The 114,495-nt window shown below is 55.3% G+C and carries 115 protein-coding genes (1 of these 115 running past the window's edge); 65 read left to right on the top strand and 50 right to left on the bottom strand.

Going from position 1 to position 114,495, the window contains the following annotated elements; all coding sequences use genetic code 11:
- Positions 1-93: the 5' portion of a Kdo(2)-lipid IV(A) acyltransferase gene (locus IB226_RS07300; protein ID WP_101760866.1), read on the bottom strand. The gene continues 831 nt to the left of window position 1, outside the view; 93 of the gene's 924 nt are visible here — the first part of the coding sequence; the start codon lies at positions 91-93; its stop codon lies beyond the left edge, outside the window.
- Between the two features lie 267 nt (positions 94-360).
- On the opposite strand from IB226_RS07300, the gene IB226_RS07295 reads away from it, so the two are divergent.
- Positions 361-1,416, top strand: coding sequence for a rhodanese-related sulfurtransferase (locus IB226_RS07295; protein ID WP_101760865.1), 1,056 nt, complete (start codon positions 361-363; stop codon positions 1,414-1,416).
- 44 nt (positions 1,417-1,460) lie between these two features.
- On the opposite strand, the gene IB226_RS07290 is transcribed toward IB226_RS07295, so the two are convergent.
- From IB226_RS07290 to mdtH, 10 genes are all read right to left on the bottom strand, one after another.
- Complete coding sequence (locus tag IB226_RS07290) at positions 1,461-2,036, bottom strand: YceI family protein (RefSeq protein ID WP_101760864.1); 576 nt, start codon at positions 2,034-2,036, stop codon at positions 1,461-1,463.
- 1 nt (position 2,037) lies between these two features.
- Positions 2,038-2,610 carry a cytochrome b gene (locus IB226_RS07285; protein WP_192234322.1) on the bottom strand — a complete coding sequence of 191 codons (573 nt, stop codon included), beginning with the start codon at positions 2,608-2,610 and terminating at the stop codon, positions 2,038-2,040.
- A 292-nt stretch (positions 2,611-2,902) separates the two neighbouring features.
- Positions 2,903-4,018, bottom strand: coding sequence for an N-methyl-L-tryptophan oxidase (solA, locus tag IB226_RS07280; RefSeq protein WP_192234320.1), 1,116 nt, complete (start codon positions 4,016-4,018; stop codon positions 2,903-2,905).
- 106 nt (positions 4,019-4,124) lie between these two features.
- Positions 4,125-4,379 carry a biofilm formation regulator BssS gene (bssS, locus tag IB226_RS07275; RefSeq protein WP_008103119.1) on the bottom strand — a complete coding sequence of 85 codons (255 nt, stop codon included), beginning with the start codon at positions 4,377-4,379 and terminating at the stop codon, positions 4,125-4,127.
- A gap of 278 nt (positions 4,380-4,657) precedes the next feature.
- Positions 4,658-4,927, bottom strand: coding sequence for a hypothetical protein (locus IB226_RS07270; RefSeq protein ID WP_101760862.1), 270 nt, complete (start codon positions 4,925-4,927; stop codon positions 4,658-4,660).
- A gap of 143 nt (positions 4,928-5,070) precedes the next feature.
- Entirely contained in the window at positions 5,071-5,316 is a 246-nt protein-coding gene (dinI, locus tag IB226_RS07265; protein WP_101760861.1) for a DNA damage-inducible protein I, read from the bottom strand.
- A 68-nt stretch (positions 5,317-5,384) separates the two neighbouring features.
- Positions 5,385-6,431: a dihydroorotase gene (gene pyrC, locus IB226_RS07260; RefSeq protein WP_101760860.1), complete on the bottom strand. Its 1,047-nt coding sequence runs from the start codon at positions 6,429-6,431 to the stop codon at positions 5,385-5,387.
- Between the two features lie 135 nt (positions 6,432-6,566).
- Entirely contained in the window at positions 6,567-7,130 is a 564-nt protein-coding gene (locus IB226_RS07255; RefSeq protein WP_192234317.1) for a lipoprotein, read from the bottom strand.
- A 111-nt stretch (positions 7,131-7,241) separates the two neighbouring features.
- Entirely contained in the window at positions 7,242-7,889 is a 648-nt protein-coding gene (gene grxB, locus IB226_RS07250) for a glutaredoxin 2 (RefSeq protein ID WP_192234315.1), read from the bottom strand.
- A gap of 89 nt (positions 7,890-7,978) precedes the next feature.
- Positions 7,979-9,181 carry a multidrug efflux MFS transporter MdtH gene (mdtH, locus tag IB226_RS07245; protein ID WP_192234313.1) on the bottom strand — a complete coding sequence of 401 codons (1,203 nt, stop codon included), beginning with the start codon at positions 9,179-9,181 and terminating at the stop codon, positions 7,979-7,981.
- A 245-nt stretch (positions 9,182-9,426) separates the two neighbouring features.
- Here mdtH and rimJ point away from each other — a divergent pair, with 245 nt between their 5' ends.
- The 4 genes from rimJ to murJ all read left to right on the top strand — a co-directional run bounded on the left by rimJ (position 9,427) and on the right by murJ (position 13,259).
- A complete protein-coding gene (gene rimJ, locus IB226_RS07240) occupies positions 9,427-10,020 on the top strand; it encodes a ribosomal protein S5-alanine N-acetyltransferase (protein WP_101760856.1) in 594 nt (197 codons plus the stop codon).
- Between the two features lie 15 nt (positions 10,021-10,035).
- Positions 10,036-10,677, top strand: a complete 642-nt coding sequence (locus IB226_RS07235) for a DUF480 domain-containing protein (RefSeq protein WP_192234311.1) — start codon at positions 10,036-10,038, stop codon at positions 10,675-10,677.
- A 1-nt stretch (position 10,678) separates the two neighbouring features.
- Positions 10,679-11,599: a Gfo/Idh/MocA family protein gene (locus IB226_RS07230; RefSeq protein WP_137385551.1), complete on the top strand. Its 921-nt coding sequence runs from the start codon at positions 10,679-10,681 to the stop codon at positions 11,597-11,599.
- Positions 11,600-11,720: 121 nt separating this feature from the next.
- A complete protein-coding gene (gene murJ / locus IB226_RS07225) occupies positions 11,721-13,259 on the top strand; it encodes a murein biosynthesis integral membrane protein MurJ (RefSeq protein WP_192234308.1) in 1,539 nt (512 codons plus the stop codon).
- A gap of 299 nt (positions 13,260-13,558) precedes the next feature.
- On the opposite strand, the gene flgN is transcribed toward murJ, so the two are convergent.
- From flgN to flgA, 3 genes are all read right to left on the bottom strand, one after another.
- Entirely contained in the window at positions 13,559-13,990 is a 432-nt protein-coding gene (gene flgN, locus IB226_RS07220) for a flagellar export chaperone FlgN (RefSeq protein ID WP_101760852.1), read from the bottom strand.
- 5 nt (positions 13,991-13,995) lie between these two features.
- Positions 13,996-14,301: a flagellar biosynthesis anti-sigma factor FlgM gene (flgM, locus tag IB226_RS07215; protein ID WP_101760851.1), complete on the bottom strand. Its 306-nt coding sequence runs from the start codon at positions 14,299-14,301 to the stop codon at positions 13,996-13,998.
- 105 nt (positions 14,302-14,406) lie between these two features.
- Positions 14,407-15,066 (bottom strand): flagellar basal body P-ring formation chaperone FlgA, encoded by a 660-nt coding sequence (flgA, locus tag IB226_RS07210; RefSeq protein WP_192234306.1) that lies wholly within the window; start codon positions 15,064-15,066, stop codon positions 14,407-14,409.
- 153 nt (positions 15,067-15,219) lie between these two features.
- Between flgA and flgB the strand changes: the two genes are divergently transcribed.
- The 11 genes from flgB (at position 15,220) to flgL (ending at position 25,171) form a co-directional block, all read left to right on the top strand.
- A complete protein-coding gene (flgB, locus tag IB226_RS07205) occupies positions 15,220-15,633 on the top strand; it encodes a flagellar basal body rod protein FlgB (protein ID WP_008103091.1) in 414 nt (137 codons plus the stop codon).
- A 2-nt stretch (positions 15,634-15,635) separates the two neighbouring features.
- A complete protein-coding gene (gene flgC / locus IB226_RS07200) occupies positions 15,636-16,040 on the top strand; it encodes a flagellar basal body rod protein FlgC (protein WP_064740862.1) in 405 nt (134 codons plus the stop codon).
- Positions 16,041-16,052: 12 nt separating this feature from the next.
- A complete protein-coding gene (gene flgD, locus IB226_RS07195) occupies positions 16,053-16,724 on the top strand; it encodes a flagellar hook assembly protein FlgD (protein ID WP_110865917.1) in 672 nt (223 codons plus the stop codon).
- Between the two features lie 25 nt (positions 16,725-16,749).
- Complete coding sequence (gene flgE, locus IB226_RS07190; RefSeq protein WP_137385553.1) at positions 16,750-18,012, top strand: flagellar hook protein FlgE; 1,263 nt, start codon at positions 16,750-16,752, stop codon at positions 18,010-18,012.
- A gap of 20 nt (positions 18,013-18,032) precedes the next feature.
- Positions 18,033-18,791 carry a flagellar basal body rod protein FlgF gene (locus IB226_RS07185; protein WP_101760847.1) on the top strand — a complete coding sequence of 253 codons (759 nt, stop codon included), beginning with the start codon at positions 18,033-18,035 and terminating at the stop codon, positions 18,789-18,791.
- 17 nt (positions 18,792-18,808) lie between these two features.
- On the top strand, positions 18,809-19,591 hold the full coding sequence (gene flgG / locus IB226_RS07180) for a flagellar basal-body rod protein FlgG (protein ID WP_007885801.1): 783 nt from the start codon (positions 18,809-18,811) through the stop codon (positions 19,589-19,591).
- 60 nt (positions 19,592-19,651) lie between these two features.
- Positions 19,652-20,362: a flagellar basal body L-ring protein FlgH gene (locus IB226_RS07175; protein WP_097094260.1), complete on the top strand. Its 711-nt coding sequence runs from the start codon at positions 19,652-19,654 to the stop codon at positions 20,360-20,362.
- A 12-nt stretch (positions 20,363-20,374) separates the two neighbouring features.
- A complete protein-coding gene (locus IB226_RS07170) occupies positions 20,375-21,481 on the top strand; it encodes a flagellar basal body P-ring protein FlgI (protein ID WP_101760846.1) in 1,107 nt (368 codons plus the stop codon).
- Complete coding sequence (gene flgJ / locus IB226_RS07165) at positions 21,481-22,422, top strand: flagellar assembly peptidoglycan hydrolase FlgJ (RefSeq protein ID WP_192234302.1); 942 nt, start codon at positions 21,481-21,483, stop codon at positions 22,420-22,422. Before IB226_RS07170 ends, flgJ begins: the two co-directional genes overlap by 1 nt.
- 118 nt (positions 22,423-22,540) lie before the next feature.
- Positions 22,541-24,184, top strand: a complete 1,644-nt coding sequence (flgK, locus tag IB226_RS07160) for a flagellar hook-associated protein FlgK (protein WP_192234300.1) — start codon at positions 22,541-22,543, stop codon at positions 24,182-24,184.
- A gap of 18 nt (positions 24,185-24,202) precedes the next feature.
- The gene (gene flgL, locus IB226_RS07155) at positions 24,203-25,171 is read left to right on the top strand and encodes a flagellar hook-associated protein FlgL (protein WP_110865921.1); all 969 of its coding nucleotides are present in this window, start codon (positions 24,203-24,205) and stop codon (positions 25,169-25,171) included.
- Between the two features lie 170 nt (positions 25,172-25,341).
- Here the strand turns inward: flgL and rne are convergent, their stop codons facing one another.
- Positions 25,342-28,605, bottom strand: a complete 3,264-nt coding sequence (gene rne / locus IB226_RS07150; RefSeq protein WP_192234298.1) for a ribonuclease E — start codon at positions 28,603-28,605, stop codon at positions 25,342-25,344.
- Between the two features lie 572 nt (positions 28,606-29,177).
- Here rne and rluC point away from each other — a divergent pair.
- Entirely contained in the window at positions 29,178-30,134 is a 957-nt protein-coding gene (gene rluC / locus IB226_RS07145; protein ID WP_101760840.1) for a 23S rRNA pseudouridine(955/2504/2580) synthase RluC, read from the top strand.
- An 11-nt stretch (positions 30,135-30,145) separates the two neighbouring features.
- Here rluC and IB226_RS07140 read toward each other — a convergent pair whose 3' ends face one another.
- Positions 30,146-30,730: a nucleoside triphosphate pyrophosphatase gene (locus tag IB226_RS07140; RefSeq protein WP_192234296.1), complete on the bottom strand. Its 585-nt coding sequence runs from the start codon at positions 30,728-30,730 to the stop codon at positions 30,146-30,148.
- A gap of 140 nt (positions 30,731-30,870) precedes the next feature.
- On the opposite strand from IB226_RS07140, the gene yceD reads away from it, so the two are divergent.
- The 14 genes from yceD (at position 30,871) to ptsG (ending at position 43,052) form a co-directional block, all read left to right on the top strand.
- Entirely contained in the window at positions 30,871-31,392 is a 522-nt protein-coding gene (yceD, locus tag IB226_RS07135; protein WP_192234294.1) for a 23S rRNA accumulation protein YceD, read from the top strand.
- A gap of 14 nt (positions 31,393-31,406) precedes the next feature.
- Positions 31,407-31,577, top strand: coding sequence for a 50S ribosomal protein L32 (gene rpmF / locus IB226_RS07130; protein ID WP_007885783.1), 171 nt, complete (start codon positions 31,407-31,409; stop codon positions 31,575-31,577).
- A gap of 26 nt (positions 31,578-31,603) precedes the next feature.
- A complete protein-coding gene (plsX, locus tag IB226_RS07125; protein WP_008103068.1) occupies positions 31,604-32,644 on the top strand; it encodes a phosphate acyltransferase PlsX in 1,041 nt (346 codons plus the stop codon).
- Positions 32,645-33,598 carry a beta-ketoacyl-ACP synthase III gene (locus IB226_RS07120; protein ID WP_110865925.1) on the top strand — a complete coding sequence of 318 codons (954 nt, stop codon included), beginning with the start codon at positions 32,645-32,647 and terminating at the stop codon, positions 33,596-33,598.
- A gap of 16 nt (positions 33,599-33,614) precedes the next feature.
- Positions 33,615-34,547, top strand: coding sequence for an ACP S-malonyltransferase (gene fabD / locus IB226_RS07115; protein ID WP_101760836.1), 933 nt, complete (start codon positions 33,615-33,617; stop codon positions 34,545-34,547).
- Between the two features lie 10 nt (positions 34,548-34,557).
- Positions 34,558-35,292, top strand: coding sequence for a 3-oxoacyl-ACP reductase FabG (gene fabG, locus IB226_RS07110; RefSeq protein ID WP_007885776.1), 735 nt, complete (start codon positions 34,558-34,560; stop codon positions 35,290-35,292).
- Positions 35,293-35,445: 153 nt separating this feature from the next.
- Positions 35,446-35,682, top strand: a complete 237-nt coding sequence (gene acpP / locus IB226_RS07105; RefSeq protein ID WP_101760835.1) for an acyl carrier protein — start codon at positions 35,446-35,448, stop codon at positions 35,680-35,682.
- 86 nt (positions 35,683-35,768) lie between these two features.
- Complete coding sequence (gene fabF / locus IB226_RS07100) at positions 35,769-37,010, top strand: beta-ketoacyl-ACP synthase II (protein ID WP_192234292.1); 1,242 nt, start codon at positions 35,769-35,771, stop codon at positions 37,008-37,010.
- 76 nt (positions 37,011-37,086) lie between these two features.
- Positions 37,087-37,899, top strand: a complete 813-nt coding sequence (gene pabC, locus IB226_RS07095; RefSeq protein ID WP_192234289.1) for an aminodeoxychorismate lyase — start codon at positions 37,087-37,089, stop codon at positions 37,897-37,899.
- Positions 37,896-38,915 carry an endolytic transglycosylase MltG gene (gene mltG, locus IB226_RS07090; protein ID WP_192234287.1) on the top strand — a complete coding sequence of 340 codons (1,020 nt, stop codon included), beginning with the start codon at positions 37,896-37,898 and terminating at the stop codon, positions 38,913-38,915. Before pabC ends, mltG begins: the two co-directional genes overlap by 4 nt.
- Positions 38,905-39,540 (top strand): dTMP kinase, encoded by a 636-nt coding sequence (tmk, locus tag IB226_RS07085; RefSeq protein WP_192234285.1) that lies wholly within the window; start codon positions 38,905-38,907, stop codon positions 39,538-39,540. Before mltG ends, tmk begins: the two co-directional genes overlap by 11 nt.
- Positions 39,537-40,526 carry a DNA polymerase III subunit delta' gene (holB, locus tag IB226_RS07080; protein WP_192234283.1) on the top strand — a complete coding sequence of 330 codons (990 nt, stop codon included), beginning with the start codon at positions 39,537-39,539 and terminating at the stop codon, positions 40,524-40,526. Before tmk ends, holB begins: the two co-directional genes overlap by 4 nt.
- 15 nt (positions 40,527-40,541) lie before the next feature.
- Positions 40,542-41,333: a metal-dependent hydrolase gene (locus IB226_RS07075; RefSeq protein WP_154181483.1), complete on the top strand. Its 792-nt coding sequence runs from the start codon at positions 40,542-40,544 to the stop codon at positions 41,331-41,333.
- Positions 41,334-41,618: 285 nt separating this feature from the next.
- Positions 41,619-43,052 (top strand): PTS glucose transporter subunit IIBC, encoded by a 1,434-nt coding sequence (ptsG, locus tag IB226_RS07070; RefSeq protein ID WP_192234281.1) that lies wholly within the window; start codon positions 41,619-41,621, stop codon positions 43,050-43,052.
- A gap of 181 nt (positions 43,053-43,233) precedes the next feature.
- Here the strand turns inward: ptsG and IB226_RS07065 are convergent, their stop codons facing one another.
- Both IB226_RS07065 and IB226_RS07060 read right to left on the bottom strand, forming a co-directional pair.
- Positions 43,234-44,373, bottom strand: a complete 1,140-nt coding sequence (locus IB226_RS07065; RefSeq protein WP_192234278.1) for a glycoside hydrolase family 105 protein — start codon at positions 44,371-44,373, stop codon at positions 43,234-43,236.
- Positions 44,370-45,974 (bottom strand): MFS transporter, encoded by a 1,605-nt coding sequence (locus tag IB226_RS07060; protein WP_192234276.1) that lies wholly within the window; start codon positions 45,972-45,974, stop codon positions 44,370-44,372. Before IB226_RS07060 ends, IB226_RS07065 begins: the two co-directional genes overlap by 4 nt.
- A gap of 356 nt (positions 45,975-46,330) precedes the next feature.
- On the opposite strand from IB226_RS07060, the gene hinT reads away from it, so the two are divergent.
- The 8 genes from hinT to IB226_RS07020 all read left to right on the top strand — a co-directional run bounded on the left by hinT (position 46,331) and on the right by IB226_RS07020 (position 52,470).
- Positions 46,331-46,681 carry a purine nucleoside phosphoramidase gene (gene hinT / locus IB226_RS07055; RefSeq protein WP_192234274.1) on the top strand — a complete coding sequence of 117 codons (351 nt, stop codon included), beginning with the start codon at positions 46,331-46,333 and terminating at the stop codon, positions 46,679-46,681.
- Positions 46,682-46,698: 17 nt separating this feature from the next.
- The gene (locus tag IB226_RS07050) at positions 46,699-47,064 is read left to right on the top strand and encodes a YcfL family protein (protein ID WP_101760824.1); all 366 of its coding nucleotides are present in this window, start codon (positions 46,699-46,701) and stop codon (positions 47,062-47,064) included.
- A gap of 10 nt (positions 47,065-47,074) precedes the next feature.
- Complete coding sequence (lpoB, locus tag IB226_RS07045; RefSeq protein WP_101760823.1) at positions 47,075-47,671, top strand: penicillin-binding protein activator LpoB; 597 nt, start codon at positions 47,075-47,077, stop codon at positions 47,669-47,671.
- Positions 47,658-48,473 carry a thiamine kinase gene (gene thiK, locus IB226_RS07040; RefSeq protein ID WP_192234272.1) on the top strand — a complete coding sequence of 272 codons (816 nt, stop codon included), beginning with the start codon at positions 47,658-47,660 and terminating at the stop codon, positions 48,471-48,473. The genes lpoB and thiK overlap by 14 nt, the downstream gene beginning before the upstream one ends.
- Positions 48,474-48,488: 15 nt before the next feature.
- On the top strand, positions 48,489-49,532 hold the full coding sequence (gene nagZ / locus IB226_RS07035; protein WP_110865936.1) for a beta-N-acetylhexosaminidase: 1,044 nt from the start codon (positions 48,489-48,491) through the stop codon (positions 49,530-49,532).
- 39 nt (positions 49,533-49,571) lie between these two features.
- Entirely contained in the window at positions 49,572-50,114 is a 543-nt protein-coding gene (ycfP, locus tag IB226_RS07030; RefSeq protein WP_110865937.1) for an alpha/beta hydrolase YcfP, read from the top strand.
- 212 nt (positions 50,115-50,326) lie between these two features.
- Positions 50,327-51,631 carry an NAD(P)/FAD-dependent oxidoreductase gene (locus IB226_RS07025; protein WP_192234270.1) on the top strand — a complete coding sequence of 435 codons (1,305 nt, stop codon included), beginning with the start codon at positions 50,327-50,329 and terminating at the stop codon, positions 51,629-51,631.
- A gap of 296 nt (positions 51,632-51,927) precedes the next feature.
- Positions 51,928-52,470 carry a glycine zipper 2TM domain-containing protein gene (locus IB226_RS07020; RefSeq protein ID WP_007885735.1) on the top strand — a complete coding sequence of 181 codons (543 nt, stop codon included), beginning with the start codon at positions 51,928-51,930 and terminating at the stop codon, positions 52,468-52,470.
- Between the two features lie 181 nt (positions 52,471-52,651).
- On the opposite strand, the gene mfd is transcribed toward IB226_RS07020, so the two are convergent.
- Positions 52,652-56,095: a transcription-repair coupling factor gene (mfd, locus tag IB226_RS07015; RefSeq protein ID WP_192234268.1), complete on the bottom strand. Its 3,444-nt coding sequence runs from the start codon at positions 56,093-56,095 to the stop codon at positions 52,652-52,654.
- A gap of 104 nt (positions 56,096-56,199) precedes the next feature.
- Positions 56,200-56,409 (bottom strand): hypothetical protein, encoded by a 210-nt coding sequence (locus IB226_RS07010; RefSeq protein ID WP_008103029.1) that lies wholly within the window; start codon positions 56,407-56,409, stop codon positions 56,200-56,202.
- Positions 56,410-56,638: 229 nt separating this feature from the next.
- Between IB226_RS07010 and lolC the strand changes: the two genes are divergently transcribed.
- The 4 genes from lolC to cobB all read left to right on the top strand — a co-directional run bounded on the left by lolC (position 56,639) and on the right by cobB (position 60,707).
- A complete protein-coding gene (gene lolC / locus IB226_RS07005; RefSeq protein WP_101760818.1) occupies positions 56,639-57,838 on the top strand; it encodes a lipoprotein-releasing ABC transporter permease subunit LolC in 1,200 nt (399 codons plus the stop codon).
- On the top strand, positions 57,831-58,532 hold the full coding sequence (lolD, locus tag IB226_RS07000) for a lipoprotein-releasing ABC transporter ATP-binding protein LolD (protein WP_008103026.1): 702 nt from the start codon (positions 57,831-57,833) through the stop codon (positions 58,530-58,532). Before lolC ends, lolD begins: the two co-directional genes overlap by 8 nt.
- Complete coding sequence (gene lolE / locus IB226_RS06995) at positions 58,532-59,776, top strand: lipoprotein-releasing ABC transporter permease subunit LolE (RefSeq protein ID WP_101760817.1); 1,245 nt, start codon at positions 58,532-58,534, stop codon at positions 59,774-59,776. The genes lolD and lolE overlap by 1 nt, the downstream gene beginning before the upstream one ends.
- A 97-nt stretch (positions 59,777-59,873) precedes the next feature.
- A complete protein-coding gene (cobB, locus tag IB226_RS06990) occupies positions 59,874-60,707 on the top strand; it encodes a Sir2 family NAD+-dependent deacetylase (RefSeq protein WP_192234266.1) in 834 nt (277 codons plus the stop codon).
- Positions 60,708-60,816: 109 nt separating this feature from the next.
- Here the strand turns inward: cobB and potD are convergent, their stop codons facing one another.
- The 4 genes from potD to potA are packed head-to-tail and all read right to left on the bottom strand — an operon-like array spanning position 60,817 to position 64,597.
- Entirely contained in the window at positions 60,817-61,860 is a 1,044-nt protein-coding gene (gene potD, locus IB226_RS06985) for a spermidine/putrescine ABC transporter substrate-binding protein PotD (RefSeq protein WP_101760815.1), read from the bottom strand.
- 10 nt (positions 61,861-61,870) lie between these two features.
- Complete coding sequence (potC, locus tag IB226_RS06980; protein WP_061716930.1) at positions 61,871-62,644, bottom strand: spermidine/putrescine ABC transporter permease PotC; 774 nt, start codon at positions 62,642-62,644, stop codon at positions 61,871-61,873.
- Positions 62,641-63,501, bottom strand: coding sequence for a spermidine/putrescine ABC transporter permease PotB (gene potB / locus IB226_RS06975; RefSeq protein ID WP_192234265.1), 861 nt, complete (start codon positions 63,499-63,501; stop codon positions 62,641-62,643). Before potB ends, potC begins: the two co-directional genes overlap by 4 nt.
- Entirely contained in the window at positions 63,485-64,597 is a 1,113-nt protein-coding gene (potA, locus tag IB226_RS06970; protein WP_192234263.1) for a spermidine/putrescine ABC transporter ATP-binding protein PotA, read from the bottom strand. The genes potB and potA overlap by 17 nt, the downstream gene beginning before the upstream one ends.
- Before the next feature lie 299 nt (positions 64,598-64,896).
- Here potA and pepT point away from each other — a divergent pair, with 299 nt between their 5' ends.
- Complete coding sequence (gene pepT, locus IB226_RS06965) at positions 64,897-66,126, top strand: peptidase T (protein WP_101760812.1); 1,230 nt, start codon at positions 64,897-64,899, stop codon at positions 66,124-66,126.
- Positions 66,127-66,361: 235 nt separating this feature from the next.
- On the opposite strand, the gene IB226_RS06960 is transcribed toward pepT, so the two are convergent.
- The 8 genes from IB226_RS06960 to rluE form a co-directional block, all read right to left on the bottom strand.
- Positions 66,362-67,483 (bottom strand): cupin domain-containing protein, encoded by a 1,122-nt coding sequence (locus IB226_RS06960; protein WP_008103010.1) that lies wholly within the window; start codon positions 67,481-67,483, stop codon positions 66,362-66,364.
- A gap of 57 nt (positions 67,484-67,540) precedes the next feature.
- Positions 67,541-69,001, bottom strand: coding sequence for a two-component system sensor histidine kinase PhoQ (phoQ, locus tag IB226_RS06955; protein ID WP_101760810.1), 1,461 nt, complete (start codon positions 68,999-69,001; stop codon positions 67,541-67,543).
- A 3-nt stretch (positions 69,002-69,004) separates the two neighbouring features.
- Entirely contained in the window at positions 69,005-69,673 is a 669-nt protein-coding gene (phoP, locus tag IB226_RS06950; protein ID WP_101760808.1) for a two-component system response regulator PhoP, read from the bottom strand.
- Positions 69,674-69,775: 102 nt separating this feature from the next.
- The gene (gene purB / locus IB226_RS06945) at positions 69,776-71,146 is read right to left on the bottom strand and encodes an adenylosuccinate lyase (RefSeq protein ID WP_192234260.1); all 1,371 of its coding nucleotides are present in this window, start codon (positions 71,144-71,146) and stop codon (positions 69,776-69,778) included.
- Positions 71,147-71,190: 44 nt separating this feature from the next.
- Entirely contained in the window at positions 71,191-71,832 is a 642-nt protein-coding gene (hflD, locus tag IB226_RS06940; RefSeq protein ID WP_101760806.1) for a high frequency lysogenization protein HflD, read from the bottom strand.
- 36 nt (positions 71,833-71,868) lie between these two features.
- Positions 71,869-72,981, bottom strand: a complete 1,113-nt coding sequence (gene mnmA, locus IB226_RS06935; protein ID WP_110865945.1) for a tRNA 2-thiouridine(34) synthase MnmA — start codon at positions 72,979-72,981, stop codon at positions 71,869-71,871.
- A gap of 42 nt (positions 72,982-73,023) precedes the next feature.
- Positions 73,024-73,497 carry an NUDIX domain-containing protein gene (locus IB226_RS06930; protein WP_101760804.1) on the bottom strand — a complete coding sequence of 158 codons (474 nt, stop codon included), beginning with the start codon at positions 73,495-73,497 and terminating at the stop codon, positions 73,024-73,026.
- A 30-nt stretch (positions 73,498-73,527) separates the two neighbouring features.
- Entirely contained in the window at positions 73,528-74,196 is a 669-nt protein-coding gene (gene rluE, locus IB226_RS06925; protein ID WP_370579231.1) for a 23S rRNA pseudouridine(2457) synthase RluE, read from the bottom strand.
- A gap of 101 nt (positions 74,197-74,297) precedes the next feature.
- On the opposite strand from rluE, the gene icd reads away from it, so the two are divergent.
- A complete protein-coding gene (icd, locus tag IB226_RS06920) occupies positions 74,298-75,548 on the top strand; it encodes an NADP-dependent isocitrate dehydrogenase (RefSeq protein ID WP_064740914.1) in 1,251 nt (416 codons plus the stop codon).
- Between the two features lie 76 nt (positions 75,549-75,624).
- Here the strand turns inward: icd and IB226_RS06915 are convergent, their stop codons facing one another.
- The 4 genes from IB226_RS06915 to IB226_RS06900 all read right to left on the bottom strand — a co-directional run bounded on the left by IB226_RS06915 (position 75,625) and on the right by IB226_RS06900 (position 79,732).
- Positions 75,625-77,037 (bottom strand): glucosyltransferase domain-containing protein, encoded by a 1,413-nt coding sequence (locus tag IB226_RS06915; protein WP_192234256.1) that lies wholly within the window; start codon positions 77,035-77,037, stop codon positions 75,625-75,627.
- A complete protein-coding gene (locus tag IB226_RS06910) occupies positions 77,018-77,944 on the bottom strand; it encodes a glycosyltransferase family 2 protein (protein WP_192234254.1) in 927 nt (308 codons plus the stop codon). Before IB226_RS06910 ends, IB226_RS06915 begins: the two co-directional genes overlap by 20 nt.
- On the bottom strand, positions 77,941-78,300 hold the full coding sequence (locus IB226_RS06905; protein ID WP_192234252.1) for a GtrA family protein: 360 nt from the start codon (positions 78,298-78,300) through the stop codon (positions 77,941-77,943). Before IB226_RS06905 ends, IB226_RS06910 begins: the two co-directional genes overlap by 4 nt.
- A 175-nt stretch (positions 78,301-78,475) precedes the next feature.
- Positions 78,476-79,732 carry a mechanosensitive ion channel family protein gene (locus IB226_RS06900; protein WP_137385581.1) on the bottom strand — a complete coding sequence of 419 codons (1,257 nt, stop codon included), beginning with the start codon at positions 79,730-79,732 and terminating at the stop codon, positions 78,476-78,478.
- 204 nt (positions 79,733-79,936) lie between these two features.
- On the opposite strand from IB226_RS06900, the gene IB226_RS06895 reads away from it, so the two are divergent.
- Together IB226_RS06895 and IB226_RS06890 are read left to right on the top strand one after the other, a co-directional pair.
- Positions 79,937-80,134, top strand: coding sequence for a DUF6404 family protein (locus IB226_RS06895; protein ID WP_007891509.1), 198 nt, complete (start codon positions 79,937-79,939; stop codon positions 80,132-80,134).
- A 101-nt stretch (positions 80,135-80,235) separates the two neighbouring features.
- Complete coding sequence (locus IB226_RS06890; protein ID WP_192234250.1) at positions 80,236-80,430, top strand: hypothetical protein; 195 nt, start codon at positions 80,236-80,238, stop codon at positions 80,428-80,430.
- 31 nt (positions 80,431-80,461) lie between these two features.
- On the opposite strand, the gene IB226_RS06885 is transcribed toward IB226_RS06890, so the two are convergent.
- The 3 genes from IB226_RS06885 to IB226_RS06875 all read right to left on the bottom strand — a co-directional run bounded on the left by IB226_RS06885 (position 80,462) and on the right by IB226_RS06875 (position 81,803).
- Positions 80,462-80,710 (bottom strand): DUF883 family protein, encoded by a 249-nt coding sequence (locus tag IB226_RS06885; protein ID WP_101760797.1) that lies wholly within the window; start codon positions 80,708-80,710, stop codon positions 80,462-80,464.
- Between the two features lie 150 nt (positions 80,711-80,860).
- Positions 80,861-81,412: a hypothetical protein gene (locus IB226_RS06880; protein WP_192234531.1), complete on the bottom strand. Its 552-nt coding sequence runs from the start codon at positions 81,410-81,412 to the stop codon at positions 80,861-80,863.
- A 61-nt stretch (positions 81,413-81,473) separates the two neighbouring features.
- Positions 81,474-81,803, bottom strand: coding sequence for a hypothetical protein (locus IB226_RS06875; RefSeq protein ID WP_101761034.1), 330 nt, complete (start codon positions 81,801-81,803; stop codon positions 81,474-81,476).
- 199 nt (positions 81,804-82,002) lie between these two features.
- On the opposite strand from IB226_RS06875, the gene IB226_RS06870 reads away from it, so the two are divergent.
- Together IB226_RS06870 and IB226_RS06865 are read left to right on the top strand one after the other, a co-directional pair.
- Positions 82,003-82,182 carry a hypothetical protein gene (locus IB226_RS06870; RefSeq protein ID WP_008108187.1) on the top strand — a complete coding sequence of 60 codons (180 nt, stop codon included), beginning with the start codon at positions 82,003-82,005 and terminating at the stop codon, positions 82,180-82,182.
- A gap of 129 nt (positions 82,183-82,311) precedes the next feature.
- On the top strand, positions 82,312-82,695 hold the full coding sequence (locus tag IB226_RS06865) for a hypothetical protein (RefSeq protein WP_192234248.1): 384 nt from the start codon (positions 82,312-82,314) through the stop codon (positions 82,693-82,695).
- A gap of 1 nt (position 82,696) precedes the next feature.
- Here the strand turns inward: IB226_RS06865 and IB226_RS06860 are convergent, their stop codons facing one another.
- Together IB226_RS06860 and ldcA are read right to left on the bottom strand one after the other, a co-directional pair.
- The gene (locus tag IB226_RS06860; RefSeq protein WP_101760794.1) at positions 82,697-83,371 is read right to left on the bottom strand and encodes an MBL fold metallo-hydrolase; all 675 of its coding nucleotides are present in this window, start codon (positions 83,369-83,371) and stop codon (positions 82,697-82,699) included.
- Positions 83,372-83,394: 23 nt separating this feature from the next.
- Complete coding sequence (gene ldcA / locus IB226_RS06855) at positions 83,395-84,318, bottom strand: muramoyltetrapeptide carboxypeptidase (RefSeq protein ID WP_192234246.1); 924 nt, start codon at positions 84,316-84,318, stop codon at positions 83,395-83,397.
- A 163-nt stretch (positions 84,319-84,481) separates the two neighbouring features.
- Between ldcA and emtA the strand changes: the two genes are divergently transcribed.
- Positions 84,482-85,111, top strand: a complete 630-nt coding sequence (gene emtA / locus IB226_RS06850; RefSeq protein ID WP_101760791.1) for a membrane-bound lytic murein transglycosylase EmtA — start codon at positions 84,482-84,484, stop codon at positions 85,109-85,111.
- 52 nt (positions 85,112-85,163) lie between these two features.
- Here the strand turns inward: emtA and IB226_RS06845 are convergent, their stop codons facing one another.
- Positions 85,164-86,108 (bottom strand): sugar-binding transcriptional regulator, encoded by a 945-nt coding sequence (locus tag IB226_RS06845; protein WP_137385584.1) that lies wholly within the window; start codon positions 86,106-86,108, stop codon positions 85,164-85,166.
- Between the two features lie 183 nt (positions 86,109-86,291).
- Between IB226_RS06845 and IB226_RS06840 the strand changes: the two genes are divergently transcribed.
- The 7 genes from IB226_RS06840 (at position 86,292) to IB226_RS06810 (ending at position 93,829) form a co-directional block, all read left to right on the top strand.
- Positions 86,292-87,233, top strand: a complete 942-nt coding sequence (locus IB226_RS06840) for a D-ribose ABC transporter substrate-binding protein (protein WP_110865953.1) — start codon at positions 86,292-86,294, stop codon at positions 87,231-87,233.
- A 13-nt stretch (positions 87,234-87,246) separates the two neighbouring features.
- Positions 87,247-87,858 carry a DUF2291 family protein gene (locus IB226_RS06835; protein WP_192234244.1) on the top strand — a complete coding sequence of 204 codons (612 nt, stop codon included), beginning with the start codon at positions 87,247-87,249 and terminating at the stop codon, positions 87,856-87,858.
- Positions 87,858-89,372 carry a sugar ABC transporter ATP-binding protein gene (locus IB226_RS06830; RefSeq protein WP_192234242.1) on the top strand — a complete coding sequence of 505 codons (1,515 nt, stop codon included), beginning with the start codon at positions 87,858-87,860 and terminating at the stop codon, positions 89,370-89,372. The genes IB226_RS06835 and IB226_RS06830 overlap by 1 nt, the downstream gene beginning before the upstream one ends.
- Position 89,373: 1 nt before the next feature.
- Positions 89,374-90,480 carry an ABC transporter permease gene (locus IB226_RS06825; RefSeq protein ID WP_101760787.1) on the top strand — a complete coding sequence of 369 codons (1,107 nt, stop codon included), beginning with the start codon at positions 89,374-89,376 and terminating at the stop codon, positions 90,478-90,480.
- An 88-nt stretch (positions 90,481-90,568) separates the two neighbouring features.
- Positions 90,569-91,402, top strand: a complete 834-nt coding sequence (locus IB226_RS06820; protein ID WP_192234240.1) for a transketolase — start codon at positions 90,569-90,571, stop codon at positions 91,400-91,402.
- Entirely contained in the window at positions 91,395-92,339 is a 945-nt protein-coding gene (locus tag IB226_RS06815) for a transketolase family protein (RefSeq protein WP_101760785.1), read from the top strand. Before IB226_RS06820 ends, IB226_RS06815 begins: the two co-directional genes overlap by 8 nt.
- Before the next feature lie 2 nt (positions 92,340-92,341).
- Entirely contained in the window at positions 92,342-93,829 is a 1,488-nt protein-coding gene (locus IB226_RS06810; protein ID WP_101760784.1) for an FGGY family carbohydrate kinase, read from the top strand.
- A gap of 128 nt (positions 93,830-93,957) precedes the next feature.
- On the opposite strand, the gene IB226_RS06805 is transcribed toward IB226_RS06810, so the two are convergent.
- Positions 93,958-94,692, bottom strand: a complete 735-nt coding sequence (locus IB226_RS06805; protein WP_101760783.1) for a flagellar brake protein — start codon at positions 94,690-94,692, stop codon at positions 93,958-93,960.
- Between the two features lie 186 nt (positions 94,693-94,878).
- On the opposite strand from IB226_RS06805, the gene IB226_RS06800 reads away from it, so the two are divergent.
- Entirely contained in the window at positions 94,879-95,127 is a 249-nt protein-coding gene (locus IB226_RS06800) for a GlsB/YeaQ/YmgE family stress response membrane protein (RefSeq protein ID WP_008102737.1), read from the top strand.
- Positions 95,128-95,189: 62 nt separating this feature from the next.
- On the opposite strand, the gene IB226_RS06795 is transcribed toward IB226_RS06800, so the two are convergent.
- Both IB226_RS06795 and treA read right to left on the bottom strand, forming a co-directional pair.
- Entirely contained in the window at positions 95,190-97,289 is a 2,100-nt protein-coding gene (locus tag IB226_RS06795) for a TonB-dependent siderophore receptor (RefSeq protein ID WP_192234237.1), read from the bottom strand.
- Positions 97,290-97,551: 262 nt separating this feature from the next.
- On the bottom strand, positions 97,552-99,231 hold the full coding sequence (gene treA, locus IB226_RS06790; protein WP_192234235.1) for an alpha,alpha-trehalase TreA: 1,680 nt from the start codon (positions 99,229-99,231) through the stop codon (positions 97,552-97,554).
- A gap of 207 nt (positions 99,232-99,438) precedes the next feature.
- On the opposite strand from treA, the gene ghrA reads away from it, so the two are divergent.
- From ghrA to IB226_RS06775, 3 genes are read left to right on the top strand one after another with little or no spacing between them, the layout of a single operon-like run.
- On the top strand, positions 99,439-100,377 hold the full coding sequence (ghrA, locus tag IB226_RS06785) for a glyoxylate/hydroxypyruvate reductase GhrA (protein WP_192234233.1): 939 nt from the start codon (positions 99,439-99,441) through the stop codon (positions 100,375-100,377).
- A 24-nt stretch (positions 100,378-100,401) separates the two neighbouring features.
- Entirely contained in the window at positions 100,402-101,139 is a 738-nt protein-coding gene (locus IB226_RS06780) for a phosphatase (protein WP_137385589.1), read from the top strand.
- Positions 101,140-101,166: 27 nt separating this feature from the next.
- Complete coding sequence (locus IB226_RS06775; RefSeq protein WP_192234231.1) at positions 101,167-101,727, top strand: molecular chaperone; 561 nt, start codon at positions 101,167-101,169, stop codon at positions 101,725-101,727.
- A gap of 3 nt (positions 101,728-101,730) precedes the next feature.
- On the opposite strand, the gene IB226_RS06770 is transcribed toward IB226_RS06775, so the two are convergent.
- Complete coding sequence (locus tag IB226_RS06770; protein ID WP_192234229.1) at positions 101,731-103,092, bottom strand: CoA transferase; 1,362 nt, start codon at positions 103,090-103,092, stop codon at positions 101,731-101,733.
- Positions 103,093-103,138: 46 nt separating this feature from the next.
- Positions 103,139-104,023 (bottom strand): DMT family transporter, encoded by an 885-nt coding sequence (locus IB226_RS06765; protein ID WP_101760776.1) that lies wholly within the window; start codon positions 104,021-104,023, stop codon positions 103,139-103,141.
- A 190-nt stretch (positions 104,024-104,213) separates the two neighbouring features.
- Here IB226_RS06765 and IB226_RS06760 point away from each other — a divergent pair, with 190 nt between their 5' ends.
- On the top strand, positions 104,214-104,939 hold the full coding sequence (locus IB226_RS06760) for a glutamine amidotransferase (protein WP_192234227.1): 726 nt from the start codon (positions 104,214-104,216) through the stop codon (positions 104,937-104,939).
- On the opposite strand, the gene IB226_RS06755 is transcribed toward IB226_RS06760, so the two are convergent.
- Entirely contained in the window at positions 104,927-105,490 is a 564-nt protein-coding gene (locus tag IB226_RS06755) for a class I SAM-dependent methyltransferase (protein WP_110865965.1), read from the bottom strand. The two genes, IB226_RS06760 and IB226_RS06755, sit on opposite strands and share 13 nt — an antisense overlap.
- A gap of 238 nt (positions 105,491-105,728) precedes the next feature.
- On the opposite strand from IB226_RS06755, the gene IB226_RS06750 reads away from it, so the two are divergent.
- Together IB226_RS06750 and IB226_RS06745 are read left to right on the top strand one after the other, a co-directional pair.
- Positions 105,729-107,249, top strand: a complete 1,521-nt coding sequence (locus IB226_RS06750) for an aldehyde dehydrogenase family protein (RefSeq protein WP_101760773.1) — start codon at positions 105,729-105,731, stop codon at positions 107,247-107,249.
- A 173-nt stretch (positions 107,250-107,422) separates the two neighbouring features.
- Positions 107,423-107,635: a hypothetical protein gene (locus IB226_RS06745; RefSeq protein WP_192234225.1), complete on the top strand. Its 213-nt coding sequence runs from the start codon at positions 107,423-107,425 to the stop codon at positions 107,633-107,635.
- 101 nt (positions 107,636-107,736) lie between these two features.
- Here the strand turns inward: IB226_RS06745 and fumA are convergent, their stop codons facing one another.
- Together fumA and IB226_RS06735 are read right to left on the bottom strand one after the other, a co-directional pair.
- Positions 107,737-109,380, bottom strand: coding sequence for a class I fumarate hydratase FumA (fumA, locus tag IB226_RS06740; protein WP_192234223.1), 1,644 nt, complete (start codon positions 109,378-109,380; stop codon positions 107,737-107,739).
- Between the two features lie 164 nt (positions 109,381-109,544).
- Entirely contained in the window at positions 109,545-111,059 is a 1,515-nt protein-coding gene (locus IB226_RS06735; RefSeq protein WP_137385596.1) for an anion permease, read from the bottom strand.
- 605 nt (positions 111,060-111,664) lie between these two features.
- Here IB226_RS06735 and IB226_RS06730 point away from each other — a divergent pair.
- Positions 111,665-114,445 (top strand): flavocytochrome c, encoded by a 2,781-nt coding sequence (locus IB226_RS06730; RefSeq protein WP_101760770.1) that lies wholly within the window; start codon positions 111,665-111,667, stop codon positions 114,443-114,445.
- Positions 114,446-114,495: the final 50 nt, after the last annotated feature.

The raw sequence follows: 114,495 nt of genomic DNA, 5'->3' as shown, positions 1-114,495 counted from the left end.
CAGCACCAGCAGATAAAGAAAGCCAATGCCGAGCCAGGTCAGCCAATAGCGTGGATAGAAGAGTTCACGGGTGAGTTGGGGAAGTTGAGTCATGGAAATGTCAGTATCCTGCGTCTTATGCCAGAGAGTCCGGTTTCTGTAATTTTTTGTCATTATGCCATTTTTTCATTCTGGCTGAAATCAAGCATAGACCGAGGACGGCTTTCCGACAGCAGGTATGCGCACGAAAACGCAATTGTGGCGCACAAATGCGTGTGTAATTTCAGCTGGCAGGCTTATCAAACCAAAATTTTTGTATCAGGCAGAATTCGGGTATCATACGCGCGCTAAATTTCTCTGATTGCTAACAGGACGAACACCATGCCAGTGTTACATAACCTTGTTTCCAATAAAGAGCTGAAGGAACGTATGTTGGCGGAAACCGAACCACGTACCACAGTCTCTTTTTATAAATACTTCCAGATTGCCGATCCTAAAGCCTTCCGTGATGCCCTCTACGTTGAGTTAACCAAACTCAAGGTGTTTGGTCGCGTCTATGTTGCGCATGAAGGCATCAACGCACAAATCAGTGTGCCCGCCAGCCGCTACGAAAAGATGAAGGCCGCTTTGTATGCCTTTGATGCGGCGCTAAATAACTTGCGCATGAACATTGCGCTGGATGATGACGGTAAATCTTTTTGGGTGCTGCGCCTGAAAGTGCGTGAACGCATTGTAGCGGATGGGATTGAAGACAATAGCTTTGATGCCAGCGATGTGGGTGCTTACCTGAAAGCCGCGGACGTTAATGCAATGCTCGACGATCCGGATGCGCTGTTTGTGGATATGCGTAACCACTACGAATATGAAGTGGGGCGCTTCGATAACGCCATGGAAGTGCCGGCCGATACCTTCCGCGATCAACTGCCGATGGCCGTTGATATGCTGCAGGATCAGAAAGACAAAAAGATTGTTATGTACTGTACCGGTGGCATTCGTTGTGAAAAGGCCAGCGCCTGGATGAAACACAACGGCTTCAAAGATGTTTATCACATCGAAGGCGGGATTATTGAATACACCCGTCGGGCGCGCGAACAGGGCTTACCGGTGCGTTTCAAGGGCAAAAACTTTGTCTTTGACGAGCGCATGGGCGAGCGTATTTCCGACGATATTCTTTCCAGCTGTCATCAGTGCGGCACGCCTTGCGATAGCCACACCAACTGCATCAATGACGGCTGTCATTTGCTGTTTATTCAGTGCCCAAGCTGCGCTGAAAAGTACAACAACTGCTGCAGCCCTATCTGCATGGAAGAGTCAACGTTGTCGCCAGAGGAGCAGCGCGCACGCCGTGCGGGCCGTGAAAATGGCAACAAAGTGTTCAACAAATCACGTGGTTTGCTGAACATGACGATGGCAATTCCGGCGCCAGATAAAAAATAAGCGTCAAACAGCCTGAGGTCTGCGGACTTCAGGCTGTACTTCGTTTACTTACGCACGCCTTCCACCGAAATAATCAGTTCAGCTTTCTGCGATGCCGGGCCAAGATCTTTGCTGATGTTGAACTCTTTCAGCACGATCTCACCGCTGGCTTCAAATCCTGCACGGTAGCCGCCCCATGGATCTTTGCCTTCACCGATCAATTTTGCATCCAGCGTGACGGGCTTGGTCACGCCATTCAGCGTCAGGTCACCGGTGATCTTGTAATCTTTACCCTCTTTCTTCACGGCGGTAGAAGCAAAGGTTGCCTGCGGGAACTTACCGGTGTTGAGGAAATCCGCGCTGCGCAGGTGTTTATCACGCTCAGCATGGTTGGTATCGAGGCTGTTGGTGTTGATGGTCACGTTGACTTTATCTGCCGCAGGATTGGCTTCATCAAAAGTGAAGCTGCCATCAAAGTCTTTAAAGGTGCCGTACAACCAGCTGTAGCCCAGGTGCTGAATGCGGAACTGCACAAACGCGTGCTGGCCTTCCTTATCAAATTTGTAATCAGCCGCGCTGGCCGTCAGGCTGGCGCTCAATAATCCGGCCGCTGCTACTGCCAATAATGTCTTCTTTAGCATGTTACTTTTCCTTTTCAGAGATTAACGGGATGCGGTAACCCAACATCCTTTTCAGTGTCACATCACGGTCGATAAAATGGTGTTTCAGGGCTGCCAGCGCGTGCAGTGCTGAGATCAGCACCAAACCCCACGCCAGCCAAAGATGAAGGTCACCCGCCAGATCCGCTTGTTGCGCGGCGCCGCTGAACAGGGCGGGAACCGCGAACCAGCCAAATACGGAGATCGGTTTGCCATCGGCGGTGGAGATGAGATAACCGGTGAACAGCAGCACCAACAGTAAGCCGTATAACAGCCAGTGCGCGGCGGTAGCGCTGCGTCGTACGGCGGGCGAATAACTCGCCAACGGTTTGGGCGGAGGTGAAATAAAACGCCAGCCGAGGCGCAGCAGCAGCGCAGCGAACAGCAGAATGCCGATGCCTTTATGAATTTCGGGCGCATCGTGATACCAGCCATCGTAATAGCCCAATCCGACCATCCACAAACCCAGCGCGAACATGCCGTAAATAACCAGCGCCATAAGCCAATGCAATAAAATCGAGACAGCGCCGAAATGCTGTGTGGAATTACGCCACATTAAAATCACCTGGAATGAAATAAGTGGTAATGAGCATCTACATTTTGCAATGAAAGATCAATTAACCTTACTTTTCTATAAAGTTGAAAATCATCTTCGGAATAAATGAGGATTTAATTAAAACTCAGTCAGAATAATTGAAGGGACAGCTTAAAAGGCGGGGCTTATTGCGAAGTATTGCATATTCACTACACCAAATGCGGCATAGCGCTGCGCTGAATGTTAATATAGGTAATTAACTGTCAGTTTGTGTCAATTTCGCCGGCACAGGATTAGTACCGGCAAGTATGGTTTAGTTAAATCGCGCGAGGGAGAAAGGCGCAATATCGAAAGAGAACGGTTTGTTCTGCGCAAATTCACTGGCAAGTTCACCCAGCACGCTGGCGAATTTGAAACCGTGTCCGCTTAAGCCGGTGATGATCAGACGATTAGGTTCGCCCGGTAGCGTATCGATAATGAAATCTTCGTCCGGCGTATTGTCGTAGCTGCAGGCTTCGCCATGCAAACAGACGCCCACACCCGGCAGGAATTTACGCAGGAAGCTAAAAGATTCGTTGCCGTCTACCGCGATGCTGCCAAAAGGTTTGCGATCGGCCGGCGTTTGCATCAGCTGTCCGCCATCGTGACGTCCCACTTTCAGCGCGTTGTTATCCGCCGGGAAGCCGTAAAAGTGGCTGCCATCGCTCATCTCCACGGTAAAGCCGGGGAATTTATTGTTCTCGCTGTAGCGACCATCTGCCTGATACCAGGCGAAAACTTTGCGCACGGGCGCAACCGGCAGATCGGCGACCAACTGGCTCACCCAGGTACCGGCGCTGACCAACAGTTTACGCGCGCGGAAAATGCCATCGCTGGTGGTGACTTGCTGCAGATCGCCGTCACGACCTATCTCTGTCACCGGACAGTTAAACAGCTGCGCGCAACCGGCCTGTTCCGCCAGCTGCACCCAGCTGCGCACCGCTTGCTCACATTTGAGGAAGCCGGAGTTGGGTTCGTACACGCCGATGTAGCCATCCGGCACTGTGAACTGCGGCCAGCGCGCGCGCACTTCATCGGCTTGCAGGATTTTCACATCCAGCTGCCACGCTTTCGCGCTATCGATAACATTTTGAATAAAGGAGGAGGTGATGGGCGCTAAGTTGAGGATGCCGCTGCGATGCATGATGCGCTCGCCGCTCTGGCGTTCCAGCTCATCCCAGAGTGTCTGTGCGCGTAGCACCAGCGGCACGTAGCGTTCACCTTCACCATACGCATGGCGAATCAGGCGGGTTTCCCCATGATGTGTGCCCTGGCTGTGCGGCGGATGGGCGCTATCAATCATCAGCACCGATAAGCCAGCCTGCGTGGCGTAAAACCCTGCTGCTGCGCCGACCGAACCGCTTCCCACCACAATCAGATCATAAACCATAACGACATCACTCCAGCAAAACAGCGAAATTTTTCAACAGCATATCAAAAGAGAGCGCCCATGAAAAAGGCACCCTGTTGGGTGCCCTTTCACGCGATAGTAGAAATTAATGCTTTTGATTGTCGCGTAGGTACTGCTCGGTAGACTCTATTTTTGCAATGCCAGCTTCGAGTAGAGAGATGAACTGTCTGGCTACGTCGGTAGTCAGCCAGTAGGTCGGACCCACGTCAGCTTCTTCTTCTTTCTGCCCCTGCGAGGAGAGCGAGTGCAGGCGAATCATCATGGCGTCATAACTGTCTACGGTGCTGATGTCCCATCCTACCAACGGATGAGTCTGGATGACGTCTTTATTTCTGTCCATTATAACCTCCGTATTACTCGTTAAACGAAGTGCTTCTTGAGGTTCAATGCGGCTGTATCGTGCACTAGCGAAACAATTATAACATGAAATAGCGGGTACAATAGTTAAAAGGTATGACGAACCTAAACAGAGTAAAAATAAACGCGGTTAACATTGCCGTTTAATCGAATAATAAAATGCCCGCAGCGTCAGGCATTTTATTGGAATTATTACTGGCAACACTGACGAAGTTATCGGCTTTTATAAGGGAAAACTTTAGGCCGAAAAAGGGGGCACGTTTATGAGTGTGGCTCGACTGGCAGCAGGCCGTGACGTTTCTGAATCTCTTCCGCCAGCCGGGTAAAATGCTGCTGTAACTGCTCGTCATGGTTCTGGTTTTGCGCTTCCAGCGTCAGGTTGTGGACCAGCAACTGATTGGCGCGATCGTCGAGACAGAAGGTCAAGGTGGCAAACGCATTTTCTAATACGGTTAAGCGGCGCTGTTGCTCAGCAATAAATGCCAGCAATTCTCCGAAGGTCATCGCCTCTTCTGGTTTTTCAGTAGTCATGTAAAACACCTCCTGTAAGCATGACGAGGCAAGAATAGGGGATCGTTTAACATGAGTCTAGATGCAGGAAGTTTTTCTGGCGAGAGGGAAATAAAAACAAAAAAGCCGGATAGCGATACCCGGCAAAAACGGCACAGTGGCAGTTAATCGTTATTGAACCAGTCGTCAGCGCTTTCCCAGGTTTCTTGTAACAGTTCGCTGATGCGTTCGCGTGACTCTTTACAGCCACCAAACACGCTGAGTTGATTGCCGCCGGCATAACGCACTTTGACGTGATGATCGTCGTCGGGGAAATCCTGAGTAATGCGACGAACCAGTTCGACGCTGAGTGCATCCAGTGCACCCGCAGGAAGGGGCGAAGTTTTTGCTACGGTAATTTCAACACGCATAGAAGCCTCCGGGATAATATACTGTTTATTTGTACAGTATAAATTTCCCGAAGGCAAGCAGCAGATCATTATTCTTTGATGCGCCAGTTCAGCGTTTCACCGGCAAGGAAAGGCACCAGCGTGTCATCCGCCAGCGCAATGCTCTCTTCAACCTGCCAGGATTCTCGCACCAGCGTCAGCGTGCCTTCATTCAGCGGCAGACCGTAGAAGTTCGCGCCGTTCTCCGAGCAGAAGGCTTCGAAATGTTCCAGCGCATTCAGCTCCTCAAACACGGTGGCGTACGCCGGCAATGAGGTCGGCGCATTAAACACGCCGGCGCAGCCACAGCTGGCTTCCTTGAGGTGACGCAGATGTGGCGCGGTATCGGTACCGAGGAATACGCGACGATTCCCGCTGGCAACCAGCTTGCGCAGCGCTTCCTGATGGATATTGCGCTTCAGAATCGGCAGGCAGTAAAGATGCGGACGCACGCCGCCCACCAGCATGTGGTTACGGTTGAACATCAGGTGCTGTGGCGTAATGGTGGCGCCCAGCAGATCATTACCGGCTGCCAGATACTCCGCCGCTTCTTTCGTGGTGATGTGCTCCATCACCACTTTCAGCGCCGGGAACTGTTTACGCAGCGGTTCCAACACGGTTTCAATAAAGCGCGCTTCGCGATCAAAAATATCGATGTGAGAATCGGTCACTTCGCCGTGCACCAGCATTGGCATGCCGATCTGCTGCATGCGATCCAGCACCTTAGCGATGGCGGCGATGTTGGTCACGCCGTGGCTGGAGTTGGTGGTGGCGTGCGCAGGATAGAGCTTGGCGGCGGTAAAAGTGCCGTCACGGAAGCCGCGCTCGATCTCATCGGGATCAAGTGAATCGGTGAGATAGCAGGTCATCAGCGGAGTAAAAGCGTGCTCAGCAGGTAACGCAGCCATGATGCGCTCGCGATACGCCACGGCAGCGGCCACGCTGATAACCGGTGGAACCAGGTTTGGCATGACAATCGCACGACCATTTACTGCGCTGGTATAAGGCAGTACGGCGTTAAGCATCGCGCCATCGCGCAGATGGATGTGCCAGTCGTCAGGGCGGCGGATGGTAATGTGCTGAGGTTGGGCTGTCATTCAAAAAGACTCCGGCTGAGAAGAAAACGAGAGGCACGTTTAGGCCGGGGAGTAATCATAAGGATGTGGGCAACCGTTTGCACGGGATTTTATTGTGACAAACAAAAACCGCACCGGAAGGTGCGGTTGCGCGGATTAATCTGTAAACGGAATCACCAATTGGCCCGGTTTCACTTCAATTCCTTTAGCAAGTTTCTTCGCCAGCGCTTCGCCTTTGCTGCGGTCTGCACTCAGCACATAAGCAGGTCTCTCATTAAAGTAGCGCTTCAGCGACTCATTGAGATACGGCGTGAGGGTTTTCATAATCGACGCCATTTTCTCTGGCTGCACCTGCGCATCGACAATCTCCATGTCATGCAGATAAATCGCGCCTTCCTGTGCGTTGTAAACCGGCTGCGCCTTCATCTTCAGCAGCATTTCGGCCTGCTGCGGACCAAACAGCGAGCTGACATTGATGTTGGCTTTACCCGAGAGCGTTATTTTGCCGGGTTCTTCACGGCCAATCTGGCTGTTGAGATCGCTCAGCACAATGTGCGCATTCACCAGCCCGGAAACGCCGATATCTTTTTCGAAGTTATTGCGCTTTTGCAGCGCCTGATTCACTTCCTGTTCGCTGATGGTGTATTGCGTCAATTGGTTACAGCCGCTGAGTAGCACGGCAAAAAGCAGAGCGAAAAGCCCGGTAAACGCCTTTTTCATATTGTCCTCATCCTGATCGAAACGGCAAAACAGCGATAGCCTGCCTGAATCAGCGGCATGTGTCACCAGGAGAGAGATGAGAAGCGCCGCAGCGCCTCTCAGGGATGAAGATTATGCGGCGATGGAGGAGAGCAGATTAACCTGGGTTTGTTTCGCCATGTTGTCGCGATAATCGGCAACGCGGCTTGGCCATTCAATGCCGTTGACCAGCGTCAAGGAGCGCAGCAGCGGGAACAGATGAATATCATCTTCCGACAGTTCGCCATTTACCGCATTGGGTTTGACGATCAGCTTGTCGAGCTGACGCAGATCGTCGCTGATGTTTTTGATTAAGCCCGGCGCGTGTTTACGCAACTCGCTGAAATCGCCCACGCTGGCTTGCTTCTTCTCGCTGAAGTAGCTACGCGCTTCCGGCGTAGCGAATTCGGCGAAGGAGGCATCGGCGATGCGCGGCAGCAGCAGCTTATTGACGTAGCCATTCACGTGGCGCAGCCAGTCGCTGATCGCAGGATTGCTTTTGCCATTGAGCAGCGGTTGGTGATCGTATTTATCTACCAGGCGCACAATATCCATACTTTCCGGTACAGCGCTGCCGTCGGCCTTTTGCAGAATCGGCGCCATTTTCTGGCCGATCAATTTTTTCGGCGTTTGCTCGTCGTCATTTAGCATAACGATGAGTTCTAATGGCAGATTTTTTAAGCCGAAAATCATGCGTGCTTTGACGCAGAAAGGGCAGTGATCGTAGATGTAGAGTTTCATCCCGTTTCTCCTGTGGTTCTAAGGGTGACGGAGGTCACCCTTTTTTCGGACGTGCGGGAAGTATGGAAGAGATCTTTGGCGGGGGCAAATTAGCTGCTGAAAATCGCTGGTGCCACCGAACGCGGCTGGAACTGCCACCAAAGCGCCAAAAGGGTGATCATGCCAACGCTGCTCAGCAGCATCCACGGCAGTTCCGGCAGCGCCCATTGCTGGCCCATATCGAACATCCAGCCGCCGCCGGAGTAGCCGATCAAACCGCCAATCGCGAGGCCGAGTCGGCTGAAGCCCATATAGCTGCCGCGCGCACGCGAACTGGCCAGCGAAGCGCTGAGCGTTTCTCGCGCCGGTTCCGCGATGATTGAGCCCAGATAAAAGAGGGCGATCAGCATAAATAGCGACGGCAGCGAATCGGTCATGCCAACCGGCAGCAGGCTGAACGTCATCAGGAACAAGCCGGCCATCAAACGCGTTTCGAGGCGGAAGCGTTTTTCGCTCCAGCGCGCCAGCGGATAGAGCAGGCTTAATGACAGCAGCGCTTCAATCGCGTACATCCACTTCACCGCAGCAGGCGCCCCGGCCACCTGATTCACCATCACCGGCAGCATCAACATCACCTGCACGGCGAGAATGTAGTAGCCGGTCAAAGTCAGCACGTACAGGCGAAAACGCTTGTCCTGCCAGACGCGTTGCATCCCTTCACGCATCGCAATGCGTTCGGTTGAGATGCGCCACGCCGGTAACCAAACGGCGTTAAACAGCGCAGCAGTGACAAACACCGCCGCGCCAACCCAGCACACCAGACGGAAATCCCACGCCAGCAGCCAGCTACCAATCAGCGCACCCAGCACCGCACCGGCGCTGTCCTGCATCATCAGCAGGGAGAAGAAGCGGCCGCGATCGCGTGCGCGTACCAGTTTCATCACCAGCGCGCTGCGTGGCGGATCAAACAGCGTGCCGCCAAGGCCGGAAAGCAAACAGGCAAACCACAGCAGCCAGGGTTCATGCGCCAGCGCCATGCAGGCAAAACCCGCCGCGCGCATCAGCATACCAGTGACGATCAGCGGACGCGCACCAAAACGGTCGGCAATCGCACCGCCGAAGATGCCGAATCCCTGCTGGACGAACTGGCGCAAGCCAAGCGCAATACCGACCATCAACGCGGCCCAGCCCAGCTGTTCGACAAAATGGATGGAAATGAGGGGAAACACCACGAAAAAGCCCATCACAACCAGCATGTTATCCACTAAAAGAAATGTTTTACCGAGGCGTCGTGCCTGCGCAACCCGAGACATGCCAATTCCTGAGCAAATGAGAGGAGATAAGAGACCAATTGGTCTATCTTCCGCCTGCTCAGCGGCGAAAAACAGCTTTCTCAGGATGATATTTTTTCATCGATTCCACAGAAATATTAATCCTAAATCAGGATGAATCCTGAGGAACGCGTTCAAGGGTTTTACCGCAAGCGGGGTGACGGTTATAGTGAGAAGTATCGCCGCTGGCGTACATCTTTCTTAAGTTATGGATTTCAGGAGTCATGATGTTTGGCTATCGTTCTGCTGGCCCACGCGTGCGCCTCACTACCGATCGCTTAGTGGTGCGTTTAGTACACGAACGCGATGCCTGGCGATTAGCGGATTATTACGCTGAAAATCGTGCGTTTCTCAAGCCGTGGGAACCGGTGCGCGACGAGAGCCATTGTTATCCTTCGGGCTGGCAAGCGCGCCTCGGACTGATCGCCGACATGCATAAACAGGGCTCAGCCTACTATTTTGTGCTGATGGACCCGGAAGAGACCGAAGTGCGTGGTGTGGCGAATTACAGCAACGTGCTGCGCGGCTCGTTTCACGCCTGCTATCTCGGCTATTCACTGGGCGAGAAGTGGCAAGGTCAGGGACTGATGTTTGAAGCGCTCACTACCACCCTTCGCTATATGCAACGCCAGCAACGTATTCACCGCATTATGGCTAATTACATGCCGCACAATCAGCGCAGTGGCGATCTGCTGGCGCGCCTCGGATTTGAAAAAGAGGGTTACGCCAAAGATTACTTGTTGATCGATGGGCGCTGGCAGGATCATGTACTCACCGCGTTGACCTGCCGGGAGTGGACCCCGGATCGTCGTGGACAATAATAAAGGATCACCTCAATGAAAATGGCCTTATCCGCGCAGGCATTGCGCGTGATTGGATGCCTGCTGGAGAAGCAGGTCGCCACGCCGGATCAATATCCGCTCTCCCTTAATGGCGTTGTCACCGCCTGTAATCAGAAATCTAACCGCGAACCGGTGCTCAATCTCAGCGAGATGGAGGTGCAAGCGCAGCTTGATGAGCTGGTGAAAAAGCATCTGGTGACCGCCAATAACGGCTTCGGTCAACGCGTCAGCAAGTATGAACAGCGCTTCTGCAATTCCGCTTTCGGCAATCTGCAACTGAGCAGCGCTGAAGTCGCAGTGCTGACGCTGCTGTTCCTGCGCGGTGCACAGACGCCGGGCGAACTGCGCACCCGCAGCGGTCGTCTGCATGAATTCAGCGATATGAATGAAGTCGAGCAGACGCTTAACGGTTTAAGCACGCGCGAGGATGGCCCAATGGTGGTGCGACTGGCGCGCGAACCGGGCAAACGTGAAAGCCGCTATATGCATCTTTTTGGTGGCGAAGTAGAGGAAGACGCGGCCAGCGCAGAAAGCGTCAGTGACAACGGCGATTTAACCGCGCGTGTCGCGCAACTTGAAGAAACGGTTGCTGAGTTGCAGTCGCAACTGCAACAGCTGCTGCAAAAGGAGCACTAATATGACGCTGCGTATTGGCATTGTAGGATTGGGCGGTATAGCGCAGAAAGCATGGCTGCCGGTGTTATCGCAAGCCAGCGGCTGGCAATTAGCGGGTGCGTTTTCGCCCAATCAGGCAAAGGCGCAACCGATCTGCGATAGCTATCGCATACCTTATTTTGGTCAACTGGATGCGCTGGCCGCCGCCAGTGATGCGGTGTTTGTTCACAGCAGCACCGCCAGCCATTACGAAGTGGTTAAAGCGCTGCTGCTGGCGGGCAAAGATGTGTGCGTCGATAAACCGTTAGCCGAAACGCTGCAACAGGCCGAAGCGCTGGTGGCGCTGGCGGACAAGCAGAAGCGCAAGCTGATGGTGGCATTTAACCGCCGCTTTGCGCCGCGTTATCAGCAGCTGAAAAGTGACATGCCACGCGCCGCCTCGCTGCGTATTGAGAAGCACCGCGCGGATAGCGTGGGTCCACAGGATTTGCGTTTTACCCTGCTGGACGATTATCTGCACGTGGTGGACACCGCGCTGTGGCTGGCGGGCGGCAGCCTGACGCGCGAGTTAGGGCATATCGAGACCAATGACGATGGCGCGATGCTGTACGCCGAACACCATTTCTCCGCCGGATCGCTGCAAATCACCACCAGCATGCATCGTCGCGCCGGGACCCAACGCGAAGTCGTCAGCGCCATCTGCGACGGTGATTACATCGAAATTAACGAGATGCGCGACTGGCAGCAAGAAAACCGCGGCGGCATGGTGCGTGATGTGCCGCCCGCGTGGCAAAGCCACCTTACTCAGCGCGGTTTCAGCGGCGCAGCGCACCATTTCATCCAGTGTGTTGAAAATCAGACGATGCCTGAAACCAGTGGCGAACAGGCGCTGGCGGCGCAGCGTCTGGTGGAAAAATTGTGGCGCGATGCCGAACGTGAATAATTCCTTGTAACACTCAATGCTGGTCATTTCCCGCCGTGGCAGTAGACTATCGCCGGACATCACGGGATGTCCGCGCTAAGTCGCTCATTTCTCCGACACTTTTCAGGATGCGCCACTCAATATGAATTTGTTGAAATCGCTGGCTGCGGTCAGTTCGATGACCTTGTTTTCCCGCGTACTGGGCTTTGCCCGCGATGCCATTGTGGCGCGCGTTTTCGGCGCCGGAATGGCAACCGATGCCTTCTTTGTTGCCTTCAAACTGCCGAACCTGCTGCGCCGTATCTTCGCTGAAGGCGCGTTTTCTCAGGCGTTCGTGCCGATCCTCGCGGAATATAAAAGCAAGCAGGGTGAAGATGCCACGCGCGTGTTTGTCGCTTACGTCTCCGGATTACTGACGCTGGTGCTGGCGGCGGTGACCGTGTTAGGGATGATCGCTGCGCCCTGGGTGATTGTGGTGACGGCGCCAGGCTTTGCCGATACCGCCGATAAATTTGCCTTAACCAGCGCACTGCTGCGCGTCACCTTTCCCTATATTCTACTGATCTCGCTGGCCTCGCTGGCGGGCGCGATCCTCAATACCTGGAACCGGTTTTCCGTGCCGGCGTTTGCGCCGACGCTGCTGAACATCAGCATGATTGGTTTTGCTGTCTTCGCTGCGCCGCATTTTAATCCGCCGGTGATGGCGCTGGCGTGGGCCGTGGTGGTCGGCGGCGTGTTGCAGCTGTTCTATCAGTTGCCGCATCTGAAGAAGATTGGCATGCTGGTTTTACCGCGTCTGAATCTGCGCGATGCGGGCGTGTGGCGCGTAATGCGTCAAATGGGGCCGGCGATCCTCGGCGTGTCGGTGAGCCAGATTTCACTGATCATCAACACCATTTTCGCCTCCTTTTTGGTTTCCGGTTCGGTTTCGTGGATGTACTACGCCGATCGCCTGATGGAGTTTCCTTCCGGCGTGCTGGGCGTGGCGCTGGGCACCATTTTGCTGCCCTCGCTGGCGAAGAGTTTTGCCAGCGGTAATCAGGAAGAGTATTCACGGTTGATGGATTGGGGCCTGCGTCTATGCTTCCTGCTGGCGTTGCCGAGCGCAGTGGCGTTGGGCATTTTGTCCGGGCCGCTGACGGTCGCGCTGTTCCAGTACGGCAAGTTCACCGCGTTTGATGCCCTAATGACGCAGCGCGCGCTGATTGCCTATTCAGTGGGTTTGATGGGGCTGATCGTGGTGAAAGTGCTGGCACCCGGCTTCTATTCTCGTCAGGACATCAAAACTCCGGTGAAAATTGCCATCGTGACACTGATTGTGACGCAGCTGATGAACCTGGCGTTTATCGGCCCGCTCAAACATGCCGGTTTGTCGCTGTCGATCGGTCTGGCCGCTTGCCTGAATGCTGCGCTGCTGTACTGGCAACTGCGTAAGCAGGATATCTTCCAGCCGCAGCCTGGCTGGTTCGGTTTCCTGACCCGTTTGCTGATTGCCGTAGTGGTAATGGCCGCAGCGCTATTTGGCATTCTGCAGGTGATGCCAGCGTGGGAAGAGGGGCAGATGTGGTGGCGCCTGATTCGTCTGGCGGCGGTCTGCGCCATTGGCGGCGGCGCATACTTTGTGATGCTTGGTCTGCTCGGCTTCCGCCCGCGCGACTTCGCGCGCCGCACGCTGGTATAAAATTATGCTCCCACGCAGACGGAAGTTTGTTTTGGTCCGGCGGTCCTCGCGCCGCTTCGCGGTACCTTCACTGCGTACGTCAGCCTGACGGACCGGCTCAGACGGGACTTCCTTGTCCCGGCTGAGCTTTTCGCCCGCGTCCTGCGGGCAAATCCTGGCTTCCTTTCTCCGTTCAGCGCTGCGGATGCCTGCCCAAAACAAACTTCCGTCTGCTGCTTATCACTGGTGCGCTGTGCTTAAAAGCACAACAAAAAGGCCGCCATCCCAAAAGATAGCAGCCTCTTCAAACCCACTTTTTTCTACCCTTTACGACTTAGCGTCGCCTGACCTTTACCCAAACCATCCGGGCCGTAAAACGCCTGGGTTTGGTGGGGTCGCAACACCGCCAATGCTTCATTGGTGTAGCCGATTTGATGCTGCAACAAAATCCCGTTATGCGTATTGGCATCGCGCAAGCGGCGCGTGTGCTGCTGAATACGCATCCAGCGGCTTTCGCGATCGCTGTGATCACCATAGGGCGCCTGCGTGCCGAGCGTTTTCTCGGTGGTGCGGCGCATCTCGTCCAGATAATTCAACGTCGTCAGCAGCGCGCTTTTATCTTCAGAAATACGCTGCAGCAGGTTGCCATTGATCTGGCCGGCAGAAAGTTGCTGTTGTTCTTCATCCATTACCACCGCAAGGGATGTCAGCACGTCCTGCATTTTGTCTAAGGTGATCAGCAGATGGTCCATTGGGATTAGTTACCCTCTAAATACGCCTTGGTATCGGCGATCAGCGCGTCGGCGATCTTACCGGTATCCATTTTCAATTCGCCATTACGAATGGCCGTCTTCAGCTGCTCAACGCGCGCTGTATTAATATCTTTGCTGCCAGGCTGCATCAGTTGCGCCTGCGCGGTACTCAACTTCACTTCCGCACCGCTTTCGCTGGTGGTGCTGGCTGCGGGCGTCGCGCTCTGACGCACTTTGCTGCTGTTATCGTTATTGTCGCGTGTTTGAACAGTGCTAACCGGATTCGTAGGCTGCGTTCTGTCGATGCTCATGGTAAGGCTCCTGTAAGGTCAGTTGGGGGTCAGCCAACTGAGTCAGCATAGGGTAATGTCTTTGTTGATATCTCTATCGGCAGAACAACAGGGTTCTTTAACGCTTTATAGCGATATCAGAATATTCCCATCCGCGTCGACGCGACCACTGACAACCTGACCATTTCCCATCCTCACGCGCACCATTTGTGCCGCGCTGGCGTTGTTCAGCGCACGTCCTTCGCTGCTGGCATTAAACCCGTTTCCACTGGCGACTACCATCACATTTTGACCGGCTTTTACGCGCCACGGCTGACGTACCATGGTGGCGGTGACCGGCTGTCCTGGCGGGATATCGCGCAGCGCGACCGCATCGATGACGCCGCTGCTGTCCATCAATGCGCGTGCTGGCAGTTCATCGAGGCGTCCGGTTGCCAGACGCACGTCCGTCGGGCTGAGATTGCTGCCGCGCGCCACCTGACGGCTCGCCACCAGATATTGCCCGGTGACCTGTACCTGGACCTGCAGAAAACGACGATTTTGATCGCAGTTAGCAGCGATGCTGATGTTGCCCCACTGACGGCTATTGCCCGGCAGCTGCAGTTCAGGGGTTTCGCAGTTTGGCCACTGCGCCTGTGGCGTACGCACCACCACCGTCATGCCCGCGGCATGTTGTGGGTCGCGCGCTTTAAAAAATTGGGTCAACTGCGCGGTAAGGTCCGCAGCAGAGCTGGGTAGCGCCAGTGCCAGCAAAAGTGTGGCTAGCAAGGTGGAATATCTGCGCATAACGCCTCCTGACGAGAAGATGGCACTGAGTCTACGCCTCGCGCAAAAAAATCAATGTCAAAAATAGCCGTCATTTTTGCTGCTATTCAGACGATCACCCTTGCATTTGTCCACTTAAGCTGTCAGCTCGAAATTCTCATTCGCGGAGGAAGCATGCTCGACAAACTCGATGCCGCGCTGCGATTTGGTACTGAAGCGTTAAACCTACGTGCTCAGCGTCAGGAAATCCTGGCGTCAAACATTGCCAACGCCGATACCCCGGGCTACCAGGCGCGGGATATCGACTTTGCCAGCCAGCTGAGCAAGGTGATGCAAAACGGTCGCGCCGAAGGCAGCAGTCTGGCGCTGAATGTGACGTCCTCACGCCACATTGAAGCGCAAACCAACTCTCAGCCGTCACTGGATCTGCTGTACCGCATTCCCGATCAACCCGCCGCGGATGGCAACACCGTGGATATGGATCGCGAACGTACGCAGTTTGCTGATAACAGCCTGAAATACCAAACCGATCTCACCCTCATCAGTAGCCAGATCAAAGGCATGATGAGCGTTCTGCAGGGGCAATAAGCATGGCATTGCTGAATATCTTTGATATCGCCGGTTCTGCGATGACAGCGCAATCACAGCGCCTCAACGTCAGCGCCAGTAACCTGGCCAACGCCGACAGCGTGACCGGCCCAGATGGCCAGCCTTACGTGGCGAAGCAGGTGATTTTCCAGACCGACGCCGCACAAGGTGCAGCCACCGGCGGCGTGAAGGTCGCTGGCGTGGTGAACGATCCTACCCCGGCAAAACTGGTGTACGACCCGGGCAATCCGCTGGCGGATCAGAAGGGCTACGTCAAGATGCCAAACGTTGATGTGGTGTCCGAAACCGTTAACACCATGTCCGCGTCGCGCAGCTACCAGGCCAACGTTGAAGTGCTGAACACGGTGAAGTCAATGATGATGAAAACTCTCACTATCGGTCAGTAACGGAGAACGAATATGAGCGTAGCAGTAGGAATTAAAGACAGTCTGGACCCAACGGTACTGACCTCCAGTAGCGCTTCGAGCGGTAACTCTTCCGCCGACCTGCAGAATCAGTTCCTGAACATGCTGGTGGCGCAGCTGAAAAACCAGGATCCCACTAATCCTATGGATAACAGCCAGCTCACCACGCAGTTGGCACAGATCAACACCCTGAGCGGTATTGAAAAGCTGAATACCACGCTGGGATCCATCTCCGGCCAGATCACTACCAGCCAGTCGCTGCAGAGTTCAACACTGATTGGTCACGGTGTGATGGTCAATGGTTCGCAGGTATTGGTGGGCAGCGGTACGACTACGCCGTTTGGCATTGAGCTGGCGACAGCGTCCACGGCCACCAGTGTCACGATTAAAGACAGTAACGGCGCCACGGTCCGCACCATTGACCTCGGCAAACTGAGCTCTGGCGTCCACACCTTCTCGTGGGACGGCAAGCTGGATGACGGTTCTACCGCCGCGGATGGCAAATATTCTGTTTCGCTGGCCGCCAGCAATGGCAGCACGCAACTGGTGGCGCAGCCGCTGAACTATGCCTACGTCAATGGCGTCAGCACCACTGATGGCACCACAAAACTGGATCTCGGCACCATGGGCTCCGCAACCCTCGATGAAATTCGTCAGATTCTCTGATTAACCTTTTAGCAGGAGAGATTACATGTCTTTTTCACAAGCGGTGAGCGGCCTCAATGCTGCCTCCAGCAATCTGGATGTGATTGGTAACAACATCGCCAACTCCGCCACAGCCGGTTTTAAATCCAGCACCATTGCTTTTGCCGATATGTTTGCCGGCTCTAACGTGGGTTTGGGTACCAAAGTTGCCGCCGTCATTCAGGACTTTGGTGATGGAAGTACAACGTCAACCAGTCGTGGACTGGATGTGGCACTGAGCGGCAACGGTTTCTTCCGCATGACCGACGCCAGCGGCGGCGTGTTCTATTCCCGTAACGGCCAGTTCACGCTGGATGCCAACCGTAACCTGGTGAACACCCAGGGTCTGAATGTCACCGGCTATCCGGCCAGCGGCACACCGCCAACCATTCAGACCGGTGCCAACCCAGTGGCGCTGAGTATTCCAACCACGCAGATGGGGGCACGTGCAACAACAACAGCTACCCAGGTTGCCAACCTGAACTCCACCAGCACCACCCCGACGGTCACTCCGTTTGATAAGTCCAACGTTGATAGCTACAACGCGAAAACCACCATGACGGTGTATGACACGCAGGGTAACGATCACCAGTTAGACATGTACTACATCAAAACGGCGGATAACACCTGGACCGTGCATATGGTTGACTCCACCACCGGTAATGAAGTCGGCAATACTGCGGGCGGTGACAACCTGGGTTATCAGATGCAATTTGATGCTAACGGTAAGCTGACGCAGGTGGGGAAAATCACTGCAGCGGGTGTTGCTGACACCAGCGCTTCCCTGGCAAACCTGGTTGTGGACGGCACCAACGGGGCGAATGGCATGAACATCAGCCTGAGCATGTTGGGTAGCCTGCAGCAAAACACCGGTGCGACCACTTTTGGTAACCCAACGCAAGACGGTTATCAGCCTGGCGATCTCACCAGCTACACCATCAATGATGACGGCACCATTACTGGCACCTACTCCAACCAGAAAACCCAACTTCTGGGACAAATTGTCTTGTCGAGTTTCTCTAACCCGGAAGGTCTGAAGTCTGAAGGTGACAACGTCTGGTCTGCCACCAGCTCATCAGGTCAGGCCGCCACTGGTCTGGCAGGCACCGGTACTTACGGCAACCTGACTTCAGGTGCGCTGGAAGCGTCCAACGTCGATATGAGCAAAGAGCTGGTGAACATGATCGTTGCGCAGCGTAACTATCAGGCCAACAGCCAGACCATCAAAACTCAGGACCAGATTCTTAACACCCTGGTTAACTTACGTTAATTCGCTAACGGGATTGCTTTATGGATCACGCAATATATACCGCCATGGGCGCGGCCAGTCAGACGTTGGATCAGCAGTCGGTAACGGCCAGCAACCTCGCCAACGCCTCAACGCCAGGCTTTCGTGCTCAGCTCAACGCGTTGCGCGCGGTGCCGGTCAGCGGCTGGTCGCTGCCGACGCGTACGCTGGTTGCCGCTTCCACGCCGGGCGCCGATATGTCACCGGGCTCGATGGACAACACCGGCCGCACGCTGGATGTGGGCGTTGCGCAGGACGGCTGGTTGGCAGTGCGTGCCGCTGACGGTACCGAAGCTTATACCCGCAACGGCAACATGCAGATCAGCGCGACCGGTATTTTGACTATTCAGGGCAATCCCGTAATGGGCGATGGGGGTCCGATCGCCATCCCGCAAGGCGCTGAATTGACCATCGCGGCAGACGGGACCATCACCTCGCGTAACGCCGGTGATGCACCCAATGCCACGGTGCAGATTGGTCGCCTGAAGCTGGTGCGCGCCACTGGTAAAGAGATGCAACGCGGTGATGACGGCATGTTCCGTCCTAATCAGCAAACCCAGGCGACGCGCGGCGCTGCGCTGGCAAATGATGCCACCATGACGGTGATGCCCGGCGTGCTGGAGGGCAGTAACGTCAAGCCGGTGGAAACCATGGTCGATATGATCGCCAACGCCCGACGTTTTGAGATGCAGATGAAAGTGATCTCCAACGTCGATGAAAACGAACAAAAAGCTAACAGTTTGCTCAACATGAGCAGCTAAGGCGTAAGGAAAACACCATGATTCGTTCTTTATGGATCGCCAAAACCGGTCTTGACGCTCAGCAAACCAACATGGACGTCATCTCCAACAACCTCGCGAACGTAAGCACCAACGGCTTTAAACGTTCGCGCGCGGTATTCGAAGATTTGATGTACCAAACCCTGCGTCAGCCGGGCACGCAGTCGTCAGAGCAAACCACGCTGCCGTCTGGTTTGCAGATAGGTACCGGTGTGCGTCCTGTCACCACTGAACGTCTGCATCAGCAGGGTAACCTGTCGCAGACCAGCAACTCGAAAGACGTGGCGATTAACGGCCAGGGTTATTTCGAAGTGCAGATGCCGGACGGCACCTCGGCGTATACCCGTGATGGTTCATTCCAGGTTGACCAGAACGGTCAGCTGGTGACTAACGCCGGTTATCCGGTACAGCCAGGCATCACTATTCCGGCCAACGCCACCAGCATCACGATCTCGCGCGATGGCGTGGTGAGCGTGACGCAGCAGGGCCAGACCAATCCGGCGCAGGTCGGTCAGCTGACGCTGAGCACCTTTATGAACGATGCGGGTCTGAACAGCCAGGGTGAAAACCTCTATCAGGAGACGCAGGCATCCGGTGCGGCGACGCAGAGTACGCCAGGCCAGAACGGCGCGGGTCTGCTGTATCAGGGTTATGTCGAAACCTCGAACGTCAACGTGGCGGAAGAGCTGGTCACCATGATTCAGACGCAGCGTGCCTACGAGATCAACAGTAAAGCGATCAGCACCTCCGATCAGATGCTGGCGAAGTTAACCCAGCTGTAATGCTGGTGTCGTTGGGCCAGCTCCGCTGGCCTGATTAAGCAACATGAAGAAGGTCAAAAAGTGGCGAAGCAAGTGATTCTCAAGCCTGGTCATTGGTTGGTAGCCACGCTGCTACTCACGCTTAACGGTTGTGCGCTGGTTCCGCGCACACCACTGGTACAGGGATCGACTACGGCAGAGCCGACGCCATCCGCACCGCCGGTGGTGAACGGTTCCATTTTTCAGGGCGTCGCACCGCTGAACTACGGCTATCAGCCGCTGTTTGAGGATCGTCGTCCACGCAACATTGGCGATACATTGACGATCACCTTGCAGGAAAACGTCAGCGCCAGCAAAAGTTCTTCGGCCAATGCCAGCCGCGATGGCAGCAACAGTTTTGGTGTGACGGGTGTGCCAACCGGCCTGAGCGGTCTGGTGGGTGCTGGTGGCGAAAAAGCCACGCTGGATGCCAATGGCAAAAATGACTTCGCCGGTAAAGGTGGCGCGACGGCCAACAACACCTTTACGGGCACCATCACCGTCACCGTCAATCAGGTGTTGTCGAACGGCAACCTGCGCGTGGTGGGTGAGAAACAGATCGAAATTAACCAGGGCACCGAATTTATCCGGTTCTCGGGCGTGGTTAACCCACGCACCATCAGCGCCAGCAACGCGGTGCTGTCAACGCAGGTGGCCGATGCACGTATTGAGTACGTCGGAAATGGTTATATCAATGAAGCGCAGACGATGGGCTGGTTCCAGCGTTTCTTCCTGAACGTCTCGCCGATGTAAGAGGTAGTAACAATGAATATGACGACTCTGCTCCGCCTGAGCCTTGGCATGCTGCTCGGTTTCAGCTTACTGGCGCATGCTGACCGCATACGCGATTTGACCTCCGTGCAGGGCGTGCGCGACAACCAGCTGATCGGTTACGGTTTGGTGGTGGGCCTTGATGGTACCGGTGACCAGACCACCCAAACGCCGTTCACCACCCAAACCGTGAGCAACATGCTCTCCCAGCTCGGCATTACTGTGCCGGCTGGCACCAATATGCAGCTGAAAAACGTAGCGGCCGTGATGGTGACCGCCAAGCTGCCAACCTTTGCGCGTCAGGGGCAAACCGTTGATGTGGTGGTTTCTTCGCTGGGTAACGCCAAGAGTTTGCGCGGCGGTACGCTGCTGATGACGCCGATGAAAGGCGTCGATAACCAGGTTTATGCGCTGGCGCAGGGTAACATTCTGGTCGGCGGTGCCGGCGCTTCTGCCGGTGGCAGCAGCGTGCAGGTTAACCAGCTGAACGGTGGCCGCATTACCGGCGGTGCCACGGTAGAGCGTGAACTGCAGAGCAACTTTGGTAGCCAGAACACCATTAACCTGCAGCTGAATAACGAAGACTTCAGCATGGCGCAGCGCATTGCCGACGCCATCAACAGCCGTGGGATTGGTTCGGCGCAGCCGCTGGATGCCCGTACCGTGCAGATTCGCGTCTCGCCGAATAACAGTTCTCAGGTGCGTCTGCTGGCCGAAATTCAGAACCTTGATGTTGCGGTGCCGCTCGAAGATGCCAAGGTGATTATCAACTCACGTACCGGTTCGGTGGTGATGAACCGCGAAGTGACGCTGAACACCTGTGCGGTGGCGCAGGGCAATCTGTCGGTTACCGTCAATCAGCAGCAGAACGTCAGTCAGCCGGATACGCCGTTGGCGGGTGGGCAGACTGTGACCACCAACAATACCCAGATCGATCTGCGTCAGAGTGGCGGCGCGCTGCAACGGGTGAACGCCAGCGCCAACCTCAATAACGTGGTGCGTGCGCTGAATGCGCTGGGTGCGTCACCGATTGAGCTGATGTCGATTTTGCAATCGATGGAAAGCGCAGGCTGCTTGCGCGCCAAACTGGAAATTATCTGATGAACGATACGCAATCGCTGGTGAATGCGGCGTACGACAGCCGCTCGCTGAACGACCTGAAACGCGAAGCCGCCGCCGACCCGAAAGGGAAGGCGATGCAGGTGGCCAAACAGGTGGAAGGGATGTTCGTGCAGATGATGATGAAAAGCATGCGTGCAGCGCTGCCGCAGGATGGCCTGCTGAGCAACGATCAGACGCGGCTTTTCACCTCGATGTACGATCAGCAGATTGCGCAGGACATCGGCAAACGTGGTCTCGGCATGGCCGATATCATTGTTAAGCAGATGCAGCCCGCTCAGGAGCCGGACGAAACCGCCGGTACGGTGCCGATGAAGCTGGATAACAGCTTCATCTATAGCAACCTGCCGTCGAATCAGCTGGAGCAGATGGTGCGTAAAGCGGTGCCGCGTTTGCCGGTCTCGCCCAGCAGTTTGCCGAGCGACAGCAACGACTTTATCGCACAGCTGGCGCAGCCGGCGCAGGTCGCCAGCCAGCAGAGCGGTATTCCGCATCACCTGATTCTGGCGCAGGCCGCGCTGGAATCCGGCTGGGGCCAGCGACAGATTCTGACGCGTGACGGCAAGCCGAGTTACAACGTGTTTGGCATCAAGGCGAGCGGCGACTGGAAGGGCGAAACCACCGATATCATGACCACCGAATACGAAGGCGGGGCAGCGAAAAAAGTGCGCGCCAGTTTCCGTGTGTATGGTTCCTATATGGAAGCGCTCAGCGATTACGTCAAACTGCTGTCCAATAATCCTCGTTATGCCGCCGTTGCCAACGCACCGAGTGCCGAGCAGGGCGCGCGTGCCTTGCAGGCCGCCGGTTACGCCACCGATCCAAAGTATGCGCAGAAACTGGTGGGAATGATCCAGCAATTCAAAAGCATGGGCGAAAAAGTGGTGAAGGCGTACAGCAACGACATCACCGATTTGTTCTGATTTTTGCTCTCAAGTTTCACTTAAGCACGCCGATAACAATCACATGCCGCGGGCGTTCTCGTCCGCGCAATCGCACTGATGACTGCCAGCCCGGTTAACGGGAAATTAAGGAACCGAGATGTCCAGCATAATTAACTCAGCGATGAGTGGGCTGAGCGCCGCACAGGCTGCATTAAGCACCACCAGTAACAACATCAGTAATTACACGGTAGCGGGCTATTCGCGTCAGACGGCGATTTTGTCGCAGTCGAACAGCACCTTGCAGGGCAACAGCTATTACGGCAACGGTGTCACGCTCTCCGGCGTACAGCGTGAGTATGACGAGTTCATCACCGCCCAACTGCGTGGCTCCAGCGCCAACTACAGCGCGGTGAACACGCAATACAACCAAATTTCCAACATTGACGATCTGCTGTCGACGTCGACCACCAGCTTGTCGACCTCAATCCAAAGCTTCTTCACCAACGTGCAGAACGTGGTGAGTAACGCCAACGATCCCTCGGCGCGTCAGTCAATGCTGAGCTACGCCCAAGGCCTGGTGAACCAATTCCAGACCACCGCGCAGTATCTCAACAATATGCAGAATAGCGTTAATACGGATATCGCCTCTAACGTCGATCAGATCAACACCTTCACCAGCCAGATTGCCGACCTGAACAGCCAGATCGCCAAGCTGACCACCGGCGGTGGCGCGGCGCCGAACAATTTGCTGGATCAGCGCGATCAGCTGGTGAATAGCCTGAACAATGTGGTGGGCGTGAACGTATCCCAGCAGGACGGCAGCTATATTGTCTCGATGGGCAGCGTGACGTTGGTGAATGGTAAAAACTCCACCAGCTTAGTGGCGATGCCGTCCAGCAGCGATTCAACACGTACCACTGTCGGTTATGTCGATAAGCAGGCGGGTAACGTTGAAATCCCTGAGAAGACGCTAACCACCGGTTCACTCGGCGGTTTGCTGGCGTTCCGCACCCAGGATCTGGATACCGCGCAGAATCAGCTCGGCCAGTTAGCGGCAGCGTTCACCACCAGCTTCAATACTGTGCACAGCGAAGGTTATGACAGCAACGGCGACCAGGGGGGCAACTTCTTTAATATCGGTTCGCCAACCGTGGTGGGTAACAGCAAAAATACCTCAGCGGCTACCATTACGGCGGCATGGTCAGACACCAGCGCGATGAAAGCCTCTAACTACACCGTAAGTTATGATGGCAGCAACTGGTCGGTGACCCGCATGTCTGACAACGTGAAGTTTAGCGTTACGCCAGATGCGACCGACGGCACCCTCAACTTTGATGGCCTGAAACTGACGGTGAGCACCTCACCCGCGCCTAACGCGAAAGACAGTTTCCTGGTCAAACCGGTCCAGAACGTCATTGCGGGCATGTCGGTCGCGATCACCGATGAGTCGCAAATTGCTGCGGCATCCAGCGCAACCAGCGGTGAAAGCGATAACCGTAACGCGCAGAAATTGTTGGATCTGCAGGATAGCAAGCTGGTGAATGGTAATGCGACCATCGCCCAGGCTTACGCCAGCATTGTCAGCACCGTCGGTAATAAAACCAGTACATTAAAAACCGCGAGCACCACCCAGGAGAACGTGGTGACACAGCTCAGCGATCGCCAGCAGTCAGTATCGGGGGTCAACCTTGATGAAGAGTATTCGAATCTGACTAAGTATCAGCAGTTCTATATGGCGAACGCGCAAGTGCTGCAAACAGCGAGTACCATTTTTAATGCGCTGATGGGCATCCGCGGCTAAGCATAGAGGATAAAAACCATGCGTCTTAGTACCAATATGATTTTCAACCAGCAGGTGCGCGGGATCACCGATTCGCAAGCTTCCTGGTTAAAAGTGGGTGAGCAACTCTCTAGCGGACTGCGCGTCAGCAATCCTTCGGATGATCCTATCGCCGCCTCACGTGCCGTCGTGCTTTCGCAATCGCAGGCGAAAAGTACCCAATATGCCACGGCACGCAGCTTTGCCGATCAGAGCTTGTCGATGGAAGAGAACGCACTCTCCAGCGTGACCAGCAGCATCCAGGATGCGCAAACCATGATTGTGTATGGTTCTACCGGTACGCTGAGCGACGATGACCGTGCTTCTATTGCCACCAAATTAGAAGGCATTCGCTCACAATTACTTAATCAGGCCAATAGCCGTGATGGTAATGGACGATACATTTTTGCGGGCTATCAGACTGATGTTGCACCTTTCAGCGATGCCGGTGCGCCGGCCGGTGTCACTTATGTGGGTGGCGCGGATGCCATTACGCAGAAAGTCGATGATGGTCGCACGATGGCGGTGAGTAGCACAGGATCGTCAGTATTTATGTCAATAACCAGCAACGCGAAAGCCGAGCCGGACGGCAGTCCCAGCGAGACCAATCTGTTTAACATGCTCGATAGTGCAATTGCAGCGTTAAAAACGCCGCAGGATGATGCTGATGATGCAACCAAGCAGGTTTTCCAGGATGCCATGGATAAAACCAACCGTGGCTTGAGCAACTCCTTGAACAACGTGCTGGCAGTGCGTTCAGCCGTGGGCTCACAGCTGGCTGAACTCGATACGCTGGACGCTCAGGGTGATGACCGTGACACCATTATGGCATCGCAAATGACGGATCTGGTGCAGGTTGATTACACCCAAGCCATTTCAAGCTACACCATGCAACAAACCGCCTTGCAAGCTTCGTATAAGACCTTTACCGATATGTCGAAGCTGTCACTGTTCCAGCTTAATTCGTAATTGACCTGAACCTTTGAGCGTACTTTAACCGGGTGCGCTTAGTTTCTCCCACCGCCTTTCGGGGCTGTGGGATTTTTTTTGCCTGTTATTCAGGTCGCCATAAATGCCGCCTGCAGGCAATAAAAAACCCCGGACTGGCCGGGGTTTGATGTTGACTGACTTGCCAGAGGTTACGCGCTTTCCGGACGGGTTGCCGGTGCGGTTGCCTGATGCGTCGCGCTGTGACCACCGGCTGAGCCGCGGCCCTCGAAGCCAAAGGCTGGACGGACCCAGTCGCTGTTGCGAACCGGTTCAGGTTCCCACGCCGGTGCCGGTGCTTTGGTCATCGGTGCGGTAGCGTGATGCTTGAAGCGCGTCTCAACCGTGGTTACTGCGGTATCACGTGCCGCAACCGGCGCATGAGGTTCAGTGACTGGCGTGACTTCGGCTTCAGCGGCAACTGGCGCAGCCAGCACGTCTTCAACCTGAGCTTCAACTGCTGGCGATACATCGATCGGCGCCTGTTCAACAACTGCAGCCACTTCGCTTACTTCAGGCTTCGCTTCTTCAGCCACGGCAGCCGGTTCCGCTTCAGCCGCGGTTTCCTGTGCAACCTGTTCGTCAGCAGCAGAGATCACTGATGGCTCTTCGTTAACGGGCGCGGCAATCGGCGTGACGTCATCCGTATTCACCACGGGCACATCGGTGTGCGCCTGCGGTTCAACCTGATGTACGGCTTCTTCAGCGGCAACCTGCTCAACGGCCGGTTCAACAGCGGCAGCGGGTTGAGTCTCGGCATCCGGTGTTTGCTGGTAACCGTAATCCGACACTTCATGCATCGCATCTTGCGTGCTGTACTCTTCCTGCGCTTGCGCAACCGGGTAAGAGATCCACACTTTGCCTGACGCCATTTCTGGTGAAGCAGCAGCAGATTCCAGCGGCATTGCAGACTGCGTTGGGTAACGCTCGTCACGATAGCGACGACGACGCTGACCGCTTACGCGCAGATGACGCGGTGAACGACGTGAACGGCGCGGCATATTGGCGCTATCACGGTTATCGCTATCATCTTGCTCGTCATTGCTGGCTTCAGGATGCTCTTTGTACTGAGCACGCGGCGCAGTTTCAACGGCAGTATCATGAACCACCGGCGCTTCGACAGTGATGTCAGGCGTTTCGCCAACACGCACGCGCTGTGACAGCTGACGCTGCTTACGACGCGGCATGACCTGAACGCGTTCTTCTTCGTGCTCAACGTTTTCGTCAACCGCAGGCGCCTGAACAACCGGTTCAGCGGCTTTCTGATCCTGCTGCTGAGCACGTTTTTCTTCCTGACGACGACGCTGGCGATCGGCACGCTGTTCGCGGCGCTGTTGCTGCTGCTCATCACGTTGTTCAAGCGCTTCATCGCTCAGCACTGGACGCGCTTCACGCGGCTCGTTCTGGCGCTTGTTACGACGGTTGTCCTGATTATCACGCGGTTCGCGGGCTTCGCGTGGCTCACGTGCTTCACGCGGCTCGCGCGGTTCACGACTTTCGCGCACCTGACCGTTCTCGCCATTACGCGGCGTACGTTCGCGACGGTTGTTGCGACGGTTGTTATTGTTACGACGTTCGCCACGCTGCTGGGTGTTTTCAGATTCAGCGGCAACAACGGCTGGGGTTTCCTGCTTAGTTTCAGCAGGCGCCGCAGCAGGCGCATCACCGGCAAACAGTTTCTTCAAGCCACTCAGCAGGCGAGCCACGAAACCCGTGTTGGTTACTGCAGGCGCAGCAACTGCTGGTTTGGTTTTCACTTCTGCTGCTGGCTGAGACTCTTTCACCACTTCAACCGGCGCAGGCGGCGCATCAGGCATCGCGAAGGCGGCCAGTGCTGGCTGCTCCGGACGACGACGCTCAGCGTGCTCTTCTTCAGAAGGCAGCGCCATTTCCGCTTCGTGCAGTTTCGGTAAGTGATAGCTCAGCGTTTGCGTCTCTTCGCCAGTACGAACACGCAGTACCGAGTAGTGTGGCGTTTCCATCTGATCGTTTGGCACGATGATGGCACGCACACCGCCCTGGCGTTTTTCGATGGCGCTAACGGCATCACGCTTTTCGTTCAGCAGGTAAGAGGCGACCTGAACCGGAACAATGGCATGCACTTCTTTAGTGTTGTCTTTCAGCGCTTCTTCTTCAATCAGACGCAGAATAGACAGCGACAGCGATTCGTTATCACGGATGGTGCCGGTTCCGCTGCAGCGTGGGCAGACGTGATGGCTGGATTCACCCAGTGACGGGCTCAGACGCTGACGCGACATCTCCAGCAAGCCGAAGCGTGAAATGTGGCTGATCTGAATACGCGCACGATCCTGACGTACTGCTTCACGCAGGCGGTTTTCCACCGCGCGCTGGTGGCGTACTGGCGTCATGTCGATGAAGTCGATAACAATCAGGCCGCCGAGATCGCGCAGACGCAATTGGCGTGCAATCTCATCGGCCGCTTCCAGGTTGGTGTTGTACGCGGTTTCTTCGATATCACCGCCGCGAGTAGCGCGTGCGGAGTTGATATCAATCGCCGTCAGGGCTTCGGTGCTATCGATAACAATCGATCCGCCTGATGGCAGACGCACTTCACGCTGAAAGGCGGATTCAATCTGCGATTCGATTTGGTAGTGGCTGAACAGCGGGATTTCACCGGTGTAGAGTTTGATTTTGCTGCTGAAGTCCGGACGACCCAGTGCAGCAATGTGCTGACGGGCCAGTTCCAGTACTTTTGGATTATCGATAAGGATTTCACCGATATCCTGACGCAGATAGTCGCGGAAGGCGCGCACGATAACGTTGCTTTCCTGATGGATCAGGAAAGGCGCTGGGCGGCTATCTGCGGCTTTCTTAATGGCTTCCCAGTGCTTCATACGGAAGCTGAGATCCCACTGCAGTGATTCGGCAGATTTACCCACGCCCGCAGTGCGGACGATCAATCCCATGCCGTCTGGAAGTTCCAGTGCGGAAAGTGCTTCTTTTAATTCTGTACGGTCGTCGCCCTCAATGCGGCGTGAAATACCACCGGCACGTGGGTTGTTCGGCATCAATACCAGATAGCTACCGGCCAGGGAAATAAAGGTGGTGAGTGCTGCACCTTTATTACCGCGTTCCTCTTTATCAATTTGAACGATAACTTCCTGACCTTCACGCAGCACATCTTTGATATTCGGACGACCATGTGCGTTGTAATTGGCGGGGAAGTATTCGCGGGAAATTTCTTTCAGAGGGAGGAAACCGTGACGTTCTGCACCATAATCGACAAATGCAGCTTCAAGGCTGGGTTCAACGCGGGTGATTTTACCTTTGTATATGTTGGCTTTTTTCTGTTCGTGTCCAGGACTTTCAATATCCAGATCGTACAGACGTTGTCCATCAACCAGGGCAACGCGCAACTCCTCCTGCTGAGTTGCGTTAATTAACATTCTTTTCATCGTGACTTACTCGTTATTCTCACATGAGTGATCTAGCTGCGGGCATCGTTACCCTGGACGAGAATCAACCGATGGCCCCGTGTCTTAATGCACTGACGTCAACCTCACGGTTGTCGGCGGCTAAAGGGGCGCAAATCTTGTCGGTGGCCTGTTTTTCATAAGGAAATCCAGCGCCTGAAGGTGGAAATGTTACAGAGTATTCAAAAATCCACACATCCTGGTCTGTCGTCCAGGCCGCAACCCGCAGCCCGCTAAGTGCCTGATTTAACATTACGTCTTACGCCATTGCTGCGTGTCCGTTAAATCCGGCAAAATGACTTATTTCGCTCTTTTTCCTGCCTGAATCTTTCCAAGGCAGAAACCCCTGCATTATTCCATTGCTAACTCACATTAAGCAAGGCGACTTTTGCCAAGCTGAGAAGTTTATTCATCCATAACCTGTTCATTTGCAGGGCTAATCATCGCATCGCTGAAAATGTCGCCATTTTCACCGTTTCAATACGCGACAAAGAGAGAGTTAAGCACAGAAAAAGGGGTGGCGCTATCCAGGTACACTAATTAGAATCGCCGCCATGAAAACAGAGAATCCCGGCGTACAGTATGTCGCCATCACGGCTGAAAATGCCGGACAACGAATTGATAACTTTTTGCGCACCCAGCTCAAGGGCGTGCCGAAAAGCATGATTTATCGCATTTTGCGTAAAGGCGAAGTACGGGTAAATAAAAAGCGCGTGAAACCGGAATATAAGCTGGAGGATGGCGACGAGCTGCGTATTCCGCCGGTGCGGGTTGCCGAACGCGAAGAGAATACGGTTTCACCGAAACTGGATAAAGTGGCAGCGCTCACCAATGCCATTCTGTATGAAGATGATTACCTGATGGTGCTGAATAAACCGTCGGGCACTGCGGTGCACGGTGGCAGCGGATTAAGTTTTGGCGTGATTGAAGGGCTGCGTGCGCTGCGTCCGGAAGCGCGTTTCCTTGAGTTAGTCCATCGTCTGGATCGTGATACTTCTGGCATTCTGCTGGTGGCGAAGAAGCGTTCTGCTTTGCGCTCGCTGCATGAGCAACTGCGCGAAAAGGGCATGCAGAAGGATTACCTGGCGCTGGTGCGCGGTGACTGGCCGTCGCATCTGAAAGTGGTGCAGGCTCCGCTGTTAAAGAACATTTTGCAGAGCGGCGAACGCGTGGTGCGCGTGAGTGCGGAGGGCAAACCTTCCGAGACGCGCTTTAAAGTAGAAGAGCGTTTTGGTTTCGCGACCTTAGTGAAAGCCAGCCCGGTGACGGGCCGTACCCATCAGATTCGTGTGCATACGCTGCACGGTGGCCATCCGATCGCTTTTGACGATCGTTACGGCGACCGCGACTTTGATGCACAGCTGGGTTCGACGGGCTTGTCGCGTCTGTTCCTGCATGCGGCTGCGTTGACCTTTACCCATCCCAATACCGGAGAAGTGCTGCGCATGGAAGCGCCACTGGATGGCGCACTGAAACACTGTCTTGCACAGCTGCGTCAGAAGAAAGACTGATTGTAGGGGCATCAACACAATGCGTTGATGCCCACCGCTCTTAACATCTCATTTAGCGCGATCAGCGGTAAGCCAATCAAGGTATTAGGATCGCGACCTTCTAGCCTGTCAAATAAACAAATCCCCAATCCTTCGCTTTTGAAACTGCCGGCGCATTGTAGCGGTTGTTCCTTTTCGACGTAGCCGCGAATCTCTTCGGCACTCAACTCGCGGAAATGCACGGTAAAGGGTTCGCAAATAACCGATTGTGTGTCGCTCTGCGGTTGCAGAAGCGCCAGGCCGGTATAAAAGGTGATGGCGTTACCGCTGGCGGCCGCGAGTTGCTGGCAGGCCTGCTCCACGGTATGCGGTTTACCGGTTATCTCGCCATTCAATACACAAACCTGATCGGAACCGATAATCCAGCGGTCCGGGTAACGTGCAGCCAGCGCCTGCGCTTTGGCTAATGCCAGCCGCTGCACCAGCTCGGGGGCTGATTCATGCGGCAGCGGGGATTCGTCGCAATCGGGAGCGGCGGTAATAAAAGGCAGGCCCAGTTTGCTTAGCAGCGCCTGACGAAAAGGGGAGGTAGAAGCTAAAACCAAAGGTGTCGTCATTTTTTTTCAGAATAGATAGCGTAAAGATGACAGTCATTTTAAACTATGCGCCGCACTGGATGCGACTAACGGGTGAAAGATGCCGTAAACCGGCCTTTTTCTTTGACTCTATGACGTTACAAAGTTAATATGCGCGCCCTATGCAAAAGGTAAAATTACCCCTGACGCTCGATCCGGTCCGCGCCGCGCAAAAACGCCTTGATTATCATGGTGTTTACGCACCTGAATTGGTGGCGCGCTTGGCCGAAACGGTCGTGAGTGTGGACAGTGAAGTTGAATGCGATATGTCGTTTGCGGTTGATAACCAGCGCCTCGCCGTTCTGCAAGGAACAGCCGAAGTGCAGGTGACTCTGTCATGTCAACGCTGCAACCAGTCGTTTCCACGTCATGTTCACGTAAGCTATTGCTTCAGTCCTGTCTCTTCTGATGAACAGGCCGAGGCACTACCGGAAGCCTACGAGCCAGTTGATGTCAATGATTTTGGTGAGATCGACTTGCTGGCAGTGATCGAAGATGAGCTCATCCTCGCGCTGCCCGTGGTTCCGGTGCATGATTCTGAACACTGTGAAGTGTCCGACGCGGACATGGTATTTGGTCAATTGCCTCCAGAGGCAGAAAAACTAAATCCCTTTGCCGTATTAGCCAGTTTAAAGCGTAAGTAATAGGAGTAAGGTCCATGGCCGTACAACAGAATAAACCAACCCGTTCTAAGCGTGGTATGCGTCGTTCACACGATGCGCTGACCACTGCTGCTCTGTCAGTAGATAAAGTTTCTGGCGAAACTCATCTGCGTCACCATATCACTGCGGATGGTTACTACCGCGGTCGCAAGGTTATCACCAAGTAATCCTCGCGATTACACAAGGCGATACCTTGACACGTTTGACCCTGGCAGTTGATGCCATGGGCGGGGACTTCGGTCCTTGCGTGACAGTGCCTGCAGCCTTGCAGGCACTGGCCTCTCATTCGGAGCTGGTTCTTCTTCTGGTCGGCGATCCCGACATCATCTCGTCATTTCTTGCCAAAGCGGATTCCTCGTTACAGAGGCGTGTGCAGGTTATTCCTGCCGAATCGGTTATTGCAAGTGATGCCAAACCTTCTCAGGCGATTCGTAACAGCCGCGGCAGCTCCATGCGTGTGGCGTTAGAGTTGGTCAAAGAGGGGAAAGCACAAGCCTGTGTCAGTGCGGGAAATACCGGCGCACTGATGGGCCTGGCGAAAATGCTATTAAAACCGCTGGATGGCATTGAGCGTCCGGCGTTGATGACGGTGTTGCCGCATCAGCAGCATGGCAAAACGGTGGTGCTGGATCTCGGCGCTAACGTTGAATCCGACAGCGCCATGCTGGTGCAGTTTGCGATCATGGGCGCAGTGATGGCCGAAGAAGTGTTGGAGATCGCCCAGCCGCGTGTTGCGCTGCTGAATATTGGTCAGGAAGAGACCAAAGGATTGGAAACAATCCGCGCCGCATCTGCGGTGCTGCGAGCGTCACCGCAAATCAACTATATTGGATATCTTGAGGGGAACGATCTCCTCACCGGCAAGACGGATGTGCTGGTTTGTGATGGCTTCGTTGGTAATGTCACGTTGAAGACCATGGAAGGCGTGGTAAGAATGTTCCTCTCTCTGATTAAATCGTCAGAGGAAGGAAAAAAACGGGCCTGGTGGCTAACATTGCTGGGACGCTGGATTCAAAAGCGTCTGGCGAAGCGTTTCGGCCATCTCAACCCCGACCAGTACAATGGCGCTTGTCTGTTAGGATTGCGCGGGACAGTGATCAAAAGCCACGGTGCGGCGAATCAACGTGCATTTGCCGTGGCGATAGAGCAGGCAGAGCAGACGGTGCGAAAGCAAGTCCCTGAAAGGATTGCGGCGCGCCTTGACACTGTATTAGCCAGGAGTGACAAAGCGTAGATGTTTACCAAAATTATCGGTACGGGCAGCTATTTGCCTGAGCAGATTCGCTCCAATGCGGATCTGGAAAAAATGGTCGAGACGACGGACGAGTGGATTGTCACCCGTACCGGCATCCGTGAGCGTCGTATTGCCGCTCCGGAAGAAACCGTTGCTACTATGGGCTTCACCGCAGCACAGCGCGCGTTGGAAATGGCGGGTGTGAATGCGAGCGAAATTGGCCTGATCATTGTGGCGACCACCTCTTCCAGCCATGCCTTCCCAAGTTCAGCATGCATGATCCAGCAAATGCTGGAGATTAACGATTGCGCTGCCTTCGATTTGGCCGCTGCTTGTGCGGGCTTCACCTATGCACTGAGCGTTGCCGATCAATACATTAAAAATGGTGCGGTAAAACATGCGCTGGTGATCGGTGCAGACGTGCTGGCACGTACGCTCGATCCTAACGATCGCGGCACCATCATTCTGTTTGGTGATGGCGCGGGCGCGGTGGTGCTGAGTCAAAGCGAAGAGCCAGGCATCCTTTCTACCCATCTGCACGCCGACGGCCGTTACAGCAAACTGCTGACGCTGCCGTATCAGGATCGTGCCCATCAGGATGAGCCTGCTTATCTGACGATGGCGGGGAATGAAGTCTTCAAAGTGGCCGTGACTGAACTGGCGCACATTGTGGATGAAACTCTGCAAGCCAACAATCTTGATCGTGAAATGCTCGACTGGCTGGTGCCGCATCAGGCGAATCTGCGCATTATTAGCGCAACCGCCAAAAAGCTCGGTATGGGCATGGAGAAAGTTGTGGTCACGCTGGATCGTCACGGTAATACCTCGGCCGCGTCAGTGCCAAGTGCACTTGACGAAGCGGTGCGCGATGGCCGTATCAAGCCGGGACAACTGATTCTGCTGGAAGCCTTTGGTGGCGGTTTCACCTGGGGTTCTGCGCTGGTTCGCTTTTGATTGACAGGAACGAAAGATGACGCAATTTGCTTATGTTTTCCCAGGACAGGGATCGCAGACCGTCGGCATGTTAGCCGAGCTGGCCGCTGAAAACCCGCAGGTTGAAGCCACTTTCCGTGAAGCTTCTGACGCACTGGGTTATGACTTATGGCAGCTGGTCCAGCAGGGACCAGCTGAAGAATTGAATAAAACCTGGCAGACACAGCCTGCGCTGCTGGCGGCTTCTGTTGCCATCTATCGCGTATTGCAGAGCAAAAATGCGGTGCAGCCAAGCATGATGGCCGGTCACAGCCTTGGTGAATACTCGGCGCTGGTTTGTGCCGGTGTGCTGAATTTCGCTGACGCCATTAAATTGGTTGAGCTGCGCGGCAAACTGATGCAGGAAGCGGTACCGGAAGGTACTGGCGCTATGCAGGCGATTATCGGCCTGGATGATGCATCCATCCGTAAAGCCTGTGAAGAGAGCGCTCAAGGCCAGGTGGTTTCACCGGTTAACTTCAACTCGCCGGGCCAGGTGGTTATCGCGGGCAACAAAGAAGCGGTTGAACGTGCGGGTACAGCCTGTAAAGCTGCCGGTGCCAAACGTGCATTGCCGCTGCCAGTCAGCGTGCCATCGCACTGTGCGTTGATGAAACCTGCTGCCGATAAGCTGGCAGTAGCGCTCGAAGCGATCACCTTTAGTGCGCCTTCGGTGCCGGTGGTGAATAACGTCGACGTGAAGTGTGAAACTGAAGGTGCTGCGATTCGAAGTGCGCTGGTCCGTCAGCTGTATAGCCCCGTGCGCTGGACCGAATCGGTCGAATTTATTGCTGCGCAGGGCGTTGAGCAGCTGCTGGAAGTCGGTCCAGGTAAAGTTCTGACCGGTCTGACCAAACGTATTGTGGATAGCCTGAGTGCCGCTGCGGTGAACGATTCTGTTTCACTGAGCGCTGCACTTACCCAGGAATAAGAGGAAAAACATGAGCTTTGAAGGTAAAGTAGCGCTGGTTACCGGTGCAAGCCGTGGAATTGGTCGCGCCATTGCGGAAACGCTGGCTGCGCGCGGTGCCAAAGTGGTGGGAACCGCCACCAGTGCAAGCGGTGCGGAAGCAATCAGTGCTTACCTCGGCGACAAGGGCAAAGGCCTACTGCTGAACGTTACTGATGCCGCCTCAATTGAGAGCGTCCTCGAACAAGTTCGCGCCGAATTTGGCGAAGTGGACATTTTAGTCAATAATGCAGGCATTACGCGTGACAATCTGTTGATGCGCATGAAAGACGATGAGTGGGCGGATATCCTTGATACCAACCTGACATCTGTCTTCCGTCTTTCTAAGGCGGTTATGCGTGCCATGATGAAAAAACGCGTGGGCCGTATCATTACCATCGGTTCTGTAGTTGGGACCATGGGTAACGCGGGTCAGGCAAACTATGCGGCTGCAAAAGCAGGTTTGATTGGCTTTAGCAAATCACTGGCGCGAGAAATTGCGTCACGTGGCATTACTGTAAACGTCGTGGCTCCGGGCTTTATCGAGACGGACATGACGCGTGCACTGAACGAAGATCAACGTTCGGGTATTTTGGCAGAAGTTCCCGCAGGTCGTTTAGGTGACCCGCAGGAGATTGCCAATGCTGTTGCATTCTTAGCCTCTGACGAAGCAGCCTATATCACGGGTGAAACGCTTCATGTCAATGGCGGCATGTACATGGTCTGATAATCACGAAAACATTTGCTTTATCTACGGTAAACACCGCAGAATAACGCAAAATCGTGGTTCGACCAGCCGGGATTTTGTTGCATCTTTTTCAACATTTTATACACTACGAAAACCATCGCGAAAGCGAGTTTTGATAGGAAATTAAATAGTATGAGCGATATCGAACAACGCGTTAAGAAAATCGTAGCTGAGCAGCTGGGTGTTAAAGAAGACGAAGTGATTAACACTGCTTCTTTCGTTGAAGACCTTGGTGCAGATTCTCTTGACACCGTTGAGCTGGTAATGGCTCTGGAAGAAGAGTTTGATACTGAAATTCCAGACGAAGAAGCTGAGAAAATCACTACCGTTCAGGCAGCGATCGACTACATCACTAGCCATCAAGGTTAATGAATATCTTCAGGCGGTCACCTCGACCGCCTGAGTTTTATGTTTGCCCCACATAGCGTTATTTTTTCCCTCCCTGGAGGACGTGCGTGTCTAAGCGTCGTGTAGTTGTGACTGGTCTTGGCATGTTGTCTCCTGTCGGCAATACCGTAGAGTCTACCTGGAGTGCTCTCCTTGCCGGTCAGAGCGGCATTAGCCTGATCGACCATTTTGATACTAGTGCCTACGCAACGCGTTTTGCGGGCTTAGTAAGAGATTTTAATTGCGATGATTTCATCTCGCGCAAAGATCAGCGCAAGATGGATGACTTCATCCAATACGGCATCGTTGCTGGTATTCAGGCTATGGCAGACTCCGGTCTGGTCGTAACCGATGAGAATGCTGGTCGCATTGGTGCGGCAATCGGTTCTGGTATTGGCGGACTGGGTTTAATCGAAGATAACCACAGCTCGCTGGTCAACGGTGGACCGCGCAAAATCAGCCCATTCTTTGTGCCTTCAACCATCGTCAACATGGTTGCTGGTCATCTCACCATCATGTACGGCCTGAAAGGTCCAAGCATCTCTATCGCAACTGCCTGTACGTCCGGTGTGCATAACATTGGTCATGCAGCGCGTATCATTGCGTATAACGATGCTGATGTGATGTTGGCCGGTGGTGCGGAGAAAGCCAGTACGCCACTTGGTGTCGGTGGTTTTGGTGCTGCTCGTGCGCTCTCCACGCGTAATGACAATCCTCAGGCGGCAAGCCGTCCGTGGGATAAAGATCGTGACGGTTTCGTGTTGGGTGACGGTGCTGGCATTGTCGTACTGGAAGAGTACGAACACGCTAAGAAACGTGGTGCGAAGATTTATGCTGAGATCATTGGTTTCGGCATGAGCAGCGATGCTTACCACATGACGTCACCTCCGGAAGACGGTTCAGGTGCAGCCGCGGCGATGGTTAACGCGCTACGTGACGCGCAGCTGAACGCTGAGCAGATCGGTTATGTCAACGCGCATGGCACCTCGACGCCAGCCGGTGACAAAGCGGAAGCGCAGGCGGTGAAATCGGTGTTTGGTGCGGCAGCTCACAGTGTGATGGTCAGCTCTACCAAGTCGATGACTGGCCACCTGTTGGGTGCGGCGGGTGCAGTAGAAGCGATTTATTCGATTCTGGCGCTGCGCGACCAGGCGATTCCACCGACCATCAACCTCGACAATCCTGACGAAGGTTGCGATCTGGACTTCGTGCCGCATACGGCGCGCCAGGTCATCGGACTGGAGTACACCTTGTGTAACTCCTTCGGATTTGGCGGCACTAACGGCTCGCTGATCTTCCGCAAGGTTTAATCGCTCCTCAGCCATACAGAGGCCCGCAATGCGGGCCTTTTTTATATTTTCTACCGGGCTAATCAAGGCGGCCAGCATGTGGATAAACGGCATACCGCAAACCGAGCTTTCAGCACGCGATCGCGCAGTGCAATTTGGTGATGGCTGCTTTACCACCGCCGCGGTGATTAACGGCCATGTTGTGATGCTGGATGCGCATCTGCAGCGGCTCAAAGAGGGCTGTGCAAGGCTAATGATGGATGTGCCGGATTTAGTCCAGCTCGCTACAGAAATGCATAATGCCGCTAGGGGACAAACACAGGCGGTGCTGAAGGTGATCGTGACGCCGGGCGCAGGCGGACGCGGTTACAGCCGCGCAGGCTGCCACTCACCTACGCGCATTCTTTCGCTCTCGCCGTGGCCGCAGCATTACGCCACGTTGCAACAGCAGGGCGCTGTGCTCCACACCAGCCCAATACGTCTGGCGCGCAATCCGTTGCTGGCCAGCGTAAAACACCTAAATCGCCTTGAGCAAGTGCTGATTCGCCAGCATCTTGACCAGACGGGCGGTGACGAGGCGCTGGTGCTTGACACTGGCGGGACGGTGGTGGAATGCTGTGCGGCCAATTTGTTCTGGCGTAAGGGCGACAATGTTTTTACGCCGCAGCTTGAGCAGGCTGGTGTGGATGGCATTATGCGTCGTTATCTGATGGCGCAGATGGCCGCAAATGGCCAGACTTGTCAGCTGATTGATGGCAGCAGGGACGACGTATTGAACGCCGATGAAGTGGTGATATGTAACGCCCTGATGCCCGTTTTACCCGTGCGACAAATTGACGACGTTTCATTTACCGCACGCTCGCTGTATCAGCAACTGCGCGCCAGTTGCCCGACGATGGAAGTATCATGACTCGAATGAAAAAAATTCTCGCAGGCGTTGTAATTGTCGCAGGACTCACCGCCGCCTTTGGCTATTGGCAGATTGAACGTTTAGCTGATACGCCCTTAACACTGCAGCAAGAAACCATTTACACCTTGCCCGCTGGCAGCGGTCGCGTGGTACTGGAAGCGCAACTGGAAAGTCAGAAGATCATTCCGCAAAGTATCTGGTTTGGGCCGCTGCTGAAACTGGAACCGGAACTGGCACGTTTCAAAGCCGGTACCTATCGCCTGGAAACCGGCATGACGGTGCGCCAGCTACTGCAACTGTTGGCCAGCGGTAAAGAAGCGCAGTTCCCGGTGCGTTTTATTGAAGGTTCGCGTCTTACCGAGTGGTTAGCCGAGCTACGCAAAGCGCCATACCTGAAAAACACGCTGAGCGACGATCAATTTGCCACCGTTGCCGCCGCGCTTAAGCTTGATGTTAGCCAGCTGGAAGGCGGTTTCTATCCGGATACCTATCTCTATACCGCCAATACCAGCGATGTGGCGCTGCTGGAGCGTGCCCACGCGCGCATGAACAAGCTGGTCGATGAGATTTGGCAGGGACGTATGGAAAATCTGCCTTATAAGAAAGCGCAGGACATGGTCACCATGGCGTCGATCATCGAGAAAGAGACCGGCGTGAGCGAAGAGCGCGCGCGCGTGGCGTCGGTGTTCATCAATCGACTGCGGACCGGAATGAAGCTGCAGACCGATCCCACGGTGATTTACGGCATGGGCGACAGCTACACCGGCACGCTAACGCGTAAAAATCTGGAAACGCCAACCGACTATAACACTTACACCATTAGCGGTTTACCGCCTGGGCCGATCGCGATGCCGGGCCGTGCTTCACTGGAAGCGGCTGCGCATCCGGAAAAAACCAATTACCTCTATTTTGTCGCGGATGGCAAAGGTGGACACACCTTTACCACCAATCTGGCCAGCCACAACAAAGCGGTGCAGGTTTACCGGCTGGCAATGAAGGAAAAAAATGAAAAGTAAGTTTATCGTCATTGAAGGTCTGGAAGGTGCAGGCAAAACCACCGCACGCGATGCGCTGGTTGCCGTGCTGCATGAGCACGGCATTAATGATGTCGTCTTCACGCGCGAGCCCGGCGGTACGCCGCTGGCGGAACAATTGCGTATATTGGTCAAGCAGGGCATAGACGGCGAGCAGGTGACCGATAAAGCCGAGCTGCTGATGCTGTACGCGGCACGCGTGCAGCTGGTAGAGAACGTCATCAAACCGGCGCTGGCACGCGGTGCCTGGGTGGTGGGCGATCGCCACGATCTCTCTTCCCAAGCCTATCAGGGCGGCGGACGCGGACTGGATGCGCAACTGATGACCACGCTGCGTGATGCGGTGCTGGGCGATTTCCGTCCCGATCTCACACTCTATCTCGACGTCACGCCAGAAATTGGATTGCAGCGCGCCCGCGCACGCGGTGAGCTGGATCGCATTGAGCAGGAATCATTGCGCTTCTTCGAGCGTACGCGTGAACGCTATCTGACCTTAGCTGCTCAGGATCCCTCGATACTCACCATTGATGCGACGCAAAACATTGCAAACGTGACATCGTCACTTCAACGCACCTTGCGTAGCTGGCTGGCAGGCCAATCCGCATGAATTGGTATCCGTGGTTGAATCAGCCTTATCGACAAATTATCGCCCGTCATCAAAGCGGCCAGGCGCATCACGCCTTGCTGGTACAAGCCATTGCAGGCATGGGTGACGATGCGCTGATTTGGGGCGTGAGCCGTTGGTTGATGTGTTTACAGCCGGAAGGATTGAAAAGTTGCGGCCATTGCCACGGCTGCCAGTTAATGCAGGCGCACACGCATCCCGATTGGTATCGCCTGGAAGCCGAAAAGGGGAAATCTTCGCTCGGTATTGATGCGGTGCGCGACGTCACTGAAAAGCTGTATCACTTTGCCCAGCAGGGCGGCGCAAAAATCGTTTGGTTGCCCGATGCCGCGCAGCTGACGGAAGCCGCCGCCAACGCATTATTGAAAACGCTGGAAGAACCACCGGCCAATTGCTGGTTTTTCCTCAGCGTGCGCGAATCTTCACGCCTGCTGCCTACGTTGCGCAGTCGCTGTATGACGTGGCATCTGTCGCCGCCGGAAGAGGCGCATAGTTTGCAATGGCTGCAGAAACAGCAACCGCAGCCGGAAGAGAAGCTGCGCGCTGCCTTGCGTTTGAGTAATGGCGCACCGGCCGCCGCCTTGACGCTGTTGCAGCCCGAGCGCTGGCAGGCGCGTGAAACGTTGTGTGAAACGCTGATTAAAGCACTCAACGGCGATGTGCTGCAGCTGTTACCCGCGCTAAACAGCGAAGATGTGGCCGTACGTCTCAGCTGGCTGATTTCACTGCTGGTGGATGCGATGAAAGTGCAGCAGGGCGCAAGTCAGTGGCTGAGCAACGGCGATCGTCCGGATGTGGTCACACAGTTGGCGCAAAGAATGAACAGCAGTGCGCTTAACAGCAGCGCGCAGCAATGGATGCAGTGTCGCGAACAGCTGTTGCATGTCGCCGCACTCAACCGTGAATTAATGTTGACCGATCGTTTACTCGCCTGGGGACGTTTACTGACTCCGGCAACGGTCGGCTAAGCAAAAGAGAACTCTATGTTTATTGTCGATTCCCACTGCCATCTCGATGGCCTCGATTATGAAAAGCACCATCGCGATCTGGATGATGTCATCGCCAAAGCGGCGGCGCGCGATGTGAAGTTTATGCTGGCGATTGCCACCACCTTGCCGGATTACTACAAAATCAAGCAGCTGGTAGGCGATCGTGAAAACGTCGCGCTGGCTTGTGGCGTCCATCCGCTTAATCAGGAAGCGCCGTACGACGTCGAAGAGTTCCGCCGTCTGGCCGCAGAGGATCGCGTGGTCGCGCTGGGTGAAACCGGGCTGGACTATTTCTATCAGCAGGAAACCAAAGCGCAGCAACAAGCTTCGTTTCGTGAGCACATTCGTACCGGCATTGCGCTGAATAAACCGATCATCGTGCACACGCGTGATGCGCGTGAAGACACGCTGGCGATTCTGCGCGAAGAGCAGGTAGAGAAGTGCGGCGGCGTGCTGCACTGTTTTACCGAAGATAAAGAGACCGCCGCCAAATTGCTCGATCTCGGTTTTTATATCTCTTTCTCCGGCATTCTGACTTTCCGCAACGCCGAACAGATCCGCGATGCGGCGCGCTACGTGCCGCTTGATCGTATGCTGGTGGAAACCGATTCGCCGTATCTGGCGCCGGTACCGCACCGTGGTAAAGAGAATCAGCCAGCGTTTACGCGTGATGTGGCGGATTACATGGCGGTGTTAAAAGGCGTTGATATCGAAACGCTGGCCGCTGCCACCACCGAAAATTTCTCCCGCCTGTTCCACATCCCGATGAGTCGCCTCGGCGGCTAAACGCTTTATTTCAAACGCTGTAATTAATCACCAATCACTCTCCTGCACTGCGTTTTACGGGACGCAGGCAGTGTTTTATTGCTGTTTAATAGCGCAAGTCAGTAAGAAATGACTGAAAGGAAAGGGGCGTCCTTAGCGAAATGTGATGGCCGTCAATTTAACAATTAGCGATTTATTTTACTCTTCGTAATAAATCAAAAGACGCTCAGCGTCACCCCGGCGAAGGATCCTCCCCCTAAGCCATGCGCACTGCGCAAAAAATTGCACTCATACTCAGGAGTTTCTATGTTCAAGAACGCATTTGCGAACCTGCAGAAAGTAGGTAAATCGCTGATGTTGCCGGTATCGGTTCTGCCGATTGCCGGTATTTTGTTAGGTGTTGGTTCTGCAAACTTCAGCTGGCTGCCGGAAGTGGTTTCCCACGTCATGGCCGAAGCGGGTGGTTCGGTATTTGCCAATATGCCGCTGATCTTTGCGATCGGTGTGGCGCTTGGCTTTACCAATAACGACGGCGTTTCCGCGCTGGCGGCCGTGGTTGCCTACGGCATCATGGTGAAAACCATGGCGGTGGTTGCACCGCTGGTGCTGCATATGCCTGCCGGAGAAATTGAGGCTAAGCATCTTGCGGATACCGGTGTGCTCGGCGGAATCATCGCCGGTTCCATCGCGGCGTATATGTTTAACCGCTTCTATCGCATCAAACTGCCTGAGTATCTCGGCTTCTTTGCCGGCAAGCGCTTTGTGCCGATCATCTCCGGTCTGGCGGCGATTTTCACCGGTGTGGTGCTGTCATTCATTTGGCCGCCAATCGGTACGGCGATTCAGGAATTCTCACAATGGGCAGCCTATCAAAACCCGGTCGTCGCCTTTGGACTGTACGGTCTGATTGAGCGTTCGCTGGTGCCGTTTGGTCTGCACCATATCTGGAACGTCCCTTTCCAGATGCAAATTGGTGAGTTCACCAATGCCGCAGGTCAGGTATTCCACGGTGATATCCCACGTTACATGGCAGGCGACCCAACCGCAGGTAAACTGTCTGGCGGCTTCCTGTTCAAAATGTACGGTTTGCCAGCGGCAGCGATTGCGATTTGGCATACGGCTAAACCAGAAAACCGCGCCAAAGTGGGCGGTATTATGATCTCCGCCGCGCTGACCTCGTTCCTGACCGGTATCACCGAGCCAATCGAGTTTGCCTTCATGTTCGTGGCGCCGATTCTGTATGTGATCCACGCGATTCTGGCAGGTCTGGCCTTCCCAATCTGTATTCTGCTGGGGATGCGTGATGGCACCAGCTTCTCACACGGTTTGATCGACTTTATCGTGCTGAGCGGTAACAGCAGCAAAATCTGGTTGTTCCCGATTGTGGGTATTATCTACGGCCTGATTTACTACACCGTATTCCGTTTCCTGATTGTGAAACTGAATCTGAAAACCCCTGGCCGTGAGGAGACCGCGATGGAGCAGAGCAGCGCAACCAGCAGCGAAATGGCGGGTAAACTGGTTACCGCGTTTGGTGGTAAAGAGAACATCACTAACCTTGATGCCTGTATCACGCGTCTGCGTGTCAGCGTGGCGGATGTCGGCAAGGTTGATCAGGCTGAACTGAAAAGCCTCGGCGCACGTGGTGTGGTGGTAGCAGGTTCAGGCGTTCAGGCGATTTTCGGCACCAAGTCCGATAACCTGAAAACCGAAATGGATGATTATATCCGCAGCATGTAACGGAAAAAGGCGGGCAGAGCCGGTGCGATGAAGCGGCGTCAGATCGTAAAGACGCCATAAACCATCCCTGGGGCTCGGCCCAAGCCATCCATGGCTTGGGACGCTTTACTCCTCTGCCGCCGCTTCAACGCACATTACTTACTGTGCGTAAAAATGCCCTCAAATGAGGGCATTTTTTTATTTACAGATAAACCCGCAAATACTCCGTCAAACACAGCAGCGCCATGGCCTGACCATACGGCATCGAGGTGAGCGGTATCTGGCGGTAGTACGCCAGATCGCTGCCCATCGCTGTGCCGAACGACACCTGCTTCAATTCCCCATCCTCATCGATATTGCCGATCACGCCGCGCAACGCTTTCTCCGCCAGCGGCAAATATTCGGGCGAAAGATAATGTTTGCGCACCGCTTTAAGAATGCCATAGGCGAAACCGGCGGTGGCGGAGGCTTCCGGGTAGCTGTTGGGATCGTCGAGCAAGGTGTGCCACAAACCGCTGCTGTGCTGACAGGCGCTCAGCGCCTTCACCTGACTCTCCAGCACCTGCTGCAGGAAACGCCGCGTGGCGTGCTGTTCCGGCCAGTTCATCATCTCGAGGAAATCAGGAATGACGATAGTCAACCAGCTATTGCCCCGCGCCCAACGTGCGTTGGCAAAATTGTGCCGCCCCTCAAACGTCCAGCCGTGGAACCACAAACCGGTTTGGCGATCCATCAAATATTGGGTATGAATCAGGAACTGATAACTGGCTTCTTCGACAAACTCCGGACGATCCAGCAGCTGACCAATCTTTGCCAGCGCCATCACGCTCATCATTAAGGTGTCATCCCACAGCTGCTGAGTGTTTTCATTGTTGTAGACGATGTGCTGCAAGCCGCCTTGCTCGGTGCGTGGCATCTCATACATCACCCATTCAGCCCAGCGCTCCAGCACCGGTCGCCACGCGGCATTGCGCGTCTCTTCATAGCGATACGCCAGCGTCAGGAACGGGCAGACGGTATTGACGTTCTTGGTTGGCGTACCTTCCGCCAGCCGCGTGCTGAACCAGTCATCGATAATCTTCAGCGTCGTTTGATCGCCGGTTTGCTGATAATAGTGCAGCATGCCGTACAGGCCGATGCCGTGCGTCCACTCCCAACCGGCCCAGCCTTTGGTATCGATCACGCGGCCATCATCGAGGCGCAGCAAAAACTCGCCGCTGTGATCGGTAATATTCACCAGATTATGGGTTAGCCGCTGAATCAACTGCACCAGCTCAGTACGTGGCAACAGATATTCAGGCTGGCGCAGTAACGCGCTGTGCTTTACAGGAAATACAGTCATGGTTCATTCCTATCGTTAATCAGGGTAGAGAGAGAAGGTAAAGATCGTGGCTGCGTCGGCAGCGGCGGTGCGGAAGGCTTGTGACGGTTGAGATACCCGACGTTGTTATTGCCCCACAGATTTTCATACGGCATGCCCGCCAGCATTTCGACCACTTCACGCGCCTGTGGCGAAATACGCTCTGGCACCACGCGTCCGGCTTCGCGCATTTTCAACGTCTCTTCGCGCAGCACGGTGTGGGTTTGCAGATTAAGTTTAAAGCGCAGTGAAATAATGAAGCCGCAGGCCAGCACACAGAGCGTGCCCACGCTGAGGATCGCCAGAATGGTTTGGCCGACAGCCGGCACCTGCGTGGCCTGGCCGGAAGAGAAGCCCGCCAGCTGCAACACGATACCGACGAACATCACCGCACCTGCTTGCGAGGCTTTGCGCGTCAGCGTCATGATGCCGGCAAAAATGCCTTCGCGACGTTGGCCGGTAATCACTTCATCGACGTCAGCGATATAGGTGTAAGTATTCCACGGCACATAGTTGATGCCGCCGCGACCAAGACCGGCAAGACCGGAAATCAGTACCAGCAGAGCGAAGTTGTCGTTCATGCCGGTGTACCACAATCCGGCGTAAGAGAGGGCGCTAAGCCCAAACAGCACCACCACCATACGGTATGCGGGCGCAGGCCCAAGGCGGATACACAGCGGAATCATCGCCATCACTGCAATAAACTGCATCACCGCCATGGTGCCCATCAGGTTGGAGGCGATCTGCGCGCTTTGCATCAGCACAAATACCACATACCAGGTGAACACCGCGTTAAACACGTCCTGCGCGATATAGCCGCCGAGATACATGCCTAGATGCTGGCGGAAAATACGAATGCGCAGCGTTGAGGCCAGCTCGGTGTAGAGGCGCTTCAGGCTCTGTAGCAAGGTCAGCTGTGATTTTTCCTGCTCTGCGCGGCGCGATTCGGCAGACAAATCGTCGGGATCGCGTTCCCAGGTAAACAGCCACACCAACGTTAACACCAGCGCACAAATCACCGAGAACACCAGGCTGGCGTAGAAGAAGGAGATCGGATTCTCTTTGCCAAACCAGCCAATCAGTATGCCCGGCAGGAACGCTGCCAGAATGGCCGACAGCTGGGCCAGGCCAATACGCGCGCCAGAGAAGCGGGTTTTCTGTTTGAAATCATCGGTCATCTCCGGCACCAGCGTTTCGTAAGGCACCAGAATCATGGTGTAGACCATATCGAACAGCAGATAAGTCAGCAGATACCACCAAAAACTCATGTCGCCAACCCACATCAGGCTGTAGCTGAACACGCACGGAATACCGAGCAGGATAAAAAATTTGCGGCGGCCAAAGCGCTTGCCGAGCCAGGTTGAACCGAAGTTATCGGTCAGGAAACCCATCAGCGGGCTCACCACCGCATCCAGTACGCGGGCGGCGGCGAAAATGAAGGTCGCCTGAATCGGCGAGAGCCCACAAAAGGTGGTGTAAAAGTAGAGCAGCCAGGCGGCGGTTAGCGCCGTGGTGCCTGCACCGAGGAAATCCCCGGACCCATAGGCCAGATAATGGCCTAGGCCAATCTTACGAGAGCGCATGGCAGGTTCTCCTTGAATTAGTCGGTAAACACATCCCTCATCACTCCGTACAATTTGCGCGGATTGGATTGAAAGTAGAGCGGCTTAAGCTGGCAAACCTTCGTGATTTCGCAATGACCTGCAGGTGAGTGGCAAAATCACAAAGAAAAAGGCGTGATATCTCTAATTTATAAAACAGCGTTTCATTTTTGTGGTTAATGAGAGGTTAGAAATGCGAGCTGCAGCACAATGCGTGGCGAAGTGAGAAAACGGCTTAAAGGCAGCCATTTAATGCAGGAATTGTGGTCCTGAGGTTGAAAGAAATGGAATTCCTCACGCATACTGCCTGACTGAACTCAGGCTTAAGGAAATGCACCATGGCTGAAGAAACCATTTTCAGTAAAATCATCCGTCGCGAGATTCCCGCCGACGTGGTTTATCAGGACGAACTGGTCACCGCCTTCCGTGATATCGCGCCGAAAGCGCCTACCCATATCTTGATCATCCCCAACGTATTGATTCCCACCGCCAATGATGCGCAGCCCGCACACGAGCAGGCGCTGGGCCGGATGATCACCGTGGCCGCCAAAATTGCCCGTGATGAAGGCATTGCTAAAGATGGCTATCGTCTAATCATCAACTGCAACAGCCATGGCGGTCAGGAGGTTTATCACATCCATATGCATTTGGTTGGCGGTCAGCCGCTGGGCCCGATGCTGGCCAGCTAACTCAGGCGGACAACGTGATGCGTCAATGGCTGAGTGGCTTGCTGTTGCTGACCCTTGCAGGTTGCAGCAGCGATAAGCCGATGATTAATACCTCGCAGTCGCTGGTGATGGAATCGGCGGTGTTATCCGCGGGCATTATTACCGATGATCCGAAGTTGACCGAACAAGATGGTCAGCAGCGTGCCATGAGCGTGTTGTACAACCAGCGTGAAACGCCAGTGAAAGTGCACTATCGTTTCTATTGGTACGACGACAAAGGATTGGAAATCACGCCGGAAGAGCCGGCGCAAAGCCAAATCGTTCCGGCGCACGGCAGCGTAGAAGTGGCCTCACAAATGGGCAATCCGACCGCCAGTAAGGTGCGTCTCTATCTTTATCTTTGAGGAGTAAGCTGTGATTCGCAGTGTAAAACGTTCGGGCGCGTTGTTATTTGCGCTAATGCTCACCGGTTGTGTGGTGCAACAACAGACGCCGGCACCGGTAGAACCCACGCAGCCGACTACGCCCACTCAGCCGGTTGAACCCACGCCGCAGCCAGTGCCGCCGCCGCAAACCGTGCCGCAGCCACCAAAGCTGAAAACCATTAACTGGGATGCCAGCGTCCAGCCGTTGGTCGGCAAGATGGTGCAATCTTCAGGCGTGAATCCGGGCAGCGTGCTGCTGGTGGATCGCATCAAGAACAGTACTAATGGCGCGCTGCAAACCGACAAAGCCACCGATGCGATTCAGAATGCGCTGGCCAACAACGGCAAGTTCACGCTGATCACCCCAGAACAGCTGGCGCAGGCCAAGCAAACACTGGGCTTGTCGCCGGATGACAGCCTCAACTCGCGCAGTAAAGCGATTGGCCTGGCGCGCAACGTTAACGCGCAGTATGTGCTCTACAGCAATGCGCAGGGCGATGTGAAATCACCGACGCTGCAAATGCAGCTGATGCTGGTACAAACCGGTGAAATCATCTGGTCAGGAAACGGTGTTGCTCAACCCTGATCCACAGCTGCAAAACCTGCTTCAGCAACAATGGCCGACGGCGCAAGCTGCCGGTCATTTTTTCGCGTTGCCGGGACTGAGCGGGCAAAGCGTGCGCGTGCAGATGCCGCAGGGCGAATTGCTGGCGCGACGTGCGCCGCCGCAGCCGATCCCGTTTGTCGATCGCCAGCGCGAATACCGCATTCTGCAGCAACTGCGGCATGCACAGCTGGGGCCGCAGCCGCTGGCGTGGCGCCATCCCTGGCTGCTGCAAAGCTGGATGCCGGGCGAGGTGCTCACTTCCGCGCAGTTTAACGCGCAGCGGCAGGCGATTGTGGCGCTGCTGCAGCGTCTGCACCAACAGCCGCTCACCGGCTACCGTTTACGATTAGCGCCGCTGCTACAGCGCTATTGGCAGCTTTGCCGGCAGCGTCACTGGCGCTGGCAGCGTCGTCTGCAACGCTTATTACAGCAGGGCGAACCGCAGCCGCTGCGCCTGGCGCCGCTGCATATGGATGTCCACGCCGGCAACCTGATTGCCACGCCGGAAGGTTTACGCCTGATCGACTGGGAATATGCCGCCGACGGTGACGTGGCGCTGGAGCTGGCGGCGGTGTGTGCGGTTGATGGCGATACGCGTTCCGCGTGGATTGCTGATTACGCCGCGCGCGCGCAACTGGATGAGCCAGCACTGGCATGCCAGATGCAGCGCTGGCAACCGTGGCTGCAGCTGTTGATGGCCAGCTGGTATCAGCTGCGTGCCGAGCAGAGCCAGGATGACACCTTACTGCAGCTGGCGCAGGCTAGCTGGCACGACCTTTAACTCAGGATTTTAATCATGACCATGAACACACCCGGACCGCTGATGCTTGACGTCGAAAGCTATGAGCTGGACGCCGAAGAACGCGAAATTCTGCAGCATCCGCTGGTGGGCGGACTGATTCTGTTTGCCCGCAACTTCCACGATGTCGAGCAGTTAGCAGAGCTGGTGCGCCAGATTCGCGCCGCTTCGCGCAATCGTCTGGTGGTAGCGGTGGATCAGGAAGGCGGTCGCGTGCAGCGTTTCCGCGACGGCTTCACGCAGCTGCCGGCGATGCAATCCTTCGCCGCGCTGCACGATCTGAATAGCGCGGGTGAACTGGCGCAGCAGGCGGGCTGGCAGATGGCGTCGGAAATGATCGCCATGGACATCGACATCAGTTTCGCGCCGGTGCTCGATATTGGTCACATCAGCGCGGCGATCGGCGATCGTTCATTCCATGAAGATCCGGCCATCGCCCTGCAGGTCGCGCGCCGTTTTATCAACGGCATGCATGAAGCCGGCATGAAAACTACCGGCAAACACTTCCCCGGTCACGGTGCGGTCAGTGCCGATTCGCATAAAGAGACGCCGCGCGACAACCGCGATGCCGCCACGTTGCGTCAGCATGACATGGCGATCTTTAAGCAGTTGATCGACGAGCAGCTGCTTGATGCGGTGATGCCAGCGCACGTTATCTATACTGAGGTGGATCCGTTGCCTGCCAGCGGTTCGCCGTATTGGCTGCAAACCGTATTGCGCGAGGAGCTCAGCTTTAACGGCGTGATTTTCTCCGACGACCTGTCGATGGAAGGTGCCGCGGTGATGGGCAGCTACGCCGAACGCGCGCAGCAGTCGCTGAATGCCGGTTGCGATATGATCCTGGTGTGCAATCAACGCGCGGGCGCGGTGAGCGTGCTGGATAACTTGACGCCGATCGGGGCAGAGCGCGTGACGCAGTTATACCATCAAGGGCGTTTTACCCGTCAAAGCCTGCTGGCAAGCGAGCGCTGGCGGCAAAATCAGCGTCAGTTAAGCGCGTTGCAAGAGCGCTGGCTGGCGCACAAAGCCTCGGGCAGATAAGCATCGCTGCCCGGATTTCACTCCACGCTGAGGATAATCATGATCATCTATCTGCACGGTTTTGATTCCAACAGTCCGGGCAACCATGAAAAGGTGCTGCAGCTGCAGTTTATTGACCCGGACGTCAGATTAGTCAGCTACAGCACCCGCCACCCCAAACACGACATGCAATTTCTGCTGAAAGAGTGCGACAAGCTGCTGCAACAGGGCGACGATGCGCATCCGCTGATTTGCGGGGTTGGGCTGGGGGGTTATTGGGCCGAACGCATTGGCTTCCTGTGCGGCATGCGTCAGGTGATCTTCAATCCAAATCTGTTCCCGTTTGAGAACATGGAAGGCAAAATCGATCGCCCGGAAGAGTATCTCGATATCGCCACTAAGTGCGTCAACGATTTCCGCGAAAAGAACCGCGAAAAGTGTCTGGCGATTTTGTCTCGACAAGATGAAGCGCTGGATAATCAGCGCAGCGCGACGTACCTGCAGCCGTTCTATGAAATTATCTGGGATGACGTAGCCAGCCACAAATTCAAGAACATCGCGCCGCATTTGCAGCGCATCAAAGCCTTCAAACTCCTCGCCTGACCGTCCGCGCGCCGTGTGATGCGGCGCATAAAATGTGTAACATTCTGATAATGCAGCTGAAAGATTGATGTACATCAATTTTCTTATGTGATGTCTCTGACGCCGTGATATTCTGCCCTCAGCTCGCGATTTAACGTCGCCAACCCTATGTTTATTAAGGTTTTTATTAACCATTAATTAACTATTGGTTTACAACTTTGAGGGGGTCTTTGTTGACTACATCTATGGAAAAAATCGTTATCATCGGCGGTGGTGCTGGCGGCTTAGAGCTGGCAACGCAGCTCGGTCACAAGCTGGGACGCAAGAAGAAAGCCGAGATCATCCTGGTCGATCGTAACCACAGTCATCTGTGGAAACCGCTGCTGCATGAAGTGGCAACCGGTTCGATGGACGAAGGGATCGATGCGCTGAGCTATCTGGCGCACGCGCGTAATCACGGCTTCCAGTTCCAGCTGGGATCGCTGACGCAAATCAACCGCGAAAACAAAACCCTTGAGCTGGCCGAAATCCGCGATGCGGAAGGGGCACTGTTAGTGCCGCAGCGTGAGCTGGCCTACGACCGCCTGGTCATCGCGCTTGGCAGCACCTCAAACGACTTCGGCACGCCGGGCGTAAAAGATCACTGCATCTTCCTCGACAACCCGCATCAGGCGCGTCGTTTCCACAACGAAATGCTCAACCTGTTCTTGCGTTTCTCGGCCAGCGAAGGCAGCCTGGAAAAAGTCAACATCGCCATTGTCGGCGGCGGCGCCACCGGCGTGGAACTCTCTGCAGAGCTGTATAACGCGGTGAAACAGCTGCACAGCTACGGCTACAAAGGTCTGGATAGCAGCTCGCTGAACGTCACGCTGGTGGAAGCCGGTGAACGCATTCTGCCGGCGCTGCCACCGCGTATCTCGGCGGCCGCGCATCAGGAGCTGACCAAACTTGGCGTACGCGTGTTGACGCAAACAATGGTCACCAGCGCCACCGAAAACGGCTTGAATACCAAAGGCGGCGAATTCATTGATGCCGATCTGATGGTGTGGGCGGCCGGTATCAAGGCGCCAGACTTCCTGAAAGAGATTGGCGGTCTGGAAACCAACCGCATCAATCAGCTGGTGGTAAAAGAGACGCTGCAAACCACGCTGGATGACGACATCTACGCGATTGGTGATTGCGCCTCCTGTGCGCTGCCGGGGGGCGGATTTGTACCGCCGCGCGCGCAGTCAGCGCATCAAATGGCGTCGCGCGCGCTGGAGAACATCCTTGCACAGCGTAAAGACAAACCGTTGAAAGCCTATGTTTATAAAGATCACGGTTCGCTGGTGTCGCTGTCGCGCTTCAGCACCGTCGGCAGCTTGATGGGTAACCTGATGCGCGGATCGATGATGGTGGAAGGGCGCATTGCACGTTTTGTCTACATCTCTCTATATCGTATGCACCAGGTTGCGCTCCACGGATACTTCAAGACCGGTCTTATGATGCTGGTCGGCAGTCTTAACCGCGTCCTGCGTCCGCGCCTCAAGCTGCACTAATAATTTTCGGGCGGTGAATGCCGCCCTACGCCACACCAGCTGCCGTAACCCGCTGAAAACTGCACGTTCAGCTTAAGGTTACGGCACTATTTCACCCGCTCTCAGAACTCTCCTAAAAGCTGGCCCTGATGGGTTTCCGCTGCGTTTCCTCCATTAATCTGATGTTGCAATTACGGTCCATCTGTAAAACTTATCACCAACAAACACGGCGCGGCGCGCACGCCGGTTATGCCTCGGTTACCCAGGATTGGGTAGCGGCAGGAATGCGCGGTAACAACCTTCAGGAGGATATTCCTGTGAATAAATCAATGTTAGCGGGTATCGGTATCGGCGTGGCAGCAGCGTTAGGTGTTGCCGCAGTCGCCAGCATGGATGTTTTCGATCGCGGCCCGCAGTTTGCACAAGTTCTGTCGGCGACGCCGATTAAAGAGAGCATCAAGCAGCCGCGACAGGAGTGTCGCAATGTGACGCTGACCCATCGTCGTGCGGTCCAGGATGAGAATCGCATTGCCGGTTCGGTGCTGGGCGCGGTAGCCGGCGGCGTGTTGGGCCATCAGTTTGGTGGTGGACGCGGACGCGATGTGGCTACGGTAGCGGGCGCGTTAGCTGGCGGTTACGGTGGTAATCAGGTGCAGGGTGCGCTGCAGGATCGCGACACGTACACCACCAACGAGCAGCGTTGCAAAACGGTATATGACAAACAGGAAAAAATGCTGGGTTATGACGTGACCTATAAAATAGGCGACCAGCAGGGCAAAATCCGCATGGAAAACGACCCTGGTACCCGCATTCCGCTCGACCGTAATGGTCAGCTGATCCTGAATTCAAATCAGGCCTAATTGGGCAAAGATGCATCACAGCAGCAGTAACGAAAAAAGCGCCGCAAGGCGCTTTTTTTTATGTGTGAGATCCTCAACGCGCACGGATTCGTAGCGGCGCAATTTGTTGCGCATCATCAATGGCGCACGGAGTCAAAGGCGCGCGATGAATCGCGCCGCTACGATTCCGTGCGGATATCCACTAAACCCGGTTTTTCGCCAGCTCGCTAACAAATCCCTGCACCCACTCCATACGGATTTTCCGGTCCGCCATATCGCGGGTGAACTTCAATCGCGTTGGGCCATCCAGCTTCCATTGCTGAGGATCTTTCTGCAGCAGGCCAATCAGCCAGCCCGGATCAACCTGATTCTGCGGCGCAAACTCGTAGAATCCGCCTTTGTCGCTGGCTTCAATCTTACGAATCCCCAACTCGCGCGCCACTAAACGCAGCCCGGCAACATCCAGCAGATTACGCGCTGCATCCGGCAGCTTGCCGAAGCGGTCAATCATCTCAACCTTCAGTTCCGCCAAATCCTGCTCATCGGCGGCGCTGGCCACGCGCTTGTAGAGCGACAAGCGGGTATTCACATCCGGGATAAAATCATCTGGCAGCAGGGCAGGCATACGCAGTTCAATTTCGGTTTGATTGCTGGTGAGATCTTCCAGCGACGGCTCGCGGCCCGCCTTCAGCGCATCGACCGCGTTCTCCAGCAGCTCCATATACAGCGTGAAGCCGATGGTTTCCATCTGGCCGCTCTGATCTTCGCCGAGCAGCTCACCCGCGCCGCGAATCTCCAGATCGTGGGTTGCCAGCGCAAAACCGGCACCAAGATCTTCCAGCGACGCGATAGCTTCCAGACGTTTTTGCGCATCAGTGGTCATCGCTTTTGGATGCGGCGTCAGCAGCCACGCATAGGCCTGATGGTGCGAACGTCCCACGCGGCCACGCAGCTGATGCAGCTGCGCCAGACCAAAGTGGTCGGCGCGTTCGATGATAATGGTGTTGGCGCTGGGTACGTCGATACCGGTTTCGATGATGGTGGTACACACCAGCACGTTAAAGCGCTGATGGTGGAAATCATTCATCACCCGCTCGAGATCGCGTTCGCGCATCTGACCGTGACCAATGGCAATGCGCGCTTCCGGCACCAGATCGGCCAATCGCTGCGCCGCTTTCTCGATGTTCTCTACGTCATTGTAGAGATAGTAAACCTGGCCGCCGCGCAGCACTTCACGCAGGATTGCCTCGCGCACCACCAAGCTGTCGTACTCACGCACAAAGGTTTTCACCGCCATGCGTCGTGCCGGTGGCGTGGCAATAATCGACAGATCGCGCATGCCGCTCATCGCCATATTCAGGGTGCGCGGAATCGGCGTGGCGGTGAGCGTCAGGATATCGACATCGGCGCGCATCGCCTTGATCCGCTCTTTATGACGCACGCCAAAGCGGTGCTCTTCATCGACAATCAGCAGGCCGAGATCGTGCCACTTCAGGTCGTTCGACAGCAGCTTATGGGTGCCAATCAGAATATCGACTTTGCCCTCGCGCGCCTGTTCCAGCACCTGACTCTGCTCTTTGGCGGTGCGGAAGCGCGACAGCATCTCAATGCGCACCGGCCAGTTAGCGAAACGATCGCGGAAGTTGTCGTAATGCTGTTGCGCCAGCAGCGTGGTGGGCACCAGCACCGCGACCTGTTTGGCGTTCTCAACCGCCAGAAACGCAGCGCGCATCGCCACTTCGGTTTTACCAAAGCCGACGTCGCCGCACACCAGACGATCCATCGCCAGCGGCTGACACATGTCGCTCAGCACCGCGTTGATCGCCTGGCCTTGATCCGGCGTGGTTTCAAACGGGAAGCCTTCGCAGAACAGCTGATACTGATCGCGATCGTGCTTAAAGGCAAAGCCGGTTTTGGCTGCGCGCTGAGCGTAAATATCCAGCAGCTCCGCCGCCACGTCGCGCACTTTCTCAGCGGCTTTCTGCCGCGCGCGTGACCAGGCATCGCTGCCAAGTTTATGCAGCGGCGCGTTTTCATCCGCGCCACCGGCATAGCGGCTAATCAGATGCAGTGATGAAACCGGCACGTACAGCTTGGCGTCGCCCGCATAGGAGAGCATCAGATATTCAGCGACGATGCCGCCGGCTTCCAGCGTGGTCAGGCCGATATAACGCCCCACGCCGTGTTCCAGATGCACCACCGGCTGGCCAGGATGCAGCTCGGCGAGGTTGCGGATCAGCACATCAGGATTGATGGTGCGGCGATTATCCTGGCGACGACGACTGACGCGCTCGCCAAGCAGATCGCTTTCGCAAATCAACGCCAGCTGGCGTTGCGTATCGATAAAGCCGCGCTCGCTGGCGCCAATCATCAGGCTAAGCGGCTGATTGGCGGCCTGATCAAAGTGATCGATAGCCTGTGGACGCAGTTTAATGCGCGCCAACAGCTCTTGCAGGCTTTCACGCCGGCCTTCACTCTCAACCGAGAAAATCACCTGACCGCTGAATTGTTCAAGGAACTGACGCAGCAGATCGAGTGGCGCTTTGGCCTGCGCCTGCACCGTCAATTCCGGCAGCGGCTGATAACCGAGATTGGTATTCGCCGCTTTTTCCGGCAGCGTCTCGCTGCTTAACTGCATGCGCGGCCAGGCTTTCAGTTCGCTCATCAGCGTGTCGGGACGCAGCCACAGCGTGACCGGCTCCAGCAGCGGGCGCATCGGATCGATACGGCGATTATCAAAGCGCGCGTTGGCGTCAAGCCAGAAGCGCTCGGCGCTGGCCAGCAAATCGCCGCTGTTGAGCAGCAGCGTATTGGCGGGCAGATAGCTGAACAGCGTCGGCAACGCCTGCTCAAAGAACAGCGGCTGCCAGTATTCGATACCGGCGGGCAGCGTGCCTTTGCTCACCTGCTGATAGACATGCTCCGGCTCGCGCCGTACGTCAAAGGTTTCGCGCCAGCGGCTGCGGAACAGCTCGATGGCGGCTTTATCCGTGGGGAATTCATGCGCCGGCAACAGGTTGATGGCGTTGACCGCCTCCAGCGTGCGCTGCGTATCGACGTCAAACAGACGCAGGCTGTCGATCTCATCGTCAAAGAAGTCGATGCGATAAGGTTGGTCGCTGCCCATCGGGAACAGATCGAGCAGCGCACCGCGCGTGGCGTATTCACCGTGCTCCATCACCTGATCGACGTGGCGATAACCGGCCTGCTCCAGCTGATCGCGCAGCGCATCGCGCGACAGCTTTTGCCCTTGCTGCATCACCAGCGCATGGCCGTGCAGGAAGCTGTGCGGACATACGCGCTGCATCAGCGTGTTGACCGGCATAATCAGCATACCGCGCGTTAAGTTGGGCAGTTGATACAGCGTGGAGAGGCGAGCTGAGATGATGTCCTGATGCGGCGAGAAGCTGTCGTAGGGCAGCGTTTCCCAGTCAGCGAGATGGGTGACCGGCAGATCGGTGAACTGGCGAATCTCCTCCTGCAGACGCAGGGCAGATTGCATATCCGGGGTAATCATCAACACCGGACCGCTGTGGCGTTCGGTGATGCTGGCGCACTCAAGCGCTTGCGCGGCGCCGACGAGCTGGCCGAGCTGGCGATGGTCGCCGGCTTTGACTGGCAGGGTATAACGACTCTGTTCCGACATGGGATCTCGACATTCTCTCCTTGGATTACAGGGCGTCATCATTCCATAATCCGCCCTGAGGATCATCTGTCGTGGTGCGATTTCTCACACTTTTGCCGGTTGAGCTACTTACTCGATTGCTGTGTGTAGTGCATACGTGGGCGGTCGACATTGGCCCAGGACAGCTCTTTCTCCAGATGGTAGCTGTGGTTGCCGTCGTCCCACTTCACGTAATAGCCGGTTGGCGCATCTCCCTGTTCAAAAACGTTGACGATCTCGCCTTTAATTTCACCCGATTTATGCTTAACAATGCTGCTTTTGGGGAACTTGAACATGGTGTACTCCTCGTCGCCTACGGTAATTCACCTTTAAGTCTACGCCAGCCAATGACGAATAAACGTACAAATAACATCATTAATTTGTCGCAATTTTATGCATAAGCGTTGGCTGGGACGGTTTTTGACACAACTTTGCCGCAGACTCAGAGGGTTAGAGGTTTCATAAAGGGGACGCCTCCTTTATCATCCCACTACTTATTTTCAGGCAACTGCCAAGACGGATCTCATGTATCAACCAGTCGCGTTATTCATCGGTTTACGCTACATGCGTGGACGTGCCTCAGACCGCTTTGGTCGCTTCGTCTCCTGGCTCTCAACTATCGGCATCACGCTCGGCGTGCTGGCGCTGGTCACCGTGTTGTCGGTGATGAATGGCTTTGAGCGCGAGCTGGAAGGCAATATCCTCGGCCTGATGCCGCAGGCGCTGATCACCAGCGAAAAAGGCAGCATCAGTCCCAAGGCGTTGCCCGCCGATAATCTCCAACTGCAAGGGGTTAAGCGCATCGCACCGCTGACCACCGCTGATGTGGTGCTACAAAGCGCGCGTAACGTCTCGGTCGGCGTGATGCTCGGCATCAATCCCGACGAACAGGATCCGCTGACGCCATTCCTCGTCAACACCCAACAAAGCGTGCTGCAGCCGGGCCAGTACAACGTCATCCTCGGTGAACAGCTGGCTGCACAGCTGGGCGTGAAGCGCGGCGATCAGCTGCGTCTGATGGTGCCATCGGTCAGCCAGTTCACGCCGGTAGGACGTTTGCCGAGCCAGCGTATTTTCACTGTGGCTGGCACCTATGCCGCCAACAGCGAAGTGGATGGCTATCAAATTCTGGTCAATCAGCAGGATGCGTCACGCGTGATGCGCTATCCGCTCGGCAACATCACCGGCTGGCGTTTGTGGCTGGATAAGCCGTTAAGCGTTGATGCGCTCAGCCAGCAGAAACTGCCGGAGGGCCTGACGTGGAAAGACTGGCGCGAACGCAAAGGCGATCTGTTCCAGGCGGTACGCATGGAAAAAAACATGATGGGGCTGCTGCTGAGCCTGATCATCGCGGTGGCGGCTTTTAATATCATTACCTCGCTGGGCCTGCTGATCATGGAGAAGCAGGGCGAAGTGGCCATTTTGCAAACGCTGGGTTTAACCCGCCGCCAGATTGTCGCGGTGTTTATGGTGCAGGGCGCCAGCGCGGGCATTATTGGCGCGCTGCTGGGCACCGTGCTTGGCGTGCTGCTTGCCAGCCAGCTGAATAACTTGATGCCGGTGATTGGTCTGTTCCTTGATGGCGCGGCGCTGCCGGTCGACATCAATGTGTTGCAGGTGATCACCATTGCGCTGGTCTCAATGGCCGTCGCGCTGCTTTCTACCCTTTATCCGTCGTGGCGCGCTGCCGCCGTCCAACCCGCTGAGGCTTTACGTTATGAGTAATACTCCTTTGTTGCAGTGTCGTGACCTGTGCAAACGCTATCAGGAAGGCAGCGTGCAGACCGATGTGCTGCGCAATGTGGCTTTCAGCCTGCAGCCGGGTGAACTGACGGCAATTGTCGGCAGCTCCGGTTCGGGTAAAAGTACCTTACTGCATCTGCTCGGCGGCCTGGATGCGCCGACGTCAGGCGATGTGATTTTTGATGGTAAATCGCTGAATGCGATGTCGTCGGCCGCGAAAGCCGAGCTGCGCAACCGTGAGCTGGGCTTTATCTATCAGTTCCACCATCTGCTGCCGGATTTTAGCGCGCTGGAGAACGTGGCGATGCCGCTGCTGATTGGCAAAATTGGCAAAGCGGAAGCGGAATCACGCGCGCGTGAAATGCTGGCGGCGGTCGGGCTGGAAAAACGTGCTGCGCATCGGCCTTCTGAACTGTCGGGCGGTGAACGTCAGCGTGTGGCGATTGCCCGCGCGCTGGTGAATCGTCCGCGGCTGGTGATGGCCGATGAACCTACCGGTAACCTCGATGCGCGCAACGCCGACGCGATTTTTGAACTGCTCGGCGAGCTGAACGTTAAACAGGGCACCGCTTTTCTGGTAGTGACGCACGATCTGCAGCTGGCGAAACGCCTGAGCCGCCAGATGGAGATGCGCGACGGTGAGCTGAGCGACCAACTGACGCTGGGAGTGATCTGATGGCTTCGTCATTATCCCTGCTGCTCGGGCTGCGTTTTAGCCGCGGTCGGCGGCGTGGTGGCATGGTCTCGCTGATCTCCATCATCTCCACCATCGGCATTGCGCTGGGCGTGGCGGTGCTGATCATCGGCCTGAGCGCCATGAACGGCTTTGAGCGTGAGCTGAATAACCGCATTCTGGCGGTGGTACCGCACGGTGAAATCGAGCCGGTGAATCAGCCGTTCCGTAACTGGCAACCGATGATCGCGCCGATTGAGCAGGTGGCCGGCATTGCCGCCGCAGCGCCCTATATCAACTTCACCGGGCTGATTGAGAGCGGCGCAAAGCTGCAGGCGTTGCAGGTGAAAGGCGTCGATCCGCAGCAGGAAGCGCGTCTTAGCGCCTTGCCGAGCTTTGTGGCCGGAGATGCATGGTCGCAGTTCGCGGCTGGTAAACAGCAAATCATTCTGGGTGGCGGCATCGCTAAATCGCTCAATGTGAAACAGGGCGACTGGATCACCATCATGATCCCCAATAATGATGGCGAGAATAAGCTGCTGCAGCCAAAACGTATTCGTCTGCAGGTCAGCGGCGTGCTGCAACTGAGCGGCATGCTCGATCACAGCCTGGCGCTGGTGCCGCTGGCGGATGCGCAGAAGTATCTGGATATGGGCGACAGCGTCAGCGGTATTGCGCTGAAGATGAATGACCCGTTCCAGGCGCAGAAGTTGATACATGACGCCGGTAAAGTGACGCACTCTTACGTCTACATCAAGAGCTGGATTGGCACTTACGGCTACATGTACCGTGACATCCAGATGATTCGCGCCATTATGTATTTAGCCATGGTGCTGGTGATTGGCGTGGCCTGCTTTAACATCGTTTCGACGCTGGTGATGGCGGTGAAAGATAAGAGCAGCGACATCGCGGTACTGCGCACGCTGGGGGCCAAAGATGGTTTGATCCGCGCCATCTTTATCTGGTACGGCTTGCTGGCGGGCCTGCTCGGCAGCGTCAGCGGCGTGGTGGTCGGCGTGCTGGTAGCGCTCAATCTCACGCCGGTGATGCGCGTGTTTGAGCACCTGACCGGGCATCAGCTGCTGGCAGGCGATATCTACTTTATCGATTTCCTGCCGTCCGAACTGCACTGGATTGATGTGATTTCGGTGCTGGCCACCGCGATTGTTCTGAGCCTGATTGCCAGCTGGTATCCGGCACGACGCGCCAGCCGTATCGATCCGGCCCGCGTACTCAGCGGTCAGTAAAGATAAAACGCAGCCGCTGTGCGGCTGCTATTATCGGGCAGAGTAGCCCGAAAAATCCCCGATGCGCGGCAATAAACGCCGCAGATAAGGAGCTTTTATGCGCATACCGCGCCGCCGCCTACGACTCGCCCGCGACAAAAAAAACCGCCGCAAGGTGCATCAGCGCTTTCGCCAGCGCATCTTCGAGCGCGATCGCAAAGCTGAACTGGCCGCGCATCCGCAACCGCGCGTGGTGGTGCTGACTGGCGCGGGGATCTCCGCCGAATCCGGTATTCGCACTTTCCGCGCCGCCGATGGCTTGTGGGAAGAGCATCGCGTTGAAGATGTCGCCACGCCGGAAGGTTTTCAACGCAATCCGGCGCTGGTGCAGGCGTTTTACAACGCGCGGCGTCAACAGCTGCAGCAGCCAGAAATTCAGCCTAACGCCGCGCACAAAGCGCTGGCGGAACTGGAGCAGGTGCTGGGCGATAACTTCCTGCTGGTGACGCAGAATATCGATAACCTGCACGAACGCGCCGGCAGCCAGCGCGTGCTGCATATGCACGGTGAACTGTTGAAAGTGCGCTGCGTCAGCAGTGGACAAGTGCTGGACTGGACCGAAGATTTAACCGCGGACGATCGCTGCACCTGCTGCCAGTTCCCGGCCATGCTGCGCCCGCACATCGTGTGGTTCGGCGAAATGCCGCTGGGGATGGAAGAGATTTATCAGGCGATTGAGCAGGCGAATCTGTTTATCGCCATTGGCACGTCGGGCCATGTCTATCCCGCCGCCGGTTTTGTCCACGAAGCGAAACTGCAGGGCGCGCATACTGTGGAGCTGAATCTGGAACCGAGCCAGGTCGGCAATAAGTTTGCCGAGCGTCATTACGGCTTAGCAAGCGAAGTGGTGCCGGAGTTTGTGCATACGTTTTTGCGTGGGTTGTATAAGTAGATTTGTGCGCGCTTTACCTCATCCCAACCTTCTCCCAGAGGGAGAAGGGGCTAGACGGAACCCTCTCCCGCTTGCGAGAGAGGGCAGGGTGAGGGGAAGCCGCAGAGAGTTAACGTCCCGCCTTCAGCTTCTGGAACAACGTCTCATACTGCACGCTGGCGTCACCGACATCGTTCTGCCACTCGCCGTTTTTGATCACATCCTCAGCAGGATAAAGCGAAGGATCGCTGGCCACTTCCTGTGGCAGTAACTTCTTCGCTGCCAGGTTTGGCGTGGGATAGCCGATGGTTTCCGCCACCTGTGCCGCCACATCCGGACGCAGCAGGAAGTTAATCAGCTTCAGCGCGCCTTCACGGTTTTTCGCATTGGCCGGAATCGCCAGGTTATCCATCCAGAAAATCCCGCCTTCCTGTGGCCAGATAATCTGCAGCGGCGTACCTGCCTGGCGCGCCACGTAAGCGGAACCGTTCCAGATCATCCCAACGTTCACTTCGCCTTCCATAAACGGATTTCCTGGATTATCGGAGTTAAACGCCAGCACGTTCGGCATCAGCTTTTTCAACTCTTCATAAGCGGCTTCGATCTGCTTGGGATCGCGGGTGTTACCCGAATAGCCCAGCTTACGCAGCGCCATCTGGAACACTTCACGCGCATCGTCGGTCAGCAGCAGGCTTTGCTTATACTCAGGCTTCCACAAATCGGCCCAGCGGGTAATGCTTTTGGCATCCACTTCGTCAGTGTTGATGCCAATGGCGGTCGCGCCCCAGATATAGGGGATCGAGTAATCATTATTAGGATCGAACGGCTTGTTGAGCAGGTTAGGATCGAGGTTTTTGAAGTTGCTGAGCTGGGTTTTATCGATCTTTTGCAGCATGCCTTCATTACGCATTTTGGCGACGAAGTAGGTTGAAGGCACCACCAAGTCGTAGGCGCCATCTTTCCAGGTCTTCAGCTTGGCATACATGCTTTCATTGGATTCGTAGGTGGAGTAAATCACCTTGATGCCGGTCTCTTTGGTGAACTGCTCCAGCAGTCCCGGCGGCACGTATTCGGTCCAGTTATAGAAGTAGAGCGTTTTACCGGCATCCGCCTGCGCGCTCTGCATGCCCAATGCCAGCGCCCCAGCCGCCAGCCAGTGAGACCACTTTTTCATCGATTATCCTCTATTTGGTTTTATCACGGAGCAACAGCTGACTGAGCGCCACCAACAGCAGCGACAGCAGCAGCAAAATTGTCGCCAGCGCGTTCACTTCCGGTGACACGCCAACTTTCACCATCGAATAGATTTTTAACGGCAAAATTTCGAAGCTCGGGCCGGTGACGAACGACGATACCACGACATCGTCCATCGACAGCGTAAAGCTCAGCAGCCAACCCGCTGCGACCGCCGGCAGCGCCAGCGGCAGCAGAATTTTGCGCAAAATGGTGACTTCGCTGGCACCAAGATCTTTGGCGGCTTCCAGCATGCGCACATCAAACCCTTTCAGGCGCGAATAGACGGTGATCACCACAAACGGCAGGCAGAAGGTGATATGCGAGAACAGCAGCGACCAGAAGCCCAGCGAAATGCCCAGCAGCATAAACAGCACCAGCAGCGAAATCGCCATCACGATATCCGGCGACATCATCACCACAAACAGCATGCCGCTGACGAACGGTTTACCACGGAAGCGATAGCGATAGAGCGCGACGGCGGTCAGCGAGCCGATAATCGTGGCGCAGCTGGCAGAGAGCACGCCCATCAGCAATGAATGTTGTGCCGCCTGAATCAGGCTGTCGTTATTCATCAGCAGGCGATACCACTGCGTGCTGAAGCCCTGCCAGTTAATGCCGAAACGCGAACGGTTGAAGGAGTTGACGATCAGAATGATGATCGGGATATAAAACCAGGCATAAATCACGGCCATGAAGCCGCCACGTAACCAGCGCGCCATCATTGCAGTTCCACCTTGCTGTTCAGCATACGCGCTGCGCGCCAGTAAGCCAGCAGCATCAGCCCCATCAGCAGCGTCATCACAATGCTGGTGGCAGCACCGAACGGCCAGTCACGGATATTCAGGAACTGGCTCTTGATCACGTTGCCAATTAACAGGTTTTTCGCGCCGCCCAGCAAATCCGCTACAAAGAACAAGCCCATCGCCGGGATAAACACCAGCAGGCAACCGGCGACAATGCCCGGCATGGTGAGCGGCAGAATGATGCGTAAAAAGGTTTTCACTTTATTCGCGCCAAGATCGCGCGCCGCTTCGAGGCAGGATTTATCCAGCTTTTCCAGGCTGGAGTAGAGCGGCAGCACCATAAACGGCAGCAGAATGTAGATCAGCCCCAGAACCACCGCTTCCGAGGTGTACATGATGCGAAACGGTTTATCGATCACCCCAAGCCACAGCAAAAATTCATTCAGCCAGCCGCGCGTGCTGAGGAAGATTTTCAGACCGTAGATACGGATCAGCGAGTTGGTCCAGAACGGCACAATCAGCAGGAACAGCATCAGCGGACGCAGGCGCGCCGGCAGTTTCGTCAGACACCAGGCAAACGGATAACCGAGCAGCAGGCAGCACAGCGTGGCGATCAACGCCATATTCAGCGAGTGCAGCAGCACATCAGCGTAGAGCGGATCGAGCAGCCGCGTGTAGTTATTGAGGGTGAAGGCCATACTGACAAAATGCGCATCATCGCGCGTCAGGAAGCTGGTGGCGAAAATCATCAGGTTAGGCAGCAGCACAAACAGCGTGAGCCAGCTGACGATCAGGGCAACAATGACTTTCTGCAGGCGGTTACGCATCAACTTCATACGGCAACACCACCTCCCAGTTGGCGACCCAGCTGACGGCCATTTTCTGGTTCAGCGAGTGATCAAAATCGGGATCGTCTTCGTTAAAGAACTCGCTCACCGTCAGCAGCTTGCCGTTCTCCAGCTCAACAGTAGACTCCAGCGTCATGCCTTTATAGTTGCGCTCGCGCACGAAGCCGATCAGATTATCGCTGCGGCTGTCGTGGTCGATCTCTTCAACGCGCAGATCTTCCGGGCGCAGCAGCACGTGCAGTTTATCGCCGACGCTGACCGGGAAATCACATTGCAGCGTGCATTCAAGGCCTTCCACACGCGCGCGGATTGTAGGCGCATGATCGCTGTTCAGCACCTCGGCATCGAACACGTTAATCTCGCCAATAAAACGCGCCACAAACAGGTTGGCGGGCTCTTCGTAAATCTCGCGTGGCGTGCCGTCCTGTTCGATGCGGCCATCGCGCATTACCACGATACGATCGGACATGGTCAGCGCCTCTTCCTGATCGTGCGTCACAAACACAAAGGTGATGCCAAGCTTACGCTGTAGCGCTTTGAGCTCGTTTTGCATCTGGCGCCGCAGCTTGTAATCCAGCGCCGACAGCGACTCGTCCAGCAGCAGCACTTTCGGGCGATTGACCACCGCGCGCGCAATCGCCACGCGCTGCTGCTGACCGCCCGAAAGCTGATGCGGACGGCGATCGGCAAAACTCTCCAGCTGCACCATCGCCAGCGCATCGTTAACGCGCGTGGTGATCTCCGCCGCCGGGGTTTTCTGCATGCGCAGGCCAAAGGCGACGTTCTCAAACACCGACATGTGCGGGAACAGCGCGTAGCTCTGAAACACGGTGTTAAAGTGGCGATGCTCGGCGGGCAGATCGGTGATGTCATTGTCATCAAGAATGATATGACCGCGATCGGCCGCTTCCAGCCCGGCAATCAAGCGTAAAATGGTGGTTTTTCCGCAGCCGGAAGGGCCAAGCAGCGTGATGAACTCGCCGTGACGGATGGTCAGGTCAAAGTCAGAGATGATGGTTTTGCCATCAAAAGCTTTACTGATGCCAGAAAGCGTAACCAGCGCAGGCGCGCGTGTTTGCGTCATTTTAGTCACTCAGTCTGATGGTGAATCAGGTTACAGCATAGCCGCTGGTGGCCGCTTGCTGTGATGAAGGGCGCGATGATACCGCAAAAATGTGTCAATGCCATGTTTTGCCACGGATTTACCTTGAAAACTCTGAAAAATGCCGGAGTATGCGTAACGGATAAGTCAGACAGGCGCGAGTGAGCGAATTTTCAACGCAAGTCACGTTGAGAGAGCTAACCTGAAGGATAATGATTTGACGCAACATGGTGCCATTTGGCCACCATGATAATGACGCAGGTTCTTTAGAGGGATGACAGATGGATCAATTACTTGAGCGTTTTCTCAGTTATGTTGCAGTAGAAACTCAGTCAAAACCTCAGGCACGACAGGTGCCAAGCAGCGAAGGGCAGTGGACGCTGGCGCGTCAATTACAGGAAGAACTTATCGCGCTGGGCTTTGTTGATGTCTCTCTGAGCGATCACTGCTGTGTGATGGGCACCTTACCGGCTAACGTTGATTGGGCCACGCCGGTGATCGGCTTTATTTCGCATATGGACACCTCGCCGGATTTTACCGCCAAAAACGTCAATCCGCAGATTATTGAAAACTATCGCGGTGGCGATATCGCGCTCGGTAACGGTGATGAAATTCTGTCACCGGTGATGTTCCCGGTTCTGCATAAGCTGATCGGTCATACGCTGATCACCACCGATGGCAAAACGCTGCTCGGTGCGGATGATAAAGCCGGTATCGCCGAGATCATGACCGCGATGGCGCGTCTGGCAAAAGGGGATACGCCACACGGTGCGATTCGCGTGGCCTTTACACCCGATGAAGAGATTGGTCGCGGCGCGTCGCACTTCGACGTCGAAGGCTTTGCCGCCGATTGGGCGTATACCGTTGATGGCAGCGATCTCGGCGAGTTCGAGTTCGAGAACTTCAATGCCGCTACCGCGATGGTTAAAATCACTGGCAACAACGTGCATCCGGGCAGCGCTAAAAATGTGATGGTCAATGCGCTGGATCTGGCGATGCGCTTCCACGCGGAACTGCCAGCCAAAGAGAAGCCGCAGTATACCGACGGCTATGAAGGCTTCTTCCATCTGCACACCATCAAAGGCACGGTTGAGCACGCCGAGCTGATGTATCTGATCCGCGATTTTGATGCCGACAGCTATGAACAGCGTAAACAGCTGCTGGAAGAGATTGGTCAGCGCGTCAGCAAAGGGCTGCAAAGCGAATGTTCGGTGAAAGTGGAGATCAGCGACAGCTATCGCAACATGCGCGAGAAAGTCGAACCGCATCCGCACATTATTGAGCTGGCGCTGCAGGCGATGCGCGATTGCGGCATCGAACCGAACGTCAAACCGATTCGCGGCGGCACCGACGGCTCTGCGCTGTCGTGGAAAGGATTGCCATGCCCGAACCTGTTCACCGGCGGCTACAACTATCACGGCAAGCACGAGTTCGCCTCACTCAATGTGATGGCGCAGTCGGTGGATGTGATTGTGCGTTTGGCTGAGCTGGCGGGGCAGAAGAAGGGGTGATGGTGATTGCATAGTGCGGGTTGTCCCCCATCCCGGCCTTCCCCCATAAATGGGGGAAGGAGACGCTGCCACATGCAACTCCCTACTCACATATTGCAGCATCTTCCTCCCCCATTTATGGGGGAGGACCGAGGAGGGGGACAGCCAGCACCCACCGAGCACCCACCGAGGAGGGGGACAGCGAGCACCTACCGAGCACCCACCGAGTTTTAGAAACCCCGAGACAGACTGAAACTTACTCGCCGAAGAACCAATACCCGCTATTCACCAACGCCGCCAGCTGCGCCAGCAGTGAAGGGTCATCCAGCGCATCGCCGAAATCTTCCAGCGTCAGCACGTGATTGTGCGCCAATGCTGCCAGCACATGCGGATGGCTGCTGGTGATCGATTCACCGTTCACAAACACCACATCGCCAATGGTCAATACGCGCAGGCCGCCGAGCCGCGTCAGCGCATCGCCTTGCTGCAATGCATCGTAGATTTCGTCCGGTTGATACGGCGGCTCTGGCGGTGCGACGTCCAGCTCATGACGCGACTGAGAAATAAACTCGCCAAACCACTGATTAAACTGCTCCGGCTGGTTAATCACATCCATCATGACTTTGCGGATGCCTTCCAGTTCTGACGGCAGAATTTGCGATGGGCATTCACGCGATGGCACATCGGGATCGCTGTAGCGGTAGCTGCCCAATTCGTTGGCCAGCATGTGATCGGCAAAACCGCTGATCAGCTCGCGACCGTTCGGTGCGCGGAAGCCGACCGAATAGTTGATGGCGTTTTCCAGCGAATAGCCTTCGTGCGGGAATCCTGGCGGAATATAGAGAATATCGCCGGGCTCCATCTCTTCATCGATGATGGCGTCGAAAGGCTCAACCTGCAGCAGGTCCGGATGCGGGCAGTGCTGTTTCAACGGCACTTTTTCACCCACGCGCCAGCGACGGCGGCCAGTGCCCTGAATGATAAACACATCGTACTGATCGAAATGCGGACCGACGCCGCCGCCCGGCACGGCAAACGAGATCATCAGGTCGTCAACACGCCAGTCGGGCAGAAAACGGAACGGGCGCATCAGCGCAGCAGAAGGTTCATGCCAATGGTTGACCGCCTGCACCAGCAGCGACCAGTTGCTCTCACCGAGATGATCGTAGCTTTCAAACGGGCCGTGGCTGACTTGCCATTTGCCCTCGTTATGGCTGACAAGGCGGCTATCGACCTCATTTTCCATCGCCAGACCGGCCAGCTCGTCAGGAGAAATAGGATCGACGAAGTTTTTAAATCCACGTTTAAGCACCACCGGGCGTTTCTGCCAGTAGCGCTGAATAAAGTCGGGCCAGTTGATATCGAGCTGATAGTCCATATGAGGAGTCCGTTTGCTGCAAAGAATGATGGCAAGTATAACAGCCCGCGTCCCTTTCTACTCGCGGTGATGCTCGACTTCCTGGCGCTGGAAAATCACTTCCATGCGCGCGCCGCCGAGCGGGCTGGTGGTGGCGATCACCTGACCGGCGTACTGTTCGAGGATGTCGCGCACCACGGCTAAACCTAATCCCTGGCCGGGACGCAAAGTGTCGGCACGTTGACCGCGCACGAAGATCAGATCGCGTTTGCTCTCCGGGATGCCGGGGCCGTCATCATCAATAAACAGATGCAAAGTGTTGTCGGTTTGTCGTGCGGTGACTTCAATAAATTCGAGGCAATATTTGCAGGCGTTATCCAGCACGTTGCCAAGCACTTCCATAAAGTCATTCTTATCGCCGATAAAGGTCAGCTCCGGCGAGATATCCAACGTGATCGCTACGCCCTTGCGTTGATAGACTTTATTCAGTGCCGAGCACAGGCTATCGAGCAGCGCCGAAACCGAATGCAAATCGCGCTGCAGAGGATTGTGATCGGCCTGCATGCTGGCGCGATGCAGGTAATAACCAATCTGCTGCGAGATGCGGCTGATCTGCTCCAGCATCACCGGTTCGGCCTGTTCAATGGTTAACTCTTTACCATTGCGTAACGATCGCAGCGTACTTTGCAGCACTGCCAGCGGGGTTTTCAGGCTATGGGTGACATCCGACAAGGTGGTGCGATAGCGCGTGTAGCGTTGACGTTCGTTGGTCAGCAGCAGGTTAAGATTGCGCACCAGACTGCGTAACTCTTGCGGCGGATTGTCATCAAGATTCTCGCGCTGACCGGTTTCCAGCTCGCGCACCTGCGAAGTGAGATCGCCAATCGGCCGCAAACTCCAGTGCGCCGCCAGCCACAGCAGCGGGATCACCAGCAGCAGATTGGCCGCCAGCACATAGCTAAACCACGACCACACCACATCGGAATGCTGCAACTCTTGCGGAATTGAGTCGACCACCACAATGGTCAGCGCCGGTAAGTTGGTGGTGGCATCGTAGCGATTGACCGCGACCGAGTGGGTGAAGGTGTCACTGCTGTCGCTATCCAGCGCGTGCAGCCGCTCTTTCGCCTGCGGGTTGTTGCCCATCGCCGCCATGCTGGTGCGGTTGCTGGTATCGATTTCGTAGAAATCGGGCTTGAGCAGCCATTCACGATGAATCTTTTTGCGGATTTCGGGCACATCGCGCTGCTGCCACAGCAGTTTGCCGCGTTCATCGTAGATAAAGACCAGCGTGGGGAAATTGAGCGTCATGCGCTCCGGCTGGCCGATGGTGAGCTGATTGTCGTGCCACTGCGCCAGCGTGAAGAACAGATTGCTCTCGCCGCGCATCACGCGATAGGTATTTTTATCGAAACTGACGACATAGCCAACCACCGCGACCATGCCGTAGGAGAGTGACAAAAACAACACGATCGCCGCGGTCGCCAGCAGAAAACGAGCGCGGAGAGAGAAGGGGCGTAAACGCCGGAACCACGTCATAAATCAGAGATCAAAGCGATAGCCCTGGCCGCGTACGGTGTTGATCACTTCGGTTGGATAGAGTGAGAGAATTTTTTTACGCAGACGGCCCATCAACACGTCGATGGTGTGGCTTTCACGCAGTTCGGCATCCGGATAGAGCTGCAGCATCAGCGAATCTTTGCTCACCACTTTACCCGCGTTGCGAATCAGGGTTTCGACGATGGTGTATTCGAAAGCGGTCAATTTTACCGGTTCATCTTGCACCGTCAGTTCGCGGCGAGAGAGATCGACCTGGAACGGCGGCATAGAGATAATTTGCGACGCGTGTCCGCTGTTGCGACGCATCAACGCCTGCAAGCGTGCAGCCACTTCTTCAATGTGGAACGGCTTGGTGACATAGTCGTCGGCACCCGCTTCCAGCGCTTCCACCTTGGCCTGCCAGCCTTCGCGCGCGGTTAAGACCAGAATCGGTTGACGTACCGCATCGGTGCGCCAGCGGCGAATCAGCGACATGCCATCTTCATCGGGCAAACCGAGATCGACCAGCGCGATGTCGGGGACATGTTCTTGCAGGAAATAATCCGCTTCTTTGGCATCTTCTGCGGCGTCGACCTGATGGCCCATTTCACGCAATTGCACGGCGAGGTGATGGCGTAGCAGCGCATTATCTTCTACAACCAGAACACGCATAGTATTTCCTTAGCTTCGAACGTAGTGATGATGAGGAGAGTATACGCAAAGCCAGCTAAACCAGAGAACAACCAGGCGCGCGAAACGCGCCTGGCCACCGCATTACTTCAAATCATCAACCATCTGAATCGCACGGCCGAGGTAGTTGGCTGGCGTCATCTGCTTCAGACGCACTTTTTCCTCTTCCGGCAGTTCGAGGCTATCGATAAAGGTTTGCATACCGGCAGCATCAACGCGTTTACCGCGCGTCAGCTCTTTCAGCTTCTCGTACGGTTTTTCGATACCGTAACGACGCATCACGGTTTGGATCGGCTCAGCCAGTACTTCCCAGTTGTGATCCAGCTCGTCCAGCAGACGATCGCGGTTCACTTCCAGTTTAGAGATGCCTTTCAGCGTGGCTTGATAAGCGATCAGCGCATAACCGATGCCCACGCCAAGGTTACGCAGCACGGTGGAGTCGGTCAGGTCGCGCTGCCAGCGTGACACCGGCAGTTTGCTGGCCAGATGCTGCATCATGGCGTTAGCCAGGCCGAGGTTGCCTTCGGAGTTTTCGAAGTCAATCGGGTTCACTTTGTGCGGCATGGTGGACGAACCGATTTCACCGGCGATGGTTTTCTGCTTGAAGTGATTGAGCGCCACGTAGCCCCAGATATCACGATCAAAGTCGATCAGAATGGTGTTGAAGCGCGCGATGCAATCAAACAGTTCAGCGATGTAATCGTGCGGCTCAATCTGCGTGGTATACGGGTTCCAGGTGAGACCTAAGGAGGTAACAAACTGCTCGCTCAGCTGGTGCCAATCCACTTCCGGGTAGGCGGAGATGTGGGCGTTATAGTTACCGACCGCACCGTTGATTTTACCCAGCACGTCAATTTTGCTCAGCTGACGCAACTGGCGCTCGAGACGGTATGCCACGTTCGCCATCTCTTTACCCATGGTTGACGGCGTTGCCGGCTGGCCATGGGTGCGCGACAGCAGCGGAATGTCACGGTATTCGTGTGCCAGACCTTTAACAGCATTGATCAGTTGGTTCCAGAACGGCACGATCACATCACGACGAGCGGTTTCCAGCATCAGCGCATGCGACAGGTTGTTGATATCTTCGGAGGTACAGGCGAAGTGGATGAATTCAGACACCGCATGCAGCGCGGGTACATCGACCACTTTCTCTTTCAGGAAATACTCCACGGCTTTAACGTCGTGGTTGGTGGTGCGCTCGATGGTTTTGATGCGTGCCGCGTCTTCTTCGCTGAAATTGGCGACAATGGCATCAAGGAAAGCGTTTGCGTCGGCATCAAATGCAGGAACTTCCTTGATCTCGACAGTCGTGGCCAATTTTTGTAACCAGCGAACCTCAACCTCAACGCGGAATTTCAGCAAACCGAACTCGCTGAAAATGGCGCGCAGTGGGCTGACTTTATCGCCGTAACGACCATCGACAGGTGAAACGGCGGTCAGAGAGGATAATTCCATCAGTGCAACTCCTGAATCGTTTAACAATTATGCCGGGGCGGCGCTTAATACGCCGGGCCCAGGCGGGATAAAATGGTTTTAGCTTCGCTCAGCAAGCGCTGGCGCGAGAACATCAGCTGCAGACGGCCACCGCCAACCTGCTGCCATAACACCGCAGAGCGAATACCGGCCAGCAGGGCGGCGCGCACTTTACTCTGCACTTGTGAATTCTGTAGCACCTGCGGTGAACCGGTCACCTGAATGCGCGGGCCCAGCGGGCTAATCACATCCACATAAATGCCGGCCATTGCGCTGATGATGGTGTCCGATTCCAGCTCGTAATGCGCCAGCTGGCGGTCAAGCTGGCCGATGCGTTGTGCCAGCGTGTTCATCGCGGTTTTGTTGCCATGCAGCTTACGCTCCAGCACCATCATGCTTAAGGTATAACGGGTCAGTTCAGCGCTGGCACCCTGACGATTGCTGCTGTTGAGCACCGCCATCAAGGTCTCTAATCCAACCTTTAAATTGGCTTCGTCGTTGCCAAACACTGCCAGCGTCGAACCGGGATTGAGATCGATCAGGCTGCGCAGCGACACATTCAGTGCCGCGTTATTGCAATTTCCCTGCTGCGCGAGCTGTTGCACCACATGGGCGGCCTGGCATACGCCCGCCAGCGCCAGCGTAATCTCATAATAGTTCTTAGCCACGCTTAACTCCTGTCATCGCGTCGGGCAGCGCCGACCTTAGGCTTCTGCCAGAGGCAGGCGTTGTTCGATAATGCCGCCGCCGAGGCACACTTCACCGAGATAGAACACGGCGGATTGGCCTGGCGTGACGGCCGCAACCGGCTCGTCAAAACGGACTTCAATACGGTCATCGCCGTGCGGAATAATTTCACACGGAATGTCGGTCTGGCGATAGCGGGTTTTCACCGTGCAGCGCAGCGGCGCGGTCATTGGCTGGCGATCAACCCAGTGCAGCTGTTGGGCAATCAACCCCACGGACATCAGGCGCGGATGCTCGCCGCCTTGCGCCACGATCAGGCGATTGCGCGCCACATCTTTGTCGACCACATACCAGGGATCGTCGTTGCTCTCTTTACGGCCGCCGATGCCCAGACCTTTACGCTGGCCGAGCGTGTGGTACATCAAGCCCTGATGTTCACCGACGATTTCGCCGTCAACGGTTTCGATTTCGCCCGGCTGCGCAGGCAGATAACGACCAAGGAAGTCGCGGAACTTGCGCTCACCGATAAAGCAAATGCCGGTGGAATCTTTCTTCTTCGCGGTGATCAGATCCAGCTGCTCAGCGATGCGGCGCACTTCCGGCTTATCCAGTTCGCCAACCGGGAACAGGCTTTGCGCGATCTGCTGGTGGCTGAGCGTGTAGAGGAAATAGCTCTGATCTTTGTTGCCATCGAGGCCGCGCAGCAAGCGGCTTTGACCATCTACATCCTGACGGCGCACGTAGTGGCCGGTGGCGATGAAGTCTGCGCCGAGATCATCCGCCGCGAATTCGAGGAAGGCTTTGAACTTGATCTCTTTGTTGCACAGGATGTCAGGATTCGGCGTGCGGCCGGCTTTGTACTCTTCCAGGAAGTGCTCGAACACGTTATCCCAGTACTCAGCGGCGAAGTTGATTTTGTGCAGTTTGATGCCGAGTTTGTCACACACGGCTTGTGCGTCAGCCAGATCATCGGCGGCGGTGCAATACTCCTCGCCATCGTCTTCCTCCCAGTTCTTCATGAACAGGCCTTCAACCTGGTAGCCCTGCTGCTGCAGTAACCAGGCGGAAACGGAAGAATCGACGCCGCCGGACATTCCGACGATCACTTTTTTCTGGCTGTTGTCAGACATGACGCACTCTTAAATTACGATAAAAACAGGCGGCGCATTCTATCATGCAGAAGCGGGGCGCGCACCCTCATGAAACGGCCACTGGAACGGCGCGACCAGATGCAGCGGATAACGCTCGCCTTGTTGCCACAGTCGCACGCTCTCTGCCACTAACGGCGAACGCAGGCGATTGGCCGTCAGAATCTGCTCTGGCGGCAGCCACCAGCAGCAGTCGATGTCGCGATCGTGCGGCGAGGTATCGACTTTTTCGGCCAGATCGAGGCCAAACAGGAAACGCACAAAAGGTGTATCGTCCGGCGCAATCCACTGCTGCACGCCGAGGAAATATTCAGGTTTGGCTTCAATGCCGGTCTCTTCAAACAGTTCACGCTGGGCGGCTTCGAGAAGAGTTTCATTGGCCTCAAGATGCCCGGCGGGCTGGTTCCAGGTAATACGACCGTGCACGCGCTCTTCAACCACCAGCAAATGTCCCTGTGCCTGCACAATACAGGCCACCGTTACATGAGGTTTAAACATCCTTCCTCCGAAATTGTTAACTAAAAGTTATTAAATGGCTGCACTGATATCGCGCCATTCACCCGGGGGCAAATCGCCTAACTGATGTTCGCCCATCGCAAAGCGAATCAGGCGCAATGTCGGAAAGCCTATGTGTGCCGTCATGCGGCGCACCTGGCGATTTCGTCCCTCAAACAAGGTGATTTTCAGCCAGCTGGTGGGAATCGCTTTGCGTTCACGAATCGGCGGCTGGCGCGGCCATAGCCACTCTGGCTCGCTCACTAACTCAATCCCTGCCGGCAAAGTGGGGCCATCGTTCAGCGTCACGCCGCTGCGTAACAGGGATAAATCTGATTCCTGCGGCGCACCTTCCACCTGCACAAAATAGACCTTTCCGGTGCGCTTGCCGGGCTGCGTCAGCGCGGCCTGCAGCGCGCCATCGTTGGTCAAAATCATCAATCCTTCGCTGTCGCGATCGAGTCTGCCAGCGGCGTAGACGTCGCTCACCGGCACAAAATCCTTCAGCGTGCGGCGTCCGGCTTCGTCACTGAATTGCGGCAAAACATCGAATGGTTTGTTAAAGAGTATGACGCGTCTTGGACCTTTCGGACGGGTATCGCGGCGCACGGGCTTACGTGCCGGGGCGCTTGCGCGCATATCCTGGTGAATTCGTTGAGAAGTTTTTCGCATGGGCTTTGCAGTCGGAAACATTCGGCGCATTATAGCGCGAAACTACGGTGATTGGCGTAGCGGAAATAATCAAGTAGTATTGACCCGCATCTTACAAATCATTAACAAAAAATCGCTCGAAGGAGAGGTTGATGGAAAGCAAAGTAGTTGTTCCGGCGGAAGGTCAAAAAATCACCCTGGATCAGGGAAAACTGAATGTTCCGAATAACCCGATTATTCCTTACATTGAAGGTGACGGTATCGGCGTTGATGTTTCCCCGGTAATGTTGAAAGTGGTTGATGCCGCTGTGAAGAAAGCCTACAACGGCGAGCGAAAAATTTCCTGGATGGAAATTTATACCGGCGAAAAATCAGTAGAACTCTACGGCCAGGACGTCTGGCTGCCGCAGGAAACCCTCGATTTAATCAAAGAATATCGCGTTGCCATCAAAGGCCCGCTGACTACTCCAGTTGGTGGCGGTATTCGTTCTCTGAACGTTGCGCTGCGTCAGGAGCTGGATCTGTACGTTTGTCTGCGTCCGGTTCGCTACTACAAAGGCACGCCAAGCCCGGTTAAGCGTCCAGAAGAGACCGACATGGTGATCTTCCGTGAAAACTCAGAAGATATCTATGCCGGTATCGAGTGGAAAGCGGGCACGCCAGAAGCGGATAAAGTGATCAAGTTCCTGCGCGAAGAGATGGGCGTGAAGAAAATTCGCTTCCCTGAGCAGTGTGGTATCGGCGTTAAGCCATGCTCGGAAGAGGGCACTAAACGTCTGGTGCGCGCAGCGGTTGAATACACCATCACCAACGACCGTGATTCTCTGACCCTGGTTCACAAAGGCAACATCATGAAGTTCACCGAAGGTTCTTTCAAAGACTGGGGTTACCAGTTAGTGAAAGAAGAGTTCGGCGGCGAGCTGATCGATGGCGGCCCGTGGATGAAGTTCAAGAACCCGAACACCGGTAAAGAGATCATCGTTAAAGACGTGATCGCCGACGCCTTCCTGCAGCAGATCCTGCTGCGTCCGGCGGAATACGACGTGATCGCCTGTATGAACCTGAACGGTGACTACATCTCTGATGCCCTGGCGGCACAGGTTGGCGGTATCGGTATTGCACCAGGCGCCAACATCGGTGACGAATGTGCCCTGTTCGAAGCGACACACGGTACAGCACCGAAGTATGCAGGTCAGGATAAAGTGAACCCAGGTTCAGTGATCCTGTCAGCTGAAATGATGCTGCGTCATCTGGAGTGGTTCGAAGCGGCTGACTTAATCGTTAAAGGTGTTGAAGGCGCAATCGCTAACAAAACCGTGACCTACGACTTCGAACGTCTGATGGAAGGCGCTAAACTGCTGAAATGTTCAGAGTTTGGTGACGCGATCATCAGCAACATGTAATTTGCCACTCAGGCAGAAAGCATAACGGGAGCCAATGGCTCCCTTTTTTTGTCTAAAGTTCGCGGATAATCTCGGTTTATTGCCTTGCCAGCACCGACTGAGCATCGATAATCATGCATTTTCCTGTGCAGCTCTCATTGCCGGTGATCACTGGCGATTTGGTTAGAGTGTAATTCATACCCGCTTCTTTTTTTACGGTGAATGCCATACCGGCAAACGTCCACGACATGCCTAAAGATAAAGAACCAAACTCATCATATTTCGATGATTTTGCAATTTTTGGCAAATTCTCACTATTTAAGCGGTAGTAAAGGGCGCCATCGAAATCTTTTGCGACCATTTTAGTTATTTCGGCTTTTAAAAGTGCATACTCTTTTTGCTGAGGTGAAGAAAAACCCTCTTTAATATTGCTGGCTGCAAGCCATCCGGCAGCGAGAGGTAGCAATAGATAAAGGAATCGTGAGTATTTTGTCTTATCGATCACCACGAATAGCCCGATAAGGAAGCAAGACGTGGTAATCAGCGAGAGCGCACTGATTGTTCGGTAAGCCGCCCAACTCTCTGTCACCAATAAGTTTGGTGTCACTGCTGCAACAGCGAACAGTAAAGATAAAATCACTTTCTCCTTGCCGTTCCCGCTAATTTTTTTCAGCCCAATAAAGATGAATAACAGAGAGATGATAACTGATAGTGCTTTTCTACCAGTGTCAAAATTACAGATGGCATTTTTTAATGGCTCTACAAAGAACCATTTTATTTTTCCCAAGAGATCAATGGTAATGTTACTTCTTGAAAGTGTCTCGCCGAATAACAGGAGCGGAATGACTTTGGCTAATATTAATGCCATCAGCATGCCAAAGAAAATCATTAACAATGTACGAATGAGTTCTTTTTTAGCGACTTTACGTGGAGTCAGGCAAGTGTCCATAAACGCAAAAAAAAGAAAACACATGGCCGTGGGCTGGTAAATAGCGAAAGAGAGCGTAATCAGCAAGGCTGACACCGTTATTCCCTTAATACCACGCAATCGGGTTAATGCTGAGTAACTCCATCCAGCAAGAAGAATAGACGTTACAAAAGGAAAACATACTGACCAGGCGTTGAATACCTGGAAAGAGGGCAGTAAGCAGGTCACTAAAGAGAATATAACTCTCTGCAGTGGATTTTTAAGGATATCTCTCTCAGAGATAAATTTGTAAAAGTAACAGCTTAGTAATATGAGAGAGGCAACGGATAGCACTCTTATCAGTATCAATGAGTCCAGGCTGGATATCAGGAAAGAGAAACCATAGCGCAAAGCACCATAGGCCGGCCTTCCAGAAAGGACGTCCCACTTGAAAATGCTGGCAGGATCAGTTTGGGCGCTGAACAGATAGTACCAATCATCCGAAAAGGCATAGCTTGAAAGAAAGACAGGGCTATAGCAAACCAATAATGCCGCAGCTAAAAAAAGATAAACTTTAAAGTTATTACAAGCTATGTTTGTCATCTGCTTCCTTTTTAATATATCGAGGTCTATGCTTGGTTTCAATATATATCCTGCCAATATATTCACCTAGCACACCTATTCCAATTAATTGAATCCCACCCAAAAACAGTATTGATACCAGTAGTGATGGATAACCTGCTACCGGGTTACCCCATATTATTTTATCAATGATCATCCACGCGCCATAAACGAACGACAGGAATGCGACAAAAAAACCAATATAGGTCCACACTCTGAGCGGAAAGGTTGAGAAACTGGTCAGCCCTTCAAGCGCTAAATTCCAAAGTCGCCATCCGTTAAACTTTGCCTCTCCCGCAACGCGCGCTGAACGGCTGTATTCCACGATGGCAGCATCACCCTCCACCCAACTCAGGATGCCTTTCATAAATAGATTGCGTTCCTGCAATTGCTTTATGTTTTCGACAGTCGCGCGCGAAAGTAAACGAAAGTCCCCAACATTTTCTTCTAGCTTTGGTGAGCTGATCTTATTATGCAGTTTATAAAACCATGCAGCAGTTTTACGCTTAAAATGACTATCGCTACTGCGGTCATTGCGTTTTGCCAGCACAATCGGCCATCCCTCTTGCCATTTGCTTATGAGCAAGGGAATCACTTCGATGGGATCCTGAAGATCAACGTCAACCGGAATGACTGCATCACCGGTAGCATGTTCAAGTCCGGCAAGCAGCGCGGTTTCTTTACCAAAGTTACGAATAAAGTTAATGACTATTACAGATTCGTCATCATCCCGCAGCGACTTAATAATCTGCTCGGTTTTATCAGTACTGCCATCATTAATGAAGACAATTTCGAGAGGGTAAGAAGAGAGTTTTTCTTTGACGGTACGATAGAATATCGGTATTGCGTCTTCTTCATTGAAGACGGGAACGACCAGAGAAATTTTCACTTTTTCACCTTAAAAACAATAAAGTTTGAATAGATGAAGCCGAATACCAGGCTTATTATAGAAAATGATATAAGCGTAATAATCGGATTAATATGCGTATGATCGGCGAAACTGCCGATGCCTGCGGCCATTATGCCCATAAAGGCAACGAAGATGACATAGCGAAAAGTTGTCGCTTCGGCTTTAAACGTCCAGCGTGCATTGGCAAAAAATGAAAATGTTACCGCGACAATGAAAGCCAACAGATTAGCCAGCCATTGGCGGGTATTAAGACAATACAGGGCTGCAAACACCATCCAATGAATCAGGGTGTTAATGATGCCAACTGATAAAAAACGTGAGAATAATTTCAACATAGTGAAATATTAGCCATGGCGACATCATTATTTGCAAAATAGATGAGAATTTTACATGGAGGGGTACGATAAATAAAGTTGAAAAATCAGCGTCTTCACCGGTATGTCATAAGCGCAGGCTATTCGCTCATCATCAGAAAAAAACGGAAGCTAATCGCTTCCGTTTTTTAATGCATTAATCGACTTGCTGCTCATTGGTTTTGGCGATTTGGGCACGTTCCTGCGACAGCCGCCAGAAATCGCTGCCGCCCGGTTGCTGATACATCCGCAGCGAGAAGTGACCGACAATTGCATAGATATACTCAAAAATGGCCGACTGAGAATCCTCGTAATCTACCCACAACACTGACGAGGTGAAGCAATAAACTTCCACCGGCAAGCCCTCGGGCGAAGGCTTCATGGCGCGTACCACGATATACATATCCTTTTTGATATCGTCGCGCTGCGACAGCCACGCCGTCAGGTATTTACGAAACACCGTCAGATTGGTTATGCCGTTTTCTGCAAACCAGCGTTCGCCCACCGCATTGCTATCGCGGCCATCCATCAGTGCTGAAAGTTGCTCACTGACGCCGCGGATTTGGCTCATCTGCTGCACCATCTCGTGATCGAGAAAGCGTATCGACATCTGATCAAGATGGAAACTGCGCATAATGCGGCGCGCGCCGGAGGAGAACATCGCCTGCCAGTTGGTGTAGGTTTCGGTGAGGAAGTTTTTGGTGGGGATACGCGACAGCGTATTGTCCCAGTTGCGAATGGTGATGGTATGCAGCGCGATATCGATCACTTCGCCGCTGATGCCGTTATCCGGCATCTCAATCCAGTCGCCGAGTTGCAGCACATCGTTCGATGACACCTGAATATTGGCCACCAGCGACATCAGCGTATGCTGGAACACCAACATCAATACCGCCGCTACGGCACCCAAACTGGAGATAATAATCACCGGCGATTTATTCGACATAATCGCCAGAATCATAATCGCCGAAATAATGTGCACCAGAATCTTGCCGACCTGGATATAACCCTTGATCGAGTGATTTTTGCGCTTGGCTTTTTTCGAATAGGAGTTATTAACGATCTCCAGCACTTCGGTAAAGAACAGCGATAAATAGACGAAGAACAGAATGCCGCAGATGGTCTTAATTGCGATCAACAGATGCTCGGGTAAATCTGGCATAAACTGCAGCAGATAATAGACCGTGATCACCGGGATAAAGTTAGAGAGCTTCTCCGACAGCCTGACGTCCTTATCCAGCGGCACCTGATTTTTGTGCGTGCTGAAGAACACCTTTCTGACCACCTTAACGATAAAGAATTTACAGATCAGATGGGCGATCATGCCGGCAAACATCAATAATACCAGGCTGAAAGCGGCCGACAGCACCGTGTTACCCTCAATAAAACTTTGTATCTTGCTTAAATAATTCATTTCAACCACATGCCGGACAGTGTTGGCGAGAATTCAAACATAATCGCGCCGATGGCGATATGCGACGCGTGCGCATTAGTCTACACCATCGTGGGTTTACATTCCCTTTCGCAGAACTTTGAAACAGTTAACATTTACGTGCTGATGGCAGTGTGCATTAAAGACTAAACCGTTATCTTCAGCGCTTACGATTCAGGAGGTGGTATGCAAGGTGTAATCAAGTTCGTTAAGGGCTGGCTGCTGTTTTCGCTGTTGTGGGGCATCTTTATGTGGTTTGTTTCGTGGCAGGCGCAGGGCAAAGAGATCGGCATGGTGATCGTGATGAGCTTGTATGCGGGATTAATTTACCAGGCGCTGATGACCATGGTTGCGCGATACAAAGCACGGCGCGCACAGGTGTAGTTGTACACAACTGACTACAGAGCTTTGCGGCAAATTGACGCTCATTTTCATTTACTCGGGCAATCTGAGCCGACATATCTCAGCTTGCTGGAAACAGAACGATGGGAAAGAAAGTTGTCGCTGCGTGGTTTTTTCTGCTGCTGTCTGTGGTCGCTTGCGCACAGCCTTCAAGCTTAATAACGTTAACCCTGCAGCACGATCGTCATTTGAAGATTGAAAACAGCACCGCAGATGTGGCTGAAACGCCGGATGAACATATCAAAGAAGGAATATATGAAGTGGGTCAGCGCCATTAAAATCGGGGCCTTGAGGCCCCGTTTTAACGGATTACTTACGTCCGAGCAGAAAACCGACAATCACACCAATGCTGGCTGCAACTGCCAGGCCGGTCGCGGGGTTATCGCGTACCGATTTCACCACACAATCCGCTGCATCCTGAACCGCATAGCTGGCCTGAGCCGGATAACGGCGCGCCGCGCCTTTGGCTTCATGACGGCGTGAACCGGTGAATTGACCAAATTTTTCCTGGACGGCACCCGCCGCTTCATTCAATTTTGCTTCCGCTTTGTCGCTCATAATGACTCCCTGATCGTGGTGAATGTCCTGTAAAGCGTAGTCAGAGAAACTGCATGCAGCAAATGACGCAGCGGTAAAGGTTGTAACAGCAGTTTGCAGTACGCAAAAATTCTGCGCATGCCAGCGGAGTGGGAAAGCGAAAACCTGAAGTTAGCGCTGACCGCGATAAGCCGGATACCAGCTCACCAGAAAGTGACGCAGGTGGTCAAAACACCATTCGGCATCGTCGGCCTGCTGGCAGTAATAGCGTAAGGTCACTTTTTCGTAGCGCATGTGGCGCTGCTGCAGCGGAGACCAGCTCCAATCAAGCACGGCACGCGCGTAGTTGATTAGCGTGCCACTCTGCATGTTGTGCTGCTTCTCCTGACGGCTGAGGTAGATTTCAAACGCCTGATCGAGGCTTTGCGTCTCTTCCGTATTGAAGCCTGCCACCGTCGGACGAAATGCCACATCGATAAATCCGCACACGCCATCGTCACGTTGCTGCCAGTCGCAGGCCAGCGTCATAAATAAGCCATCCTGCAGATTCACTTCTTCCAGCAGGCGCCGCATATTTTCGGAGTGTTTACCGGCGGTGATCTCATCAATACGATCGGTTTCCAGCGTGAGGTCAAATCCACAGGGGTTCACCGAGCCATCCGCGTTGGTGCTGGCCGGAAAGGGGAAATCGATATAGCCGTTGTTATCCAGACTCTCTTCCATCATGCAGGTCCGCCGCGTGCGATGGGCAGACAATAAACCATCTCACGCTGCGACGCACGGCTTATGGGCACGTCCAGGTAATCATGGTGTTCTGATAAGGATTGATCAGGCGGAACTGTTTATCAGACAGGCGTTGCGCGTAAAAGCCCTCCGCGGTGATGGCCGATGGCACGTACTGAAAGCGATCGGTGGAGTGCAGCGTACCGCTTTGCACCTTCACGCCATCGCGCGATACGGCGAAGGCGCTCACCAAATCAAAGATCCGCGCCTGCGTGTTGCCCATCGATTGTCCATAAATCGTCGACACTTCGCCCGGACAGTCGACACCTTTCGGTGCGGAACTGCAGCCAGCTAACATTAAAAGGGTGAGTACAACCGTGATTCGCCACATGAGCACCTGCTTCATTCCCTGGTTTGCCATGGCACGCCTATGCGTACTGATAAGTGGATCATAGCAGGTCTGACGCTGCTTCCCATTTGTCATTTGTATAATCGTTAAGCGGAAGGAATGTAAAGGGGTGACTTTACTAGCAGAGAAACGGTATTCTTGCCAGCGTTGCGCACCAGGTAAGCAAAACAAGGGTAAATTAATGAAAGAAGAAGAAGCGAGTTTAATGATTCTTCAGCACGCGATCGACAAATTAGAAGCCGACAAAAAGAAGCAGGTAATGAACTGCGTAGCGGCCATTCAGGAAGTGATGCAGCGTTTTGAAGCCGAAGAAGCCGGACTGGCATTGATGTTGGTCGCGGCGCAAGTGGCCGCTGAATAGTGCCTGCTCCCGCAGAATCTCATTGCGCTTGATGTACCAGGCTTTGCTGTTGTTGGATGAAGTTTATGGAATGCAGCAGCAAGGCCAATCACGCCACGAAATCATCATTTAACCTCAGCGGAGAACCCAATGAAGGCACTAGTCATGGCCGTTGGCGTGCTGGCATGTCAGATAGCGCCCGCCTGGAGCGAAACCGAATACCAAATCACCTGTCCCGGCCGTCCGACTATGACGGTATCGCGTGCCGAGTATGGTTTGAGTACGTTAATGTGGCCAACGCGCCACTTCCAGATTGCTGCCGGGCAGCAGCGCACCAGCCTGAAAGAGGGTGACAAAGTTGCCATCACCCGTTTTCGTAATGGCGATCAGTTAATCGTGAACAAAAAGAACGATGAAACTTTCTTCGTCTACGCCAACAGCAACAAGTTGTTGCCCTGCAGCCGCACCGATAAGCGCGATGCGCAGATTCTGTCGCTGGAACGCTACGACGACAGCGCGCGTCCAAACTCGTGAGTTAATAACCCGGTTTGATGAGTTGCCGCTGGCGCAAATCCAGCGGCGACTGTTCCGCCTCATCAATGGCTGCCAGCCAGCTCTGCAAATTCACCTTAGCCCACGAAAGATGTCCGCGCGTGGTGCTCATCAGCACGACATCCGGGCGTAACGAGCGATACAACTCCAGCGACTGCTGCAGTTCGGTGGGATTGCTTTCAGGCATCAGCACGCTGATCCAGCGGTTGTAATCGCGGGTCAGCGTATCGCCGACAAACAGATAAGTGTGGCCGAGCGGCGAGTGGTAGAGATAGCTGCTGCTGCCGGGCGTGTGTCCGGGCGTCGGCAGCAGGTGAAAATCGCCGAAGTGCGTCTCTTGCTGTGTAAAGGTTTCGTCGGGCTCAATCACCAAACTGACCGGCCCGAGCGAACGACTGTGGCAATAGAGCGCGCTATTAAAGCGCTGCTGAATGGCGATCGCCCCCGGCGCGGCTTCGTGCCAGTGAGTCAAATAGTGGCGAATGACGCCGCCGGCATCGTTAAGGAACTCATGATCGAGCGGATGCTCCACGCGGCCAATCAATAAATTGCCGCGTGGGTGGCACAGCATAAAGCCATGCATCATTAAGTCACTCGCCGTCTCTTCGGCGGGGAATTCTGGCGTGGAGATCCACAAATCGTCGTACAGTGGCTTCATTGTCGGTCTCCTGCGGCAACACGTTAGCGCAATGTCGGGTGGCCGGTGAAGGCGAACTGTGCTTCTCCATTCTCAATCTGCAACGTGGCGCTAGCGCCCAGCGGCAGCGTCACGGTATCGGCATCGTGTCCAAAAGCCAGATCGCTAATCACGGGAATCTGAAACTCGTCACGAATGCGCTGCCACACGGTGGCAAAATCAAAACCGTTGTCATACGCCGACAGCGATGTGCTGGTAAAGCTGCCGGTAATAATCGCTTGCTGGCGCGACAAAATGCCACTCTGCTGCAGCTGAATCAGCATGCGCTCGATACGGAACGGATGTTCGTTCACATCTTCGATCACCAGAATGCCGCCTTCAATTTGCGGCATCCACGGCGTACCAATCAGCGAGCAAATCATCGCTAAATTGCCGCCCCATAAAGTGCCTTGCCAGCGGCCGTGATCCGGGCTGGTGCTGCGCCAGCTTAGATTGACTGTAGGTGATGTCAGCGTTTGCCAAAAGTGCGATTCGGTAAAATCAGATAATGCCTCGGCGCCGAAGTTACCGGCCAACATCGGCCCGCTAAAGGTAATCAGCCCGATTTGTGCCAGTAACGCCAGTTGTAGCGCGGTGAAATCGCTATGGCCGCACAGCGCCACCGTTTGATTGAGCAATCGACGTTGCAGGCCAACGTAATCGATCTTATCCAGCAAACGTGAAGCGCCGTAGCCGCCACGCACCGCCAACACGATATCGGGCAGCGCCTCCAGCGTGGCCAGCGCATTGATATCATTCAGCCGCTGCGCATCATCGCCGGCAAAGCGTTGAAAGCGGCGGGTGATCGCCGATAGATTGTCAAGATGATGGCCAGCAGCCTGTAAACGACTCACCGCGCGCTGGGCGGCGTCCTGATTGTGGCAATAACCGGAAGGGGCGATGAGACGTAGCGTGCGGGGAGTAACCATAACTTCCATCCTGCTGTAGAGTGGCCTGCTGATGATGACGAAATGCGTTATCGAAGTCACGGTAGCATAAGGTTTTTTACCGATTTAGGATAAACGGTAATTTTGCATCGCGCTGCGCCAGGTATGATAGCTTGCGCCAACCCTATTGCGGAACCAAAAATCAGTGAAAATTCGCCTACTTATGCTTTCTGCACTGCTGCTTGCTGGCTGTTCCAGCGAGCCGGAAAAACCGGCACTGCCCGAGAAGAATACGCCGTTAACTCAGGCTCCGCCGTCGAAAGTGAATGATGCATGGTCAATGTTTACCGAAGATGCCGCCAGTCATTATGGCGTTGATGAGAAGTTAATCAGCGCCATTATTAGTGTCGAATCCGGAGGCAATCCCACCGTGGTGAGCCGTTCCAATGCGGTTGGTCTGATGCAAATTAAGGCCTCGACCGCGGGCCGCGAAGTCTATCGCACCCAGGGCCGTCATGGTCAGCCATCCTCGTCCGAGCTGCGCGATCCGGCGAAGAACATCGATATTGGCGCGGCTTACCTGAAAATTCTGCAGGATTCCGCCTTAGCCGGAATTCGCGATCCGCTGACGCTGCGTTACGCCACCATTGTCTCCTACGCCAACGGTGCCGGTGCCTTGCTGCGTACTTTCTCGCGTGACCGCGAGCGTGCTATTGCGATGATCAATTCCATGACGCCGGACGAGTTTTACCAGCACGTACAGAATAAGCATCCGGCGGCGCAGGCCCCGCGTTATTTATGGAAAGTCACCACCGCCTACCGCACCATCGGTTGATGCTGTACACCTATCTGTTGCGGCGCGATTTATGACGCAATGAATTGCGCCGCTACACCAACAATCGCGCCGTCGGATAATCCACAATCAACACCTGCACATAACCGCCGCGCAACGCCCCGCGAATCGCCTGCGCTTTCTCTTTGCCGCCCGCTAACGCCACCACTTGCGGACAGCGTTTTACCTGTGCCAACTCCATGCCAATTACCGGATCTTCCTCTGCGCTCAGCACCGGTTGACCGTCGGCATCGAAATAGTGCAGGCAGATATCGCCCACCGCGCCGCGTTCAGCCAGCGTTTGCAGCATCTCACCGTCGTAATAGTTGCCGGAATTGCGCAGCAGGGCGGACGGCTCGAGATCGCCGATGCCGACAATCGCCAGGTCCACCTGATCAAACTTTTCCAGTACCACCGCGACATCGGGATTAACCGACAAACGCTGGCGATCCTTTACTGAGTGTTCGATTGATTGCGACGGCAGCAGCCACGCCGGACAACCCAGCAGCGCCGCGAGATTCTGCGTCAGAATCGTGGCCTGCACATTGCCGTTAGCGCCCACGCCGCCCAGCAGCTGAATGACGCCTTGGCACGGCGCGCTGAGCGGATGCAGCGCATCGACCATGGCGCGAATGGTGCCGCTCCAGGAGGAAATGCCAATCAGCTCATCGGCACGCACCCGCGTTTCCAGATAGTGCGCGGCGGCGGAACCGATCGCCTGTTTGATCTGCAATGCAGAAGCCTGATCCGGCACATCCACCACAATCACCTGCGGCAGTTGATACAGCTGCTCAATGGCTTTTTCCAGCTCAGGGAACACATTGGCCGGCGGCACCACGCTGATCTTCACCACACCTTCTTTCACGCTGCGATTAAGGATGCGCGACACAAAAGATTGCGACAGCTTCAACAGCTGCGCAATGTCGGACTGCTTCCTGCCTTCCACATAATAAAGCGTGGCGATTTTCACCATCAGCCGCTGTTCATCCTGTTTTGCCATGGTTTTTTCTCTCTCTTAACCTGCCTGGTATTGTTAATCAGCCTGTCATAAATAACAACGCAGAACATTTTGTGATCGTTTTCGCTTTTTGAGGATCGGGCAATGGACGTGCTCAAGAAGCCAGCGCATAGTCATTATGCATATAAAATCGCAATTGAATATATATTCAATCGGAGATAACAAATGAAAGCCTCTGTCCTCAAAGTCTCTCTACTTGCTTCAATCATGATGATCTCGGCGGCGTCGCTGGCGGCGGATAAGGGGTTGCTGGCTATTATTACGCCATCACATGACAACCCGTTCTTTAAGGCCGAAGCCGACGGCGCGCAGGAGAAAGCCAAAGCCCTCGGTTACACCACGCTGGTGGCCTCACACGATGATGACGTGAATAAGCAAAATCAGCTGATTGAAACCGCCATCGCGCGCAAAGCCAAAGCCATCATCCTAGATAACGCCGGTGCGGATGCCACCGTTGGCCCGGTGCAAAAAGCCAAAGATGCCGGCATTCCTACCTTCCTGATTGACCGCGAAATCAATAAAACCGGCATCGCCGTGGCGCAAATCGTCTCCAACAACTATCAGGGCGCACAGCTCGGCGCCGAGAAGTTCGCCAAACTGCTGAACGGCAAAGGGGATTATGTCGAGCTGCTGGGCAAAGAGTCAGATACCAATGCGGGTGTACGTTCGCAGGGATATCACGATGTGCTGGATGATTATCCCGATCTGAAGATGGTGGCGCAGCAGAGTGCCAACTGGAGCCAGACTGAAGCCTTCAGCCGCATGGAAACCATCCTGCAGAAGAACCCGAATATCGTTGGCGTGATCTCCGGTAACGACACCATGGCGCTCGGCGCGGAAGCGGCGCTGAAAGCGGCGGGCAAAACCAATGTGATCGTGGTCGGCTTCGACGGCAGCGATTACACCCGCGACTCCATCCTCAATAAAGGCAACATCAAAGCGACGGTGCTGCAGCCGGGCTGGGATCAGGCGCAGATGGCCGTCGAGCAGGTGGATTACTACCTGAAAAACGGCAAAGCGCAGAAAGAAGAGAAACAGCTGATGGATTGCGTGCTGATTGACGACAGCAATGCCGCGAAGCTGAAAACCTTCAAGCTGGCGCAATAAGATGGAGGTCGGCATGAAGGGGAAAGCGCTGAGCGGCACGCTGGTGGCGCTGCTGACGCTGATGTTAGCCGCCTGCACCGTGGTGGATCTCGATGCCAACGGCAAACCCATCATGCCGAAAGATCCTAACGCTAAACCGGGCTACAGCGATCAAAAGCCGCAGCAGATTGCGGAGTCAAGCTGGGCCAGCCGCGTGCAGCAGCCAGCTGAGAAGCAGGCGCTGAGCTGGGCGGATATGGAAACCAAAAGCCACACCGTCAAAGCGGGCGGCAGCGAAAGCGTGTTTGTGCGCGCTGCGGGCATGGTAACGGCGTTTGATAACAGCAACGAGCGGGAACGCAGTCTCACCATGACCATCAACGGCAAGCCGGTGAAAGTGTTGATTGGTCCGGTGCTGCGCGGCAACGCGATTCGCGATGCAGCCGGTTTCCGCTTTGAAGAGTTTACTAATCAGGTGCAGTACGCGCAGCTCACCAAAGCACTCAATCGCCACGCGGTGAAACAGCTGCCCGCAGTGGATGCCAGCTGGGTGGGCAAACCGGCGCAGGCGCTGCTGGCCGTCAGCATGGGCGCGGGCACAGTGGATGAGGTGGTTGCGGTGCAGCTGCAGCAGGGGAATCCATAATGAGCGACGAGATCATTCTGCAAGCTAATCAGATGTCGATGCTATTCCCTGGCACCTTAGCGCTGGATCGCGTGGATTACCGCGTGTGGCGCGGCAAAGTCAACGTCATCATCGGCGAAAACGGCGCGGGAAAATCGACGCTGATGAAGATTCTCGCCGGCGTGCAGCAACCGACCAGCGGTGAGATGTTCCTGAACGGTAACAAAGTGGCGTTTCACAGCACGCGAGACGCCGCGCGCCACGGTATCGGCATGGTGCATCAGGAGCTCAACCTGTTTGAGAACCTCAGCGTAGCGGAGAACATTTTCCTTGGCCGGGAAATCCAAAGCGGCATTCGGCCCATCAATGAAGCCGAGCAGAAACGCCGCACCGCCGCGCTGATGCAGCGCCTCGATCAGCCAATTTCACCGGATGAGAAGGTCGGCAGCCTGAAGGTTGGCCAGCAGCAACTGGTGGAGATCGCTAAAGCGCTGGCGGAGGACGCTGACATTCTGATCCTCGACGAACCGACCTCGGCGCTGAGCAAAACTGAAGTGGAGATCCTGTTTCGGGTGATCCGCGAACTGACGCGTCAGGGCGTCTCCATCATCTATATCTCGCATCGGCTCGAGGAGCTGATGGCGATTGGTGATGTGATCACCATTCTGCGCGACGGGCGTTTTCAGGCCGAAGCGCAGGTCAGCGATATCGACGTGCCGTGGATCGTGCGCGAAATGCTGGGCAGTGAACCGGTCGGCACTTTCCTGCCGCCGGATCGCCAGTTCGGTGCGCCGGTGCTGGAAGCCGAACACATCACCTGCGTCAGCCCGAACGGCAACACGCTGGTGGATGATGTCAGTTTTCAGGTGCGTTCCGGAGAGATCGTCGGCATTTACGGGTTGATGGGCGCGGGGCGCACCGAACTGTTTGAGTGTTTGCTTGGCACGCAGCGTAACTATCTCGGCAAGCTGTGGCTCGACAGCAAACCGCTGCCGACGCGTCTGCCGACCGCTGAACGCATTCGTATGGGCATGAGTCTGGTGCCGGAGGATCGCAAACGCTCGGGCATTTTTCCCATCTCATCGGTGGCGAGTAATCTCACCATCGCCAGCCTGTGGCGGCGTCTGTCGCATCGCACCGTGATTTCAAAGCAGGCGGAACGCGAAGTGGTGACCAGCACCGTCGGCAATCTGGCAATCAAAATCTCCTCGCCGGATGTCGCCATTAGCGCACTGAGCGGCGGCAATCAGCAAAAGGTGGTGATTGGCCGATCGCTGCTGACCAATCCGCGCTTACTGCTGCTGGATGAACCGAGCCGTGGTATCGACGTCGGTGCCAAAGGCGAAGTGTTCCGCATGATGGTGAAGCTGTCGGAGCAGGGCATTGCGGTGGTGTTCTCCACCTCGGATTTGAAAGAGATCATGGCCGTAGCCGATCGCATCATTGTGATGTCCGGCGGCAAATTGACTGCTGACCTGCCGCGCGCTGAAGCGGAAGAGGCGGCGCTGGTTAAAGCAAGCGCACAAGGGTTCTGATATGAAAAACAATGGCGCGCTCGCGCTCGCATCGCCTGTCAAAGCATTCAACTCTCGCGAAAGCCTGATTTTGCTGCTGCTCAAACTGCGCACCTTTATTGCGCTGTTTCTGATTGTCGGCTTCTTCGCTATCACGGTGCCCGATTTCCTCGCGGTGGGCAGCATGGTGATCATGGTGAAACACATCGCCATTAACGCCTTCCTCGCGCTCGGCATCACTTTTGTCATTATCACGGCGGGCATCGATCTCTCTATCGGCGCCACGCTCGGCCTGTGCGGCATGATCGCCGGCTGGCTGATTACCAAAGGCATTGTGTTGCCGATGTTTGGCATCGCTATCTTCCCCAGCGTATGGCTAATCGTGCCGATTGTATTGCTGATTGGCGGGCTGATTGGCGCGGTCAATGGCTGGATCATTACCCGCTATAACGTGGCTCCGTTCATCTGCACGCTCGGCACCATGTACATCCTGCGCGGCACGGCGATGCTCACCTCGGGCGGCGAAACCTTCCCCGGTTTGCAGGGCAATGAAATGCTGGGGAATACCGGATTCGACAAGATTGGCGCTGGCTATTTCCTTGGTTTGCCGTGGGCCATCTGGATGATGGTGCTGCTGGCGCTGGTGATTGCCTACGTGGCGCGCCGCCTGCCGTTTGGCCGTCAGGTTTACGCGATTGGCGATAACGAACGCGCCGCTGAACTCTCGGGCGTGAAAGTGAAGTCGGTGAAAATCTGGGTCTATGCCATCTCCGGTTTTTGCGCGGCAATTGCTGGCATCGTGGTCTCGTCGCAGCTGGTGGCCAGCCATCCGGCGAACGGAACCTCCTTTGAAATGAACGCGATTGCCGCAGTGGTGCTGGGCGGTACCTCGCTGGCGGGTGGACGCGGCACCATTCTTGGCACGCTGATTGGTGCCTTTGTGATCGGCTTCCTCGCCGACGGTTTGATCATGATGGGTGTGAGCGAGTTCTGGCAAATGGTGATCAAAGGCATCGTGATTATCGTGGCGGTGATCATCGACCAAATGCAGAGCCGCATGCAGCAGAAAGCGGCGGTGGTGGCGCAGAAAGCGCTGATTGAGGAGGGCGGTAGCCCGGCAAAAAGTTAATCGGTTGGGTGCAGGCGCTGATTGTCTGCACCTTTTTTTCTTCATCACGAATAAATATTCATCCATGCTTTAAAATTCAGAGGTGTCTATGAATCCTTTCAAATACTCGGTAGCGGATCTGGCAGCGAAAGCGCGCGCTGTGCGCCGCCGCATCATCCAGCTTAATGCGGGCAGCCCGGCGGGCGGTCACACCGGTGCCGATCTCTCACAGGTTGAGATCCTTACCGCGCTCTATTTCCGCATCCTGAACTGCGCGCCAGATCGCACCAACGATCCGCAGCGCGACATCTATATCCAGTCGAAAGGCCATGCGGTGGGCGGTTATTACTGCGTGCTGGCAGAAGCCGGTTATTTCCCCACCGAATGGCTGCCGACTTATCAGCATTCCGATTCGCATCTGCCGGGCCATCCGGTGCGTCAAAAAACGCCGGGCGTTGAGCTGAACACCGGCGCGCTGGGTCACGGTTTACCGGTGGCGGTCGGCATTGCGCTGGCGGCGAAGAAAGATAACAGCGACCGACGCATTTTTGTCGTCACCGGTGACGGTGAGCTGGCTGAAGGCAGCAACTGGGAAGCGGCGCTGGTGGCGGCGCATTACGGCCTCGATAACCTGGTGATCATCAATGACAAGAACAAGCTGCAGCTGGCGGGGCATACGCGCGACATCATGAATACCGATCCGCTGCCGGAAAAATGGCGCGCCTTTGGTCTGGATGTGAGCGAGTGCAACGGCAATGACATGGCGGCGGTGGTGGACGCCATCGAAAACCTGCCGCGCAACAGCGGCAAGCCACAGGTGATTGTGGCGCATACCGAAAAAGGCTTCGGCATCTCCTTTATTCAGGGCAAACCGGAGTGGCATCACCGTGTGCCGAAAGGGGAAGAGATTGCGTTGGCACTGGAGGAATTAAAAGATGAGTAATGCAAAACATTTGGCGACGGTAATGGTTGAGGCATTTATTGATGCGGTTAATCGCGGTGTCGATTTAGTGCCGGTGGTGGCCGATTCCACCTCAACCGCGAAAATTGCGCCCTTTATCAAAGCATTCCCCGATCGCCTGATCAACGTGGGTATCGCGGAGCAAACGCTGGTGGGCACCGCCGCCGGTCTGGCAATTGGCGGCAAAGTGGCCGTGACCTGCAACGCCGCGCCGTTCCTGGTTTCCCGCGCCAATGAGCAGGTTAAAGTCGACGTCTGCTACAACAACACCAACGTTAAACTGTTTGGCCTGAATGCCGGTGCCAGCTACGGCCCGCTGGCCAGCACCCATCACAGCATCGACGACATTGCGGTGATGCGCGGCTTCGGCAACATCGAAATCTATGCGCCATCCTGCCCGCTGGAGTGCCGCCAGATTATTGAGTATGCGCTGGCGCATGTCGGGCCGGTGTATATCCGTCTGGACGGTAAGGATCTGCCGCAGCTGCACGATGAAAACTATCAATTCCGTCCTGGCCAAATCGACGTGTTACGTGAAGGTCATGACATTGTGCTGGTGGCGATGGGCTCGACGGTTCACGAGGTGGTTCACGCCGCCGAGCAACTGCATGAGCAAGGCATTACAGCAGGTGTGATCAGCATTCCATCGATTCGACCTTGTGATACCCAACAGCTGCGCGAGCTGTTAAATCACTATCCAGCGGTCATTACCGTGGAAGAACACAACGTCAACGGCGGCGTCGGCAGCCTGGTGGCGGAAGTGCTGGCGGAAGGCGGCTGTGGCATCCCGCTGCTGCGTTTGGGCATCCCCGACGGCGAATACGCGATTGCTGGCGATCGCGCCTCCACCCGTGCCCGACATGGCATTGATGCCGCCAGCGTGGTGAAGAGTGCAGCGCGCATCTGTGCAGGAGCGTAAAGATGGCAGGTTCGTTGATACTGGCAATTGATGAAGGCACCACCAACGCGAAAGCGATTGCGGTCGATCGTGCCGGCAATGTGGTGGCACGCGGCAGTCAGCCGCTGACGCTGGAACATCCGCAGCCGGGTCTGGCGGAGCAGGATCCGCTGGCGATTTGGCAGGCGGTGAAGCAGGCGGTGAGCGCTTGTCTGGCGCAGTGTGCGGGGGCGCAGGTTGCGGCGGTGGCGATCAGTAACCAGCGCGAATCGGTGCTAATCTGGCAGCGACATAACGGTCAGCCGCTGACGCCGTTGGTCAGCTGGCAGGATCGCCGCTCGGAGGCGTTTTGCCGCGATCTGCGCGTGGCGGGTAAAGCACCGCGCATCACCGGACTCACCGGGTTGGCGGTGGATCCGATGTTCCCGGCCGGTAAACTTACCGGCATGCTGGCTGCGTTGCCGAATGGATTTGCGCGCGCGCAGGCCGGTGAACTCTGTATCGGCACCGTGGATAGCTGGCTGAGCTGGCAGCTGAGCGGCGGCGAAAGCTTCGTCACCGATCATGCCAATGCGGCACGCACCCAACTCTACAACCTGCACAGCGGCGACTGGGATGATGAATTGCTGGCGCTGTTCCATATTCCCCGCGCGGCGCTGCCGCAGATTGTGCCCTCGGCCAGCGCGCAAGGCGTGGTGACACGCAACGATATTCCCGGTTTAGCGCCCGGCACGCCGATTTTGTCACGCATCGGCGATTCGCACGCTGCGCTGCAAGCGCAGCGCAACGGCAGCGAAGAGGTGGTGAAAGCCACTTACGGCACCGGTTCATCACTGATGATGTCGATGGCGACGCCGTTGCTGACGGAAAATGGCCTCAGCACCACTGTGGCGTGGCACGACGGCACGCTGCGCTATGCCTTTGAAGGCAACATTACCCACACCGGTTCCGGCGCGGCGTGGCTGGGCCGCATGCTGGGCATTCATGATCCGCGAGAACTCACTGCGCTGGCGCAGCAAAGCGAACACAATCAGGGCATCTATTTTGTGCCGGCGCTTTCCGGTCTTGGCGCGCCCTGGTGGGATTTGAAAGCGCGCGGCATGGTATGTGGCTTGACCGATGCGGCTACGCCGGAGGTGCTGGCGCGCGTGGCGCTGGAGTCGATCACCTTCCAGATCGCCGATGTGTTTTTTGCCATGGAGCAGGCCAGTGGCGTGCAACTTCCTGCGCTATGCGTGGATGGCAGCGCCACGGAAAATAGCTGGTTGATGCAGATGCAGGCCGATGTATTGCAGCGGCCACTGAAACGCGTACCGACGGCAGAAGTGTCTGCGCTGGGCGCCGCGCTATTAGCGGGCCGCACCTTAGGCTGGTGGCAGCAGGGCAGTGAGATGCAGGCGTTACAGGGCGGTAGCGTGATCACGCCGCGTGAGGATCAGGCGAAAAGCATGCAAGAGAATTATCACGGCTGGCTGGATGCGGTGGCGCGTTGCCGTTATCAGCCGCATTGATTACCGTTATTTAAATCGCGCACGCTTCGTAGCGGCGCGATTTATCGCGCTTTTTAGACATTTATCTCATGCCACATAGCGCAATAAATTGCGCCGCTACGATGTTGTACGGTGATAAACGTGCAGCGCTACTGAAAACGGTTGGCTTTATCACGCGCCAGACGTTCCAGCGCAAAAATCACCTGCTGTAGCTGGCGTTCCTGAATCGGTTCGATGGCGGTAAAGCGGAAGCTGAGGCGCGGTGTGGCGCGGGTTTCATTCTTGCTGGTCACTACGGTGCGTTCACCAATGTGCAGCAGCTGTGCTGTCACCTCAAAGTGACCATACTCAGCTAAATCCACGCGCAGGTTTTTAAAGGTATCGCCGCGATTGAGCCCTTCCGGTAGCGCTTCGTCCAGCAGCACGCCGACGCCACCCAGTGACAGATCCTGCAGGCGGAAACGCGCGGTACGCCCATCAGGCCACTGGCTGTGGCAATAAAAAACCGGTTCCAGCGGCGCATTGACGCGAAAGAATTCACGACGTTGAATCTGCCACACCAGTTCCGGCAGCGACGCAGCAAAAGCGGGTAAGCCTTCGAATTCAACCCGCTGTAAACCGGTTAAGCCAAATTCAACTTTGGCACCGTGCGTTTCGGCGGCAATATTCACTTCGCCACCTTGCAGCGCTAAATCGTTATCCAGCGCGTTGCTGCCGAGGTCAAAGATCACCTGATCTTCATCGGCTGACAGCAAGCGGCTGATAAACTGACCGCGCGAAAAATTCACCATCAACGGGGTTTGAAAACGCAACAGGTCCTTCATCACGCCCAAAACCGCTAACGTGCCTCGCTTGAGGTATTGTTCTTTATCGGCTTCTCCCACGTCCTGCTCCACTTATCCGATTGTTATTTTCACGACTGACAATGCTGTTCGTCAGTTATCGGCGTCGCTGCGCTAACCTTTAGTCAGCTAACGGCTATTTACTGCGGCAAGTTGGGATGCAGATCATAAAATCCCGTCTATACTAGAGGCGGTGAACACATTGATTAATAACGTAAGGAGCAGTACATGGGTATTCTTTCATGGATTATTTTTGGTCTGATTGCCGGGATTATCGCTAAGTGGATTATGCCGGGTAAAGATGGCGGCGGCTTTATCATCACCGTGGTTCTGGGTGTGGTGGGTGCGGTTGTTGGTGGCTGGATCAGTACCCTGTTTGGTTTCGGTAAAGTTGACGGTTTCAACTTTGGCAGCTTCGTGGTGGCAGTGATTGGTGCCATTGTGGTGCTGTGGATCTACCGTAAAGTGCGAAGTTAATCGCGCCAGGATTTGATGAAATCCGCCATCCCGCAAAGGGTGGCGGATTTTTTTATGCCTGATTAAAAGTCGTAGCCCACCGTGGCCATGACCGTGCGCTCGGCACCGCGATAGCAGTAACCGGTGCCGTAACAGGCGGCCAGATACGTCTTATCGGTCAGGTTGTTGGCATTCACCTGCAGCCAGGCGCCTTTCAGCTGTGAGTTCCATGCGCCAAGATCGGCGCGAACCGACGCATCAAACAGCGTTACCGATGGCAGACGCGTGGTGTTCTCGTTATCCGCCCACTGTTTACCGATATAGCGCACACCCGCACCGGCGCTCAAGCCGTAGTCAAACTGATAATGTCCCCACAACGATGCCATGCTGTTCGGCGTCACATACGGCGTATGGCCATCGTTACCGTCCACCGAATCTTTGAAGCGCAGATGATTTAGCGTGTAGCCGGCGATAGTGCTAAAACGCGACGTCAGCTGATTACGCGCCTCAAGTTCAATGCCCTGTGAATGCACTTTGCCCGACGGCATGTAAGTGCCGTCCAGCACGTTACGGTTGGCGACATCGTCCTGGGTCAAATCGTAGACTGCGATTGAGTACATATCGCGCGTGCCCAGCGGCTGATATTTCACGCCCGCTTCATACTGCTCAGACGTAGTCGGTTTTAGCTGATTGCCGAAAGGATCGGTCAAGGAAGCCGGCGTTATTGCCTGGCTCCAGCTGACATAAGGCGAGATGCCGTTCTCGAAGGCATATAGCAGCGCAGCGCGGCCGCTGATGTGATCGTCCTGACGACGGCTGGTGCCGTTTTCCGACACGATGCGATCGTAGCGTCCCGACAAATCCAGATGCCAGCGATCAAGCTGCAACTCATCCTGCAGATACAAACCGGTTTGATAGTAGCGGCGCGTCTGCGATGTCCAGTCGAAGTCTGGCATGATGCCCACTTCTTCGCCGTTCCACGCATTCAGCGCGCTGGCGGCACCGCTGGCTTTGGTGATGTCGTTTTTATAGCGATGGTATTCCGCGCCCAGCGTCACGCGATGCTGAACCGCGCCGGTAGCGAAATCAGCCTGCAAGCGGTTGTCGTTGGCCCACGCGCTCAGCGATGAACGCTCACCCGAGTAGTAGCGGTTCAGCAGGTCTGGATTCGTTGCGTTCCAGCCAATCTGATAAACCTGATCGAGCTCGGTATTGGAGTGGCTGTAGCTGCCGATGGAGTACACCGACCACACATCGTTGAAGCGATGCGAGAAGTCATAGCTGTAAATCTGTTCGCGACGTTTGAACTGATCGAGCGCAGTGTCACCTTCATAGAAACTGTCACTCAATTTGCGGCCATTATGGCTGTAGAGCGTGCCTTCCGCCGGTACCGAGCCGTGATAGCCGCCGGACGGATCTTTCTGCAGGTAGGCGCGCAGCACTAAGTTGGTATCTTCACTTGGCTGCCACATCAGCTGTGGCGAAATCGCATATTTCTCTTCGCGGGTGTGATCGTATTGGGTATCGCTGTTGCGCGTAATGCCGGTTACGCGAAATGCCCACTGATCGTTGATGGCGTTGGTGTAATCAAAGGCGGCGTTATTGGTGGCGTTGGTGCCGGTCGCCAGGCGGAAGTGGCCCTCTTCAGCAAACTGCGGGCGCTTGCTCACCATATTCACCAATCCGCCCGGCACCGTTTGGCCGTAGAGCGCGGAGGAGGGACCTTTAATCACATCGATGCGGTCGAGGAACCAGTTATCCACCTGCAGGATGTTGAAGCTGCCGCCGTCACTCATCACGCGCAGGCCATCGAGGAAGGTGTTATCGACATCGCCGCCGTGGAAACCACGCAGCGCGATAGTGTCATAACGCGTGGCCGCGCCGCCAAAGTTGGTGAAGACGCCCGGCGTGTAACCTAGCGCCTGATTGAGATCCTGCGCGCCCTGATCTTCCATCTGCTGACGCGTCACTACCGAGATCGACTGCGGGGTAGTGATCAGCGGCTGATCGCTTTTGCTGGCACCGCTGCTGCGCGTGGCGAGATAGCCCTGCGTCGGTGAGGTGGCGCTCTCTTGCGGTTGCGCTGTCACGACAATCGACTCTTCAGCGAAGCTTGCCGCGGGTAAAGCCAGCGCAAGCGCGCACAGTACGCGGCCACGTTTAAGGGTAAACAACGAGGTCATGAGAGGTTCCTGTTATTTTAATGGGAATAGCTATCGATATCAGATTGAGAATTATTATCTTTTGTCGCGGATGTTTCAAGATGTGAGTTTGTTGCTAGAGGAATGTGAGGAAAATGCACAGATGACAGGCACGAGCCGTAGCGGCGCGATTTATCGCGCATTGCACTGGCGAAACCTTACCCAGGTTCGGGTCGCGCAATAAATCGCGCCGCGACGGGAATGTGCAGTTGCCGGGCTACTTCGCCCGGCAGAATAGAGGTAATTACTTCGCGCGACTTAAAACCGGCATATTCGGGATATCGCCAGCGTTATTACAGGTTTTGTCTTTCGGGCAGTACTTATCCAGCAGCTTCAGCGTCACGCCATTGGTCCAGCCGAAGCCATCCTGCAGCGGATATTCACCGCCGCCACCGCCGCCCAGCTGCGCGCCTTCAACCACGTATTTCTCGACCAGCTTATGTTCCTTGTCGTAGGTCGCCTGCACGTTCTGCAGGAAGCGCTGACCAATCTGCTGCGCCAGTTTCGGCTGCTTGTAATGCTCCAGACCTTCTACCGCCACCCATTGCAGCGGCGCCCAGCCGTTTGGCGCATCCCATTGCTGGCCGTTATTCACCGTGGTGGTCACCAGTCCGCCGGGTTTCAGCAGCTGTTTTTCAACTGCGGAAGCGGTGCGTTCAGCTTGCTTATCGCTCGCGAGCTGCATATAGAGCGGGAACAGCGTCGCAGCGGTCAGCTGTGAATGCACCTGCTTCTTCTGGAAATCGTAATCGGCGTACCAGCCTTTTTTGTCATCCCAAAGGTAGCGATTGATCGCCGCCTGACGTTTCTCAGCATCCGCCGCGAACTGTTTGGCTTTGTCATCCTGCTTATCCAGTTTGGCGGCTTTGAACAGTGTCTGTTCGAGGTGGAAAATCAGGCTGTTAAGATCAACCGGTGCCAGCTGCGTGGTACGGATGGACGCCAGATTGTGCGCATCGGTGAACCAGCGCGAACTGAAATCCCAGCCCGAAGCCGCGCCCGCACGTAAGTCGCGATAAACCTGCTGTTTATTGCGTTCCGGCGCTTTATTCGCGGTGTTGACGTCATCCAGCCAGGATTCGGTACGCGGCGCATCGCGATCGTCCCAGTAACGGTTAAGCAGCGTGCCGTCGCTGAGTTTGATCACACGTTTGCTGGCCTGGCCAGCCGCCACTTTGTCGCTGTCTGCCATCCAGTAATCGTACTCTTTCTGCAGCTGCGGCAGGTATTGGCGATAGACGTCGTCGCCTTTGTGCGTTGCCAGCAGGTCAACCATCAAGCTGAAGAACGGCGGCTGCGAGCGGCTGAGATAGTAGCTGCGGTTGCCGTTGGGAATATGACCATATTTATCCAGTTCGGTGGCGAAGTTATCCACCATATCCTGCACGCGATCCCAGTGTCCGCTCTCCGCCAGGCCGAGCATGGTGAAGTAGCTGTCCCAGTAATACACTTCGCGGAAGCGTCCGCCAGGCACCACATAAGGTTTGGGCAGCGGCAGCAGCGAATCGTACTGACTGGCACTTTGCGCGGTACGCGTCAGCACCGGCCATAAACCGTTGATGTGCTCACGCAGGCTTTGCCCGGCGGGCGGCACATATTTGTCACCCTCTTTTGGCAGCGTGAAGTTGCTGTCGACAAAATGCTTGAGATCGAAGTTGCGCTGGTTTTTTTGCATCTGCCAGTCGGCCAGAATCGACGAGGGATTGGATTTCGGCACCGCATCGGCGAAGGTTTTCTGATCCGGATAAAATTTAGCCTGCTGTACCGCATTGAACAACGGTCCCAGGCGCACATCCGGTGGCTGCGGTTGGTTGCTGAGCATGCGGTTTTGATCGTCGGCGTGTGCGGCGCTGGCACCGGCCAGCAACGCGGCGCTAAGTAAAAAGGTCAGACGCGCGGGCGTGAATACGGCATTTTTTATCATCGGTTTTTCTCCTTGTCCGAAAAGATGGTGTGCTAACGCATTGACCACCCAAACAACTTTAGTCGTAATGGCGCCGCTTAGCCTCGCACAGCGGTGGAAATGTGAAGCGCCCGGAATTAATCACGTGAGAAATTGCCTCAAGGCTAAGGTTTTTGCTTGCCCTGTACGGCTATTTGCCTGAGGCTGAAGCAAAAAAAGGAGAGTCGTATGGAGATAATCTGGTATCACCCGTCGCTGGCGCCGCAAGGTTGGCTGGAGGGTTTGCGTCAGCGTTTGCCGGAGGCGCGCGTGCGTGACTGGCAGCCGGGCGACAACGCGCCGGCCGATTATGCGGTAGTGCGTTCTCCGCCGGTCGAGATGCTGGCGGGGCGTCAGCTGAAAGGCGTGTTTGCCATGGGCGCGGGCGTCGACGAGATCCTCAAACAGCTGCGTGACAATCCACAGATGCTGGCCAACACCGTGCCGTTATTCCGCCTGGAAGATACCGGCATGGCGCGCCAGATGCAGGAGTACGCCAACTGGTGCGTGCTGGGCTGGTTCCGCCGTTTTGCCGACTATCGTCAACTGCAGCAGCAGGCTTGCTGGCAGGAGCTGGACGGTTTCGATCGCGAAAACTTCACCATTGGCGTGCTCGGCGCGGGCGTATTAGGCCGTAGCGTGCTGGAGAGTTTGCGTCAGTGGGGCTTTCCGTTACGCAGCTGGAGCCGTTCGCCGAAGCAGATCGACGGTGTGCAAAGCTTCCATGGCCGCGAACAGCTCAATGCTTTCCTGGCGGGCACGCAGGTGCTAATCGATCTGCTGCCGACCACGCCGGAAACCACCAACTTGATCGATAGCCAGCTGCTTAACGCATTGCCGCACGGCGCCTGCTTCCTTAACCTGGCGCGCGGTGCGCATGTGGTAGAAGCCGATCTGCTGGCGGCGCTCAACAGCGGTCAGCTGGCCGCCGCCGCGCTGGATGTGTTCCAGCGCGAGCCGCTGCCGCAGGATCATCCGTTGTGGTCTCATCCGCATGTCACAATCACGCCACATACTGCGGCGATTACCTTGCCAGGCGAGGCGATGGATTACATTGCGGATGCCATACTTGCTCTGGAGCAAGGTCAACAGCCGGGTGGTTTAGTCGATCGCCAGCGCGGTTATTAATTCCCATTGGGTCAGGAGATGAAGATGTATCCCGTTGATTTACATATGCACACCGTTGCCAGCACGCACGCTTACAGCACGCTGCATGATTATGTGGCACAGGCGAAACAGAACGGCCTGAAGCTGTTCGCGATTACCGATCACGGCCCGGATATGGCCGATGCGCCGCACTATTGGCATTTCGTCAACATGCGCATTTGGCCGCGCGTGATTGATGGCGTTGGCGTGCTGCGCGGTATCGAAGCCAACATCAAAAATCAGCAGGGTGAGATCGATTGCAGCGGCCCGATGCTGGATGCGCTGGATCTGATTGTCGCGGGCTTCCACGAACCGGTTTATGCGCCGCGTGATAAAGCACATCACACTGAAGCGATGATTGCGGCGATGGCGGGCGGTTTGGTGCATATCATTTCGCATCCGGGCAACCCGAAGTTCCCGGTGGATATTCGCGCAATTGCCGAAGCCGCCGCGCATTACGATGTGGCGCTGGAGATCAACAACTCCTCCTTTACCCATTCGCGTCCGGGCAGCGAACCGAACTGTCGCGCCATTGCCGAAGCGGTGCGTGATGCTGGTGGACGTCTGGCGTTTGGCTCCGATTCGCATACCGCGTTTACGCTGGGCAATTTCGAACACTGCCTGCGCATCACCAGCGAAGTGGATTTTCCCGAAGATCGCGTGTTAAATGTCACGCCGCGTCGCCTGCTCGACTTTCTCGCGTTGCGCACCGGCAAAACGATTCCCGAATTTGCTGATTTTTAACTTTTTTACCTCAAGGAATTCTGTTGCATGAATGAGTTTTCCATACTCTGCCGCGTCATCGGCTCGCTGTTTAATCGCCAGCCGCAGGATCCGCTGCTGGTGCCGCTGTTCACTCTGCTGCGTGAAGGTAAACTGCAACAGCAGTGGCCGCTGGAGCAGGACGAACTGTTGACGCGCCTGCAGCAGAATAGCGATCCGCAGGCGCTGGCCGCTGACTACAATGCGCTGTTTGTCGGCAGCGAGTGCAGCGTGCCGCCGTACGCATCACAGTGGCCAAACGGTGTTGCTGAAGCAGACGTGCGTGCGTTTCTCAGCGCGCGCGGCATGCCGCTGAGCGAAGCGCCTGCCGATCACTTTGGCGTGCTGCTGCTGGCGGCATCCTGGCTGGAAGATCAGTCGGCAGAGGATGAATCTGCCGCGCAGCTGGCGCTGTTTGATGAGTATCTGCTGCCGTGGTGCGGCGCGTTCCTCGGCAAAGTGGAAGCGCATGCCACCACGGCATTTTACCGCACGCTGGCGGTGCTGAGCCGTGAGGCGATGCAGGCGATGTACGACGAACTGAACGAAGAGCAGGGCGACGAGGCGTAATCGTTACCAGCTTGCTGCGCTGCTGCCGAGCTTCACGCCTGGCGTTGCGCAGATCATTGGCGTGCCGGGCAAATACGCTGCGGCGCGCAATCTCTCTGCAATTCCCCACTGATTGATCTCTATCGCGCTCAGCGCGTCATCGTGCTGCGCGTGTATACCGTTTTGCGCATTCTGCGGCGCGGCACCGAACTGCTGCAACAGCCGCGCGGTGCGTGCCAGCGATAAGCGCGCCTGCCAGCCAATGCCGTTGGTCAAGCGCTGACGCAAACCTTCCAGCACCGCGGCGGCCATCAGATAACCGGTGGCGTGGTCGAGCGCCTGCACCGGCAGCGGCGTTGGTTGATTATTGCCGCTCCAGCGCATGCCTTGTTCGGCGATGCCGCATCCCATCTGTACCAGACTGTCGAAGCCGCGCCGGTTGCGCCACGGCCCGCTCCAGCCCCACGCATTGAGGCTGACATCCACCAGGCCCGGCGCGAGTTGGCGGCGCGTATCGGCATCCAGCCCGAGTTTTTCCAGCGCATCAGCACGATAACCGTGTACCAGCACATCGCTGTGCTGCAACAGCTGGCGCAGCTGCTCGCGCCCGGCGCGGGATTTGATATCAAGCCGCGCACAGCGTTTGCCGCAGGTGATCTCCTCTTCCAGCGTGGGTTCGTGCCAGTCGGGCGGATCGATGCGCAGCACCTGTGCGCCGAGGCTGGCGAGAAAACGTGTCGCCACCGGTCCGGCAATGATGCGCGTGAGATCCAGTACGCGCACGCCGAGCAGCGGCCGCGCGGGCGACAGTAACCAGGCGGGCGGCGGGGCGGCGTCGGTGGCCTGTTGGGCAATCAGCGCTTCCTGCTGCACGGCGCTGCCTTGCGGATGCTGCAGCCATTGCGCTTCGCTGCGCATCTGCGCGGCGCAGCCGCCGGCATCAATCACCGCCTGTTCCAGCGTGGCGGCGGGCCAGCGGGCCACCGCATCGGCCAGCGCGGCACGATCGGCATGCTGGCCGAGCACGCGCTCCATCGCCGCACGATGATGAGCCGCGTTGGTGTGCAGGCGGATCCAGCCGTCGGCGCTGGCGTAATCACCGGCGAATTCATCCCACAGCGCAGCAGGCGGTCGATTGAGCGGGATCAGGCTGTGCTGAAACCAGCGCGAGGCGAGACGGACATTAACGCTGACCGGCGCGGATTGGCCGAGCAGATCGCTTAGCGCCTGGCTGGCGAGGCCGATGCTGGTGGCCGCCAATTCGCTGACGGCAAAGGCAGAGGAAAAAGTGTCGGGCTGGAGAAAAGTCGGCGAGGGAAGCGGGTCTGCGCCTCGCAATCCCTGCCACATTTGCTGCCACAGTGCGGCAGCACGTTGAGAATCCATGTTGAGTCTCCGGAAAACGCGCGAGACTCAAGCATAGCAGAGCGGATTAACGGCGGCGTAAGCGCGGAAAACGCGCATGCATCCGCAGGTTACGCAGGTTGATCACCGCAATCGCGGTGCCCAGCACCACCAGTGACGCACCGAGGATCTTAAAGCTGTTCATGCTGTCACCCAAGACGAAAACGCCCATCAATACCGCCAGCACCGGCGTCAGCAGCGAATAGGGCATGATCAGGTTGACGTTGTATTTCTTCAGCAGCGCGTACCACAGCGTATAGGCGACAATCGACGAGGCGAGTGCGCTATACAGAATGCCAAACCAGCCGCGCCAGCCCGCGTGGCTCAGCGCGTAAAACTGATGGGATTCGGTCAGCCACGAAGCGGCACCGACAATCGGCACCGCAAGGAAGGAGATCCAGCCGGTGAGCGTCAGCGGTTGTATCGGCGGCGATTTTTTCACAATCATATTGCTGATCGCCCAGCCAAACGCGCTGCACAACAGAATACAGAGCACCCACCAGGCCGGAATGGTCGGGCTGCCCGACAGCACCGCCACGCCGCTCAGCGAAATGGCGATACCAAACAGCTGCACCAGCCGCAATTTCTCCTTGAGAATCACCATCGCCAGCAGCATGGCAATCGGCGTACCGAGCTGAACCACGATAGCGCCGGTGCCGGCATCGGTGTAGCGCATGCCGACAAACAGCAGCGAGAAGTGCATAAAACCGAAGGTGAACGCCAGCGTCAGCAGCCACGGCAGTTGCGCGCGCGTAATGCGGCAGAATGGCACCAGCACAATCGCTACCACCACAAAGCGCATCCAGGTGAGAAACAGCGGCGGAAGTTCCAGTAATCCCCACTTCACCGCCACGTTGTTGAAAGCCCAAATGGAAACCACCATCAGAACCATTAAAAAATGCCGCACTGCCACGAGGTCTTCCTTCACGCTGTACAAAGATGATCACCGGCTAATGATGGCATGAAGGTGCGCACTTCGGGCATGTCTGGCGAAATTTTTTTCGCTTAAGCATTAGCTTATGCAGGAAAAAAATAAGACATGTCGCTGATTTACTGTCAAAGTGGATGTCCGAAAGGCGACCATAACGAGGACCGTATTCGGCATGACACACACCCGCGCTTTACCTCTTGCTCTGATTCAACTCGAAGTCCCGCCGCCGCAGGTTGTGGCGCAAATTGGTGAACAACCCCGCTGGTTTATCGACGCGCTGCAACTGCAGCCCGATGACTATGTGATTGTGCGTCCGCATCTGGGCGATGATTTACCGGCCTTTGACCGCGTCAGTGGCGCGATCCTCAGCGGTTCCTGGGCGATGGTCACCGATCACGCTGACTGGAGCGAACGCACCGCCGCCTGGATTCGTGGCGCGCTGGAGGCGGAGCTGCCGCTGCTGGGCGTCTGTTACGGGCATCAACTGATGGCGTATGCGCTGGGTGGCAAAGTGGGTGATAACCCGCACGGCTGGGAGCGTGGACTGAAACCGCTGACGCGCAATGCGCAGGCGCACAACGATCCCTGGCTGGCCGATCTACCGGGCGAGTTTCAGGCGTGGTTGTCACATCGGCAATCGGTGTTAACGCCGCCGCAGCATGCGCAGGTGCTGGCGAGCTCGGCGCAGGATGGTTGTCAGATTTTGCGTTATTCGCCGCAGGCGCTGTCGGTGCAGTTCCATCCGGAATTTACCCGCGAGATTATGACCGCCTGTTTACCGGCGGGCGTCAGTGACGATGACACGGTTCTTTCAGGCGAAGATTGGTCGCGCGAACTGTTGCGCAGCTTCTGGCTACAAACGCGGCCGCAGCCGCGCGCGCAGGCTCAGGGCGCGTAGTTGCGCGTGCAGCGATAAACCCACGCGGGTGGCATATTTTTCAGCACCCGCTGGCGTTCCCAGGTGAAGTAGCGTGACAAATTTGGCTGGGTGAACGAGGTGTATTGAAACTGCACGAATACGCCGCGTGGACCCAGCGCATCATGCACCGCACTGAGGATGTTATCGCGCGTGGCGGGCGGTAATGACAGCAGCGGCAGGCCAGAAAAAATCACATCATATTCTCCGGCGAGATATTCCGCCGAACAGGCGCGTACCTGCATGCGCGCATCAGGCAATCCACGCAGGCTTTTCACCAGTTCAGGGCTGATTTCGAACACGTCAAGCTGTGCTTGCGGTGACATGCGCGCCAGCACGTGGCGCGTGAGCACGCCATCACCGGCGCCCAGTTCGGCGATACGCAGGCTGTTATCCCAGTTCACCGCATCGCACATGGTGCGGCAGAGCGCGGCGGAAGAGGGCGTGATGCTGCCCATTTTGCGCGGGTTGCGGATAAATTGCTGAACAAAGTTCGCTTTGGCACGCATTAACGTCAGGGCTGAAGCCAACATCTGTTTCTCCTGGTTAGTATCCTGCTTCATATTGACCACATATTTCGCCCATGTTCCGCTTTTTGCGGCATAAGCGGGAAAACTCGGAATTATCTGTAGCGGCCTACGCACGCCACATTTCCCTCGGTGCGGTCACAGTTTCCCCTTTTACGATCTGACAGGCTGGCGTGGATCGCCCAATGTTAATAACAGGTTTCATAGTTGTTAATCGCCACTCTGTCCCGCAAGGAGAAACACCATGCGTTACGCTGCTCCGGGAGAACAAGGTTCTCTCATTACTCTGCAATCGCGTTATGGCAACTTTATCAACGGCGAATTTGTTGCGCCGGTGAACGGTAACTACTTCGTCAACACTTCACCGATCAATGCTTCTACCATTGGCGAATTTCCCCGTTCGGACCGCGCCGATATCGATAACGCCGTGGCTGCCGCCCAGGCCGCTGCCGATGCGTGGGGCAAAACCTCGCCGCAGGCACGCTCGCTGGTGCTGCTGAAAATTGCCGATCGGCTGGAAGAGAATCTGGAATATATCGCGGTCAACGAAACCTGGGATAACGGTAAGCCGGTGCGTGAAACGCTGGCGGCGGATCTGCCGCTGGCGGTCGATCACTTCCGCTATTTCGCTGGCTGCGTGCGTGCGCAGGAAGGCACCGCCGCTGAAATCGATGAGTTCACCGCCGCCTATCACTTCCACGAACCGCTGGGCGTGGTCGGGCAAATCATTCCGTGGAACTTCCCGCTGCTGATGGCGGCATGGAAACTGGCGCCGGCGCTTGGCGCAGGTAACTGCGTGGTGTTGAAACCGGCCGAGCAAACACCGCTGTCGATTACGCTGTTTATGGACGTGATCAAAGATCTGCTGCCGCCGGGTGTTATCAACGTGGTACATGGCTACGGCAAAGAGGCAGGCGAAGCGCTGGCATCCCATCCGGGAATCGCCAAAATCGCCTTCACCGGATCCACTGCCACCGGCGGCCATATTCTGGAGCTGGCGGCGAAAAGCCTGATCCCGTCCACCGTTGAATTGGGCGGCAAGTCACCGAACATCTTCTTTGAAGACATCATGGATGCCGAAGAGAGTTTCATTGAGAAAGCGGCAGAAGGCGTGGTACTGGGCTTCCTTAATCAGGGTGAAGTTTGTACCTGTCCGTCGCGCGCGCTGGTACAGGAATCGATCTTTGAGCCGTTTATGGCGGCGGTGATGAAGCGCATCAAAACCATTAAACGTGGCGATCCGCTGGATACCGAAACCATGATTGGCGCGCAGGCGTCGCAGCAGCAGTTCGACAAAATCCTCTCTTATCTGGAAATTGCGCAGCAAGAGGGCGCGCAGGTGCTGCACGGCGGCGGCGTAGAGAAAGTGGGCGAAGAGTTTGCCAGCGGCTACTACATCCAGCCGACACTGCTCAAAGGGAATAACAGCATGCGCGTGTTCCAGGAGGAGATATTTGGCCCGGTGGTTGGTGTGCTGACCTTCAAAGATGAAGCGGAAGCGCTGGCAATCGCCAATGATTCGATTTACGGACTTGGCGCGGGCGTCTGGACGCGCGACATCAATCGCGCCTATCGCATGGGCCGCGCCATCAAAGCCGGTCGCGTGTGGACTAACTGTTATCACCTCTATCCGGCGCACGCGGCGTTTGGCGGCTATAAGAAATCGGGTATTGGTCGCGAAACCCACAAAATGATGCTCGATCATTATCAGCAAACGAAAAACCTGCTGGTGAGCTACAGCACGCAACCGCTGGGTTTCTTCTGATTGAATATGGCGGCGGGGCAATCTCGCTGCCTTTTCATCTCTTCGTCATCTTGCCGCTGCAGGATATTCACTTCGCCAGAATTTTCTGATCAAGGTGGCATCTTTAAGCCAGGTCTTGTGTGTTTAAAGGAGGCGATTGGGCAGAATAGCCCACCTATTTTCAAGGAGATTTCATGAACACGTTGTATAACTACCTGGAACAGCATGATGAGATGCTGGACGGTGTGGAGCAAAATATTATTACTGTTAACCTGCCTGGGCGTCAGGCGGTGTATGTGATTGGTCAGAACGATGCTGACCTGCTGCTGGAAGTAAAAGCGCGCGAAATCACCACGGCACAACGCATGGAAACATTGCGTCAACTGGAAAGCCAATTCCGTTTTTAACCTTTCTGTTTTGCCTCATTCGATGATCCATTCGTCAGAAATATCGCAATAAAAAAGCCGCTATCACAAGATAACGGCTTTTTTGTGGTGCGATGCGTGGATTACTTCACGCAGGCGGCACAGTTATTGTGAATCTGCTGGAAGAAGTCGTTTCCTTTGTCATCCACCAAAATGAATGCCGGGAAGTTTTCCACTTCAATCTTCCAGATCGCTTCCATGCCGAGTTCGGCATACTCCACGCATTCCAGACTCTTAATACTCTGCTGTGCCAGCACCGCAGCCGGGCCGCCGATGCTGCCCAGATAGAAGCCGCCGTGTTTTTGACACGCATCGGTAACCTGTTTGCTACGGTTGCCCTTCGCCAGCATCACCATGCTGCCGCCATTGGCCTGCAGCAGATCAACGTAGGAATCCATACGACCTGCAGTGGTTGGGCCGAGTGAACCGGAGGCATAACCTTCTGGCGTCTTCGCTGGACCCGCGTAATAGACCGGATGGTCCTTGATATACTGCGGCAGGCCTTCGCCGTTATCGATGCGCTCTTTCAGCTTGGCGTGCGCAATGTCGCGCGCCACGATAATGGTGCCGTTAAGCGACAAGCGGGTTGATACCGGATAAGCCGACAGCAGCGCCAGAATTTCGCTCATCGGCTGGTTGAGATCGACATGCACCACTTCGCCTTCACCCTGCTGACGCAGCGCTTCCGGAATATAGCGGCCTGGATTGTCTTCCAACTTCTCAATCCAGATGCCTTCACGGTTGATCTTGGCCTTGATATTTCGGTCTGCGGAACATGACACGCCCATACCCACCGGGCAGGATGCGCCGTGACGCGGCAGACGCACCACGCGGATATCATGCGCAAAATATTTACCGCCGAACTGCGCCCCGAGGCCCAGCTCCTGCGAGGCTTTCAGCAGTTCTTCTTCCAGCTGAATGTCGCGGAACGCCTGACCATGCTCGTTGCCTTCAGTCGGCAGCGAATCGTAATAGTGGGTTGAGGCCAGCTTGACGGTTTTCAGCGTGGCTTCGGCTGAAGTCCCACCAATCACAAACGCGATATGGTACGGCGGACAGGCCGCGGTACCCAGCGACATCATTTTATCGATCAGGTAGTTCTTCAATTTGGCGGGCGTAATCAGCGCTTTGGTTTCCTGATACAGATAGGTTTTGTTGGCGGAACCGCCACCTTTAGCGATGCACAGGAATTTGTATTCGTCGCCATCAACGCTGTAGAGGTCGATCTGCGCCGGCAGGTTGGTGCCGGTATTCACCTCTTTATACATATCCAGCGCGGCATTCTGTGAATAGCGCAGGTTATCTTCAATAAAGGTGTTGTAAACGCCTTGCGACAGCGCGGCTTCATCGCCGCCACCGGTCCAGACACGCTGGCCTTTTTTGCCCATGATGATGGCAGTGCCAGTATCCTGACAGGTTGGCAGCACGCCTTTGGCGGCAATTTCGGAGTTGCGCAGGAACTGCAGGGCGACGTATTTGTCGTTCTTGCTGGCTTCATCGTCGGCAAGAATGGACGCGACCTGCGCCTGATGCGAGGCGCGCAGCATGAAGGAAGCATCGTGGAATGCCTGCTTCGCCAGCAGCGTCAGCGCTTTGGGATCGACTTTCAGGACTTCTACGCCATCGAAGTTGGCCACCGAGACGTAATCGCGGCTCAGCAGATAGTATTCGGTATCATCTTTGGCGAGAGGAAAGGGATCCTGATAATAGAAGGGTTTGTTCGACATGTTGGCTCACTTAGCTTCGTGTGGCCCGCCAGCATGACGGGCGACAAATTAGGCAGTTTGTTATTCGATTTTCTCTCGCCAGCCCTCCGCAGGGGCTGACTGGCGAGTATCATAACATTTTCACGGTAATGCGCGGCTCCGTTTTTAACATCGAAGCAACATCATCAGAACATCATCACCATCCATGGATAGGCGACAACCATCAGAAGAACCAGGAACAGCGCGCCGAAGATGGTGCCCAGGCGCCAGTAATCTTTAGTTGGCAGATAGCCGCTACCGTAATAAATCGGGCTTGGGCCGGTGCCGTACGGGGTGATAATGCCCATCACACCCAGAGAAACACACATCATCAGGCAGAACACCGGCATGTTGATGCCCGGAATGGATGCGGCGATGGTCAGCATCGCGGGCAGCAGCGCGGTGGTGTGCGCGGTGGTACTGGCGAACAGGTAATGCAGCAGGTAGAAGGCGACCAGAAGGACGACGGCAGAAACCTGCGGGTCATAGCCTTGCAACAGCATTGCGCCTTCTTTACCCAGCCACGCGATGAAGCCAACGCGCGCTAAACCATCCGCCAGCGCGACCAGCGTGGCGAACCAGGCGAAGGTGTTCCAGGCGGCTTTATTGCTGGTGATGTCATTCCAGTTGAGTACGCCGGTCCACAGCATCAGCACGATGACTAACAGTGCGGCCATTGCGGGCTCAATCCAGGCGGTGGCGAAGATCCACATCATCAGCGCCGCAACCACGAAGCCCAGCAGCAGGATTTCGTTACGTTTCAGTTTACCGAGTTTGGCCAGCTCAGCGGTGGCCCAGCGCGGTACTTCATCGTTCACTTTCACTTCTGGCGGATAGAGCCAGTAAGCCAGCAGCGGCATGGTGAGAATCAGCAGCACGCCCAGCGGCAGGAAGGCAAGGAACCACATGCCCCATGAGATATCAAAGCCCACCACGCTTTTTACCAGCGCCAGCGCCAGCAGGTTTGGTGCCAGAGCAGAAAGGAACATCGAACTGGTGATACAGGCGGCGGTGATGGCCACCCACATCAGGTATGAACCAATCTTACGTGCGCTAGGATCGTTCGGTTTTGAACCATAGAGCGGCGGCAGGTTAGCAATAATGGGATAGATGGTACCGCCGCTGCGCGCGGTGTTGGATGGCGTAAACGGCGCCAGCAACAGGTCAGCGAAGGTAATGGCGTAACCCAGCGTCAGGCTACGACGGCCCAGATATTTCACCAGAATCAGCGCCAGGCGGCGACCGAACTGGGTTTTATCGTAGCCTGCGGCGAACATGAAGGCACCGAAGATCAGCCAGACCGTGGAGTTGCCGAAGCCACTCACCGCCCATTTGAACGACTGCGCCGCGGTTTTGAACTTGGGATCCGCCAGTTCTGCCGGGCTAAACAGCACCCACTGGCTGAACAGCGCAATCACCACCACGCCGGTTAACCCGATAACGGCACCCGGCAGCGGCTCGAAAATCAGTCCCACAATAACCCCGACAAAAATGGCGAAGAAGTGCCAGGCGTAAGGTTCCAATCCCGCAGGAGTCGGCACCAGCAGCAACAGCACAGCCACAATAATTGGCAGGCACAACATTATCAGGCGGTTCTTTTTTTTCCCTGGTGCCGCGGGAGGCGCGGTGAGGGATTCACTCTGGGTTGTTTGTGTGTTCATAGTTTTGTCTGCAAGTTATGGAGAATGCGGATATACGCCCCGAACCAAGCTGGTTTTTTTAGTTACAAAACCCTTTTAACAGATTAGTCGTGACATTTAAAACTGAGTCTTAATAAATCGCCATTTACAAAATTCGATGCGCGAATTATCTAATGGATGCGCTTATGATGCGATTAATTAAAATATCTATTTTGATCTAGATCAATAAAATTTATTGGTGATTTTTTTGCTTTAAACCTGTGCGCCTTAATTAACGAACCATTAGGTGAAAATTAACTGTGTGAGATGAATAAAACGGCACAAATCAAGCAAAAAACAGAGAAAGGAGACGATTTATCTTTATGATAAGACTAGATTTGTTTTAAATGTAAGGAAAAAGTTGATTTTTGTCAAGTCTTGGTTAAAACTTAGCGGAGCGCAGCTTTTAGCAATAAGCCTCAAATATTATTTTCATGCGTAAAACTTATATAACTAACGAATAAGGTTATGTAAGTAAATAAAATGCTATATTTACGCCATGAAATCGGACCACTCAAATAATTATAAAATTCTCCGAACCGCCAAAGAATTGAATACCAAGTTTCTTAATTCTGGAGTTGCTCATCATGAATACGCTCACCCCGATTCTTAATCCCCTTACGTTACCGAAAGGTGCGGTGCTTAAAAACCGACTGGTTATGGCACCGATGACCACCTGTACCGGTTATTACGATGGCGGTGTTACCAGTGACCTTGTCGAATATTATCGCGTGCGCGCCGGCAGCATCGGTACCGTGATTGTCGAGTGCTGCTTTATTGATAACCGTGGCCCTGCGTTTCCAGGCGCGCTCGGTATCGACAGCGACAACAAAATCCCCGGTCTGGCGAAAATCGCCCACGCCATCAAGTCGCAAGGCTCCAAAGCGATTTTGCAGATTTATCACGGCGGCCGTATGGTTGAACCGGCGCTGATCGGCGGTAAAACCCCGGTCGCACCGAGCGCCATCGCCGCACCGCGCGACGGTGCCACTCAACCTCAGGCGCTGACTGCAGAAGAAGTGGAGGTGATGATCACCAAGTTTGGTGATGCGGTGAACCGCGCGATCAAAGCCGGCTTCGACGGCGTGGAGATTCACGGCGCCAACACCTATCTTATCCAGCAGTTCTACTCGCCAAACTCCAACCAGCGCGACGACAAATGGGGCGGCAGTCGCGATAATCGCGCGCGTTTCCCACTGGAAGTGCTGGAAATCACCCACAAAATGGCTGACCGCTTCGCTGCGGCAGACTTCATCATCGGCTATCGCTTCTCACCGGAAGAGCTGGAAGTGCCGGGCATCCGCTGGGACGATACGCTCTATCTGCTGGAGAAACTGGCAGAACGCGGTCTCGATTACGTGCACTTCTCGGTTGGTCAGTTGCTGCGTCCGTCGATTGTTGATACTCAGGACCCAACGCCACTGATCACCAAATATCTGGCACAGCGCTCGCCTAACCTGGCGAAAGTGCCGGTAATCGGCGTCGGCGGCGTCGTCAATAAAGAAGATGCCGAGAATGCGCTGGAGCACGGTTTCGACTTGGTGGCGGTGGGCAAAGCCTGTATCGCCTATCCGGACTGGACCGATCGCGTCATCAAGAATCAGCACATGGAGCTGTATATCGACAGCACCAAGCGCGAAGAGTTGACTATCCCGGAACCGCTGTGGCGCTTCTCACTTGTGGATGCGATGATCCGCGACGTCAGCGATACCGGCCGTAAATACAAAGCGGGCGTTTATCAGGCGAAAGTCGAAGCCGAAGCGCTGAAGCTAAAAATCAACGTTACCCTCGACACCGACCGTATTACCGACATCTCGCTGGTGCCGGATCCGAGCCTCGACGTCGACTTCACCAGCACCTTCGAAAGTCTGCGTGAACGCATTCTGGTGGCGAACAGCCCGCACGTTGACGCCATCACTGGCGCCACCACGCAGAGTGAAGCGCTGAAAAAAGCGGTATCGCGTGCCATGACCACCTCAAGCAAAGAGTATGTCATTGAAGAGGGCGGTAACCCGAACGCACCGGTGAATTACGATGTGGTGGTAGTGGGCACCGGCGGTGCCGGTCTGGCGGCGGCGATTCAGGCGCATGACGATGGCGCACGCGTGGTGATCATCGAGAAGATGCCCACCATCGGCGGTAACACCATCAAAGCCTCGGTCGGGATGAACGCGGCGGAAACCCGTTATCAGAAGTTGAAAGGCATTGAAGACAGCAAAGAGCTGTTCTATGAAGAGACGCTGAAAGGCGGCAAATTCAAAAACAATCCGGTGCTGCTGCGCGAATTTGTTGAGCAGGCGCCCGAAGCGATTGAGTGGCTGGCCGCCAAAGACATCGAGCTGTGCGACATCACCATCACCGGCGGCATGAGCATCGATCGTACTCACCGTCCGGAAGATCGTTCGGCAGTCGGCGGCTTCCTGATCAGCGGGCTGGTGAAAAACGTTAATCTGCGCAATATCGAAGTGTTGCTGGAAACCTCAGTGGCCGAAATTTTAGTGGAAAACGGTGCGGTCACCGGCGTGAAAGTGGTGGATGAGTATAACGACAGCCGCATTATTAACGCCAAAAGCGTGATTGTGGCGACCGGCGGCTTCAGTGCCAACCGCGAAATGGTGGTGAAATATCGCCCTGAGCTGGACGGTTTCGTCACCACCAACCATAAAGGCGCCACCGGCAGCGGCATCGCCATGCTGCAACACATCGGTGCGGATACCGTGGATATGGGTGAAATCCAGATTCACCCAACGGTTGAGCAAACCACGTCGTACCTGATTTCCGAAGCAATGCGCGGCGGCGGGGCGATTCTGGTGAGCCAGGCAGGCAAGCGTTTCTACAATGAAATGGAAACCCGTGACAAAGTGTCCGCTGAGATCATCGCGCTGCCTGAGAAGAGTGCGTGGATTGTGTTTGACGAGCAGGTACGCGCCAATAACAAAGCGGCTGACGAATACATCGCTAAAGGCTTTGTCATCAGCGCGCCAACGCCACACGAGCTGGCGGTGAAACTCAACATGGATCAGGAAGCGCTGCAAACCACGCTCGGTCGTTACAACGAGTTCGTGGCGAAGCAGGATGACGAAGACTTTGGTCGTAAAACCGCGCTGCGTCACCCGCTGAATAAAGGTCCGTACTTTGCGATTCGTATCGCACCGGGCGTGCATCACACCATGGGCGGCGTGACCATCAACACCGATACCGCGGTGCTGGATGCGCAGAAAGAGGTGATTCCAGGCGCATGGGCGGCCGGTGAAGTGGTCGGCGGCATCCACGGCGCCAACCGCATCGGCGGCAATGCGGTGGCCGATATCATCATCTTCGGTATCAAAGCCGGTCACAACGCGGCTAAACTGGCGTTAGGACACTAAGCTGTAAAGATGCCCGCCTTGTGCGGGCATCGTTTTCTTTAGAGGCATGC

It is taken from the genome of Pantoea sp. PNT03 (assembly GCF_014852515.1).
GTDB classification, from domain to species: Bacteria; Pseudomonadota; Gammaproteobacteria; order Enterobacterales; family Enterobacteriaceae; genus Pantoea; species Pantoea leporis.
The sequence above is the reverse complement of the archived record's forward strand: the minus strand, read 5'-3'. Positions and strand labels throughout refer to the sequence as shown.

Excerpts from the sequence above, each read along its gene's own strand:
- IB226_RS07010 (WP_008103029.1), bottom strand. The coding sequence starts at position 56,409 with ATGTTCAAGTTCCCCAAAAGCAGCATTGTTAAGCATAAATCGGGTGAA.
- flgM (WP_101760851.1), bottom strand. The coding sequence starts at position 14,301 with ATGAGCATCGACAGAACGCAGCCTACGAATCCGGTTAGCACTGTTCAA.
- IB226_RS07185 (WP_101760847.1), top strand. The coding sequence starts at position 18,033 with ATGGATCACGCAATATATACCGCCATGGGCGCGGCCAGTCAGACGTTG.
- IB226_RS06810 (WP_101760784.1), top strand. The coding sequence starts at position 92,342 with ATGGCAGGTTCGTTGATACTGGCAATTGATGAAGGCACCACCAACGCG.
- icd (WP_064740914.1), top strand. The coding sequence starts at position 74,298 with ATGGAAAGCAAAGTAGTTGTTCCGGCGGAAGGTCAAAAAATCACCCTG.
- IB226_RS06750 (WP_101760773.1), top strand. The coding sequence starts at position 105,729 with ATGCGTTACGCTGCTCCGGGAGAACAAGGTTCTCTCATTACTCTGCAA.
- potA (WP_192234263.1), bottom strand. The coding sequence starts at position 64,597 with ATGACGCAAACACGCGCGCCTGCGCTGGTTACGCTTTCTGGCATCAGT.
- IB226_RS06780 (WP_137385589.1), top strand. The coding sequence starts at position 100,402 with ATGTATCCCGTTGATTTACATATGCACACCGTTGCCAGCACGCACGCT.
- lolC (WP_101760818.1), top strand. The coding sequence starts at position 56,639 with ATGTATCAACCAGTCGCGTTATTCATCGGTTTACGCTACATGCGTGGA.
- mfd (WP_192234268.1), bottom strand. The coding sequence starts at position 56,095 with ATGTCGGAACAGAGTCGTTATACCCTGCCAGTCAAAGCCGGCGACCAT.
- IB226_RS06800 (WP_008102737.1), top strand. The coding sequence starts at position 94,879 with ATGGGTATTCTTTCATGGATTATTTTTGGTCTGATTGCCGGGATTATC.
- tmk (WP_192234285.1), top strand. The coding sequence starts at position 38,905 with ATGAAAAGTAAGTTTATCGTCATTGAAGGTCTGGAAGGTGCAGGCAAA.
- lolE (WP_101760817.1), top strand. The coding sequence starts at position 58,532 with ATGGCTTCGTCATTATCCCTGCTGCTCGGGCTGCGTTTTAGCCGCGGT.
- IB226_RS06735 (WP_137385596.1), bottom strand. The coding sequence starts at position 111,059 with ATGAACACACAAACAACCCAGAGTGAATCCCTCACCGCGCCTCCCGCG.
- IB226_RS06820 (WP_192234240.1), top strand. The coding sequence starts at position 90,569 with ATGAATCCTTTCAAATACTCGGTAGCGGATCTGGCAGCGAAAGCGCGC.
- IB226_RS07230 (WP_137385551.1), top strand. The coding sequence starts at position 10,679 with ATGACGCTGCGTATTGGCATTGTAGGATTGGGCGGTATAGCGCAGAAA.
- IB226_RS06900 (WP_137385581.1), bottom strand. The coding sequence starts at position 79,732 with ATGAATTATTTAAGCAAGATACAAAGTTTTATTGAGGGTAACACGGTG.
- IB226_RS06905 (WP_192234252.1), bottom strand. The coding sequence starts at position 78,300 with ATGTTGAAATTATTCTCACGTTTTTTATCAGTTGGCATCATTAACACC.
- fabG (WP_007885776.1), top strand. The coding sequence starts at position 34,558 with ATGAGCTTTGAAGGTAAAGTAGCGCTGGTTACCGGTGCAAGCCGTGGA.
- flgA (WP_192234306.1), bottom strand. The coding sequence starts at position 15,066 with ATGCGCAGATATTCCACCTTGCTAGCCACACTTTTGCTGGCACTGGCG.
- IB226_RS07270 (WP_101760862.1), bottom strand. The coding sequence starts at position 4,927 with ATGACTACTGAAAAACCAGAAGAGGCGATGACCTTCGGAGAATTGCTG.
- IB226_RS06830 (WP_192234242.1), top strand. The coding sequence starts at position 87,858 with ATGAGCGACGAGATCATTCTGCAAGCTAATCAGATGTCGATGCTATTC.
- IB226_RS07170 (WP_101760846.1), top strand. The coding sequence starts at position 20,375 with ATGAATATGACGACTCTGCTCCGCCTGAGCCTTGGCATGCTGCTCGGT.
- IB226_RS06775 (WP_192234231.1), top strand. The coding sequence starts at position 101,167 with ATGAATGAGTTTTCCATACTCTGCCGCGTCATCGGCTCGCTGTTTAAT.
- IB226_RS06770 (WP_192234229.1), bottom strand. The coding sequence starts at position 103,092 with ATGGATTCTCAACGTGCTGCCGCACTGTGGCAGCAAATGTGGCAGGGA.
- murJ (WP_192234308.1), top strand. The coding sequence starts at position 11,721 with ATGAATTTGTTGAAATCGCTGGCTGCGGTCAGTTCGATGACCTTGTTT.
- IB226_RS06885 (WP_101760797.1), bottom strand. The coding sequence starts at position 80,710 with ATGAGCGACAAAGCGGAAGCAAAATTGAATGAAGCGGCGGGTGCCGTC.
- phoP (WP_101760808.1), bottom strand. The coding sequence starts at position 69,673 with ATGCGTGTTCTGGTTGTAGAAGATAATGCGCTGCTACGCCATCACCTC.
- fabD (WP_101760836.1), top strand. The coding sequence starts at position 33,615 with ATGACGCAATTTGCTTATGTTTTCCCAGGACAGGGATCGCAGACCGTC.
- cobB (WP_192234266.1), top strand. The coding sequence starts at position 59,874 with ATGCGCATACCGCGCCGCCGCCTACGACTCGCCCGCGACAAAAAAAAC.
- IB226_RS06865 (WP_192234248.1), top strand. The coding sequence starts at position 82,312 with ATGAAGGCACTAGTCATGGCCGTTGGCGTGCTGGCATGTCAGATAGCG.
- rluC (WP_101760840.1), top strand. The coding sequence starts at position 29,178 with ATGAAAACAGAGAATCCCGGCGTACAGTATGTCGCCATCACGGCTGAA.
- purB (WP_192234260.1), bottom strand. The coding sequence starts at position 71,146 with ATGGAATTATCCTCTCTGACCGCCGTTTCACCTGTCGATGGTCGTTAC.
- mnmA (WP_110865945.1), bottom strand. The coding sequence starts at position 72,981 with ATGTCTGACAACAGCCAGAAAAAAGTGATCGTCGGAATGTCCGGCGGC.
- ptsG (WP_192234281.1), top strand. The coding sequence starts at position 41,619 with ATGTTCAAGAACGCATTTGCGAACCTGCAGAAAGTAGGTAAATCGCTG.
- pabC (WP_192234289.1), top strand. The coding sequence starts at position 37,087 with ATGTGGATAAACGGCATACCGCAAACCGAGCTTTCAGCACGCGATCGC.
- IB226_RS07255 (WP_192234317.1), bottom strand. The coding sequence starts at position 7,130 with ATGAAAAAGGCGTTTACCGGGCTTTTCGCTCTGCTTTTTGCCGTGCTA.
- flgE (WP_137385553.1), top strand. The coding sequence starts at position 16,750 with ATGTCTTTTTCACAAGCGGTGAGCGGCCTCAATGCTGCCTCCAGCAAT.
- flgK (WP_192234300.1), top strand. The coding sequence starts at position 22,541 with ATGTCCAGCATAATTAACTCAGCGATGAGTGGGCTGAGCGCCGCACAG.
- bssS (WP_008103119.1), bottom strand. The coding sequence starts at position 4,379 with ATGGACAGAAATAAAGACGTCATCCAGACTCATCCGTTGGTAGGATGG.
- IB226_RS06960 (WP_008103010.1), bottom strand. The coding sequence starts at position 67,483 with ATGGACTATCAGCTCGATATCAACTGGCCCGACTTTATTCAGCGCTAC.
- IB226_RS06795 (WP_192234237.1), bottom strand. The coding sequence starts at position 97,289 with ATGACCTCGTTGTTTACCCTTAAACGTGGCCGCGTACTGTGCGCGCTT.
- IB226_RS06870 (WP_008108187.1), top strand. The coding sequence starts at position 82,003 with ATGAAAGAAGAAGAAGCGAGTTTAATGATTCTTCAGCACGCGATCGAC.
- ldcA (WP_192234246.1), bottom strand. The coding sequence starts at position 84,318 with ATGGTTACTCCCCGCACGCTACGTCTCATCGCCCCTTCCGGTTATTGC.
- IB226_RS07285 (WP_192234322.1), bottom strand. The coding sequence starts at position 2,610 with ATGTGGCGTAATTCCACACAGCATTTCGGCGCTGTCTCGATTTTATTG.
- hinT (WP_192234274.1), top strand. The coding sequence starts at position 46,331 with ATGGCTGAAGAAACCATTTTCAGTAAAATCATCCGTCGCGAGATTCCC.
- potC (WP_061716930.1), bottom strand. The coding sequence starts at position 62,644 with ATGATGGCGCGCTGGTTACGTGGCGGCTTCATGGCCGTGATTTATGCC.
- flgJ (WP_192234302.1), top strand. The coding sequence starts at position 21,481 with ATGAACGATACGCAATCGCTGGTGAATGCGGCGTACGACAGCCGCTCG.
- phoQ (WP_101760810.1), bottom strand. The coding sequence starts at position 69,001 with ATGACGTGGTTCCGGCGTTTACGCCCCTTCTCTCTCCGCGCTCGTTTT.
- IB226_RS06825 (WP_101760787.1), top strand. The coding sequence starts at position 89,374 with ATGAAAAACAATGGCGCGCTCGCGCTCGCATCGCCTGTCAAAGCATTC.
- IB226_RS07060 (WP_192234276.1), bottom strand. The coding sequence starts at position 45,974 with ATGCGCTCTCGTAAGATTGGCCTAGGCCATTATCTGGCCTATGGGTCC.
- pyrC (WP_101760860.1), bottom strand. The coding sequence starts at position 6,431 with ATGACAGCCCAACCTCAGCACATTACCATCCGCCGCCCTGACGACTGG.
- flgC (WP_064740862.1), top strand. The coding sequence starts at position 15,636 with ATGGCATTGCTGAATATCTTTGATATCGCCGGTTCTGCGATGACAGCG.
- lolD (WP_008103026.1), top strand. The coding sequence starts at position 57,831 with ATGAGTAATACTCCTTTGTTGCAGTGTCGTGACCTGTGCAAACGCTAT.
- IB226_RS06835 (WP_192234244.1), top strand. The coding sequence starts at position 87,247 with ATGAAGGGGAAAGCGCTGAGCGGCACGCTGGTGGCGCTGCTGACGCTG.
- IB226_RS06915 (WP_192234256.1), bottom strand. The coding sequence starts at position 77,037 with ATGACAAACATAGCTTGTAATAACTTTAAAGTTTATCTTTTTTTAGCT.
- IB226_RS06845 (WP_137385584.1), bottom strand. The coding sequence starts at position 86,108 with ATGGCAAAACAGGATGAACAGCGGCTGATGGTGAAAATCGCCACGCTT.
- IB226_RS06745 (WP_192234225.1), top strand. The coding sequence starts at position 107,423 with ATGAACACGTTGTATAACTACCTGGAACAGCATGATGAGATGCTGGAC.
- flgL (WP_110865921.1), top strand. The coding sequence starts at position 24,203 with ATGCGTCTTAGTACCAATATGATTTTCAACCAGCAGGTGCGCGGGATC.
- IB226_RS06755 (WP_110865965.1), bottom strand. The coding sequence starts at position 105,490 with ATGTTGGCTTCAGCCCTGACGTTAATGCGTGCCAAAGCGAACTTTGTT.
- IB226_RS06875 (WP_101761034.1), bottom strand. The coding sequence starts at position 81,803 with ATGTGGCGAATCACGGTTGTACTCACCCTTTTAATGTTAGCTGGCTGC.
- IB226_RS06895 (WP_007891509.1), top strand. The coding sequence starts at position 79,937 with ATGCAAGGTGTAATCAAGTTCGTTAAGGGCTGGCTGCTGTTTTCGCTG.
- potD (WP_101760815.1), bottom strand. The coding sequence starts at position 61,860 with ATGAAAAAGTGGTCTCACTGGCTGGCGGCTGGGGCGCTGGCATTGGGC.
- treA (WP_192234235.1), bottom strand. The coding sequence starts at position 99,231 with ATGATAAAAAATGCCGTATTCACGCCCGCGCGTCTGACCTTTTTACTT.
- flgB (WP_008103091.1), top strand. The coding sequence starts at position 15,220 with ATGCTCGACAAACTCGATGCCGCGCTGCGATTTGGTACTGAAGCGTTA.
- IB226_RS07065 (WP_192234278.1), bottom strand. The coding sequence starts at position 44,373 with ATGACTGTATTTCCTGTAAAGCACAGCGCGTTACTGCGCCAGCCTGAA.
- IB226_RS06815 (WP_101760785.1), top strand. The coding sequence starts at position 91,395 with ATGAGTAATGCAAAACATTTGGCGACGGTAATGGTTGAGGCATTTATT.
- IB226_RS06730 (WP_101760770.1), top strand. The coding sequence starts at position 111,665 with ATGAATACGCTCACCCCGATTCTTAATCCCCTTACGTTACCGAAAGGT.
- rpmF (WP_007885783.1), top strand. The coding sequence starts at position 31,407 with ATGGCCGTACAACAGAATAAACCAACCCGTTCTAAGCGTGGTATGCGT.
- IB226_RS07050 (WP_101760824.1), top strand. The coding sequence starts at position 46,699 with ATGCGTCAATGGCTGAGTGGCTTGCTGTTGCTGACCCTTGCAGGTTGC.
- flgD (WP_110865917.1), top strand. The coding sequence starts at position 16,053 with ATGAGCGTAGCAGTAGGAATTAAAGACAGTCTGGACCCAACGGTACTG.
- fumA (WP_192234223.1), bottom strand. The coding sequence starts at position 109,380 with ATGTCGAACAAACCCTTCTATTATCAGGATCCCTTTCCTCTCGCCAAA.
- pepT (WP_101760812.1), top strand. The coding sequence starts at position 64,897 with ATGGATCAATTACTTGAGCGTTTTCTCAGTTATGTTGCAGTAGAAACT.
- IB226_RS06880 (WP_192234531.1), bottom strand. The coding sequence starts at position 81,412 with ATGGAAGAGAGTCTGGATAACAACGGCTATATCGATTTCCCCTTTCCG.
- IB226_RS07120 (WP_110865925.1), top strand. The coding sequence starts at position 32,645 with ATGTTTACCAAAATTATCGGTACGGGCAGCTATTTGCCTGAGCAGATT.
- ycfP (WP_110865937.1), top strand. The coding sequence starts at position 49,572 with ATGATCATCTATCTGCACGGTTTTGATTCCAACAGTCCGGGCAACCAT.
- IB226_RS06890 (WP_192234250.1), top strand. The coding sequence starts at position 80,236 with ATGGGAAAGAAAGTTGTCGCTGCGTGGTTTTTTCTGCTGCTGTCTGTG.
- IB226_RS07235 (WP_192234311.1), top strand. The coding sequence starts at position 10,036 with ATGAAAATGGCCTTATCCGCGCAGGCATTGCGCGTGATTGGATGCCTG.
- rimJ (WP_101760856.1), top strand. The coding sequence starts at position 9,427 with ATGTTTGGCTATCGTTCTGCTGGCCCACGCGTGCGCCTCACTACCGAT.
- dinI (WP_101760861.1), bottom strand. The coding sequence starts at position 5,316 with ATGCGTGTTGAAATTACCGTAGCAAAAACTTCGCCCCTTCCTGCGGGT.
- IB226_RS07295 (WP_101760865.1), top strand. The coding sequence starts at position 361 with ATGCCAGTGTTACATAACCTTGTTTCCAATAAAGAGCTGAAGGAACGT.
- IB226_RS07140 (WP_192234296.1), bottom strand. The coding sequence starts at position 30,730 with ATGACGACACCTTTGGTTTTAGCTTCTACCTCCCCTTTTCGTCAGGCG.
- acpP (WP_101760835.1), top strand. The coding sequence starts at position 35,446 with ATGAGCGATATCGAACAACGCGTTAAGAAAATCGTAGCTGAGCAGCTG.
- IB226_RS06860 (WP_101760794.1), bottom strand. The coding sequence starts at position 83,371 with ATGAAGCCACTGTACGACGATTTGTGGATCTCCACGCCAGAATTCCCC.
- IB226_RS07290 (WP_101760864.1), bottom strand. The coding sequence starts at position 2,036 with ATGCTAAAGAAGACATTATTGGCAGTAGCAGCGGCCGGATTATTGAGC.
- ghrA (WP_192234233.1), top strand. The coding sequence starts at position 99,439 with ATGGAGATAATCTGGTATCACCCGTCGCTGGCGCCGCAAGGTTGGCTG.
- grxB (WP_192234315.1), bottom strand. The coding sequence starts at position 7,889 with ATGAAACTCTACATCTACGATCACTGCCCTTTCTGCGTCAAAGCACGC.
- holB (WP_192234283.1), top strand. The coding sequence starts at position 39,537 with ATGAATTGGTATCCGTGGTTGAATCAGCCTTATCGACAAATTATCGCC.
- mltG (WP_192234287.1), top strand. The coding sequence starts at position 37,896 with ATGACTCGAATGAAAAAAATTCTCGCAGGCGTTGTAATTGTCGCAGGA.
- rluE (WP_370579231.1), bottom strand. The coding sequence starts at position 74,196 with ATGCGCCGAATGTTTCCGACTGCAAAGCCCATGCGAAAAACTTCTCAA.
- flgG (WP_007885801.1), top strand. The coding sequence starts at position 18,809 with ATGATTCGTTCTTTATGGATCGCCAAAACCGGTCTTGACGCTCAGCAA.
- mdtH (WP_192234313.1), bottom strand. The coding sequence starts at position 9,181 with ATGTCTCGGGTTGCGCAGGCACGACGCCTCGGTAAAACATTTCTTTTA.
- IB226_RS06930 (WP_101760804.1), bottom strand. The coding sequence starts at position 73,497 with ATGTTTAAACCTCATGTAACGGTGGCCTGTATTGTGCAGGCACAGGGA.
- IB226_RS07075 (WP_154181483.1), top strand. The coding sequence starts at position 40,542 with ATGTTTATTGTCGATTCCCACTGCCATCTCGATGGCCTCGATTATGAA.
- IB226_RS06760 (WP_192234227.1), top strand. The coding sequence starts at position 104,214 with ATGACACACACCCGCGCTTTACCTCTTGCTCTGATTCAACTCGAAGTC.
- yceD (WP_192234294.1), top strand. The coding sequence starts at position 30,871 with ATGCAAAAGGTAAAATTACCCCTGACGCTCGATCCGGTCCGCGCCGCG.
- solA (WP_192234320.1), bottom strand. The coding sequence starts at position 4,018 with ATGGTTTATGATCTGATTGTGGTGGGAAGCGGTTCGGTCGGCGCAGCA.
- potB (WP_192234265.1), bottom strand. The coding sequence starts at position 63,501 with ATGAAGTTGATGCGTAACCGCCTGCAGAAAGTCATTGTTGCCCTGATC.
- flgN (WP_101760852.1), bottom strand. The coding sequence starts at position 13,990 with ATGGACCATCTGCTGATCACCTTAGACAAAATGCAGGACGTGCTGACA.
- IB226_RS06840 (WP_110865953.1), top strand. The coding sequence starts at position 86,292 with ATGAAAGCCTCTGTCCTCAAAGTCTCTCTACTTGCTTCAATCATGATG.
- rne (WP_192234298.1), bottom strand. The coding sequence starts at position 28,605 with ATGAAAAGAATGTTAATTAACGCAACTCAGCAGGAGGAGTTGCGCGTT.
- nagZ (WP_110865936.1), top strand. The coding sequence starts at position 48,489 with ATGACCATGAACACACCCGGACCGCTGATGCTTGACGTCGAAAGCTAT.